Consider the following 115,343-nt stretch of genomic DNA (forward strand, 5'->3'; position numbering starts at 1 on the left):
GATCCTGCCAGTTGGCTCCTTTCAGAATGACCCGTTGTCCGGGCCTCAATAGCTCAAGCTTGCCGGGGAGGTGCCGGATTCGTCCCTGTTGATCGACACCGGGACCGCCCAGCAGCAACTGTCGCCAGTGGCTGTGCAAGTGACAGTCAATGACAAGGGTATTGTCATCGTTCGTAGCGCTTTCAGCAGCAGAGAGTTGAGGCAATAGCGGAGCAACCTCGTCGATATTCATTGACGGGCCATTACCGGTCTGTGCGTTGAACTGCCAGGTATTTTCCGGTCGATTAATTCGCCGCCAGAAATCAGCCCCCGGTGCACCCTCACACTGGCCAACCGATATCAACTGTGCAGGGTCTGCCACGACCAGCAGAGAAACATGCTCACCCAGAGGGCGTTTCTTCTGGCTGAGTTTGTCGTAAAGGCTGGGGTTATCCGGGTCCAGCAGGTCGTTAAATTCAGGCAGTTCTTCGCCGTTGAGTTTTCGGATATCCATCACCAGAGTCAGTGGCTGAGAACTTTCAAACAGTTTGCCCGGATACAGAGCGTGGCGACCATCGTCGGAAATACTCAACCGGGTCACCAGGTTAGCCTGTGAGAGGTCATCGGGATGGGAAATAACAGTAACATCCTGATGTTCATCACAGGTATTGGCAATCAAAAGCTGTCGAACTTCATCATCACTGGCGACAAAACGAAAATCGAAGGCACGAGGGGGCTTTTGGAGCGTTGAATCCAATGAGGATACATTTCTCGGCCTGTCTGGCAGCCTCATCAGAGGTGATGATTCATTGAGTGCGGGAGTGACATCAGGGCAGATATCTACATTATTCTTTGATAGTGCATCCCACTTTGCTCTACTGGCTGGCACGCCATTGTCAGGAATGGTTCCCTTAATTTCTCCACTAATCTGACCTTCCATAGTCAATCTCCCAATTGCCATCTAAAGGACTTTATTGAAACGGGTTAATGATTTGACCATGAGATTGGACAAAAGTTTTATAGTTTTTAAAACGATTCAGACAACGAATTCAAATTCAGGCTGTCCAAAAACTCTCCGGCAATTTTTGTCAGATCATTGGGTTTCAGGACCAGGGCATTACTGGCGTTGAGTGCCTGCCTTATGTAGTCATCCCTGATAAATTTCTGAAAAAAGGAGGGGGTACCAAATTCAAACATCATGGCATACAGCTCTGCTGGAGAGGATGGATCATGAGCGCCACAGGAGTCTGACCCGGCGTAAGCATCGGTCCAAAAATACGTTAAGCAACCGCCGTTCGAGTTTGCCACTCCATACAGATAATGACTGAAGGCTTGCTTAATTGCTTCCCAGCATTGTTTTTTAAAATTTTCCAAAAGGTCAGGTGATTCCTCATCAGGTTTTTCTTTGATGTCTTCCAATAACTGCTTCAAGCTCGGGCTATTCTCAGCTTTTAGTTGGATCAGAGCCTTGGCCTTTTCAATTATCCCGCTGTTGAACCAAAAGGGTTGCCCCAGCATAATCACCGGACGGTGGTTCGCCGTGCCAGGGTTTAACCGCACAAAAGCAGGCTGATGCACCAGCATTCGTTCAATATTCGGAACTCCCTGAGGTTCATCCGTCCAGGCGGTCTGTAAAGATGAGTGGGTCATTTTATTTTCAAGGAGTGGCGAAAACCCACCATGACAATGAGTGACGAAAAAGGAATAATCTCCGTAGTTTTGTAAATAGGCAAAAGCGTATCGCCATTCATGGCTATTTTTTTCCCTGGAGAATAATTCCGTATACCACTTTTTCAGGCAATGGTTGGCATTTACCTTCAATTCATCGATGCTTTCCAGACGCACTAATAGCTGATGATGCTGAGCGGCATTCATAACATGGTTATGGTAGGTGGGCAGTGGATCCAACCAACCCGATACCAGGGCTTCATGGGCAAGGCGAATAAACGGAGGTATGGCTAAGGCTTTGCTATCCAATAAACTATTCATTGAACTCAACCACCTTGTAGGGATTGATCCACCCTGAGCAATTATTTTTGAGTACAATAACTTGAGTTGTCCAATGACCTGATCGGCATTATCGTTGGACAATATTTTTCTTACTGCATCCGACATCGTTTTATGTTCATTCTCATCGTCGTTATAGATATCAGCGATCAAAATCCTGTCGTGATATCTTAATGCATCTTTTTCCAATAATATTGAGACACCCATGGAAAAACTGGCTAAATCTCCTTCCTGCCATAGTTTGTCTACCATATCGGAGGTGCTTAGACTGGCTTTTGGCAATGCACCGTTAGTCTCAAGGGCTTTGTTCAATTCCCCAATGCTGATGCCGCAGGATTTAGCCAGAGCTTGCTGTTGTGCCAGGTCGGCGCCTTTCAGGAGCTCCTTCAGTGTCTTTGACGCAGTGCCAGAACCACTGACCCTCCTGGTAGGCTGGAAGACAGACGGGGTTTCTGTCACCTCGGCAGGCGCCCCGAGCAAGTTAACTGACTCCCAGGTTTGGCCTCTATTCATAGAACACTCGGCAAAGGCGTGAGTAAAGTTGCCAATTTGCCGACACGGAATCCCGAAATAGCGACATAAAGCGACAAAAACAGGCACACGATGACGACAGCTTCCTTGCCGTTTTGTTACCAGGAATTGAAAGAAATTTTCATTGCTCTCTGCTACGGCGTTACCGGAGAACTGTTGGCAATAGCCCTTGATCGCCTCGATGCGTTGCGTCGTGTTTTTAGCGTTTTTTATTTGCCATAAAGGCCGCTGTTCTTCGGTTGGGTCTTGCAGGCCTTCAATGGTCTTGAACAATCTGTTCAGTACTGTTTTCATGCCTTCTGAACAGTGGGCGTCGAAGCGTGTTGCCTGTTTCGGGAGGGCTACTTTGGCGGGTGTTTTTTTGCCCGCTTCTCTGGGTTCTACGACATAAGCAGCTTCAATACGCTGGAAGGGTTCGGCCTCAGGAACAGAGAGTGTGTGGAGACCGGTATATCGATCCCTGGTCAGATTATATGGCAACTCGGGTTTTATACGCAGGGCGACGATATAGTCGTTAGCCTGCAGGCTGGGCAAGATACATCGACCCTTGTGCAATGAGATGATCAGGGTCGCCAGTGTTTGATCGCTGGCTAGTGTAACTTCCTGGTCAGGCCCCGGCAGACTGTCAGGTATCAGGGTTTCAACTCCCTGAATATGTTGATCATTAATATCGATCAGTTTGATATCACCCCCGGCAGTCACATAAATATCTTCTGCCTGCCAGCGATACATATTGGAAGGAAAGCTCTGTGTATCAAAAATCTTATGGTCGACAATTTGCCGCTGCTTCAGGTGCGAATAGTTCGTTTCCTGGTCCAATGCTATAGCCTCTTTCTCATGGACTTCCGGATTGTATTTTTCAGAACTGTCAAGCCAATGGTTCGGCAGATCACTTATCTGTTGCCAAAACGCAGGCCAACATTGAACTTCATTGGCGTTCCACGCCCTTATCAGCTGATCAGCCTCCCGAAGATAAGGCAGGCAAGCTGATTTTTTCAGCGTTTGTTCCTGTTCTCCTGTCAGAGGGAACAGGTTATTGGCGTCCACGCCCGTGCGGCCAAACTCGCGAGTAAACCAGCGTCGCTGCCAGTGTCGGTAAAGTGCCCGGGTGAGAATATCGTCCGACTCATCCGGCTTCAGCGAGAGACCGGATGCCTGCCATTTGGCCCTGGCCACCCTTTTGATAATTTCCGTTTTGGCTTCCTCTTTACTCAGCTCAGCCTCAATACGAATCTCATGATTGTTTTCATCAATACTGTTGATATCACTGCGTCGTATCAACCACGGACGACTAATGCCCGGTACCCTTTGGTTGAACCAATAGCAAAGTTCAGAATCAAGCTTACTTTTACCTATAACGAGAGCCGATGATTCTGGCAATTTCTCCAGCGACAGGTCGGCTGCCATGAGGTAAAGCCGGTAGTGCTTATCGAGGCATTGATGCAGTCCGTTTTCGGTAAAATCGTTCCCTCTGGTAACAGCTCTGGCGACATTCTGCAGATCAAGGCTGGTCGGCTGCAACGGCAGGTTTTTCCGATGCAGGTAAGCCCTTAATCGGCAATGTAACTGAGTCAGTCTTTCAGCCGCGAATTTCCCCTCCGTGGTCTGAGGCAACACTTTTTCGGCAATGGTCTGCAATTCGGTCTGCTTATACTGCCGGATCGGCAAATGTCTGAAACGGCCTTTCAGAGCCGGTGATAAGGGCTTTCGCCCGCTGTACTCAGGCGGGTTGATGGTGGCAAACAGGTGGAAACCCGGATGGGCGTCACCGGCCAGAATATCGTTCAACTCACCTTCCAGATGCTGGCTTTCGATCAGATTCATTTCTGAAATCACCACGATGCCGCCTTCCACTTTTGCCTTATGGATCGCTTCACACACTTTATCCCAGGAACAATCACAGGCATTCAGGAGAAATACCTCTGGCATGGTTTCTCCCTTTTGCCTGGCCTGCTGTTTAACACTTTCGATCATCAGATTCAGCGTGGCATCCTTACCCCGTCCGGCCGGACCCTGAATCAGCGTCGCCTGACGGCCGCCGTGTTTTACCTTGCGATAATAAGCCTGCTGACAGCGACTTAAATCTTGTCCCAGCCGTTGCACCAGCTCAATGACTGCCAATCCGGAGGTATCAAACTCAGGTCGGTTTTTTTCAGCGAATTGCATGAAGGGCTGCTGTATATCGTTCAGGATTTGTATGCGAACATTGTCGCTCAATGTGTTATCCAGTGGGTAACGGGCGGCAAACCAGATTTCCAGTGCCGAAAGAGCGTCCTTTTGAGTCTCGCTGATTTCGGGACCCAGTACATCCCGGAAACTTTGTTGAATTAAACTGTTTACTTGCTCGCAGCTGACACTGTCTCCTTTGGATAACCCACGATCCAGATACCAACCCACCCAACTGCAGATATCGGTCAAATCCCTGGGGGTAAACTCATGATCCGGCAACAGCTCCTGATAGTGCTGCCAGAGTGTCATCACACTCCCGGTTGCACCGGGTAGAATTTTGTTTATTTGAAGTCCTGTCAGATGCCGTTGTAACTGATTGACCAGCGCCGGTTCCACCACTCTGTCCCGAAGGAAAGCCCGGTCTAACCGAGGGTAGTAAGCCCTGAGCAGTTTCTCTTTCAGGACCGGGTCCAGCTGGCGCCCGGAATAATGATCCGGGTTGCCGGTGAGAATCACCCGGTGTTTTGCGCTGACCTTGACAGGATGACCATTCACATAGATGCAGGGCTCCGGTTCCCACAAACCGTTCAATGACGCTAGCGATCCGGCTTTGGCCAGATTGGCTTCATCCAGCACCAGGGTGATATAGTTTCCTCCAACACAGCCTTCGCCTTTGTCGGATCGGGTCCCGGCCCATTCCATCAAGGTCCGGTTTTCCAGCTTCATAGAGCGGTCGCCATCGGCGTGCTCTTGCCACTGCCAGCGTTTCATCAGGGTCTGTTCGCTGTCAGAAGGTCCAAGGGAAATGATCGCAGCCTGTCCTGAAGCCTTCGCCATTTTGGCAGAAAAGTAGCTTTTCCCGGTGCCGGTTTCTCCTTCAAGGAATATAACGGGAGAGTCTGTAAGCCGGTCATGGAGTCGGGATAATCGACGACTTTCACGATCCTTCTGACCCATCTCGCCGTGATAAAGATCATGAGCCAGTGCTGACAGGAACTGATCATTGGAACCCGTCCATTGCATTGATTGAAGCAGTCGTTTTTCTATGCGTTCAATGCGCTCTGCGTCAGGATTCTCTGTGACATATTCTCCCCTGGCAATATGGAAACAATCAGTGGCCAGAGCGTGAATGACATTGGATCGGAGCTGCCCTGCTGGCAAAATTAACAGCCAGCCACAGGCCAGTGCATCCTGCAAACGTTTAATCTGTCTTGCTGGCCTGATGGCTAAGGGTTGAGAGGGTCCTGCTGTCGCCGGATCGACTTCCAACTGATACGCCACTGCATCCCGTTTTTCTTCAGGCCCGTGAGCCGCGATCAGGGCACAGAGTCTGTCCAGAGCTTCTTCTTCATCGCTCAGAAATGGACGTTTATATCTCAGTCGTAATTGCTGGGCTTTAAATACTGCCGGGTCAAAGGCTCTGGCCAGTTGCCAGAGATTTTCCTTCACAAACGCTCTATCCAACCGTGGGGCAGTCATGATGATGTCGTGCAAGCGATCCGGGTCTACCCAGGCGGCTTGATTCTCATCTGACTTCTTATTGATATCTGGCGTCTTATCCGGTAGCAAGTGCCAACAAGCCACTTTCATAAAATCACGCACGGATGGGTGTTGCCGGGCACCATGAGTGACGACACTGTTGATGGCCTTTCGCCAGTGGCAGGGCAGGAGCAGTGTCGACTGGTCAACCTGTTGTGCTCTGCGGGCAGCAAGTATCAGGTTATTCAACAATCCTTCAGTGATTTCTGGCAGAGGTATACAAAGCCCGCCGGGTACGGTTTCAAAGACTTCGTAAATTTCATTAAGCGCTTGTTCTGGCAACTCAGCCCGGTGGATACCATGCCTGAGGGCATTGATCTCCCAGATATCAACCTCAGGACAGGGTTTACCCATGGCAATCATAGAGCTCAATACTGAAGAGGAGCTTTTTGCAGACTCAGGCCAGAGTAGGGTGACATGAGCGTCCGGGTAGGCCTGTAATTGGCCACTCAGCAACAAAGGTTGTCCAACAACCAGGGGCTCAAGGAGCTGCGCAAGTGCAGGATTAGTCTCGAGTCCCAGGATTACTACCGGCTTACCAGCGGTTAATGCCATCTGGAAATCACTTTGACATCGTCCAAAATGGGCTTTTTGTTCCGAGGTTATATGGATATTGTCAAATAGCTGGCTGAAGCTTGTCTGCTCATTGACCTGAATGACCAGAGGTGCTTTCGGGTGATCATTGATCCAATGGCGTGCCTGGGCATTTTGCTGATAAATGACGGTTTCAAAGGCAGCCTGGTCTCCGGTTTTTTCCTGTGGGATGGACAGAGGCTGCTCATCGTTTTCTGCTAATCCCAGGGCTTTCGGCTGCTGTCTCGAATGAGCCACCTGAAGTCGGGGCTCCAGACCTGTTGTCTCGCGAATCGTCTGCAGTGAACCCAGCAAACGAAACCAGAGTGCTTCATTGAGGGGAGAGGTTACGGTGACTGCACCGCCCGCCAGAACCTGTTCCAGCAAGCGGGTGTTAGGCGCAGCATAACCTTCCGGGTTAATGGCAACGGGGCTCAGCCATTCGCTAATATTACTCTGGTTAATAATGATCGGGTTTCCCGGTGGGTTATGGGAAAGTCCTGCCTCATCAGGGTGGGACAGGGCCCGGAACAGTGAATGAAGCTCTTCATCCCCTACCGGCATCTGATAAAACTGAACATCGTCAGGTAAATGACAGATCTTGCCATTGCTCTCAAAGCACTTTTGCGCCAGCATTTGTCGCATCGTCTGTTCAAATGCCAGATCCTTCCAGTTGGCTCCTTTCAATATTACCCGTTGTCCGATCTTTAATGATTCAAGCTTGCCGGGGATGTGCCGGATTCGTCCCCTTTTATCCACTCCAGGGCCGCCGAGCAGCAACTGTCGCCAGCTGCTGTGCAGGTGACAGTCAATAAGAAGGGTATTGTCGTCATCCACAGCGCTTTCAGCAGGGGGGAGCTCAGCCAATACAGGAGGGACTTTGGCTTTTTGTGCGTTGAACTGCCAGGTATTTTCCGGGCGATTAATTCGGCGCCAGAAATCAGCCCCCGGTGCGTCGGCCCCCGGTGCGTCGGCCCCCGCTGCTTCGTCACGCTGCCCAGCCGATGCTAACTGTGTGGGGTCTGCCAGAACCAGCAAGGAAACATGCTCCCCCAGGGGACGTTTGTTCTGGCTGACATTGTCGTACAGACAGGGGTTATCCGGATCCAGTAGATCGTTGAATTTTGGCAGATCCCCGCTGGTGAGCTTTCGGATATCCAGCACCAGTGTTAATGGTCTTGAACCCTCGAACAGCTTGCCTGAACGAAGCGCGTGGCGACCATCGTCGGAAATGCTCAACCGGGTCACCAGATTAGCCTGTGAGAGATCATCGGGATGGGAAATAAGGGTGACATCCTGATGCTCATCGCCGGTCTGGGCCACTAAAAGCTGTCGAACCTCATCATCACTGGCAACAAAACGAAAATCAAAGGCGTGAGGGGTCTTTGAGTTTGAGGATACGATTCTCGCTCTGTCAGGCGATGTTATCGGAGTTGACGATCTGTTGAGTTTGGCGATTACTTCAGGGCAGGTTTTTACAGCCTTTGACCATGAATCCAGTTTTGCTCTGTTGTCTGGTACACCAGTATTACGAACGGAGTTGTCTATTTTCTCATTAATCCGACCATCCACAATCAATCTCTCTCCTGTCATCTGAAGGACCGCATTGAAAATGTTTAATGATATGACCTTCAGACAGGATGGAAGTTCCGCTTGAACAGTTAGCCGTCACCATTGGAGGAAGCAGTCGATCTCGAAAAACTCATCATGACCAAACGGTTACCAGGTGTCCAATGACTCATAAAGCGAGTTCAGGTTCACGCTGTTTAAAAACTCTTCGGCAATGGTTGTCAGCTCAGCGGATCTCAGCACCAGAGCGTTACTGGCGTCCTGTGCCTGCCGTAAGTAGTCATCATTGAGACTTTCCCGAGACAGAGAAGGATCCAATTTTTCCATAATGGCATTCAGCTCTTCCGGAGAGGAGGGATCATGAGCGCCATGAGAACCGCTAACCGAGATCTTGGCCAGGGCGACAGAATCGCACCAACAATACGTTAAGGAGCCGCCTTTCGAGTGTGTCAATCCAAACAGATAATGACTGAAGGCCTGACGAAGCGCCCGGGAGTACTTGCTTTTTAAGTTATCCACAAGTGTTTGCTCCTCAGGTGATAACTTAGAGGGCTCGGCTTCGTATTTGTTTTGCGTAGCAATTGGTGTTTCCTTAACTTGAAGCAGTAATTCGTCCATGTTTGTAATGTTGCTGCGAACACTCATTCCTATTAACTGTGCAAAGATCTCGTCTAATTCTTGCCCAAGATAGTGGAGTTTTTCTTTTTCGTTTATCAGATATTGATCGATTTTTTCCATTAACGGATTCAATACCGGACTGTTCTCAACTTCCTGATAAAGCAAGGCTTTAGCCTTTTCATCAATCACTGTGCTACTCCAGCAAGGTTGCCCCAGGATAATCACCGGGCGGCAGTTTGCCTTACCCGAGATTAACTGTACAAATGCAGGATTGTGCGTCAGCATTCGTTCTATATTGGGAATGCCATTGGGTTGGTCCGTCCAGGCCTCCTGTAAAGATGAGTCGACAATACTTTTTTCAAGGGATAACGAAAACCCATCATAACTATCAGTGATGAAGGCGCGGGTATCATCTTTATTCTCCTGGAAACGCTTATAAAACAACTGCCATGCCTGGCTATTTTTTTCCCTGAAATAAAATGTCTGATACCAGTTTTTCAGGCAATGGGCGGCTTTAACTTTCAGCTCGTCTACGTTTTCCAGGAGCAACAATAACAGATGAAGTTTCGTGGTCAGTGCAGGATGTTTCACATTGACCGGCAGTGGTTCAAGCCAACCTGATTCCATGGCTTCATAGGCAAAGTGAATCAGCGAAGGTTTGGCTAAGTCTATGTCTACCAGTATGTCCGTTATTAAATTCAACCACTGATGAGGGCTTGCTCCGGCCTGACCCATTATTTTTGAACGGAGTGACTTGAGAAGCTCAGTGACCTGATCTTCATCACTGTTGGACAGTATATGTCTTGCTGCCTCCGATATTGCTTTAAATTCATTCTTGCCCCAGGCCAATGCATCTGTCTTCAGAGACTCGATCAATGAGACAGCCATGGAAAAACCGGCTAAATCTTTTCTCTCCCAGAGGTTCTTCAGAATACTGGAAGGACCCGGATTCGTTGCAGACCACGCACTTTCTGAAGCAAGGGCTTTGTTCAGTTCCCCGAGGCTCATGCCAGAGGCTTCAGCCAGAGCTTGCTGTTGTGCAAAATCAGCCCTTTTCAGGAGATTCTTAAGCTTTGCTGACACATGATTGGAATCCCTTAACTTCCAGAGGGGCCGGGAGTCAGATTTGATTTCTCTTGTCACTACAGTTGCACCGCCCAAATCCGCCGATTTCCAGGTTTGACCGCCATCCGGGGAATACTCAGCAAAGCAATGGGCAGGATTGGTGATTTGCCGACATGGAATCCCGAAATAACGACAAAAAGCAACGAAAACAGGCACACGATGACTACAGTTACCTTGTCGCTGTGTGACCAGGAATTTGAATAAATTTTCATTGTTTTCTGGCTGAGTCTTGCCGGAAAACTGTGTGCAATAGTCCGTGATCGCCTTAATACGTTGCTTTGTGTTTTTAGCTTTTTTTATTGTCTTCAAGCCCTCCCGAATTTCGGATGGCTGATCGGCAAGGTTCTTGAACAATCCATCCAGTACCTTTTTCATACCTTTTGAACAGTGGACGTCAGGCCGTGTTGATCGTCCTGCCCGGGCTGCTTCAGCCGGTGTTTTTTTGCCCGGTGCTCTCGGTTCTACGACGTAAGTCACGTGAACAAACTGATCGGCTTTGGCCTCTGGAACCGACAGCGTGTGAAGCCCGGTATATCGACCCCTGATCAGGGTAAATGCCATCTCGGGTTGTATACGCAGGGCCACGATAGACTCGTCAGGCGTCAGGCTGGGCAATAGATACTGACCATTCTTCGATGACGTTTTAAATTTTGCCAGTGTTTGAACTCTGGTTAATGTCTCTGGCAGTTGCTGGGACGGTGTCAGGGTTTCAAACCCCTCAATGTCTTGATCATTGATATCGAGCCGTTCGACATCACCCTTTGCAGTCACATTAATATCCTTTACCCACCAGCGATTCATCGTGGATGAAGGGGACTCGATATCAAAAACTTTATAGTTATAACACTGTGGCGTCTCCAGATGCTCATAGTTAGTTATCCGGTCCAACATCGTATCCTTTTTCCTGAGGGCTCTCAGGATGTGTTTTTCAGAATCGTCAAGACTGTCGTTCGGCTGACCACTTGCCTGGTGCCAAAACGCAGGCCACAATTGAACCGCGTCGGAGCTCCATGCCCCTATCCGTTGATCAGCCTCCTGAAGATAAGGCTGGTTAGCTGACATTTTCAGCGTTTGTTCCTGTTCTTCCGTCAGGGGAAAGACGCTATTAGCAGCCACGCCCGTCTCGCGAAACTCATGAGCAAACCAGCGTTGTTGCCAATGTCGGTAAAGTGCCTGGATGAGCATATCCTTCGACTGATCCGGCTTCAGGGGAAGACCGTATGCCTGCCATTTGGCCTGAGCCACCCTTCTGATGATTTCCGCTTTGACTTCCTCGTTATTCGGACGAGCCTTAATGCGAATTTCATGGTTTTTTTCATCAATACTGTCGAGGTGACCGAGTCGTATCATCCACGGACGATCAATGCTGGGTACTGTTTTGTTGAACCATTGGCAAAGTCCGGAATCGAACACGCCTTTATCCATGGCAAGCGTTGATGACTCTGGCAGTTCCTCCAGCGATAGTCTGGCGGCTATCAGGTAAAGCCGATAGTGCTGATTGAGGCATTGATGCAGTCCGTTGTCGCTAAAATCGCCCGCTCTGGTAACAGCCTTGGCGACAGTTTGTAAATCACGGCTGCTGGGCTGTAACGGCAGGTTTTTCTGTTTCAGGTCAGCCCTCAAGCGACAATGTAGCTGGGTCAGCTTTTCAGCCGCGAATTTCCCCTGGGTGTTCTGTGGCAGCACTTTTTCGGCAATGGTCTGTAATTCGGTCGGGTTATACTGCCGGATCGGCAAATGTCTGAAACGTCCTTTCAGCGCCGGTGATAAGGGTTTTCGACCGCTGTATTCAGGTGGGTTGATAGTGGCGAAGAGATGGAAACCCGGATGCGCGTCACCGGCCAGAATACCGTTTAACTCACCTTCCAGATGCTGGCTGTCGATCAGATTCATTTCCGAAATCACCACGATGCCGCCATCAACTTTTGCTTTCTGGATCGCTTCACGCACTGTGTCCCAGGAGCAATCACAGGCATTCAGGGGAAAGACCTCTGGCATGATTTCTCCCCGTTCTTCAGCTCGCTGTTTGACACTTTTGATCAGCAGATTCAGCGTGGCATCTTTACCCCGTCCAGCCGGGCCTTCAATCAGCGTTGCCTGTCGTCCGTCGTGTTTTCTGTCGTGATGATAAGCCTGCTGACAGCGGCTTAAATCCTGCCCAAGCTGTTGCGCAAGTTCACGGACTGTCGATCCGGAGGTATCAAACTCAGGTCGGAATTCTTTGGTAAATGCTTCGAAGTCCCGCTGAATATCTGGCAGGGTGTGGTTATGAACCTTGTCGCGCAGGCTATTGTCCAGTTCGTAACGGGCAGCAAACCAGATTTCCAGTGCCGAAAGGGCATCCTGATGCGTCTCGCTGATTTCGGCACCCAGTACATCCCGGAAACTTTGCTGGATCAAACTGTTCACTTGCTCACAGCTAACACTGTCGCCTTTGGACAACGCACGATCCAGATACCAGCCCACCCAGCTGCAGATATCGGTTAAATCCCTGGGGGTAAACTCATGGTCGGGCAACAGCTCCTGATAATATTGCCACAGTGCCATCACACTCTTGCTGGCCTTATGTGCAATACCGTTTATTTGATGGCGTTGTAAATGATTGAGCAAAGCCGGTTCCACCACCCTGTCCCGAAGGAAAGCCTGATCCAGGCGTGGGTAGTAAGCCCTGAGCAGATTTTCCTTCAGGGTCGGGTCCAGCTGACGCCCGGCATAATGATCGGGGTTGCCAGTGAGAATTACCCGGTGTTTTTCGCTGACCTTGACAGGATGACCATTCACATAGATGCAAGGTTGCGGTTCCCATAAGCCGTTCAATGATGCCAGCAATCCGGCTTCAGCCAGGTTAGCTTCATCCAGCACCAGGGTGATGTATTCTCCATCTTTGTCGGATTCGCTATTGGCCCATTCCATCAATGTCCGGTTTTGCTGAACCATAGAGCGGTCGCCGTCGTCTTGTTGTTGCCACTGCCAGCGTTTCATCAGGGTCTGTTCGCTGTCAGAAGGTCCAAGGGAAATGACCGAAGCCTGTCCTGAAGCCTTTGCCATCTTCGCTGAAAAGTAACTTTTTCCGGTGCCGGTTTCTCCCTCAATGAATATAACGGGAGAGTCTTTAAGCCGGTCATGGAGCCGGGACAATCGACGGCTTTCACGATCCTCCTGACCCATCTCGCCGTGATAAAGATCCCGGGCCATTGCTGACAATGGCCTATCACCAGAACCCGGCCATTGCAGTGAATCAGACAGTCGATTTTCTATTTGTTCAATGCGTTCCGAGTCAGGATTCTCTGTGACAAATGGCCTATCACCAGAACCCGACCATCGCAGTGAATCAGACAGTCGATTTTCTATGCGTTCAATGCGTTCTGAGTGATTCTCTGTGACAAATTCTCCTCTGGCAATGTCTGAACAGTCGGAGGCCAGAGCGTGAATGGCATCGGATCGGGTCTGCCCTGATTGCGAAAGTAACTGCCAGCCACAAGCCAGTGCATCTTGCAAACGTTTAATCTGTCTGGTTGGCCTGATGGCCAGGGATTGCCAGGGCTTTGTTGCCGCCGGATCGACTGCCAACTGATAGGCTATGGCATCTCGTTTATCCTCAGGCCCATGGGCCGCGATCATGGCACAGAACCTGTCCATAAGGTCTTTTTCACCCCGCTCTGGAAACGGACTATCATAGGAAAGCTGTAATTCGGCATCCTTAAACACGGTCGGGTCAAAGGCCCGGGCCAGCGGCCACAGGTTCTGCCTGACAAACTTTCTATCCAGTCGCGGGGCGCTATTGATGATGGCAGCTAACTGATCCGGGTCTACCGAGGCGGCCTGATCCTTATCCGGTAACAAGTGCCAACAAGCCACTTTCATAAAATCACGCACCGCCGGATGCTGACGGGTACCATGGGTAATGACGCTATTGATGGCCTTGCGCCAGTGGCGGGGTAAAAGCTCTGAGGAATGGTCAACCTGCTGTGCTCGTTGGGCAGCCAGTATCAGGTTACTCAACAACCCTGCGGTCATTTTTGGCAGGGGTTTGCACAGGTATCCAGGTACAGTATTGAACGCTTTGTAAAGTGAGTGAAGGGCTTTCTCTGGCAGTTTTTCCCGGCGGATATGATGCTTGAGGACATTGATATCCCAGAGGTCGGACTCTGGGTACAGCTTACTCTTGGCGACCATCAAACGAAATACTAAGGATGGGCTTTTCACAGACTCAGGCCAGAGTATTGTCACCTGAGCTTTCGGATAGGCCTGTAATTGGCCATTCACCAGCAGAGGTTGCCCGACAATCAGGGGTTCCAAAAGCTGCTGAAGGGTTGGATTGCTCTCCAGCCCCCGGAAGACCACCCGATTGCCAGTGGTCAATGCCTTCTGCAAGTCACTCTGACTGCGTCCGAAATGTGCCTTTTGTTCCGAGGTGATATAGATATTATCAAATAGCTGGCTCAAGCTGGTCTGCTCATTGACCTGAATGACAAGAGGCTCTCCACAGTGACGATTGACATAATAATTTGCAAAGGCGGGTTGCTGATAAATGAAGGCTTTAATGTCGGTTTGCTTTTTGATTTTTTCCTGTAGGTGACGGTTATTGGCCAGAGAGTGCGCATCGTTTTCCGCCAGTCCCAGAGCTTTCGGCTGTTGTCTTGAATGAGCTACCCGAAGTCGGGGCTTCAGGCCTGTGGTCTCGCCAATAGTCTGCAGAGAACCCAGCAAACGAAACCAGTGTGCCTCAGTGAGAGGAGAGGTTACGGTGACCACACCTCCTGCCCGAAGCTGTTCCAACAGACAGGTGTTGGGGACTGCATAGCCTTCCGGACCTATGGCAATCGGGCTCAGCCATTGGGCAATATTACTCTGGTTAATAATGATCGGGTTTTGTGGTGCCTGCCCTTTACCAAACCCTTTGTCACTGGAGCGGGACAGGGTCTGAAACACTGAATGAAGCTCATCCTCCGCCACTGGCATTTGATAAAACTGAACATCGTCGGGTAACCCACAGAGCTTGCCATTGCTCTCAAAGCTCTGTTGCGCCAGCATCTGCCGAATCGTTTGCTCAAAGGCCAGATCCTGCCAGTTGGCACCTTTCAGAATGACCCGTTGTCCGGCTCTCAATGACTCAAGCCTGCCGGGGATATGCTGGATTCGCCCCTGCTGATCCACTCCGGGACCACCCAACAGCAACTGTCGCCAGTGGCTGTGCAAGTGACATTCAATACAAACGGTATTGTCGTCGTCCATGGCGCTTTCGGCACTGGGCAATTCAGGCAACAGTGGAGGAACCTTATTGATGGCCATCGATGAGACATTATCGGTTTTATTATCGGTTTTATTGTCGCTCTGAGCATCGAACTGCCAGGTATTGCCCGGGCGATTAATTCGCCGCCAGAAATCGGCTCCCGGCACCTCGTCTGAGCTGCCAATTGATTTCAACTGTGCAGGGTCCGCCAGCACCAGCAGGGCAACATGCTCGCCCAGAGGGCGTTTCTTCTGGCTGACTTTGTCGAACAGACAGGGGTTATCCGGGTCCAGTAGATCGTTAAATACGGGGAGTTCATCGCTGCTGAGTTTTCGGATATCCAGCACCAGGGTCAATGGCTGCGAACCTTCAAAGAGCTTGCCCGAACGCAGAAGGTGGCGACCATCAGCGGAGATGCTCAATCGGTTCAGCAGGTTAGCCTCAGAGAGGTCATTGGGATGGCAAATCAGGGTAACGTCCCGGCCTTCGCAGGTCTGGTCAACCAAAAGCTGTCGAACCTCATCATCACTGGCGACAAAACGAAAATCGAAGGCATGAGCGGGATTTGGCAGGGAGGAGTCCGTTGAGGATACAGTTCTCGTTCTGGCAGGCAACCTCTCCGAAGACGGTGATCTCTCCAGTTTGGGCCTTACTTCAGAGCAAATTCCTACATCCTTCTTTTCCTTTAACGCTAAATCCAGCTTTGCTATCTTGGCTGCTACGCCATCATCAGGCAGGCTAAGATCAAGAGCGCGTTTTTTTGTACCTGTGCTAATCTGGCCATCCATAGTCCATCTCCTTGCTGTCATTAAAAAACTGACATTGAAAGTCATCAGTAATTTGACCTTAGGGTTGGAAAAAAGTTCCGATAGTCCTGACTATTGGAGGAAATCACCGATCTCAAAAAGCTCATCATGGCCAAATGGTTAAGTACCTAACCAGTTGGTTATCAGGTATCCAATGACTCAAACAGCGAATTTAAATTCACAGTGTTCAAAAACTCGTCGGCAATTTTTGTCAACTCAGTGGGTTTGAGCACCAGAGCGTTATTGGCGTTTTGTGCAAGTCGTAGGTAGTCATCCTCAAGAGACTGAATTAACACAGAATTACTTTGGATTGAAGACAACATACAACACAGCTCTTCTGGTGAAGATGGATCATGAGCGCCATAGGAGTCTGTATGGTAGGAGCTCCCTAAGAAAGCCTCGATCCAGCAATAAGCCAAAGAGCCGCCATTTGAGTGTGTCACTCCATACAGGTAATGACTGAGGGCCTGATAAATCGCCTCTTTGCATTTTTTTTCTGATTTCTCCAGAAGGAGCTGCTCCTTAATTGATAGCTTAAAGGGCTCCAGAATCTGTTGGTAGCTGCTTATGATTTCAAGCTGTTTTTTCTTGAATTCTTCTAATTCAATTTGACCTCGCTTACTACCCAAGTCGGCCAGCGCTCTGTTGCGTTCCAGTTCTATCGCCTGATATTTTTTGGCTTTTCCCGATAATGTCTTCAATTCCGGATTGTTCTCAGCTTTTTGTTGCAACAGAGCTTCGACCTTTTCATTAATCACTGTGTTGTGCCATAAAATATTTCCCATGATAAATACCGGACGGTGGTTCACCCTGCCCGAGATCGACTGCTCAAACGCAGGTTGGCGCAACAGCAGTCGTTCTACATTCGGAATGCCCCCGGGTTGGTCGGTCCAGCGGATCTGTAAAGATCGCTCGGGGATATTATTTTCAAGGGATTTTGAAAAACCATCATGACAGTGAGTAATGAACCAGGCACCGCGTTCATTCTTTTCGTGGCTATAAAAATCACACCATATCTTGCTATTTTTTTCCCTGTGCAACAGGGTCTGATACCATTTTTTCAGGCAATCTGTGGCTGCAACCTTCAGTTCATCGACTTTTTCAAGTGACTCCAACAGATAATGGTGTTGATCGGCCTTGATAATCTTTTCTTTGTAGAACGACAGTGGATCTAGCCAACCCAATTGCATGGCTGCTTTGGCAAAGTGAATAACCGAAGGGATGGTTAAGTCACTGCATCGCAGTATTTTATTCATTGAAGCCAACCACTGCAGGGGACTTGCTCCGCCCTCAACAATCATTTTTGAGTGCAATGACTTGAGTTGTTCAATGACCTGATCTGCATCATGGCCCATCAATATCTTTATTACTGCATCCGACATCCGATCAAGGGGATTCCCATAGTGGTCGAACGCATCACCGACCAATTGCTCCTCTGAAGAGCGCAATGCTTTTGTCTCTATCAAGATCGAGAAGATCGAGATCGAGATCAAGACACCCATAGATATCAAGATCGAGACACCCATAGAAAAAGCGACTAAATCTCTTTGCTTCCAAAGATTTTCTACCAATCCGCCAGTACTTAGATATTTATCGAGCAATGTACTGTTTGTCTCAAGGACTTTGTGCAGTTTCTCGAAGCTCATATAACAGGCTTCAGCCAGAGCTTGCTGTTGTGCTGAGTCAGCATCTTTCAGGAGATTCTTAATCAGATCCCCGATCTTTGAATCAGTGCTAAACGTTACGACCTCCCCGGAAGACTGCTGGTCAGGTGTAATTTCTATTATGTCCATGGGCGCCCCGCCCAAATCCACTGCCCCCCAGGTTTGGCCTCCATCCACGGAATACTCGGCAAAGCTGTGGATGCGGCTACTAATTTCCCGACAGGGAATCCCGAAATAACGACAGAAAGCTACAAAAACAGGTACACGATGACGACAGCTACCTTGCCGCTGTGTTACCAGGTATTGAAAGAAATTTTTATGCTCTTCTGGTGCAGCGCCACCGGAGAACTGTTCGCAGTATTCCGTGATTGCGCTAATTCGTTGCCTGACGTCTTTAGCGTTTATTATTTTGTGCAACGGTGCCTGTATTTCGGCGGGTTGTTCGTTGATGTTATCAAACAGTTCCTTCATTACGGACCTCATGCCTTCTGAACACTGGACGTCAAAAAAAGCTTCTTTAGCAGCCGTTTTTTTGCCCGGCTTTGTGGGTTCTACGACATAAGTACATTGAAAACTCTGGCCGACTGCGGCCAGAGGAATAAACAGTGTATGCAGCCCGGTATAGTCGTCCCTGATCAGTTTAAATGGCAAACAGGGTTCTATATGCAGGGCCATGATAGTGTCACTGGCCGTCAGGCTGGGCAACAGACATTGACCGTTCTTTGGTGATATCTCAAGGGTCGCCAGCGTTTGATTTCTGGTTAATATCACTTCCTGGTCATTCCCTGGCAACTGGTCAGATGTCAGGGTTTCGATCCCCAGAAGGTGTTTACTATCAAGATTGATCTTTTTGATATCACCCCTGGCAGTGACACGAATATCCCATGCCTGCCAGCGATACATCTCAGGGAAATGCTGCGAATCAAAAACTTTATAAAGTTCAACCTTTTGCGTTTCCTCATCCTCATAGTTCGTCTCTCGGTCCAAAGCCGGAGCTTTTTGTTCCTCGACTTCCGGGTCGTAGGGTTCAGGAGCGTCGTTACCGCCAATAGCTGATGCTGTGTTAATAAAGTCGTTTACCCAGCGCTTCGGCAGATCACTGATCTGATGCCAAAATACGGGCCAGCATTGAACGTCATTGGCCTTCCATGCCTGTATCTGCTTATCAGCCTCCTGAAGATAAGGCTGGAAAGCAGGCCTTTTCAGTGTTTGTGCCTGCTCTTTGGTCAGGGGAAATACGCTATTAGCGTCCACGTCCGTAAGGTCAAACACACCAGCGAACCAGCATTGCTGCCAGTGTCTGTAAAGTGCCTGTGTGAAAATATCGTCCGACTGATCCGGATTCAGGGAAAGACCGAATGCCTGCCATCTGGTCTGGGCCACCATCCTGATGAGTTCCCTTTTGGTTTCCTCTCCAGCTGGACGAGTCTTGATACGAATTTCATGGTTTTTTTCATCAACACCGCTGAGATGACTGCTTCGTACCAACCACGGACGATCAATGTCCGATACTGTCCGATTTAACCATTGGCAAAGTCCGGAATTAAATTCACTTTTCTCCACGGCAAGAGCTGATGACCCGGGCAGATTCTCCAGCGATAGATTGGCGGCCATGAAGAAAAGCTGGTAGTGCTGAGTGAGGTATTGATGAAGTGCTTTATCGGAAAAGTCGCCTCCTCTGAAGACAGCCCTGGCGACATTCTGAAGATCAAGACTGGTCGGCTGCAATGGCAGTTTTCTCTGTTGCAGGTAAGCCCTTAAACGACAATGTTTTTCTGTTAGCTTTTTAGCGACTGATATCCATTCCGGGGACTCTGGCAACACCTTTTCGGCAATGGTCTGTAATTCTGCCGCGTTGTACTGCCGGATGGGTAAATGTCGAAAACGCCCTTTCAGCGCCGGTGATAAGGGTTTACGCCCGCTGTACTCAGGCGGGTTGATGGTGGCAAACAGGTGGAAACCCGGATGGGCGCCACCGGCCAGAATATCGTTCAATTCACCTTCCAGGTGCTGGCTGTCGATCAGATTCATTTCCGAAATCACCACGATGCCGCCATCGTCTTTTGCCTTCTGGATCTTTTCGCACAGTTTGTCCCAGGAACAATCACAGGCATTCAGGTAATGGACTTCCGGCATGGATTCTTGCCGTTGTTCAGCCTGCTTTCTGACACTTTCAATCACCAGGTTCAGCGTGGCATCCTTGCCCCGCCCCGCCGGACCTTCAATCAGTGTCGCCTGACGACCGCCGTGTTTTCTTTTGTGATGATAAGCCTGCTGACAGCGGCTTAAATCCTGTCCAAGTCGTTGCGCCAGTTCACGGACTGCCGATCCGGAGGTATCAAAGTCTGGTCGGATTTTTTCGCTGACTGTACTGAAGGCCTGCTGCATTTCCTCCAGGGTTTTCTTATGAACTCTGTCGCTCAGGGTGTTCTCCGGTTCGTAGCGGGCAGCAAACCAGATTTCCAGTGCCGACAGGGCATCCTGATGTGTTTCGGTGATTTCAGGGCCCAGTACATCCCGAAAACTTTGCTGTATCAAACCGTTTATTTGCCCACAGGTCACACTGCCGCGAGCGGGCTGAGCACGATCCAGATACCAGCCCACCCAGCTGCAGATGTCTGTTAAATCCCTGGGGGTAAACTCATGGTCGGGCAAGAGTTCCTGATAATATTGCCAGAGCGTCATCACACTTTTGCTGGCACTGTGTGCAATGTCGTTTATTTGCTGCTCCAGCAGATGCCGTTGTAGATGCTTTACCAGAGCGGGTTCCACGGCTCCATCCCGAAGGAATGCCTGGTCTAACCGGGGGTAGTAAGCCCTGGGCAGTTTCTCTTTCAGGACCGGGTCCATTTGACGCCCGGCATAATGATCCGGGTTGCCGGTGAGAATCACCCGGTGTTTTTTGCTGACCTTGACAGGATGACCATTCACATAGATGCAGGGTTGCGGTTCCCATAAGCCGTTCAATGATGCCAGTATTCCGGTCTGGGCCAGGTTGGCTTCATCCAGAACCAGGGTAATGTATTCACCGTCTTTGTCGGATTGGGTACCGGCCCATTCCATCAACGCCCGGTTTTGCTGCACCATAGAGCGGTCGCCATCGGCCTGTTGTCGCCACTGCCAGCGTTTCATCAAGGTCTGTTCACTGTCGGAAGGTCCAAGGGAAATGACTGAAGCTTGTCCTGAAGCCCTGGCCATTTTGGCAGAAAAGTAACTTTTCCCGGTGCCGGTTTTTCCCTGCAGGAAGATAACAGGAGAGTCCGTAAGCCGTTCATGGAGCCGGGATAATCGTCGGCTTTCACGATCTTTCTGATCTATCTCGCCGTGATAAAGATCCCTGGCCAGCGCTGACAAAGGCATATCAGTGGAGACCGTCCATTTCAATGATTCAGACAGCCGAAGTACTATACGATCAATGCCTTCTGCCTCAGAATTCGCCGTTCTGGCCATGTAAAAACAATCGCTGGCCAGCGCCTGAATGGCATCGGACCGGGTCTGCCCCGATGGCAAGTGTAACTGCCAGCCAGAAGCCAGCCCATCCTGCAAGCGTTTAATCTGTCTTGATGGCCTGATAGCTAAGGGTAGACAGTGTTTCGCTGCCTGCGGGTCCACCGCCAACTGATAAGCCATTGCCTGTCGATGTTCTTCAGGCCCATGGGCCACAATCAGGGCGCAGACCTTGTCCAGAACTTCTTTTTGAGCCCACCCGGGCAGTGGACTTTCATAGGACAGTTGTAATCCTTCAAAAGGGTTCTCCATCAAGACTGCCGGATCAAAGGCCCGGGTCAGCCGCCAGAGGTTCTGCTTCACAAATCTTCTATCCAACCGCCGGGAACCTTTGATGATGGCCGTTAACTGATCCGGGTCTACCGTGGCGGTCTGATTCTTATCCGGTAACAAGTGCCAACAAGCCACTTTCATAAAATCACGCACAGTCGGGTTCTGTCGGGTGCCATGGGTAATGACGCTATTGATAGCCTTTCGCCAGTGGCAGGGCAGGAGTTGCAAGGACTGGTCAACCTCTTGTGCTCGCCGGGCAGCCAGTATCAGATTGTTCAACAACTCTTCAGTTATTTCTGGCAGTGGGTTACAAAGGTGAACAGGTACGGTTTTAAACGCTTCGTAAAGTTTATAAAGCGCCTGTTCTGGCAGTTCAGTCCGTGGGATACCATGCCTGACGACATTGATATCCCAAAGATCGACCTCAAGACACGGGCTACCTTTGGCGATCATCAGATTAACTATTGACGACTGGCTTTTTGCAGACGCAGGCCAGAGCAGGGTGACATGAGCTTTTGGATAGGCCTGTAATTGGCCATTCACCAACAGAGGTTGTCCAATAATCAAGGGTTCCAGGAGCTGCTGAAGCGTTGGATTAGTCTCCAGCCCCCGCAATACCACCGGCTTGCCAGCGGTTAATTCCTCCTGCAACGCACTCCGACCTTGTCCAAAACGGGCCTTTTGTTCTGAGGTGATATGGATATTATCAAATAGCTGGCTGAAACTGGTCTGTTCATTGACCTGAATGACCAGAGGTGCCTGCGGGAGACCATTGATCCAATAATTTGCCTGAGCATCTTGCTGATATGTCACTGTATCAAAGGCACCAGGATTTCTGACTTTTTCCGGTGGTTTGGGCAGAGGGTATTTATCGTTTTCTGTCAAACCCAGGGCTTTTGGTTGTCCTTTTGCATGAGCCACCTGAAGCCGGGGCTCCAGACCGGTTGTCTTCTGAATAGTCTGCAGTGAGCCCAGCAAACAGAACCAATCTGCCTCAGTGAGAGGAGACGTTACGGTGACGGCACCACCGGCACGAACTTGTTCTAACAGGCAGGTATTAGGAACTGCGAAGCCTTCCGGAGCAATGGCAATCGGGTTCAGCCACTGGGCGATATTACCCTGGTTAATAATAATCGGGTTTCCTGGTGTCTGATCTTTATCAACTCCTTTATCACCTTCTTTGTAACAAGAGCGGGATTGGCTTTGAAACAGTGAATGAAGCTCGTTATTCCCCAACGGCATTTGATAAAACTTAACATCGTCGGGTAACTGACAGACCTTGCCATTGCTCTCAAAACAGTGTTGCGCCAGCATCTGTCGCATGGTCTGTTCAAAGGCCAGATCTTCCCAATCGGCCCCTTTCAGAATCACCCGTTGTCCGGCCCTCAATGTCTCAAGCCTGCCGGGGAGGTGCTGGATTCGCCCCTGTTTATCCACTCCGGGGCCGCCCAGCAGCAACTGTCGCCAGTTGTTGTGCAAGTGACATTCAATAACAACGGTGTTGTCGTCGTCCATAGCACTTTCGGCAGAGGGGAGTTCAGCCAATAACGGAGGTAACTTGTCGGTCTCCATCAATGGGTCATGGCCAGTCTGTGGGTTGAACTGCCAGGTATTTTCCGGTCGGTTAATTCGTCGCCAGAAATCAGCACCGGGGGCATTGCCACTATGGCCAATTGATGCCAGCTGTGCAGGGTCTGCCAGAACCAATAGAGAAACATGCTGGCCCAGAGGGCGCTTCTTCTGGCTGACTTTGTCGTACAGACAGGGGTTATCCGGGTCCAGCAGATCGTTAAATTTGGGCAGCTCTTCGCTGGTGAGCTTTCTAATATCCATCACCAGAGTCAATAGCTGTGAACCTTCGAACAGCTTGCCTGAACCCAGAGTGTGGCGACCCTCTTCGGAAATACTCAACCGGCTCACCAGGTTAGCCTGTAAAAGGTCATCGGGATGGGAAATAAGGGCAACATCACGATGTTCATCACCGTCAGTAGCAACCAAAAGCTGTCGAACCTCGTCATCGCTGGCGACAAAACGAAAATCAAAGGCATTAGAGATCTTTTGAAGCGATGAGTCCGTTGAGGATACCCTTCTCGGTTTACCAGACATCACACCCGGAATTGACAATTTATCGAGTCTGGCAGTTACACTGGTGACCTTGGCAATACTTAGCGGTAAATCCAGCTTTGCTCTTTTGGCAGGCGTGGCAGTATCGTGAACGGGCGCCTTTATTTTTTTACCACAAATACGACCATCCATAGTCCGCCTCCTGACATCTGAAGGATTAAATTGAAAGTGTTTAATGTTTAGACTTTAGAAATGAACGAAAGTTCCATTTAAAGAGATAACCCTGACTATTGGAGGAAATCACCGATCTCAAAAAACTCATCACGGCCAAATGGTTAAGTACTCATCAGGTATCCAATGACTCATACAGCGAATTTAAATTCACAGTGTGCAAAAACTCGTTGGCAATTTTGGTCAAGTCACAGGATTTGATCACCAGAGCGTTACCGGCGTTTTGTGCCTGCTTTAAGTAGGTATCCTCTACAGAACTCTGAAACGATAAAGAGCTGTTAATATGACGCGTCATGTCATACAGCTCTTGTGGTGAGGATGGCTCATGAGCACCATAGGAGTTTTTGTAGCAGGAGTTCCCTAAGGAAGCGTCGACCCAGCAATAGGTCAAAGAGCTGCCTTTTGAGTGTGTCACTCCATACAGATAATGACTGAAGGCCTGACAAATCGCTTCTGAGTATTTGAGTTCTATACCTCTCAGAAGGGACTTCTCTTTATCTGATACCCCAAGGGTCTCCAGAATGCGTCGGTAGCGGCTTTCGATTTCAAGCTGTTTTTTCACGATTTCTTTTAATTTATTTTGATATTGCCAACAAGAAAAACAGAGTTTGTAGGCGTTTTTTCTCTCTTCATCCAAGTCGGCCAGAGCTCTGGTGCATTCCAGTTCTATCGCCTTATATTTTTTGACCTTTTCCGATAATGTCTTCAATTCCGGATTGCTCTCAACTTTTCGTTGGAGCAGGACTTCGGCCTTTTCATCAATCACTGTGTTGCACCAAAAATTGCCTCCCACGATAATTACCGGACGGTGGTTCGCCCTGCCCGAGATCAACTGCTCAAAAGCAGGTTGATGCACCAGCATTCGTTCTATATTCGGAATGCCCCCGGGCTGGTCAGTCCAGCGGCTGTTTAGAGCTCGGTGGGCGATTTTATTTTCAAGGGATTTTGAAAAACCATCATGACAGTGAGTAATCAACAAGGCATCGAGATTATTCTCTTGATGGTCGCTATAAAAATGACACCATTGCTTGCTGTTTTTTCCCCTGTGCAACAGGGTCTGATACCATTTTTTCAGGCAATCTGTGGCTGCAACCTTCAGTTCATCGACGTCTTCAAGTCTCTTCAACAGACAATGGTGTTCACCGGCTCTGATAATTTTTTCTTTGTAGAACGACAGTGGATCTAGCCAACCCAATTGCAGGGCTTTATTGGCAAAGTGTCTAACCGAAGGGTTGGTTAAGTCACTGTACAGCAGTATTTTATTCATTGAACCCAACCACTGCAGAGGGCTTGCTTCTTCCTCAACTACCATTTTTGAGTGCAATGACCTGAGTTGTTCAATGACCTGATCTGCATCATTGTCTAACAATATTTGTCTTACTGCCGACGACATCGGATTATGGGGCTTCCCATATTGGTTGGGCACATTACCGATCAATTTCTTTTCTGAAGCGCTCAGTTCTTTTGTCTCTGTTAATATTGAGACACCCATAGAAAAACCGGCTAAATTTTTTTCCCTCCAAAGATTTTGTACAACTTCGGAAGTACTTGGATTGGGTAATGCGCTGTTTGTCTCAAGGGCTTTGTTCAGTTCCTCAGGGCTCATACCAGAAGCTTTAGTCAGAGCTTGCTGTTGTGCTAAGTCAGCATCGTTCAGGTTTTTTAATTCAGTGCTGAAATCACCAGCCTTTCTGACCTTTTCGGCCTTCCTGGCTTTCCCGGCCTTCCCGGCAGCCTGGTAGAAAGGTGTAGTTTTTGTTACCTTCACCGGCGCCCCGCCCAAATCCGAAGACTCCCAGGTTTGGCCTCCATCTACGGAATACTCAGCAAAGACGTGCTTGAGGCTCTCAATTTGCCGACTGGGAATCTCGAAATAGCGACAAAAAGCAACAAAAACAGGCACACGATGACGACAGCTACCTTGCCGATTTGTTACCAGAAATCGAAAGAAATTTTCACTCTCTTCTGGTTTAGCTGCACCGCAGAACTGTTGGCAGTATTCCGTGATTGCGCTAATTCGTTGCCTGATGTTTTTAGCGTCTATTATTTTCTGCAACGGTGCCTGTACTTTGGCTGGTTGTTCGCCGATGTTTCCAAATATTTCCTTCAGTACGGACCTCACGCCTTCTGAACACTGGACGTCAAAAAAGGCTTCTCTGGCAGCCGTTTTTTTGCCCGGCTTTCCGGGTTCTACGACATAAGTACATTGAAAACTCTGGTCGGCAGCGGCTAGAGGAATAAACAGTGTATGAAGCCCGGTATAGTGGTCCCTGATCAGTTTAAATGGCAAATTAGGTTCTATACACAGGGCCACGATAGAGTCACTGGCCGTCAGGCTGGGCAATGGACATTGACCATTCTTTGGTGATACCCGAAGGGTCGCCAGCGTTTGATCTCCGGTTAATGCGACTTTCTGGTCATTCTCTGGCAACCTTTTAGGTGTGAGGGTTTCGACCCCCAGAAGGTATTTACCATTAAGATTGATCTTTTTGATTTCACCTCTGGCAGTGATACGAATATCTATTGCCTGCCAGCGATACATTTCAGGGGGATGCTGCGAATCAAAAACTTCACAAAGTTCAATCTTCGGTATCTCCTGATCCTCATAGTTCGTTCTTCGATCCAATGCCGGTGCTTCTTTCTCCTCAACTTCCGGATCATAGGGTTCAGGAGCGCTGTCACCGCTAATAGCTGATGCTTGGTTGATAAAAACCTTTGCCCAATGGTTCGACAGATCACTGATCTGCTGCCAAAATGCGGGCCAGCATTGAACGTCATGGGCCTTCCATACCTGTATCTGCTTATCAGCCTCCTGAAGATAAGGCTGGCAAGTCGGCATTTTCAGTATTTGTGCCTGTTCTTTGGTCAGGGGAAATACGCTATTAGCGTCCACTTCGGTAAGGCTAAAATCATCAGCGAACCAGCGTTGCTGCCAGTGTCTGTAGAGAGCCTGTCTGAGAATATCGTCCGACCGATCCGGCTTCAGGGAAAGACCGGATGCCTGCCATCTGGTCTGGGCCACCATCCTGATGAGTTCCGTTTTGGTTTCCTCTTCAGTCAGACGGGTCTTGATACGAATTTCATGTTTTTTTTCATCAACACTGCTGAGATCACTGTTTCGAATCAACCACGGACGATCAATGTCCGATACCGTCCCATTGAACCATTGGCAAAGTCCGGAATTAAATTCATTCTTCCCCATGACAGGAGCCGAAGGCCCGGGCAGTTTCTCCAGCGATAGGTTGGCGGCCATCAGATAAAGCCGGTAGTGCTGATTGAGGCATTGAAGAACGGCTTTTTCGCTAAAATCGCCTCCTCTGGTGATAGCCCTGGCAACATTCTGTAAATCAAGGCTGGTCGGTTGCAACGGTCGTTTTGTGCGTTTCAGGTGAGCCCTTAGAAGACAATGTTTTTCTGTTAGTTTTTTAGCGACGAATGTCCCTTCTGAGGACACTGGCAACACTTTTTCGGCAATGGTCTGTAATTCTGTCGGATTGTACTGCCGGATGGGCAGATGTCGAAAACGCCCTTTCAGCGCCGGTGATAAGGGTTTTCGCCCGCTGTACTCAGGCGGGTTGATGGTAGCAAACAGGTGGAAACCCGGATGGGCGTCACCGGCCAGAATGTCGTTTAACTCACCTTCCAGATACTGGCTGTCAATCAGATTCATTTCTGAAATCACCACTATGCCGCCATCGACTTTTGCCTTCTGGATCTTTTCACACAGTTTCTCCCAGGAACAATCACAGGCGTTCAGGTAAAAGACTTCCGGCATCAATTCTTGCCGTTGTTCGGCCTGCTGTCTGACACTTTCAATCACCAGGTTCAGCGTGGCATCCTTGCCCCGCCCCGCCGGACCTTCAATCAGTGTTGCCTGACGGCCGCCGTGTTTTCTGTCGTGATGATAAGCCTGCTGACAGCGGCTTAAATCCTGCCCAAGCCGTTGCGCCATTTCACGGACTGCCGATCCGGAGGTATCAAAGTCTGGTCGGATTTTTTCGCTGACTGTACTGAAGGCCTGCTGCATTTCCTCCAGGGTCTTGTTATGAACTCTGTCGCTCAGGGTGTTCTCCGGTTGGTAACGAGCAGCAAACCAGATTTCCAGTGCTGACAGGGCATCCTGATGCGTTTCGGTGATTTCAGGGCCCAGTACATCCCGAAAACTTTGCTGTATCAAACTGTTTATTTGCCCACAGGTCACACTGCCGTGAGCGGGCTGAGCTCGATCCAGATACCAGCCCACCCAACTGCAGATGTCTGTTAAATCCCTGGGAGTAAACTCATGCTCTGGCAGCAGTTCCTGATAATATTGCCAGAGTTCCATCACACTGTTGCTGGCACTGTGTGCAATGTCGTTTATTTGCTGCTCCGTCAGATGCTCTTGTAAATGATTGGCCAGAGCCGGTTCCACCACCCTGTCCCTAAGGAATGCCTGGTCCAGGCGGGGGTAGTAAGCCCTGGGCAGTTTCTCTTTCAGGGCCGGGTCCATTTGGCGCCCGGCGTAATGATCGGGGTTGCCGGTGAGAATCACCCGGTGTTTTTCGCTGACCTTGACAGGATGACCATTCACATAGATGCAGGGTTGCGGTTCCCATAAGCCGTTTAATGATGCCAGTAATCCGGCTTTGGCCAGATTGGCTTCATCCAGCACCAGGGTTATGTACTCTCCTCCAACACAGCCTCCGCCTTTGTCGGATTCGGTCTTGGCCCATTCCATCAGTGCCCGGTTTTGCTGCACCATAGAGCGGTCGCCATCGGCATGTTGTCGCCACTGCCAGCGTTTCATCAGGGTCTGTTCGCTGTCAGAAGGTCCAAGAGACAGCACCCAAGCCTGCCCTGAAGTCTTGGCCATTCTGGCAGAAAAGTAACTTTTCCCGGTGCCGGTTTCTCCCTGCAGAAAGATAACGGGAGAGTCGGTAAGCCGGTCATGGAGTCGGGATAATCGACGACTTTCACGATCCTTCTGACTTATCTCGCCGTGATAAAGATCCCGGGCCAGAGTTGACAAGGGCATATCAGTGGAACCTTGCCAAGCCATTGATTCAAACAGTCGATGTTTTATGCGTTCAATGCCTTCTGCTTCAGAATTGGCTGTCCTGACGATGTAGAAACAATCGTTGGCCAGCGCGTGAATAGCATCGGACCGGGTCTGCCCCGATGGCAAGTTTAACTGCCAGCCAGAAGCCAGTGCATCCTGCAAACGTTTAATCTGTCTTGATGGCCTGATGGTTAAGGGTAGATAAAGTTTCGCTGCCTCCGGATCGACTTTCAACTGATACGCCATGGCCTGTCGTTGTTCCTCAGGCCCATGGGCCACGATCAGGGCGCAGACCTTGTCCAGAACTTCTTTTTGAGCCCACCCGGGCAGTGGACTTTCATAGGACAGTTGTAATCCTTCAAACGGGTTATCCGTCAAGACTGCCGGATCAAGGGCCCGGGTCAGCGGCCAGAGGTTTTGCCTCACAAACCTTCTATCCAACCGCCGGGAACCGTTGATGATGGCCGTTAACTGATCCGGGTCTACCGTGGTGGTCTGATTCTTATCCGGTAACAATTGCCAACAAGCCACTTTCATAAAATCACGCACAGTCGGGTTCTGTCGGGTGCCATGGGTGATGACGCTATTGATAGCCTTTCGCCAGTGGCAGGGCAGGAGTTGCAGGGACTGGTCAACCTGCTGTGCTTGCCGGGCAGCCAGTATCAGATTGTTTAACAACCCTTCAGTTATTGACGGCAGTGGGTTACAAAGCCGGGCAGGTACGGTTTTAAACGCTTCGTAAAGTTTATAAAGCTCCTGTTCTGGCAGTTCAGTCCGTGGGATACCATGCCTGACGACATTGATATCCCAAAGGTCAACCTCAAGACACGGGCTACCTTTGGCGATCATCAGATTAACTATTGACGACGTGCTTTTTGCAGACGCAGGCCAGAGCAGGGTGACATGAGCTTTTGGATAGGCCTGTAATTGGCCATTCACCAACAGAGGTTGTCCAATAATCAGGGGTTCCAGAAGCTGCTGAAGCGTTGGATTAGTCTCCAGCCCCCGCAATACCACCGGCTTGCCAGCGGTTAATGCCTCCTGCAACGCACTCCGACCTTGTCCAAAACGGGCCTTTTGTTCCGAGGTGATATGGATGTTATCAAATAGCTGGCTGAAACTGGTCTGTTCATTGACCTGAATGACCAGGGGGGCTTGCGGGAGACCATTGATCCAATGATTTGCCTGGGCAGATCGTTGATAAGTCACGGTATCAAAGGCAGCGCGATTTCTGACTTTTTCCGGTGGTTTGGGCAGAGGGTATTTATCGTTTTCTGTCAAACCCAGGGCTTTTGGTTGTCCTTTTGCATGAGCCACCTGAAGTCGGGGCTCCAGGCCGGTTGTCTTCTGAATCGTCTGCAGTGAGCCCAGCAAACAAAACCAGTCTACCTCAGTAAGAGGAGACGTTACGGTGACGACACCACCGGCACGAACCTGTTCCAACAGGCAGGTATTAGGAACTGCGAAGCCTTCCGGGGCGATGGCAATTGGGTTCAGCCATTGAACAATATTACTCTCGTTAATGAGGATGAGGTTTGCTGGTGCCTGCTCTTTATCAAGTCCTTTGTCACCCTGTTTGTTATGAGAGTGGGACAAACTTTGCAGCAGTGAATGAAGCTCGTCCTTCCCTACCGGCATCTGATAAAACTGAACATCGTCGGGTAACTGACAGATCTTGCCATTGCTCTCAAAACACTGTTGCGCCAGCATCTGTCGAAGGGTCTGTTCAAAGGCAAGATCTTCCCAGTCGGCCCCCTTCAGTATCACCCGTTGTCCGGCCTTCAATAGCTCAAGCTTGCCGGGAAGATGCTGGATTTGCCCCTGTTTATCCACCCCGGGGCCGCCCAGCAACAACTGTCGCCAGTTGCTGTGCAAATGGCAGTCAATTAAAACACTATTGTCGTCGTCCATAACACTTTCGGCAGAGGGGAGTTCAGCCAATAACGGAGGTACCTTGTCGATCTCCACTGATGGGTCATTGCCAGTCTGTGCGTTGAACTGCCAGGTATTTTCCGGTCGATTAATTCTACGCCAGAAATCAGCGCCAGGTGCGTCATCACGCCTGCCAAGCGATGTCAGCTGAGCAGGGTCTGCCAGAACCAATAAAGAAACATGCTGACCCAGGGGGCGCTTCTCCTGGCTGACTTTGTCGTACAGACAGGGGCTATCCGGGTCCAGCAGATCGTTAAATTTGGGCAGCTCTTCGCTGGTGAGCTTTCGAATATCCATTATCAGAGTCAATGGCTGTGAACCTTCGAACAGCTTGCCTGAACCCAGAGTGTGGCGACCCTCTTCGGAAATACTCAACCGGCTCACCAGGTTAGCCTTTAAAAGGTCATCGGGATGGGAAATAAGCGCAACATCAAGATGTTCATCACGGGTAGTGGCAATCAAAAGCTGTCGAACCTCGTCATCGCTGGCGACAAAACGAAAATCGAAGGAATGAGTCGTCTTTTGGAGCGAGGAATCCGTTGCGGAGATGGTTCTCACTTTGTCAGGCAAGGTCTCTGAAGTTGGCGATCTCTTTAGTCTGGATCTTACTTCAGAGCAGATTTCTACATCCTGCTTTTCCTTTGACGATATACCCAGCTTTGCCATCTTGGCTGCCACGTCATGATCATGCAGGCTACGATCATGAACGCGTTTTTTGGTACCTCCGGCAATTTGACCATCCATAGTCAATCTCCCTCTCAACTGTCATTTGAAAATTCTTTAACGATTAGACCTTAAGGTGGGAGTAAAGTTCCATTTTGGTCGTTATTCGTTGCCATTGGGGGAAGTCCCCTATCTCGAATAACGCATCATGGCAAGACGGTTATCAGGTATCCAATGACTCATAAATCGAATTCAAATTCACGGTGTTCACAAACTCTCCGGCAATTTTTGTCAGCTCATCGGATTTGAGCACCAGAGCGTTACTGGCGTTTTGTACCTGCCTTAAATAGGCATCCTTGACAGATTCCTGAAAACAGGGAGAGCTATTGATTGAAAACATCATGGCATTCAGCTCCTCTGGTGAGGATGGATCGTGAGCGCCATATAAATCTGTGAAGCAGCCAAATATAGAAGCATTGGCCCAACAATAGTTTAAACAACCGCCCTTCGAGTGCGTCACTCCATAGAGATAATGACTGAAGGCGTGCTGAATTGCTTTCTTGCATTTGTCTTGTAAATCATCCACAAGTTTCTGCTCCCCGGGTGATAGCTCAGAGGGTTCTGTTGCGGATTTGTTCCTGCTTTTGGCATCAAGCTGTTTTTTCAGGTTCGGGCTGCTCTCAACTATTCGTTGAAAAAGGGCTTCGGCTTTTTCATTAATCATTGTGTTGTCCCAGGAAGGTTGCCCCAGGATAATCACCGGACGGTGGGCCGCCTTACCCGAGCTTGACTGCTCAAACGCAGGATGGCGCACCAGCATTCGTTCTATATTTGGCGTGCCCTCAGGGTCGTCCGTCCAGGCAGTCTGCAAGGATGAGAGGACTATTTTATTTTTAAGGAATGGCGAAAACCCATCATGACAATGAGTGACCAACAAGGTGTCACCTTTCTTCTTTTGGAAGATTGCATAACCTGTCTTCCACATGTGGCTATTTTTTTTCTTGGGCAAAAGATCCCTGTACCACTTTTTGAGACAGCGGGTGGCTTCAACCTTCAGTTCATCAACAGCTTCCAGACGCACTAATAGCCGATGATGGTCATGGGTATTTCCGGCGTTCCAATCATCGTGCGGCGGTGTTTCCAGCCAGCCCGATTTCAGGGCTTTTCGGGCAAAGCGCATAACCGCAGGGTTGGCCAGGTCACTGCCCTTCAGTATATGCACTATTGAATCCAACCAATTGACAGGACTCGCTCCGGCCTGAACAATCATTTTTGAATGAAGTAACTTCAGCTGTTCAGTGATTTGGTCCTCATGAGTGTTGGACAATATATGTTTGACTGCTTCCGACATCGGTCTGATGACATTCCCATCGTTGTCAACCATAAAACCGACCAATCCCTGCTTTTTATTGTCAAGTGCCTCTGTCTCCAGTGACTCCAGAAGTGAGACGCCCATGGAAAAACCGGTCAGATTTTTTTCCTTCCAAAGGTTCTTGACGATTTCGGAAATACCCAGATTGGTTTCTGGCAACGCTCTTTTTGTCTCAAGGGCCTGGTTCAGTTCCTCCAGACTCATATCACAGGCTTTAGCCAGAGTTTGCTGTTGTGCCAGATCTGCCCCTTTCAGGATATCCCTCAGAAACTCCTTAATCTTCATTAACTCAGTGCTGGAATCATTGAGATTCCTGTTGCGCTGGAAGTCAGGTGTCATTGTTTTTGTCCGTCCGGGCGATCCGCCCAAATCCACTGATTTCCAGGTTTGTCCTCCATCCGGAGAATACTCTGCAAAGCTGTGGATAAAACTATTTATTTGCCGACATGGAATCCCAAAATAACGGCAAAAAGCAATAAAAACAGGCACGCGATGACGACAGCTACCTTGCCGCCGTGTGACGAGAAATTTGAAGAAATTTTTATTAGGCTCTGGTTGAGCCGTACCGGAAAACCCTTTGCAATAGTCCGTGATTGCCCGAACGCGCTGCATCGTGCCTTTAGCGTCTTTTATGGTCTGCAAAGGTTTCTGTATTTCGTCTGGCTGTCCGGCAATGTTTGCAAACAGTTTGTTCAGTACGGTTTTTATATTATTTGAACAGTGGGTGTCCAAAAGTGTTGAACGTTCTCGTTGAGTTCGTCTGGCAGGTGTTTTTTTAACCACTTCTCTGGGTTCTACGACATAAGCCACTTGAATACCAGAGTCGGCTTTGGCTTCGGGAATAAACAGCGTGTGCAGCCCGGTATATTCGTCTCTGATCAGGGTGAATGGTAAATCAGATTCTATACGCAAGGCCACGATATAGTCGTAAGGGCTCAGACTGGGCAAAGTATGTTGACGTTTGTTCGGTGAACAGTTAACGACTGCCAGCGTTTGATTGCTGGCTAATGTCACTTTCTGGTCAGGCCCCGGCAACCGCTCAGGCATGAGGGTTTCGACTCCCTCAATGTGTATATCATTAATATTCATCCGCATGATATCACCCCTGGCAGTCACAAAAATATCTTCTGCCGAACAGCGATACATACGGGAAGAATACCTCCAGGTATCAAAAATTTTATAATCCGTATCTGTTGCTTCCTTCCGGAGATCATAATCCGTTTCCCGATCCAATGCCCGAGTCAGTTTGCTATGGGCTTGCGGAATGTATTTTTCAGGAGCTTTATTACCGCCAATCGCCAACGCTTCGCTAATAGTTTGTGGCTTATAGTTCATTCTCTGATCCAATGCCGGAGCCTGTTTCCCGTGGACTTTTGGAATGTATTGTTCAGCAGGGCTATCATCGCCCATAGCCAGCGCTTCGTTCATAGAATTGCCAAACAGACGGTTCGGCAAATTCCTTATCTGCTCCCAAAACTCAGGCCAGCATTGAACTGCATTGGAATTCCACGCCTTTATCCGCTGATCAGCCTCCTGAAGATAAGGCTGGGAAACCAGCATTTTCAGTGCTTGTTTCTCTTCTTCCGTCAAGGGAAATGCGCTATTGGCATCCACGCCTGTTCGGCCAAAATTATGATTAAACCAGCTTTGCTGCCAGTATCGGTAGAGTGCCCGGGTGCAAATATCGTCGGACCGATCCGGCTTCAGGGGAAGACCTGATGCCTGCCAATTTGTCTGAGCCAAACGCCTGACGATTTCGGTTTTCGCTTCCTCTTCATCCAGATGAGTATCAATTTGAATTTCATGGTTTTTTTCGTCAATACTGTTGCAATCACTTCGTCGTATGAGCCACGGACGACCAATGCCCGATACTGTTTGGTAGAACCAGACGCAAATTTCAGGAACAAGTTCAGTCCCACTCGTGGCAGGAACCGGTGATTCTGGCAGTGCCTCCAGCGACAGGTTGGCGGCCATCAGATAAAGCCGGTAGTGCTGATAGAAGCATTGATGAAGGCCGGTTTCGGTAAAATTACCTTCTCTGATAACGGCCCTGGCCACATTCTGTAAATCATGACTGGTCGGCTGCAACGGCAGTTTTTGCTGTTGCAGGTAAGCCCTTAAAAGACAATGTTTTTCTGTCAGCTGTTTAGCGGCGAATGTCCCTTCTGAGGACTCTGGCAACACTTTTTCGGCAATGGTCTGTAATTCTGCCGCGTTGTATTGCCGGATGGGCAAATGTCGAAAACGCCCTTTCAGCGCCGGCGATAAGGGTTTTCGTCCGCTGTATTCAGGCGGGTTGATGGTGGCAAACAGGTGGAAACCCGGATGGGCGTCACCGGCCAGAATATCGTTCAATTCACCTTCCAGATGCTGGCTGTGGATCAGATTCATTTCTGAAATGACCACGATGCCGCCATCGACTTTTGCCTTCTGGATCGCTTCACACACTTTGTCCCAGGAACAATCACAGGCATTCAGGTAAAAGACTTCCGGCATGGACTCTCCCTGTCGCTTAGCCTCCTTTCTGACACTTTCAATCACCAGGTTCAGCGTGGCATCCTTGCCCCGTCCGGCCGGGCCTTCAATCAGTGTCGCCTGACGACCGCCGTGTTTTCTGTCGTGATGATAAGCCTGCTGACAGCGGTTTAAATCCTGTCCAAGCCGTTGCGCCAGCTCACGGACTGTCGATCCGGAGGTATCAAAGTCTGGTCGGATTTTTTCGCTGACTGTACTGAAGGTCTGCTGCATTTCCTGCAGAGTGTGTTCCTGAACTCTGTCGCTCAGGGTGTTCTCCGGTTGGTAACGGGCAGCAAACCAGATTTCCAGCGCTGACAGGGCATCCTGATAAGTTTCGGTGATTTCCGACCCCAGTACATCCCGAAAACTATGTTGTATCAAACTGTTTATTTGCCCACAGGTCACACTGCCGCGAGCGGGCAGGGCTCGATCCAGATACCAGCCCACCCAACTGCAGATATCGGTTAAATCCCTGGGGGTAAACTCATGGTCGGGCAAGAGTTCCTGATAATATTGCCAAAGTGCCATCACACTTTGGGTGGCACTGTGTGCAATGTCGTTTATTTGCTGCTCCGGCAGATGCCGTTGTAAATGCTTGACCAAAGCCGGTTCCACCACTCTGTCGCGAAGGAATGCCTGATCCAGGCGAGGGTAGTAAGTTGTCGGCAGTTTCTCTTTCAGAGCCGGGTCCATTTGACGCCCGGCGTAATGATCCGGGTTGCCAGTGAGAATAACCCGGTGTTTTGGGCCGACCCTGACAGGGTGACCATTCACGTAAATGCAGGGCTCCGGTTCCCATAAGCCGTTCAATGATGCCAGCAATCCGGCTTTGGCCAGGTTGGCTTCATCCAGAACCAGAGTGACATAGTGTCCATCCTTCCCGGACGGAGTGTTGGCCCATTCCATCAGCGCCCTGTTTTGCAGTTTCATGGAGCGATCACCATCGGTGTGCTCTTGCCACTGCCAGCGTTTCATCAGGGTTTTTTCGCTGTCAGAAGGCCCAAGGGAAATGACCGCAGCCTGTCCTGAAGTTTTTGCCAATTTGGCGGAAAAGTAACTTTTGCCGGTGCCGGTTTCTCCCTGCAGGAAGATAACAGGAGAATCTGTAAGCCGGTCGTGGAGTCGGGATAATCGACGACTTTCACGATCTTTCTGACTTATCTCGCCGTGATAAAGATCCCGGGCCAGTGCTGGCAGGGGCATATCAGTGGAGCCCGTCCATTTCAGTGATTCAGCCAGTCGATGTTCAATGCGTGCAATGCCTTTTGCCTCAGAATTCGCTGTTCTGGCGCTATGAAAACAATCAGTGGCCAGGGCGTGAATGGTATCGGATCGGGTCTGCCCTTTTTGCAAAGATAATTGCCAGCCAGAAGCCAGTGCGTCTTGCAAACGTTTGATCTGTCTTGATGGCATGATGGCTAAATATTGATATTGCTCTGTCGTTTCCGGATCGACTTGCAACTGATACGCTATTTTATCTCGTTGTTCTTCAGGAGCATGGGCCAGGATCATGCCAAAGAGCTCGTCCAGAAATTTTTTTTCAGTTGTTTCATGACACCGTGTAAAGGGAGAGTCATAGGAAAGATGCAAGCCTTCAGACCGTTTGCCCTCTGAGAATGCAAGATTAAACACTCTGATCAGTGGCCACAGGTTTTGAGTCACAAACTTTCTATCAAACCGGGGGGCACCCTTGATGATGGCGTTTAAGCGATCCGGGTCTACCGAGGCGGTTTGATCCTTATCCCGTAATAACTGCAAACAAGCCACTTTCATAAAATCACGCACTGACGGATGTTGTCGGGTGCCATGTGTGATGATGCTATTGATGGCCTTGCGCCAGTGGCGGGGTAAAAGCCGTGGCGACTGGTCGACCTGCTGTGCTCGCCGGGCAGCCATTATCAGATTGTGCAACAATCCTTCGGTCATTTCAGGCAGGGGGTTACACAGGTGGGCAGGTACGGTTTTAAAGGCTTCGTAAAGTTCATCAAGTGCTTGTTCTGGCAGCTCAGTCCGGGAGATACCATGTTTATGAGCACTAATATCCCAGAGATCGGGCTCGGGACCAGGTTCACCTGTGGCAACCATTGAATTAACTATTGAAGATGAGCTTCTTGCAGACTCAGGCCAGAAGAGGGTGACACGAGCTTTTGGGTAGGCCTGCAGTTGGCCATTCACTAGCAAAGGTTCCCCAACAACCAGAGGTTCCAGAAGTTGCTGAAGCGCCGGATTGCTGTCCAGTCCCAGCAGTACAACCGGTTTGCCAGTGGTTAATGCCTTCTGCAATTGACTTGGATGTCGTCTAAAATGCGCCTTTTGTTCCGAGGCGATATGGATATTATCAAAGAGCTGGCTGAAGCTGGTCTGTTCATTGACCTGAATGACCAGAGGGGCTTCCTGCTGTTCACTGATCCAGTGACTTGCCTGAGCGTATTGCTGATAAGTGACGAAATGAAAGGCGGCCTGATTTCTGATTTCTTCCTGTGGCCTGGACAGAGGGCGCTCATCTTTTTCTGTCAATCCCAGGGCTTTCGGTTGCTTTTTCCAGTGGGCTACCTGAAGTTGCGGCTCCAGGCCGGTCATCTCGCGAATAGTCACCAATGATCCCAGCAAACGAAACCAGAGAACCTCAGTGAGGGGAGACGTTACGGTGACTGAACCTCCCGCCCGAATCTGTTCTAACAGACAGTTGTTTGGTACTGCATAGCCTTCCGGGGCAATGGCAATCGGGCTCAGCCATTCACTGATATTACTCTCGTTAATAATGATCGGGATTCGTAGAGCAGAGTCTTTATTGTCACCTTCTTTGACAAGAGAGTGCGACAGACTCAGGAACAGTGAATGAAGCTCGTTATTCCCAACCGGCATTTGATAAAACTGAACATCGTCGGGTAACGGACAGATCTTCCCGTTGCTCTCAAAACACTGTTGCGTCAGCATCTGTCGAATGGTCTGCTCAAAGGCCAGATCTTCCCAGTCGGCCCCTTTCAGAATCACCCGTTGTCCGGCCCTCAATGACTCAAGCCTGCCGGGCAGGTGCTGGATTCGCCCCTGTTTATCCACTCCGGGGCCGCCCAGCAGCAACTGTCGCCAGTTGCTGTGCAAATGGCAGTCAATTAAAACACTATTGTCGTCGTCCATAACACTTTCGGCAGAGGGGAGTTCAGCCAATAACGGAGGTACCTTGTCGATCTCCACTGATGGGTCATTGCCAGTCTGTGCGTTGAACTGCCAGGTATTTTCCGGTCGATTAATTCTACGCCAGAAATCAGCGCCAGGTGCGTCATCACGCCTGCCAAGCGATGTCAGCTGAGCAGGGTCTGCCAGAACCAATAAAGAAACATGCTGACCCAGGGTGCGCTTCTCCTGGCTGACTTTGTCGTACAGACAGGGGCTATCCGGGTCCAGCAGATCGTTAAATTTGGGCAGCTCTTCGCTGGTAAGCTTTCGAATATCCATTACCAGAGTCAATGGCTGTGAACCTTCGAACAGCTTGCCTGAACCCAGAGTGTGGCGACCCTCTTCGGAAATACTCAACCGGCTCACCAGGTTAGCCTTTAAAAGGTCATCAGGATGGGAAACAAGGGCAACATCAAGATGTTCATCACGGGTCCTGGCAATCAAAAGCTGTCGAACCTCGTCATCACTGTCGACAAAACGAAAATCGAAGGAATGAGTCGCCTTTTGGAGCGAGGAATCCGTTGCGGAGATGGTTCTCACTTTGTCAGGCAAGGTCTCCGAAGAGGGAGATCTCTTTAATCTGGACCTTACTTCAGAGCAGATTTCTACATCCTGCTTTTCCTCTGACGATATACCCAGCTTTGCCATCTTGGCTGCCACGTCATGATCATGCAGGCTACGATCATGAACGCGTTTTTTGGTACCTCCGGCAATTTGACCATCCATAGTCAATCTCCCTCTCAACTGTCATTTGAAGGACTTTATTGAAATTGTTAAATGGTTAGACCTGTAAGGTGTGATTAAAGTTCCATTTTAACGATCTCGAAAAACTGATCAGGACCAAACTATGATCAGGTATCCAATGCCTCACAAAGCGAATTCAAATTCACGCTGTTCAAAAACTCTTCGGCAATGGTATTCAGCTCATTGGTTTTGAGCACCAGAGCATCACTGGCGTTAAGTGCCTGACGTAAGTAGTCATCCTGAATAGATTTCTCAAGCTCTTCATTTCTGATTGCAGACATCATGGCATTCAGTTCTTCTGGTGAGGATGGGTCATGAGCGCCATACCTGTTGCTATTCCAGCATCCATCTATGTGGGCATCGCCCCAGCAATAGGTCAGGCAACCGCCTTTCAGGTGTGTCACTTCATACAGATAATGACTGAAGGCCTGCTTAAGCGCCTCCTCACATTTGTCTTTTAAATCATTTATGAGAGCTACTTCCCCTGAAGATAAGCTGAATTGACTGTTTTTTTCCAACAAATGTTTCAGGTCTGAGCGGTTCTCAGCGATTCGTTGTAACAGGGCTTCGACCTTTTTATCCATCGCTTCCAGGCCATAGCTCCAGTCAGGCCTCCCCACGATAATTACCGGACGGTGGTTCGCTTTGCCCGAGATTAATTTCGGAAATGCAGGATGGTGAACCAGCATTCGTTCTATATTCGCAATGCCCTCAGGTTGGTCCGTCCAGGCGTTGCGTATAGATGAACTGAGAATATTTTTTTCCAGAAATGGCGATAAACCATGATGACAATGAGTGACAAAAAAGGCCCCGGCTTTTGTTGTTTGGAACGAATGGTAAGCCCTTTGCCATAACTGGCTATCTTTCCCTCTGAAGAATAATTTCTTATACCACTTTTTCAGTAAATGGCTGGCTTTAACCTTCAGTTCATCGACACCTTGCAGACGTACCAATAGCTCATGGTGTTTATGGGCCTTTACGAGGCCCGTATAGGTCGGCGGTATATCCAGCCAACCCGATGCCAGGGCTTTCCGGGCAAAGTCAATAACCGAAGGAGTCAGTTCAATGTCATTCAGAATTTTCATTATTGGGTTTAGCCAGTCCTCAGGGCCTGCTATGTCCCAAATACTCATTTTTGAACGCAATAACTTGAGGGGTTCAGTGACCTGATCTTTATCACTGTTGGACAAGATGTGTTTGATTGTCTCCAACATCAGTTTATTTTCGTCAAAAACACTCCAAACCAATAGAACTTCGTCAAAGTTGTGTGCTTCTGTTTCCAGCGACACTAATAATATTGAGACACCCATGGAAAAGCCGGGTAAATCTTTTCTCCCCCAGAGATTCTTTACCATTTCGAAACTACCCGGAAGGGTTTCCGGCGATCCACAGCCTGCCTCAAGGGCCTGTTTCAGTTCTTCAGGACTCATACCAGAGGCTTTAGCCAGAGTTTGCTGTTGTGCTAAATCAGCACCTGTCAGGATCCCATTCAGCAGATTCCTGGTCTTCTTTAATTTAGTGCCGGAAACACTGACTCTTTTGGTGTCCTGGAAGTGAGGGCGGATTTCTGTTGCCTCGACAGGCGCTCCGCCCAAATCGACCGATTTCCAGGTTTGGCCACCGTCCGGCGAACACTCTGCAAAGGCGTGGGTATCATTGGATATTTGTCGGCATGGAATGCCAAAATAACGACATAAAGCAATAAAAACAGGCACACGATGACGACAGGCGCCTTGTCGGCGTGTTACCAGGAAGTGAAAGAAATTTTTATTGCGCTCTGGTACATCAACACCGGAAAAGTGTTCGCAATAGTCCTTGATTGCCTTAATGCGTTGCTCCGTGTCTGTAGCCTCTGCTATCTTCTGCAAAGGTTTCTTTATTTCGGATGCCTGTTTCTCAATGTTCTCAAACAGGTCGTTCAGTATTGTTTTCATACCTTCGCAACAGTGGGCGTCAAAACGTCTTGATTGTGCGGGCCGGATTTTTTCAGCCGATGTTTTTTTGCCCACTTCTCTGGGTTCTACAACATAAACAAATTTAATGCTCTGGCCGACTTTGGCTTCTGGAATAAATAGTGTGTGTATACCGGTATATCGGTCCCTGAGCAGCGTGAATGCCAGATTGGGTTCTACGCGCAGTGCCACGATATAGTCGTTAATTGTCAGGCTGGGCAATATAAATTGACCATTTTTTGATGACTCGTAAAAGGTGGCCAGTGTTTGGTCCCTGGCTAATGTCACTTTCCGGTCATGCTCTGGTAACCGGGCAGGTATGACGACTTCGACTCCCTGCATGTGTTTATCATTAATACTGATCCGTTTGATTTTGCCCTCAGGAGATACATAAATATCCTTTGCAAATGACCGATAAATCCCGGGAAAATGGCCCGGCTTATCAAAAATTATATAATCGTCAATTCGTGGCTTGCTCTCTTTCTCATAGTTCGTTCTTCGGTCCAATACCGGAGCCCCTTCCTCATGGACTTCCGGAATGTATTTTTCTGGAGCGCGATCACCGTAGATAGTCAACCCTTTATTAACAGGCTGTGGCTCGTGGTTCGTTCTCTGACCCAATGCCGTAGCCTTATCACCACCAATAGCGGATGCTTCGTTGATAAAATCGTCTGCCAGATGGTTCAACAGATCACTGATCTGATACCAGAACACAGACCACCATTGAACTTTATCGGCTTTCCACGCCCCTATCTGCTGATCAGCGGCCTGAAGATAAGGCTGGTTAGCTGACATTTTCAGCGTTTGTTGCTGTTCTTCCGTCAGGGGAAATACGCTGTTAACGTCTACGTTCGTCCGGCCAAAATGATTGCTAAACCAGCGTTGCTGCCAGTGTCGGTAGAGTGCCCCGGTAAGAATATCGTCCGACTCGTCCGGCTTCAGGGGAAGGCCTGATGACTGCCACTTTGCCTGAGCCACACTTTTGATGATTTCCGTTCTGACTTCCTTTTCATCCCGCTGAGTGTTAACAAGGATTTCATGTTTTTTTTCATCAACAATGTTGAGATGACTGTTTCGTATCAACCACGGACGATCAATGCCCGGTACCGTTTCATTGAACCAACGGCAAAGTCCGGAATCAAATTCACTTTTCCCCATGGCAAGAGCCGAAGACTCGGGCAGTTTCTCCAGCGATAGGTCGGTAGCCATCAAGTAAAGCCGGTAGTGCTGATTGAGGTATTGATTAACGGCTTTTTCGCTCAAATCGCCACCTCTGGTGATAGCCCTGGCAACATTCTGTAAATCAAGGCTGGTCGGTTGCAATGGCAGTTTTTTGCTTTGCAGGTGAGCCCTTAAACGACAATGTTTTTCTGTTAGCATCTTGGCGGCGAATGTCCCTTGTGAGGACTCTGGCAGCACTTTTTCGGCAATGGTCTGTAATTCGGTCGCATTGTACTGCCGGATGGGCAAATGTCGAAAACGCCCTTTCAGCGCCGGTGATAAGGGCTTTCGCCCGCTGTACTCAGGCGGGTTGATGGTGGCAAACAAGTGAAAACCCGGATGGGCGACACCGGCCAGAATATCGTTTAACTCACCTTCCAGATGCTGGCTGTCGATCAGGTTCATTTCTGAAATCACCACGATGCCGCCTTCAATTCTGGCCTTCTGGATCTTTTCACACACTTTGTCCCAGGAACAATCACAGGCATTCAGGTAATAGACTTCTGGCATCAATTCTTGACGTTTTTCGGCCTGCTGTCTGACACTTTCAATCACCAGGTTCAGAGTGGCATCTTTACCCCGCCCCGCCGGACCTTCAATCAGTGTTGCCTGACGGCCGCCGTGTTTTCTGTCGTGATGATGAGCCTGCTGACAGCGGCTTAAATCCTGCCCAAGCTGCTGCGCCAGTTCACGGACCGCCGATCCGGAGGTATCAAAGTCCGGTTGGATTTCTCGGGTGACTGTACTGAAGGTCTGCTGAAAATCTGACAGGGTTTTGTTACGAACTCTGTCGCTCAGGGTGTTCTCCGCCTGGTAACGGGCAGCAAACCAGATTTCCAGTGCCGACAGGGCATCCCGTTGCGTTTCGGTGATTTCCGGCCCCAGTACATCCCGAAAACTGTGTTGTATCAAACTGTTTATTTGCCCACAGGTCACACTGCCGCGAGCGGGCTGAGCACGATCCAGATACCAACCCACCCAACTGCAGATGTCCGTTAAATCCCTGGGGGTAAACTCATGGTCGGGCAAGAGTTCCTGATAATATTGCCAGAGCGCCATCACACTTTTGCTGGCACTGTGTGCAATGTCGTTTATTTGATGCTCCATCAGATGCTCTTGTAAATGCTTGACCAGAGCCGGTTCCACCACCCTGTCCCTAAGGAATGCCCGGTCCAGACGTGGGTAGTAAGCCCTGGGCAGCTTCTCTTTCAGGTCCGGATCGAGCTGGCGCCCGGCATAATGATCCGGGTTACCGGTGAGAATCACCCGGTGTTTTGGGCTGACCTTGACAGGATGACCATTCACATAGATGCGGGGTTGTGGTTCCCATAAGCCGTTCAATGATGCCAGTAATCCGGCTTGGGTCAGGTTGGCTTCATCCAGCACTAAAGTGATGTACTCTCCGTCTTTGTCGGATTTGGTATTGGCCCATTCCATCAATGCCCGGTTTTGCTGCATCATAGTGCGGTCGCCATCGGCATGCTGTTGCCACTGCCAGCGTTTCATCAGGGTCTGCTCGCTGTCAGAAGGTCCAAGAGACAACACCGAAGCCTGCCCTGAAGTCTTCGCCATTCTGGCAGAAAAGTAACTTTTCCCGGTGCCGGTTTCTCCCTGCAGGAAGATAACGGGAGAGTCCGTAAGCCGATCAAGAAGTCGGGACAATCGACGACTCTCACGATCCTTCTGACTTATCTCGCCGTGATAAAGATCCCGGGCCAGTGCTGACCAGGGCATATCAGTGGAACCTTGCCACGCCATTGATTCAAACAGTTGACGTTTTATACGTTCAATGCCTTCTGCTTCAGAATTGGCTGTCCTGACGATGTGGAAACAATCGGTGGCCAGAGCCTGAATGACATCGGATCGCGTCTGCCCTGGTAGCAAACGTAACTGCCAGCCAGAAACCAGCGCATCCTGCAAACGTTTAATTTGTCTTGATGGCCTGATGGTTAAGGGTGGATATCGTTTCGCTGCCTCCGGATCGACTTTTAACTGATACGCCATTGCCTGACGATGTTCTTCAGGCCCAAGGGCCACAATCAGGGCACAGAGCCTGTCCAGAAAATTTCTCCTATGCCAAAATGAAACTGGCTCTTTATAGGACAGCGATAATCCTTCAGATTTACTGTCCTTCAAGACTGTCAGATCAATGGTTCTGGCCAGTGGCCACAGGTTCTGCTCCAAATACGCTCTATCCAACTGCGGGGCACTGTTGATGATGGCCGTTAACTGATCCGGGTCTACCGAGGGAAGGTGATCCTTATCCGGTAAAAATTGCCAGCAAGCCACTTTCATAAAATCCCTCACGGGCGGATTCTGCCGGGTGACGTGGGTGATGACGCTATTAATGGCCCTGCGCCAGTGGCGGGGTAAAAGCGTTGAGGACTGATCAACCTGTTGTGCCCGCCGGGCAGCCATTATCAGGTTATTCAGTAACACTTCGTTCATTTCAGGCAGAGGGTTACAAAGGCCGACAGGTACGGTTTTAAACGCCTGGTAAAGTTTATTAAGCGCTTGTTCTGGCAGCTCAGCCCGGGGGATTTCATGCCTGTTGGCATTGATAGCCCAGAGATCGACCTCAGGACAGGGTTCACCCTTGGCAACCAGCGAGTGCAAGACCGGAGACGGACTTTTTACAGACTCAGGCCAGAGTAAAGTGACATGAGCCTGTGGGTAGCTTTGTAATTGACCGTTCACCAACAGAGGTTGCCCAATAACCAGGGGCTCCAGAAGCTGCTGAAGCCTTGGGTTATGCTCGAGTCCCCGGAATACAATCGGTTCGCCAGCGCTCAATGCCTCCTGCAATTTACTCGGCTCTCGCCCAAAATGCGCCTGTTGTTCCGAAGTGATATGGATATTATCAAAGAGCTGACTAAAGCCGGTCTGTTCGCTGACCTGAATGACCAAAGGGGCTTCCTGCTGATTATTCAGCCAATGACTTGTCTGGGCATGTTGCTGATAAGTAACGGTATTAAAAGTGGCTTGATCTGTGATTGGCTGTTCATTGTTTTCTGCCAATCCCAGTGCTTTTGGTTGCTGTCTTGAATCAGTCACCTGAAGCCGGGTCTCCAGGCCGGTCGTCTCGCGAATCGTCTGCAGTGAACCCAGCAAATGAAACCAGTGTGCCTCAGTGAGGGTGGACGTTACGGTGACTACACCACCTGCCCGAATTTGTTGCAACAGACTGGTATTAGGGATTGCATAGCCTTCCGGGGCAATAGCAATCGGGTTGAGCCATTCACTGATATTGCTCTCGTTAATAAGGATCGGGGGTCGTGGAGCGGAGTCTTTTTCGTCGCAAGAGTGCGACAGACTTTGGAACATTGAATTAAGCTCGTCTTTCCCCACCGGCATCTGATAAAACTGAACATCGTCGGGTAATGGACAGATCTTCCCGTTGCTCTCAAAACACTGTTGCGCCAGCATCTGTCGAATCGTCTGTTCAAAGGCCAGGTCTTCCCAATCCGCCCCTTTCAGAATCACCCGTTGTCCGGTCCTCAATGACTCAAGCCTGCCGGGCAGGTGCCGGATTCGCCCCTGTTTATCCACTCCGGGGCCGCCCAGCAGCAACTGTCGCCAGTTGTTGTGCAAATGGCAGTCAATTAAAACACTATTGTCGTCGTCCATAACACTTTCGGCAGAAGGGAGTTCAGTCAATACCGAAGGTACCTTGTCGATCTCTATCGATGGGTCATTGTCAGTCTGCGCGTTGAACTTCCAGGTATTTTCCGGCCGATTAATTCGTCGCCAGAAATCAGCACCGGGGGCGCCGACCCCCAGTGCATCATCACGCCTGCCATCCGATGCCAGCTGTGCCGGGTCTGCCAGAACCAATAGAGAAACATGCTGGCCCAGAGGGCGCTTCTCATGGCTGACTTTGTCGAACAGACAAGGGTTATCCGGGTCCAGCAGATCGTTAAATTTTGGCAGTTCTTCGCTGGTAAGCTTTCGAATATCAATTACCAGAGTCAATGGCTGTGAACCTTCAAACAGCTTGCCCGAACTCAGAGTGTGGCGACCCTCTTCAGAAATGCTCAACCGGCTCACCAGGTTAGCCTGTGAGAGGTCGTCGGGGTGGGAAATAACAGCAACATCCTGATGTTCATCACAGGTCCTGGCAATCAAAAGCTGTCGAACCTCGTCATCACTGTCGACAAAACGAAAATCGAAGGAATGAGTCGCCTTTTGGCGCGAGGAATCCGTTGCGGAGAGGGTTCTCACTTTGTCAGGCAAGGTCTCCGAAGAGGGCAATCTCTTTAGTCTGGACCTTACTTCAGAGCAGATTTCTACATCCTGCTTTTCCTTTGACGATACACCCGGCTCTGCCATCTTGGCTGCCACGCCATAATCAGGCAGGCCAGGATGAGGAACGTGTTTTTTTGTACCTCTGGCAATCTGACTATCCATAGTCAATCTTCCTCTCAACTGTCATTTGAAGGACTTTATTAAAACTGTCTGATGGTTAGACCTTAAGGTGTGATTAAAGTTCCATTTTAATTGTTACCCCTCTGTAGGGGTGTCCAACCTGCTGTTATACAGTCTTTGGGCCTGTGCGGCACTAAAGGGTCGTCATTCCCGCGAAGGCGGAAATCCAGCGCCAACGTTGGATCTCTGCCTTCTCGGGGATGGCAAGGCCAGGGGGGCACCGGGTAGTATGGTTCTGGTGGTGAGTCAGTGTGGATTCCCGCCTTCGCGGGAATGACGGGAGGGAAGCCGGGAATGACGGGAGGGAAGCCGGGAATGACGGGAGGGAAGCCGGGAATGACGGGAGTGGAGTTACCGATCTCGAAAAGCGCATCATGACCAAACGGTTATCAGGTATCCAATGCCTCACAAAGCGAATTCAAATTCACGCTGTTCAAAAACTCTTCGGCAATGGTATTCAGCTCATTGGTTTTGAGCACCAGAGCATCACTGGCGTTAAGTGCCTGACGTAAGTAGTCATCCTGAATAGATTTCTCAAGCTCTTCATTTCTGATTGCAGACATCATGGCATTCAGTTCTTCTGGTGAGGATGGGTCATGAGCGCCATACCTGTTGCTATCCCAGCATCCATCTATGTGGGCATCGCCCCAGCAATAGGTCAGGCAACCGCCTTTCAGGTGTGTTACTTCATACAGATAATGACTGAAGGCCTGCTTAAGCGCCTCCATACATTTGTCTTTTAAATCATTTATGAGAGCTACTTCCCCTGAAGATAAGCTGAATTGACTGTTTTTTTCCAACAAATGTTTCAGGTCTGAGCGGTTCTCAGCGATTCGTTGTAACAGGGCTGCGACCTTTTTATGCTTCACTTTCAAGCCAGATATCCAGTTAAGCCTCCCCATGATAATCACCGGACGGTGGTTCGCTTTGCCCGAGATTAATTTCGGAAATGCAGGATGGTGAACCAGCATTCGTTCTATATTCGCAATGCCCTCGGGTTGGTCCGTCCAGGCGTTGCGTAAAGATGAGGTGAGAATGTTTTTTTCCAGAGATGGCGATAAACCATGATGACAACGAGTGACAAAAAAGGCCCCTGATTTACTTGTTTGGAAGGAATGGTAAGCCCTTTGCCATGTCTGGCTATCTTTCTCTCTGAAGAATAATTTCTTATACCACTTTTTCAGTAAATGGCTGGCTTGAACCTTCAGTTCATCGACACCTTGCAGACGAACCAATAGCTTATGGTGTTCACCGGCCTCCAGGCATTTATAGGTTGGCAGTATATCCAGCCAACCCGATGCCAGGGCTTCCCAGGTAAAGTCAATAACCGCAGGGGTCAGATCAATGTCACTCAGAATATTCAGCATTAAGATAAACCAGTCCCCAGGTTTTAATGAGCCATGAATAATCATTTTTGAGTGCAATAACTTGAGTGGTTCAATGACCTGATTTCTATCACTGTTGGACAAGATGTGTTTGACTGTCTTCGACAACGGTTGATCATTGTTAAAGACAGTACGAATCAACTCCTTCTCGTTAAAGTCTAATGCTTTTGTTTCCAGCGACACTAATATTAAGACACCCATGGAAAAGCCGGTTAAATCTTTTGTCTGCCAGAGTTTCTTTACTATTTCGAAAATATCTGGAAGGGTTTCCGGCGATTCACAGCCTGCCTCAAGGGCCTTGTTCAGTTCTTCAGGACTTGTTCCGCAGGCTTCAGCCAGAGTTTGCTGTTGTGCTAAATCAGCACCTTTCAGACGCCCATTCAGCAGATCTCTGGTCTTCTTTAACTCGGTGCCGGAAACACTGACTCTTCTGGTGTCCTGGAACTCAGGGAGGATTTCTGTTACCTCGACAGGCGCTCCGCCCAAATCCACCGATTTCCAGGTTTGGCCACCGTCCGGCGAACACTCTGCAAAGGCGTGGGTATCATTGGATATTTGTCGGCATGGAATGCCAAAATAACGACATAAAGCAATAAAAACAGGCACACGATGACGACAGCTGCCTTGTCGGCGTGTTATCAGGAAGTGAAAGAAATTTTTATTGCGCTTTGGTACAGCAACACCGGAAAAGTCTTCGCAATAATCCTGGATTGCCCTAATGCGCTGCTCCGTGTCTTCAGCCTTTGCTATTTTCTGCAAAGGTTTCCTTACTTTGGATGCCTGTTTCTCAATCTTCTGAAACACGTCGTCCAGTACTGTTTTCATACCCTGGCAACAGTGGGCGTCAAAACGTCTTGATGGTGCTGGCCGGACTTTTTCAGCCGGTGTTTTTTTGCCCACTTCTCTGGGTTCTACGACATAAGCAAATTTAATGCTCTGGTCGGCTTTGGCTTCTGGAATAAATAGTGTGTGTATGCCGGTATATCGGTCCCTGAGCAGTGTGAATGCCAGATTAGGTTCTATGCGCAGTGCCACGATGTAGTCCTTAACTGTCAGGCTGGGCAATATAAATTGACCATTTTTTGATGACATGTAAAAGGTAGCCAGTGTTTGGTCGCTGGCTAATGTCACTTCCCGGCCATGCTCTGGTAACCGTGCAGGTATGATGACTTCGACTCCCTGCATGTGTTTATCATTAATACTGATCCTTTTGATTTTGCCCTCAGGTGATACATAAATATCCTCTGCCAATGACCGATAAATCCCGGGAAAATGGTCCGGGTCATCAAAAATTATATAATCGTCAAGTTGTCGCTCGCTCTCTTTCTCATTCTCATAGTCCGTTCTTCGGTCCAATACCGGGGCCTCTTTCTCATGGACTTCCGGAATGTATTTTTCTGGAGTGCTATCACCGTAGACAGTCAACGTTTTATTAACAGGTTGTGACTCGAGGTTCGCTCTCTGATCCAATGCCGGAGCTTGCATCTCGTGGACTTGTGGCGGAACTTTATCACTACTGGTGGTCAAGACTTCGTTAACAGGTTCTGGCGCAGGCTCCGTTCTCTGATCCAATGCCCGAGCCTGTTTCTCGTGGACTTCTGGCTTGTCTTGTTCAGGAGCCTTATCACCACCAATAGCGGATGCTTCGTTGATTAAATCGTCTGCCAGATGGTTCAGCAAATCACTGATCTGATACCAGAACACAGACCACCATTGAACTTTATCGGCTTTCCACGCCCCTATCTGCTGATCAGCGGCCTGAAGATAAGGCTGGTTAGCTGACATTTTCAGCGTTTGTTGCTGTTCTTCCGTCAGGGGAAATACGCTGTTAGCGTCTACGTTCGTCCGGCCAAAATGATTGCTAAACCAGCGTTGCTGCCAGTGTCGGTAGAGTGCCCCGGTAAGAATATCGTCCGACTCGTCCGGCTTCAGGGGAAGGCCTGATGACTGCCACTTTGCCTGAGCCACACCTTTTATGATTTCCGTTCTGACTTCCTTTTCATCACGCTGAGTGTTAACAAGGATTTCATGTTTTTTTTCATCAACACTGTTGAGATGACTGCTTCGTATCAACCACGGACGATCAATGCCCGATACCGTTTCATTGAACCAATGGCAAAGTCCGGAATCAAATTCACTTTTCTCCATGGCAAGAGCCGAAGACTCCGGCAATTCCTCCAGCGATAGGTTGGCAGCCATCAGGTAAAGCCGGTAGTGCTGATTGAGGCATTGATGAACGGCTTTTTCGCTAAAATCACCACCTCTGTTTATAGCCCTGGCAACATTCTGTAAATCAAGGCTGGTCGGTTGTAATGGCAGTTTTTTGCTTTGCAGGTGAGCCCTTAAACGACAATGTTTTTCTGTTAGCATCTCAGCGGCGAATGTTCCTTGTGAAGACTCTGGCAACACTTTCGCGGCAATGGTCTGTAATTCGGTCGCTTTGTACTGCCGGATGGGCAAATGTCGAAAACGCCCTTTCAGGGCCGGTGATAAGGGTTTTCGCCCGCTGTACTCAGGTGGGTTGATGGTGGCAAAGAGGTGAAAACCCGGATGGGCGTCTCCGGCCAGAATATCGTTTAACTCACCTTCCAGATGCTGGCTGTCGATCAGGTTCATTTCCGAAATCACCACGATGCCGCCTTCAATTTTGGCCTTCTGGATCTTTTCGCACAGTTTGTCCCAGGAACAATCACAGGCATTCAGGTAATAGACTTCCGGCATCAATTCTTGACGTTTTTCGGCCTGCTGTCTGACACTTTCAATCACCAGGTTCAGAGTGGCATCTTTACCCCGCCCGGACGGACCTTCTATCAGTGTTGCCTGACGGCCGCCGTGTTTTCTGTCGTGATGATAAGCCTGCTGACAGCGGCTTAAATCCTGCCCAAGCTGTTGCGCCAGTTCACAGACTGCTGATCCGGAGGTATCAAAGTCTGGTCGGATTTTTTCGCTGACTGTTCTGAAGGTCTGCTGAAAATCTGACAGGGTCTTGTTACGAACTCTGTCGCTCAGGATGTTCTCCGCCTGGTAACGGGCAGCAAACCAGATTTCCAGTGCCGACAGGGCATCCTGATGCGTTTCGGTGATTTCAGGGCCCAGTACATCCCGAAAACTGTGTTGTATCAAACTGTTTATTTGCCCACAGGTCACACTGCCAAGAGCGGGCTGAGCACGGTCGAGATACCAACCCACCCAACTACAGATATCCGTTAAATCCCTGGGGGTAAACTCATGGTCGGGCAAGAGTTCCTGATAATATTGCCAAAGCGCCATCACACTTTTGCTGGCAATACGTGCAATGTCGTTTATTTGATGCTTTGTCAGATGCTCTTGTAAGTGATTGACCAGAGCCTGTTCCACCACCCTGTCCCTGAGAAAAGCCTGATCCAGGCGTGGGTAGTAAGCTCTGGACAATTTCTCTTTCAGGGTCGGGTCGAGTTGGCGCCCGGCATAATGATTCGGATTACCGGTGAGAATCACCCGGTGTTTTTCGCTGACCTTGACAGGATGACCATTCACATAGATGCAGGGTTGTGGTTCCCATAAGCCGTTCAATGATGCCAGTAATCCGGCTTGGGTCAGGTTGGCTTCATCCAGCACTAAAGTGATGTACTCTCCGTCTTTGTCGGATTTGGTATTGGCCCATTCCATCAATGCCAGGTTTTGCTGCACCATAGAGCGGTCGCCATCAGCGTATTGTTGCCACTGCCAGCGTTTCATCAGGGTCTGTTCGCTGTCGGAAGGTCCAAGGGAAATGACTGAAGCCTGTCCCGAAGCCTTGGCCATTTTGGCAGAAAAGTAACTTTTCCCGGTGCCGGTTTCCCCTTGCAGGAAGATAACGGGAGAGTCGGTAAGCCGGTCATGAAGTCGGGATAATCGACGACTTTCACGATCTTTCTGACTTATCTCGCTGTGATAAAGATCCCGGGCCAGTGCTGACAGGGGATTGTCTGTGGAGCCTGCCCATATAAGTGATTCAGCCAATCGGTGTTCAATGCGTTCAATGCCTTCTGCCTCAGAATTCGCTGTTATGGCTTTATTAAGACAATCGGTAGCCAGAGCCTGAATGGCATCGGATCGCGTCTGCCCTGGTGGCAAACGTAACTGCCAGCCAGAAGCCAGTGCATCCTGCAAACGTTTAATTTGTCTTGATGGCCTGATGGTTAACGGTGGATAGCGTTTCGCTGCCTCCGGATCGACTTTCAACTGATACGCCATGGCCTGACGAAGTTCATCAGGCAAAGGGGCCACAATCAGGGCACAGAGCTTGTCCAGAAAATTTTCCTTATGCCAAACGGAAACTGGTTCTTCATAGGACAACAGTAATCCTTTAGATTTACCGTTCTTGAATGCTGTCAGATCAATGGCTCTGGCCAATGGCCACAGGTTCTGCTCCAAAAACGCTCTATTCAACTGCGGGGCACTGTCGATGATGGCCGTTAACTGATCCGGGTCTACCGAGATTGGCTGATCCTTATCCGGCGTCCTATCCGGTAACAAGCTCCGGCAAGCCACTTTCATAAAATCCCTCACGGGTGGATTCTGCCGGGTGCCATGGGTGATGACGCTATTAATGGCCCTGCGCCAGTGGCGGGGTAAAAGCGTTGAGGACTGATCAACCTGTTGTGCCCGCCGGGCAGCCATTATCAGGTTATTCAATAAGCCTTCGTTCAATTCAGGCAGAGGGTTACAAAGGCCGACAGGTACGGTTTTAAACGCCTGGTAAAGTTTATTAAGCGCTTGTTCTGGCAGCTCAGCCCGGGGGATTTCATGCCTGTTGGCATTGATAGCCCAGAGATCGACCTCGGGACAGGGTTCACCCTTGGCAACCAGCGAGTGCAAGACCGGAGACGGACTTTTTACAGACTCAGGCCAGAGTAAAGTGACACAAGCCTGTGGGTAGGCTTGTAATTGACCGTTCACCAACAAAGGTTGCCCAATAACCAGGGGCTCCAGAAGCTGCTGAAGCCTTGGGTTATGCTCGAGTCCCCGGAATACAATCGGTTCGCCAGCGCTCAATGCCTCCTGCAACTTACTCGGCTGTCGTCCAAAATGCGCCTGTTGTTCCGAAGTGATATGGATATTATCAAAGAGCTGACTGAAGCCGGTCCGTTCGCTGACCTGAATGACCAAAGGGGCTTCCTGCTGATTATTTAGCCAATGACTTGTCTGGGTATGTTGCTGATAAGTAACGGTATTAAAAGTGGCTTGATCTGTGATTGGCTGTTCATTGTTTTCTGTCAATCCCAGTGCTTTTGGTTGCTGTCTTGAATCAGTCACCTGAAGCCGGGGCTCCAGGCCGGTCGTCTCGCGAATCGTCTGCAGTGAACCCAGCAAATGAAACCAGTGTGCCTCAGTGAGGGTGGACGTTACGGTGACAGCACCACCTGCCCGAATTTGTTCCAACAGACTGGTATTAGGGATTGCATAGCCTTCCGGGGCAATGGCAATCGGGCTCAGCCACTCCCTGATATTACTCTGGTTAATGATGATCGGGTTTGCTGATGCCTGGGCTTTATCAAGTTCCTGGTCACCTTCTTCATTATCAGAGTGAGACAGACTTTGGAACAGTGTATGAAGCTCTTCATTGCCTAACGGCATCTTATAAAACTGAACATCGTCGGGTAATGGACAGATCTTCCCGTTGCTCTCAAAACACTGTTGCGCCAGCATCTGTCGAACCGTCTGTTCAAAGGCCAGATCCTGCCAATTGGCGCCTTTCAGAATCACCCGTTGTCCGGCCTTTAACGACTCAAGCTTGCCGGGGATGTGTCGGATTCGCCCTTGTTGATCCACTCCGGGGCCACCCAGCAATAACTGCCGCCAGCTGCTGTCCAAGTGGCAGTTAATAAGAAGGGTATTTTCGTCATCCATAGCACTTTCGGCAGAGGGGAGTTCAGCCAATAACTGAACCTCGTCGATATCCATCAATGAGGCATTGCCGGTCGTTTCGTTGAACTGCCAGGTATTGCCCGGTCGATTAATTCGCCGCCAGAAATCAGCACCGGGTGCCTCGGCCCCCGATGCCTTGTCACGTCGGCCAACTGATGCCAACTGTGCAGGGTCTGCCAACACCAATAGCGAAACATGCTCGCCCAAAGGACGTTTTTTGTTGCTGACTTTGTCGTACAGGCAGGGGTTATCCGGGTCCAGTAAATCGTTAAACTTTGGCAGTTCTTCACCGGTGAGTTTTCGAATATCTATCACCAGTGTCAATGGCTGTGAACTTTCAAAGAGCTTGCCTGAACGCAGAGTGTGGCGACCCTCTTCGGAAATACTCAACCGGCTAACCAGGTTAGCCTGTGAGAGGTCGTCGGGGTGGGAAATAACAGTAACATCCTGATGTTTATCGCAGGTCCTGGCAATCAGAAGTTGTCGAACCTCATCATCACTGGCGACAAAACGAAAATCGAAGGCATGAGGAGCCTTTTGGAGCAACGAATCCGTTGCGGATACGGTTCTCGTTTTGTCCGCCTGGCTACTCGAAGTTGGCGATATATTGAGTCTGGCAGTTACACCGGTGACCTCTGCAATCTCTGGTTTTAAATCCAGCTTTGCTCTTTTGGGTGGTATGCCGCCATCAGGTTTTTCAGTCTTAAAAACAGGGTTGTTTGTTTTTCCATTGATCTGACCATCCATAGCCAATCTCCTCTACTGCTTTCCTTTGCAGGAGTGTTATGAAACTGTATTACTATTTGACCTTAAAATAGGATTAAAGTTCCATTTTAACAGTTGCCTGTAACATTGAAGGAAGTCAACGTCCTCTAAAAACTCATCGTGACCAGACTAAGTACCTAACCAGTTGGTTTCGCATATTCTGGACGGCGCTTTTTCCATCCTTCTGCGTTCCAACTCTGGTTGCGTAGCTATGGCTACGCGCCCGTCGTTGCGCCTTGAAGGATGAAAAAATCCACTCGCCAGAATATGCGAAACCAACTGGCCAGGAACTTATGATCAGATATCCAATGAGTCAGCCATCGAATTCAGGTTTACGCTGCTCAAAAACTCTTCGGCAATGGTTGTCAGCTTATCGGACTTCAGCACCAGAGCATCACTGGCGTTGTGTGCCTCCCTTATGCGAGCGTCCTGAAAAGATTTCAGAAACCCGGGAGAGCTATCAATTGTGATCATCATGGCATACAGCTCTTCTGGTGAGGATGGATCATGAGTGCCATATTCCTTAAGCATGAAACCTTTGTTGGAAGTGTCGGCCCAACAATAGGTTAAGCAACCGCCTTTCGAGTGCGTTATTCCATACAGGTAATGACTGAAGGCCTGGAGAATTGCCCGTTCGCATTTGTCTTTTAGATAAGGCAAAAGATCTTGAGCCTGAGAGGTTACTGGTTTGTCGCAGTTTTTATCATAATTGTGAATATCCAATTCTTTCAGAGCATTGCCAAATGGTGTTTGCGCTGACTTATTTTGATGTATTTTTTCCAATATCTGCTTCAAGTTTGGGCTGTTCTCAACGATTAGTTGAAACAGAGCTTCGACCTTTTCATTAATCATCGTGTTTTGCCAGGAAGGCTGCCCCATGATAATCACCGGCCGGTGGCTCGCCTTGCCCGAGATTAAATTCGGAAACGCGGGATGGTGCACCAGCATTCGTTCTATATTCGGAACGCCTTCAGGATTGTCCGTCCAGGCGGCGTTTAACGATGAGCTGGCGATGTCACCCTCAAGGGTTGACGAAAGCCCACCATGACAGTGAGTGACCAACATGGCATCACTTTCTCTATTCTGGAAATTGTGAAAAACCAAACGCCAGGTCTGGCTATTTTTTTCTCTGGACAACAATTCCCTGTACCACTTTTTCAGGCAATTAGCGGCTTCAATCTTCAGTTCATCGACGCGTTCCAGATTTATCAATAGCTGATGGTGATCAACAGCCTTTATAAACTGCTCAATGTATTCCGGCTGTGGGTCCAGCCAACCTGATTTCATTGCTTCAAGAGCAAAGTGAATAACCGAAGGCCTGGCCAAGTCACTGCATTTCAGTATCTGCTCCATGACACTCAACCAAATCAGAGGACTTGTTTCCCACCGAACAATCATTTTTGAGTACAATAACTTGAGTAGTTCGGTGACCTGATCTTTATCACTGTTGGACAATAGTTGTCTGACTGTCCATGATATCGGATATAAATTACCTCCGACCAAACGCTTCTCGTAACGGCCCCATTCTTTTGTCTCCAGTGACTCCAGCAATGAGACCCCCATGGAAAAACTGGTTAGACCTTTTTCATCCCAAAGTCTCTCGACTATTCCAGCAAAAAATAGATTGTTTTCAGGCAATGCACTGTATCTCTCAAGGGCTTTGTTCAGTTCTTCCAGACTCATGCGACAGGCTTTAGCCAGAGTTTGCTGTTGTGCCGAATCAGCCTCTTTAAGGAAATCTTTCAGGAGTTCCTTAATTTTCCCGGACCTGGTGCTGGAATCAGCGCCCTTCATGAAGGGCTGGAAATACGGTCTGACTTTTTTTAACTGTGCAGGTGCCCCGCTCAAACTCACTGATTTCCAGGTTTGGCCCTTATCCCCGGAATACTCGGCATAGCTGTGGATATGACTATTCATTTGCCGACATGGAATCCCAAAATAACGGCAAAAAGCAACAAAAACAGCCACACGATGACGACAGCTCCCTTGCCGCTGTGTTACCAGAAAATGAAAAAAATTGCCCTTGCTTATTGGTTTGGCATCACCGGAAAACTGTCGGCAATACTCCTTGATTGCCATAATTCGTTGTTTCGTGGTTTTAGCGGTTTTTATTGCCCGCAAAGACTCATGTACTTCGGAGGGTTGTTGGTCCAACAGTTTGTCCAGTACTGTTTTTATACCTTCTGAACAGCGGGTGTCCAAATGTGTTGATCCATCTGGTCGGGTTCGTTTAGCAGCTGTTTTATTGCCCGACTCTCTGTGTTCTACGACATAAGTCGTTCTAATGTTCTGTTTGGCTGTGACCCCATGAACAGTCAGTGTGTGAAGCCCGGTATATTGGTCCCTGATCAGCGTGAATGGCCAATCGGGCTCTATACGCAGGGCCACGATATAGTCGTCAGCTGTCAGACTGGGCAATATAACTTGACCATTCTTCGATGACCATTCAAGGGTTCCCAGCGATTGATTGCTGGCTAATGTCAATTGCTGGTCACGCCCTGGTAACCGTTCAGGTGTAAGGGTTTCGAAACCCTCAATGTGTCTATCACTAATGTCGATCAGTTCGATATCACCCTTAGCTGACACATCAATATCCTCTGCCCGGCAGCGATACATATGAGACTTTCTCTGCTCAAAGACTCTGTAGTCGGCACGTACTGGTTTCTCCAGGCTTTCATAGTTCGTTTCCCTGCCCAATAATCGAGACCCTTTTGTGTCGACTTTGAGAATGTGTTTTTCAGGAGCCTTATCATTACCAATAGTCAATGTTTCTTTACCAGGTCGCGGCTCATGGTTCGTTCTCTGATCCAATGCCGGAGCCTGTTTCTCCTGGACGTGTGGCAGGTATTTTTCAGAATCCTCTGCCCAAGGGTTCAGCTGACCACTTATCCGATACCAAAACGCAGGGCACCATTGAGCAGCATTGGAATTCCATTCGCGTATCAGCTGGTCAGCCTCCTGAAAATAAGATTGGTTAGCTGGCATGTTCAGTGTTTGTTTCTCTTCTTTCGTCAGGGGAAATACGCTGTTAGCGTCCACACCTGTCTGGCCAAACTCATGATTAAACCAGCGTTGCTGCCAGTGTCGGTACAGTGCCCGGGTGATCATACCGTTCGACTGATCCGGCTTCAGTGAAAGACCTGATGCCCGCCACCTGGCCTGAGCTGTCATCTTGATGATTTCTGGTTTGGTTTCCTCTTTAGTCAGACGAGCCGCATAACGAATTTCATGGTGTTTTTCATCAATAGTGTTGCGATCACTGCGTCGTATCGACCACGGACGATCAATGCCCGATACCCTTTGGTTGAACCATTCGCAAAGTTCGGAATCAAACTCACTTTTACCTATGGCAGTAACTGATGACTCTGGCAGTTGCTCCAGCGATATGTTGGCGGCCATCAGAAAAAGGCGGTAGTGCTGATTGAGGCATTGATGAACGGCTTTTTCGGTCAAATCCCCCCCTCTGTTAACAGCCCTGGCGACATTCTGTAAATCAAGGCCGGTCGGTTGTAATGGCAGTTTTTTGCTTTGCAGTTGAGCCCTTAAAAGACAATGTTTTTCTGTTAGCATCTTGGCGACGAATGTCCCTTCTGAGGACTCTGGCAATACTTTCCCGGCAATGGTCTGCAATTCTGCAGGGTTGTACTGCCGGATGGGCAAATGTCGGAAACGCCCTTTCAGCGCCGGTGATAAGGGTTTGCGCCCGCTGTATTCAGGCGGGTTGATGGTGGCAAACAGGTGGAAACCCGGATGGGCTTCACCGGCCAGAATATCGTTTAACTCACCTTCCAGATGCTGGCTGTCGATCAGATTCATTTCCGAAATCACCACAATGCCGCCTGCCACTTTTGCCTTCTGGATCGTTTCACACACTTTGTCCCAGGAACAATCACAGGCATTCAGGTAAAAGACTTCCGGCATGGATTCTCCCCGTCGCTCAGTCTCCTGTCTGACACTTTCAATCACCAGGCTCAGCGTGGCATCTTTACCCCGTCCTGCCGGGCCTTCAATCAGTGTTGCCTGACGGCCGCCGTGTTTTATCTTGCGATGATAAGCCTGCTGACAGCGGCTTAAATCCTGTCCAAGCCATTGCGCCAGTTCACGGACTGCCGATCCGGAGGTATCAAAATCTGGTCGGATTTCTCTGGTGACTGTACTGAAGGTCTGCTGCATATTTGACAGGGTCTTGATACGAAGACTGTCGCTCAGGGTGTTCTCCGGTTGGTAACGGGCAGCAAACCAGATTTCCAGTGCTGACCGGGCATCCCGATGTGTTTCGGTGATTTCAGGGCCCAGTACATCCCGAAAACTGAGTTGTATCAAACTGTTTATTTGCCCACAGGTAACACTGCCGCAAGCGGGCTGAGCACGATCCAGATACCAACCTACCCAACTGCAGATATCCGTTAAATCTCTGGGGGTAAACTCATGGTCGGGCAAGAGTTCCTGATAATATTGCCAGAGCGCCATCACACTTTTGCTGGCACTGCGTGTAATGTCGTTTATTTGATGCTCCGTCAGATGCTCTTGTAAATGCTTGACCAGAGCCGGTTCCACCACCCTGCCCATGAGAAAAGCCTGGTCCAGACGTGGGTAGTAAGCTCTGGGTAGTTTCTCTTTCAGGGCCGGGTCGAGCTGGCGCCCGGCATAATGATCCGGGTTACCGGTGAGAATCACCCGGTGTTTTGGGCTGACCTTGACAGGATGACCATTCACGTAAATACAGGGTTGCGGTTCCCATAAGCCGTTCAATGATGCCAGTAATCCGGCTTGGGCCAGGTTGGCTTCATCCAGCACTAAAGTGATGTACTCTCCGTCTTTGTCGGATTCGGTCTTGGCCCATTCCATCAATGCCCGGTTTTGCTCCGCCATAGAGCGGTCGCCGTCAGGGTGTTGTTGCCACTGCCAGCGTTTCATCAGGGTCCGTTCACTGTCAGAAGGTCCAAGGGAGATCACCGAAGCCTGCCCTGAAGCCTTCGCCATTTTGGCAGAAAAGTAGCTTTTTCCGGTGCCGGTTTCCCCCTGCAGGAAGATAACGGGAGAGTCTGTAAGCCGGTCATGGAGTCGCGATAATCGACGACTTTCGCGATCCTTCTGACTCATCTCGCCGTGATAAAGATCATGGGCCAGTGCTGACATGGGGTTATCAACGGAACCTTTCCATTCCAGTGAGTCAGACAGTCGATTTTCTATATGTTCAATGCCTGTCGCGTCGGAATTTGCTGTTGCGGCAATATAAAAACAATCGGTAGCCAGATCGTGAATGGCGTCGGATCGGGTCTGCCCGGGCGGCAATAGTAAATGCCAGCCAGAAGCCAGTGCGTCTTGCAAACGTTTAATCTGTCTGGTTGGCCTGATGGCTAACGATTGACAGAGCTCTGCTTCCTCCGGATCGATTTCCAACTGATACGCCATTGCATCTCGTTGTGCTTCAGGCGCATGGGCCAGGATCATGGCAGAGAGCCTGTTCAGATCTTTGTCTTTATCATCCAGTTGCGATGGACGTTCATAAGACAGTTGAAATCCTTCAAATTTGGTGTCCTCAAATATCACCGGGTCAAAGGCTCTGGCCAGTTGCCAAAAGTTCTGCTTCACAAACTTTCTATCCAACGCCAGAGCACTGTTGATGGTGGCATTTAAGCGGTCCGGGTCGATTGAAGCGGTTTGATCCTCATCAGGCAATAACTGCCAACAAGCCACTTTCATAAAATCACGCACGGGCGGATGCTGCCGAGTGCCATGGGTGATGACGCTATTGATGGCCTTGCGCCAGTGGCAGGGCAGGAGCTGCGGGGACTGATCAACCTGCTGTGCCCGACGGGCAGCCAGCATCAGGTTATTCAACAAACCCGTGGTTATTTCAGGCAGAGGATTACAAAGGTGAGCAGGTACGGTTTTAAACGCCTGGTAAAGTTTATTAAGCGCTTGTTCTGGCAGTTCAGCCCGGGGGATTTCATGCCTGTTGGCATTGACAGCCCAGAGATCGACCTCAGGACAGGGTTTACCCTTGGCGACCAGCGAATGCAAGACCGGAGAAGGACTTTTCGCAGACTCAGGCCAGAGTAAGGTGACACAAGCCTGTGGGTAGGCTTGTAATTGACCGTTCACCAACAAAGGTTGCCCAATAACCAGGGGCTCCAGAAGCTGCTGAAGCCTTGGGTTATGCTCGAGTCCACGGAATACAACCGGTTTGCCAGTGCTCAATGCCTCCTGCAATTTACTTGGCTGTCGTCCAAAATGCGCCTGTTGTTCCGAGGTGATATGGATATTATCAAAGAGCTGGCTGAAGCCGGTCTGTTCGCTGACCTGAATGACCAAAGGGGCTTCCTGCTGATTATTTAGCCAATGACTTGTCTGGGTATGTTGCTGATAAGTAACGGTATTAAAAGTGGCTTGATCTGTGATTGGCTGTTCATTGTTTTCTGTCAATCCCAGTGCTTTTGGTTGCTGTCTTGAATCAGTCACCTGAAGTCGGGGCTCCAGGCCGGTCGTCTCGCGAATCGTCTGCAGTGAACCCAGCAAATGAAACCAGTGTGCCTCAGTGAGGGTGGACGTTACGGTGACAGCACCACCTGCCCGAATTTGTTCCAACAGACTGGTATTAGGGATTGCATAGCCTTCCGGGGCAATGGCAATCGGGCTCAGCCACTCCCTGATATTACTCTGGTTAATGATGATCGGGTTTGCTGATGCATGGGCTTTATCAAGTTCCTGGTCACCTTCTTCATTATCAGAGTGAGACAGACTTTGGAACAGTGTATGAAGCTCTTCATTGCCTAACGGCATCTTATAAAACTGAACATCGTCGGGTAATGGACAGATCTTCCCGTTGCTCTCAAAACACTGTTGCGCCAGCATCTGTCGAACCGTCTGTTCAAAGGCCAGATCCTGCCAATTGGCGCCTTTCAGAATCACCCGTTGTCCGGCCTTTAACGACTCAAGCTTGCCGGGGATGTGTCGGATTCGCCCTTGTTGATCCACTCCGGGGCCACCCAGCAATAACTGCCGCCAGCTGCTGTCCAAGTGGCAGTTAATAAGAAGGGTATTTTCGTCATCCATAGCACTTTCGGCAGAGGGGAGTTCAGCCAATAACTGAACCTCGTCGATATCCATCAATGAGGCATTGCCGGTCGTTTCGTTGAACTGCCAGGTATTGCCCGGTCGATTAATTCGCCGCCAGAAATCAGCACCGGGTGCCTCGGCCCCCGACGCCTTGTCACGTCGGCCAACTGATGCCAACTGTGCAGGGTCTGCCAACACCAATAGCGAAACATGCTCGCCCAAAGGACGTTTTTTGTTGCTGACTTTGTCGTACAGGCAGGGGTTATCCGGGTCCAGTAAATCGTTAAACTTTGGCAGTTCTTCACCGGTGAGTTTTCGAATATCTATCACCAGTGTCAATGGCTGTGAACTTTCAAAGAGCTTGCCTGAACGCAGAGTGTGGCGACCCTCTTCGGAAATACTCAACCGGCTAACCAGGTTAGCCTGTGAGAGGTCGTCGGGGTGGGAAATAACAGTAACATCCTGATGTTTATCGCAGGTCTTGGCAATCAGAAGTTGTCGAACCTCGTCATCACTGGCGACAAAACGAAAATCGAAGGCATGAGTAGACTTTTGGAGCGACGAATCCATTGCAGATACGATTCTCGTTTTGTCAGGCAGGCCTCTCGAAGTTGGCGATATATTGAGTCTGGCAGTTACACCAGTGACCTCTGCAATCTCTGGTTTTAAATCCAGCTTTGCTCTTTTGGGTGGTATGCCGCCATCAGGCCTTTCAGCCTTAAAAACAGGGTTGTTTGTTTTTCCATTGATCTGACCATCCATAGTCAATCCCCTCTACTGCTTTCCTTTGCAGGAGTGTTATGAAACTCTATTACTATTTGACCTTAAAATAGGATTAAAGTTCCATTTGGACAGTTGCCTGTAACATTGAAGGAAGTCAACGACCTCTAAAAACTCTTCGTGACCAGACTAAGTACCTAACCAGTTGGTTTCGCATATTCTGGACGGCGGCTTTTTCCATCCTTCTGCGTTCCAACTCTGGTTGCGTAGCTATGGCTACGCGCCCGTCGTTGCGCCTTGAAGGATGAAAAAATCCACTCGCCAGAATATGCGAAACCAACTGGCCAGGTACTTATGATCAGATACCCAATGAATCCGACATCGAATTCAGGTTCATGCTGTTCAAAAACTCTTCGGCAATGGTTGTCAACTTATCGGACCTCAGCACCAGGGCGTCACTGGCGTTTTGTGCCTGTTGCAAGTAGGCGTCCTTAACAAGTTTCTCTTTCTGTCTAAAGCAACTCATATCAGACATCATGGCAAACAGCTCTTCTGGTGAGGATGGATCATGAGCGCCATAGCAAAAGTTATTGCTGTCATGGTTCATGCGAGAAAGCATGACAGTGTCAAGCCAACAATACGTTAAGCGACCGCCTTTTGACTGTGTCACTTCGTACAGATAATGACTGAAGGCATGTCTGATCGCTTGCTCGCATTTGTTTGTGAAGTCATCAAGAATTTTTTTCTCCTCACCCGACACCTTGAGGGGGGGCAGAGTCTGATTGGCTTTTTCCAATATCTGCTTAAACTCCGGCCTGTTCTCTGCTTTTCGTTGCAGCAGGGCTTGAACCTTTTCCTTAATTGCAATTTCGCCCCAGTCGGGGCAACCGATTATAATCACCGGACGGTCTTTATCCCTGCTCGAGTTTAACTGTGGAAAAGCAGGCAGTTGCACCAGCATTCGTTCTATATTCGGAATGCCCTCAGGATTGTTCGTCCAGACGTCTTCTATAGAATGATGGGCAATTTGATTTTCAAGGGATGACGAAAACCCGTCATGGCAATGAGTGACGAACAAGGTATCAGGTTTTTGCCTATGGTAGTGTTCATAATTCAAACGCCACGCACTACCGTGTTTTTCCCCGGACAACAATGCGTCATACCACTTTCTCAGACAATGGGTGGCTTTAACCTTCAGTTCATCGATGCCTTCCAGAGCTTCCAATAGCTCATGATGTCCACGTGCATCGATAATATTGCTGTGATAATCTGGCACTGGATCCAGCCAACCCGATTCCATGGCTTTAAGGGCAAAGTGAATAACCGAAGGTTTGGTCCGTTCGCTCTGACGCAATATAGACACCATTGAACTCAACCACTTGTTAGGATTTGCTCCGCCCTGAATAATCATTCTTGAGTACAATGACTCGAGTTGTTCAGTGACCTTATCTTCATCATTGTCGAGCAAGATTTGTATGACTGCCTCCGACATCGGTTCATAGTCGCGATTCCTCCTGTACCATTCCCAATCGTCGACTTGCACAGAATCGAATTCATACCTCGCGTCTATGAGGCGTTTTAACGGAGCCTTCGACATCGGTTTATCATTATGACTTTTACTGTTCTCATCCTGATCGTCGCGAGTCACAGTACCGAGCAAATTCATCTCGTCATTGCTCAACGCTTTTGTCTCTGATAACAATGAGACACCCATGGCAAAACTGGTTAAATTTTTTTCTCCCCAAAGTTTTTTTACTATCTCGAAAATGCTTGGAATGCTTTCTGGCAATGCACTGTTTGTCAGAAAATATTTGCTCAGTTTCTCGGGGCTCGTATTCATGGCTTTGGCCAGCGTTTGCTGTTGTGATAAATCTGCCCCTTCCAGGAGATTCTTAATTGTTTTTAACGCAGCACTGGAACTTTGCAACGTTCTGATGCGCTGAAATTTTGGTATCACTTTTGTGTTCTTTGTGGGCGCTCCGCCCAAATCCACTGACAGCCAGGTTTGGCCTCCATCCTCGGAACACTCGGCAAAGGCGTGGGTATTGTTAAACATTTGCCGACATGGAATCTTGAAATAACGGCAAAGAGCGACAAAAACAGGCGCACGATGACGACAACGCCCTTGCCGCTGTGTTACCAGGAATTCAAAGAAATTCTCCCCGCGCTTTGGTTTAGTCACCCCGGAAAACTGCCGGCAATACTCCTTGATTGCCTGAATGCGTTCTGCCGTGTCTTGAGCGTCTGCTATTTTCCGCAAAGGCTCCTGTATTTCGGGTGGTTGTTGGTCAATGTTCGTAAACAGTCCTTTCAGTACTTTTTTCATCCCTTTTGAACAGCGGGTGTGAAACCTTATCGATCGTTTTGAGCGAGCTTCTTTAGCCGATGCTTCCAAGTCCGGTTCTCTGGATTCTACGACATAAGAAATTTGAATACGCTGCCCCTTAGCGTTGGCCTTTGGAATAAACAGCGTGTGAAGCCCGGTATATTTGTCTCTTTTCAGGGTATATGGCAAATCGGGTTCTATACTCAGGGCCACGATATAGTCATTAGGCGTCAGACTGGGCAATTCATATTCACCATCCTTTGATGACATCTTGAGGGTCGCCAGGGTTTGATTGCTGGCTAAGATAACTTCCTGATCACGCCCTGGTAAAGGGTCAGGTGTGAGAGTTTCGACCCCCAGGAAGTGCAGGTCATTAATATCGACCGTTCTAATATTACCCGTGTCAGACACACAAACATCACTTGCCCGCCAACGGTACATATGGGAAGGATGGTGCTGAGTTTTAAAAACTATTTCATCCTTAATTCGTGGCTTCTCCTCGCACTCATAGTCCGTGTCCCGTTCCAGGCCTATGAAATCTTTCTCGGAGAGTTCCTGGATGAATTTTTCATGAGCCTCGTCAGCATTGATGGCTGAGGCTTTGTTAGCATAATCGCTCACCTGCTGGTTGGGCAGATCACTTATCTGTTGCCAAAACGCAGACCCGTGTTGAGCTGCATTGGCGTTCCATGTGCTTATCCGCTGATCAGCTTCCTGAAGACAAGGCTGGGAAGCGGGTAACTTTAGCGTTTGTTCCTCTTCTTCCGTCAGGGGAAATACGCTATTGGCGTCAATGCCCGTCTTGTCAAACTTACGATCAAACCAGCTTTGCTGCCAGTGTCGGTACAGTGCCCGGGTGAGAGCATTGTCCGACGGATCCGGATTCAGGGAAAGACCGGATGCCTGCCATTGTGACTGAGCGACCATCCTGATGATTTCTGTTTTGGTTTTTTTTCCAGTCAGACCAGCCTTGAAACAAATCTCATGGTGTTTTTCATCAATACTGTTGCGATCACTGCGTCGTATCAACCATGGACGACTAATGCCCGATACCCTTTCGTTGAGCCATTTGCAAAGTCCGGAATCAAGTGCTCCTTTACCCATGACAAGAGCCGGTGACTTCGGCAGTTCCTCCAGCGACAGGTTGGCAGCCATCAGGTAAAGCCGGTAGTGCTGATTGAGGCATTGATGAAGTGCTTTTTCGCTAAAATTGCCTCCTGTTCTGACAGCCATTGCGACATTCTGTAAATCGCGACAGGTGAGCTGTAACGGCAGGTTTTTTCGTTGCAAGCAGGCCCTTAAACGACAATGTTTTTCAGTCAGCCATGCAGCGACGAATTTTCCTTTTGGGGAGTCTGGCAACACTTTCCCGGCAATGTTCTGCAATTCTGCCGAGTTATACTGGCGGATCGGCAAATGTCTGAAACGTCCTTTCAGCGCCGGTGATAAGGGTTTTCGCCCGCTGTACTCAGGCGGGTTGATGGTGGCAAACAGGTGGAAACCCGGATGGGCGTCACCGGCCAGAATATCGTTTAACTCACCTTCCAGATGCTGGCTGTCGATCAGATTCATCTCCGAAATCACCACGATGCCGCCTTCCACTTTTGCTTTCTGGATCGCTTCACACACTTTATCCCAGGAACAATCACAGGCATTCAGGAGATAAACCTCTGGTATGGATTCTTGCCGTTGCCTGGCCTGCTGTCTGACACTTTCAATCATCAGGTTCAGCGTGGCATCCTTACCCCGCCCGGCTGGGCCTTCAATCAACGTCGCTTGTCGTCCACCGTGTTTTCTGTTGTGATGATTAGCCTGCTGAGAGCGGCTTAAATCCTGTCCCAGCCGTTGCACCAGTTCAATGACTGCCGATCCGGAGGTATCAAACTCAGGTTGGAATTTTTTGGTGTATGCTTCGAAGTCTCGCTGAATATCTGGCAGGGTGTAGTTATGAACTTTGTCGCGCAGGGTGTTGTCCGGGTGGTAACGGGCAGCAAACCAGATTTCCAGTGCCGAAAGGGCATCCTGTTGAGTCTCGCTGATTTCGGGACCCAGTACATCCCGAAAACTTTGCTGGATCAAACTGTTCACTTGCTCACAGCTAACACTGTCGCCTTCCGACAACGCACGATCCATATACCAACCCACCCAGCTACAGATGTCGGTTAAATCCCTGGGGGTAAACTCATGCTCGGGCAACAGCTCCTGATAATATTGCCACAGAGCCATCAGGCTCTTGGTGGCACTGTGTGCAATGTCGTTTATTTGCTGCTCCGGCAGATGCCGTTGTGATAAATGATTGACCAGAGCCGGTTCCACCACCCTGTCCTCAAGGAAAGCCTGATCCAGGCGTGGGTAATAAGCCCTGGGCAGTTTCTCTTTCAGGGCCGGATCGAGCTGGCGCCCGGAGTAATGATCCGAATTGCCGGTGAGAATCACCCGGTGTTTTGGGCTGACCGGAACAGGGTGACCATTGACATAGATGCAAGGCTTTGGCTCCCATAAGCCGTTCAATGACGCCAGTAATCCGGTTTTAGCCAGGTTGGCTTCATCCAGAACCAGAGTAATGTATTCTCCATCTGTGTCCTGTGGGATAGTAGCCCATTCCATCAGAGTCCGGTTTTGTTGCATCATAGAACGGTCGCCATCGGTTTGCTCCCGCCACTGCCAGCGTTTCATCAGGGTCTGTTCGCTGTCGGAAGGTCCAAGGGAAATGACCTTAGCCTGTCCTGAAGCCTCTGCCATCTTTGCTGAAAAGTAACTTTTCCCGGTGCCGGTTTCTCCCTGCAGAAATATAACGGGAGAGTCCGTAAGCCGGTCATGAAGTCGCGACAATCGACGACTTTCACGATCTTTCTGACTTATCTTGCCGTGATAAAGATCCCGGGCCAGTGCTGACAGGGGCATATCAGCGGAACCCTGCCATTTCAGTGATTCAGACAGTCGATTTTCAATACGTTCAATGCGCTCTGCCTCAGAATTCGCTGTTCTGGCCATGTGGAAACAATCGGTGGCCAGAGCCTGAATGGCATCGGATCGGATCTGCCCTTGTGACAAAGGTAAATGCCAGCCGCAAGCCAGTGCGTCCTGCAAACGTTTGATCTGTCTTTCTGGCCTGATGGTTAACGATGAATATTGCTCTGTTGCCTTCGGATCGACTTCCAACTGATAGGCTATGGTCTGTCGTTGTTGTTCAGGCGCATGGGCCAGGATCATGGCACAGAGCCTGTCCAGAGCTTTTTTGTCAGCCGATTGTGGAAACGGACTTTTATAGGACAGTTGTAATTCGGTACCTTTAAATACTGCCGGGTCAAAGGCTCGGGCCAGTGGCCACAGGTTCTGCTCCACAAACTCTCTATCCAAATGCCGGGCACTGTTGATGATGGCAGTTAACTGATCCGGGTCTACCGAGGCGGCCTGACCCTCTTGCGGCTTCTGATGAGCATCCGGCGTGTTATCCGGTAACAATTGCCAACAAGCCACTTTCATAAAATCACGCACGGATGGATTTTGCCGGGTGCCATGGGTGATGACGCTATTGATGGCTTTGCGCCAGTGGCGGGGTAAAAGCTGTTGGGACTGGTCCACCTGTTTTGCCCGCCGGGCAGCCAGTATCAGATTATTCAACAACCCTTCGGTGATTTCAGGCAGAGCATTACAAAGGCCAACAGGTACGGTTTTAAACGCTTCGTAAAGTTTATCAAGTGCTTGTTCTGGCACCTCGGTTCGGGCGATACCATGCCTGGAGGCGCAGATACCCCAAAGATCAACCTTGGGACACGGCTTACTCCTGGCAACCATTGCACGAAATACCGAAGACGGGCTTTTTGCAGAATCAGGCCAGAGTATTGTGACATGAGCTTTTGGGTAGGCCTGCAATTGGCCATTCACTAGCAGAGGTTGTCCCACAACCAGAGGTTCCAGAAGCTGCTGAAGCCTTGGATTACTCTCCAGTCCCCGAACAACAACCGGCGTGCCAGCGATTAATGCCTCCTGCAATTTACTCTGAAGTCGTCCAAAATGGGCCTTTTGTTCCGAGGTGATATGGATATTATCAAATAGCTCACTGAAGCTGGTTTGTTCATTGACCTGAATAACCAGAGGTTCTCCCCGCTGATTATTCAGCCAATGACTTGCCTGAGCATGTTGCTGATAAGTGAAGGTATTAAAAGCAGCATGATCTTTAACTTTTTTCTGTGACTGATGGCTCCCGGGCAAAGGATGCTCATCGTTTTCTGTCAATCCCAGGGCTTTCGGTTGCTTTTTCCAATGCGCCACCTGAAGTCGGGGCTCCAGACCAGTCGTTTCGCGAATAGTCTGCAGTGAGCCCAGTAAACAAAACCATTCTGCCTGAGTGAGGGGAGACGTTACGGTGACGGTACCACCTGCCCGAACTTGCTCCAACAGACAGGTGTTAGGGGTGGCATAGCCTCCGGGAGCAATTGCAATGGGGCTCAGCCAATCCGTGATATTATTCTCGTTAATGATGATCGGGTTTCGTGGTGCGTGCTTTTTATCAAGTCCTTTGTCATCTTCTTTATAAGAGTGAGACAGGCTTTGGAACAATGAATGAAGCTCGTCCTTCCCTACCGGCATCTGATAAAACTGAACATTGTCGGGTAACTGACAAATCTTGCCGTTGCTCTCAAAGCTCTGTTGCGCCAACATCTGTCGAATCGTCTGTTCAAAGGCCAGGTCATCCCAGTTGGCGCCTTTCAGAATCACTCGTTGTCCGGCTTTTAATGACTCAAGTCTGCCGGGCAGGTGCTGGATTCGCCCTTTTTCATCCACTCCGGGGCCGCCCAGAAGCAACTGTCGCCAGTGGCTGTGCAGGTGACAGTCAATAACAAGGGTATTGTCGTTATCCATGGTGCTCTCAGCGGGAGAGAATTCAGCCAATACCGGAGGAACACTGTCGATGTTTATTGCCCGGGCATTGCCGGTCTGAGCATCGAAATGCCAGGAATTGCCCGGTCGATTAATTCGCCGCCAGAAGTCAGCACCCGGTGCGCCGGCCGCCAATGCGCCTTCACACCGGCCAACTGCTGCCAACTGTGCAGGGTCTGCCACGACCAATAGAGAAACATGCTTGCCCAGGGGGCGTTTCTTACGGCTGACTTTGTCGTACAGACAGGGGTTATCGGGGTCCAGCAGGTCGTTAAATTTTGGCAGTGCTTCGCTGGCGAGCTTTCGGATATCTATTACCAGGGTAAATGGCTGTGAACCTTCAAACAGTTTGCCCGGATACAGCCTGTGGCGACCATCACCGGAAATGCTCAGTCGGCTCACCAGGTTAGCCTGTGAGAGGTCATCGGGATGAGAAATAAGGGTGACTTCCCGATGTTCATCGCGGGTCTGGGCAACTAAAAGCTGTCGCACCTGATCATTACTGGCGACAAAACGAAAATCGAAGGCGTGAGTAGACTTTTGGAGCGACGAATCCATTGCGGATACGATTCTCGTTTTGTCAGGCAGGCCTCTCGAAGTTGGCGATATATTGAGTCTGGCAGTTACACCAGTGACCTCTGCAATCTCTGGTTTTAAATCCAGCTTTGCTCTTTTGGGTAGTATGCCGCCATCAGGCTTTTCAGTCTTAAAAACAGGGTTGTTTGTTTTTCCATTGATCTGACCATCCATAGCCAATCTCCTCTACTGCTTTCCTTTGAAGGAGTGTTTTGAAACTGTACAGTTGTTTGACCTTGAGATTGGATGAAAGTTCCATTTGGACAGTTGCCTGTAACCATTGAAGCAAGTCAACGACCTCGAAAAACTCTTCGCGACCAGACTATGTTCAGATATCCAATGAGTCCGACATCGAATTCAGGTTCATGCTGCTCAAAAACTCTTTGGCAATGATTGTCAGCTCATCGGACCTCAGTATCAGGGCATCACTGGCGTTGTGTGCCTGTCGTAAGTAGGCGTCTTTAACAAGTTTCTCTCGATGGCTAAAGCTATGAATATCAGACATCATGGCAAACAGCTCCTCTGGTGAGGATGGATCATGAGCGCCATAGTTATAGTTATCGCTGTAACGGATTCTGTGAGAATGGATGAGAGCGTCAACCCAACAATACGTTAAGCGGCCGCCTTTTGACTGTGTCACTTCGTACAGATAATGACTGAAGGCATGTCTGATCGCTTGCTCGCATTTGTTTGTGAAGTCATCAAGAATTTTTTTCTCCTCGTCCGACACCCTGAGGGGGGGCAGAATCTGATTGGCTTTTTCCAATATCTGCTTCAACTCCGGCCTGTTCTCTGCTTTTCGTTGCAGCAGGGCTTGAACCTTTTCCTTAATTGCAATTTCGTCCCATTTGGGGCAACCGATAATAATTGCCGGACGGTGTTTTTCCCTGCCCGAGTTTAACTGTGAAAAAGCAGGCAGTTGCACCAGCATTCGTTCTATATTCGGAATGCCCTCAGGATTGTTCGTCCAGACGTCTTCTATAGAATGATGGGCAATTTGATTTTCAAGGGATGACGAAAACCCGTCATGGCAATGAGTGACGAGCAAGGTATCACGTTCTTGCCTCTGGTAGTGTTCATAATTCAAACGCCACACACTACTGTGTTTTTCCCTGGACAACAATGCGTCATACCACTTTCTCAGACAATGGGTGGCTTTAACCTTCAGTTCATCGATACCTTCCAGAGCTTCCAATAGCTCATGATGTCCACGTGCATCGATAATATCGCTTTGATAATCTGGCACTGGATCCAGCCAACCCGATTCCATGGCTTTAAGGGCAAAGTGAATAACCGAAGGTTTGGTCCGTTCGCTCTGACGCAATATAGACACCATTGAACTCAACCACTTGTTAGGATTTGCTCCGCCCTGAATAATCATTCTTGAGTACAATGACTCGAGTTGTTCAGTGACCTTATCTTCATCATTGTCGAGCAAGATTTGTATGACTGCCTCCGACATCGGTTCATAGTCGCGATTCCTCCTGTACCATTCCCAATCGTCGACTTGCACAGAATCGAATTCATACCTCGCGTCTATGAGGCGTTTTAACGGAGCCTTCGACATCGGTTTATCATTATGACTTTTACTGTTCTCATCCTGATCGTCGCGAGTCACAGTACCGAGCAAATTCATCTCGTCATTGCTCAACGCTTTTGTCTCTGATAACAATGAGACACCCATGGCAAAACTGGTTAAATTTTTTTCTCCCCAAAGTTTTTTTACTATCTCGAAAATGCTTGGAATGCTTTCTGGCAATGCACTGTTTGTCAGAAAATATTTGCTCAGTTTCTCGGGGCTCGTATTCATGGCTTTGGCCAGCGTTTGCTGTTGTGATAAATCTGCCCCTTCCAGGAGATTCTTAATTGTTTTTAACGCAGCACTGGAACTTTGCAACGTTCTGATGCGCTGAAATTTTGGTATCACTTTTGTGTTCTTTGTGGGCGCTCCGCCCAAATCCACTGACAGCCAGGTTTGGCCTCCATCCTCGGAACACTCGGCAAAGGCGTGGGTATTGTTAAACATTTGCCGACATGGAATCTTGAAATAACGGCAAAGAGCGACAAAAACAGGCGCACGATGACGACAACGCCCTTGCCGCTGTGTTACCAGGAATTCAAAGAAATTCTCCCCGCGCTTTGGTTTAGTCACCCCGGAAAACTGCCGGCAATACTCCTTGATTGCCTGAATGCGTTCTGCCGTGTCTTGAGCGTCTGCTATTTTCCGCAAAGGCTCCTGTATTTCGGGTGGTTGTTGGTCAATGTTCGTAAACAGTCCTTTCAGTACTTTTTTCATCCCTTTTGAACAGCGGGTGTGAAACCTTATCGATCGTTTTGAGCGAGCTTCTTTAGCCGATGCTTCCAAGTCCGGTTCTCTGGATTCTACGACATAAGAAATTTGAATACGCTGCCCCTTAGCGTTGGCCTTTGGAATAAACAGCGTGTGAAGCCCGGTATATTTGTCTCTTTTCAGGGTATATGGCAAATCGGGTTCTATACTCAGGGCCACGATATAGTCATTAGGCGTCAGACTGGGCAATTCATATTCACCATCCTTTGATGACATCTTGAGGGTCGCCAGGGTTTGATTGCTGGCTAAGATAACTTCCTGATCACGCCCTGGTAAAGGGTCAGGTGTGAGAGTTTCGACCCCCAGGAAGTGCAGGTCATTAATATCGACCGTTCTAATATTACCCGTGTCAGACACACAAACATCACTTGCCCGCCAACGGTACATATGGGAAGGATGGTGCTGAGTTTTAAAAACTATTTCATCCTTAATTCGTGGCTTCTCCTCGCACTCATAGTCCGTGTCCCGTTCCAGGCCTATGAAATCTTTCTCGGAGAGTTCCTGGATGAATTTTTCATGAGCCTCGTCAGCATTGATGGCTGAGGCTTTGTTAGCATAATCGCTCACCTGCTGGTTGGGCAGATCACTTATCTGTTGCCAAAACGCAGACCCGTGTTGAGCTGCATTGGCGTTCCATGTGCTTATCCGCTGATCAGCTTCCTGAAGACAAGGCTGGGAAGCGGGTAACTTTAGCGTTTGTTCCTCTTCTTCCGTCAGGGGAAATACGCTATTGGCGTCAATGCCCGTCTTGTCAAACTTACGATCAAACCAGCTTTGCTGCCAGTGTCGGTACAGTGCCCGGGTGAGAGCATTGTCCGACGGATCCGGATTCAGGGAAAGACCGGATGCCTGCCATTGTGACTGAGCGACCATCCTGATGATTTCTGTTTTGGTTTTTTTTCCAGTCAGACCAGCCTTGAAACAAATCTCATGGTGTTTTTCATCAATACTGTTGCGATCACTGCGTCGTATCAACCATGGACGACTAATGCCCGATACCCTTTCGTTGAGCCATTTGCAAAGTCCGGAATCAAGTGCTCCTTTACCCATGACAAGAGCCGGTGACTTCGGCAGTTCCTCCAGCGACAGGTTGGCAGCCATCAGGTAAAGCCGGTAGTGCTGATTGAGGCATTGATGAAGTGCTTTTTCGCTAAAATTGCCTCCTGTTCTGACAGCCATTGCGACATTCTGTAAATCGCGACAGGTGAGCTGTAACGGCAGGTTTTTTCGTTGCAAGCAGGCCCTTAAACGACAATGTTTTTCAGTCAGCCATGCAGCGACGAATTTTCCTTTTGGGGAGTCTGGCAACACTTTCCCGGCAATGTTCTGCAATTCTGCCGAGTTATACTGGCGGATCGGCAAATGTCTGAAACGTCCTTTCAGCGCCGGTGATAAGGGTTTTCGCCCGCTGTACTCAGGCGGGTTGATGGTGGCAAACAGGTGGAAACCCGGATGGGCGTCACCGGCCAGAATATCGTTTAACTCACCTTCCAGATGCTGGCTGTCGATCAGATTCATCTCCGAAATCACCACGATGCCGCCTTCCACTTTTGCTTTCTGGATCGCTTCACACACTTTATCCCAGGAACAATCACAGGCATTCAGGAGATAAACCTCTGGTATGGATTCTTGCCGTTGCCTGGCCTGCTGTCTGACACTTTCAATCATCAGGTTCAGCGTGGCATCCTTACCCCGCCCGGCTGGGCCTTCAATCAACGTCGCTTGTCGTCCACCGTGTTTTCTGTTGTGATGATTAGCCTGCTGAGAGCGGCTTAAATCCTGTCCCAGCCGTTGCACCAGTTCAATGACTGCCGATCCGGAGGTATCAAACTCAGGTTGGAATTTTTTGGTGTATGCTTCGAAGTCTCGCTGAATATCTGGCAGGGTGTAGTTATGAACTTTGTCGCGCAGGGTGTTGTCCGGGTGGTAACGGGCAGCAAACCAGATTTCCAGTGCCGAAAGGGCATCCTGTTGAGTCTCGCTGATTTCGGGACCCAGTACATCCCGAAAACTTTGCTGGATCAAACTGTTCACTTGCTCACAGCTAACACTGTCGCCTTCCGACAACGCACGATCCATATACCAACCCACCCAGCTACAGATGTCGGTTAAATCCCTGGGGGTAAACTCATGCTCGGGCAACAGCTCCTGATAATATTGCCACAGAGCCATCAGGCTCTTGGTGGCACTGTGTGCAATGTCGTTTATTTGCTGCTCCGGCAGATGCCGTTGTGATAAATGATTGACCAGAGCCGGTTCCACCACCCTGTCCTCAAGGAAAGCCTGATCCAGGCGTGGGTAATAAGCCCTGGGCAGTTTCTCTTTCAGGGCCGGATCGAGCTGGCGCCCGGAGTAATGATCCGAATTGCCGGTGAGAATCACCCGGTGTTTTGGGCTGACCGGAACAGGGTGACCATTGACATAGATGCAAGGCTTTGGCTCCCATAAGCCGTTCAATGACGCCAGTAATCCGGTTTTAGCCAGGTTGGCTTCATCCAGAACCAGAGTAATGTATTCTCCATCTGTGTCCTGTGGGATAGTAGCCCATTCCATCAGAGTCCGGTTTTGTTGCATCATAGAACGGTCGCCATCGGTTTGCTCCCGCCACTGCCAGCGTTTCATCAGGGTCTGTTCGCTGTCGGAAGGTCCAAGGGAAATGACCTTAGCCTGTCCTGAAGCCTCTGCCATCTTTGCTGAAAAGTAACTTTTCCCGGTGCCGGTTTCTCCCTGCAGAAATATAACGGGAGAGTCCGTAAGCCGGTCATGAAGTCGCGACAATCGACGACTTTCACGATCTTTCTGACTTATCTTGCCGTGATAAAGATCCCGGGCCAGTGCTGACAGGGGCATATCAGCGGAACCCTGCCACTTCAGTGATTCAGACAGCCTATTTTCAATGCGTTCAATGCGCTCTGCCTCGGAATTCGTTGTTCTGGCCATGTGGAAACAATCGGTGGCCAGAGCCTGAATGGCATCGGATCGGATCTGCCCTTGTGACAAAGGTAAATGCCAGCCGCAAGCCAGTGCGTCCTGCAAACGTTTGATCTGTCTTTCTGGCCTGATGGTTAACGATGAATATTGCTCTGTTGCCTTCGGATCGACTTCCAACTGATAGGCTATGGTCTGTCGTTGTTGTTCAGGCGCATGGGCCAGGATCATGGCACAGAGCCTGTCCAGAGCTTTTTTGTCAGTCGATTCCGGAAACGGATTTTTATAGGACAGTTGTAATTCGGTACCTTTAAATACTGCCGGGTCAAAGGCTCGGGCCAATGGCCATAGGTTCTGCTCCACAAACTCTCTATCCAAATGCCGGGCACTGTTGATGATGGCAGTTAACTGATCCGGGTCTACCGAGGCGGCCTGAGTCTCTTGCGGCTTCTGATGAGCATCCGGCGTGTTATCCGGTAACAATTGCCAACAAGCCACTTTCATAAAATCACGCACGGATGGATTTTGCCGGGTGCCATGGGTGATGACGCTATTGATGGCTTTGCGCCAGTGGCGGGGTAAAAGCTGTTGGGACTGGTCCACCTGTTTTGCCCGCCGGGCAGCCAGTATCAGATTATTCAACAACCCTTCGGTGGTTTCAGGCAGAGCATTACAAAGGCCAACAGGTACGGTTTTAAACGCTTCGTAAAGTTTATCAAGTGCTTGTTCTGGCACCTCGGTTCGGGCGATACCATGCCTGGAGGCGCTGATACCCCAAAGATCAACCTTGGGACACGGCTTACTCCTGGCAACCATTGCACGAAATACCGAAGACGGGCTTTTTGCAGAATCAGGCCAGAGTATTGTGACATGAGCTTTTGGGTAGGCCTGCAATTGGCCATTCACTAGCAGAGGTTGTCCCACAACCAGAGGTTCCAGAAGCTGCTGAAGCCTTGGATTACTCTCCAGTCCCCGAACAACAACCGGCGTGCCAGCGATTAATGCCTCCTGCAATTTACTCTGAAGTCGTCCAAAATGGGCCTTTTGTTCCGAGGTGATATGGATATTATCAAATAGCTCACTGAAGCTGGTTTTTTCATTGACCTGAATAACCAGAGGTTCTCCCCGCTGATTATTCAGCCAATGACTTGCCTGAGCATGTTGCTGATAAGTGAAGGTATTAAAAGCAGCATGATCTTTAACTTTTTTCTGTGACTGATGGCTCCCGGGCAAAGGATGCTCATCGTTTTCTGTCAATCCCAGGGCTTTCGGTTGCTTTTTCCAATGCGCCACCTGAAGTCGGGGCTCCAGACCAGTCGTTTCGCGAATAGTCTGCAGTGAGCCCAGTAAACAAAACCATTCTGCCTGAGTGAGGGGAGACGTTACGGTGACGGTACCACCTGCCCGAACTTGCTCCAACAGACAGGTGTTAGGGGTGGCATAGCCTCCGGGAGCAATTGCAATGGGGCTCAGCCAATCCGTGATATTATTCTCGTTAATGATGATCGGGTTTCGTGGTGCGTGCTTTTTATCAAGTCCTTTGTCATCTTCTTTATAAGAGTGAGACAGGCTTTGGAACAATGAATGAAGCTCGTCCTTCCCTACCGGCATCTGATAAAACTGAACATTGTCGGGTAACTGACAAATCTTGCCGTTGCTCTCAAAGCTCTGTTGCGCCAACATCTGTCGAATCGTCTGTTCAAAGGCCAGATCATCCCAGTTGGCGCCTTTCAGAATCACTCGTTGTCCGGCTTTTAATGACTCAAGTCTGCCGGGCAGGTGCTGGATTCGCCCTTTTTCATCCACTCCGGGGCCGCCCAGAAGCAACTGTCGCCAGTGGCTGTGCAGGTGACAGTCAATAACAAGGGTATTGTCGTTATCCATGGTGCTCTCAGCGGGAGAGAATTCAGCCAATACCGGAGGAACACTGTCGATGTTTATTGCCCGGGCATTGCCGGTCTGAGCATCGAAATGCCAGGAATTGCCCGGTCGATTAATTCGCCGCCAGAAATCAGCCCCCGGAGCGCCGGCCGCCGGAGCGCTTTCACAATGGCCAACTGATGCCAACTGTGCAGGGTCTGCCACGACCAATAGAGAAACATGCTTGCCCAGGGGGCGTTTCTTACGGCTGACTTTGTCGTACAGACAGGGGTTATCGGGGTCCAGCAGGTCGTTAAATTTTGGCAGTGCTTCGCTGGCGAGCTTTCGGATATCTATTACCAGGGTAAATGGCTGTGAACCTTCAAACAGTTTGCCCGGATACAGCCTGTGGCGACCATCACCGGAAATGCTCATTCGGCTCACCAGGTTAGCCTGTGAGAGGTCATCGGGATGAGAAATAAGGGTGACCTCCCGATGTTCATCGCGGGTCTGGGCAACTAAAAGCTGTCGCACCTGATCATTACTGGCGACAAAACGAAAATCGAAGGCGTGAGGGGGCCTTTGAGTCGCGGAGTCCTTTGAAGATACGGTTCTCACTCTGTCCGGCGACGCAACCGGAGGTGCCGATCCATTGAGTTTGGGCGTTACACCAGGGCAGACATCCGTATTTTTTGACGATAAATACAGACTTGCTCCCCTGGCTGGCATGCCACCATCAGGAACGGGGTAATTTATTTTCTCACCAATACGACCATCCATAGTCAATCTTCCTCCCTACAGTCATTTGCAGGAATAAATTAAAGCTGTTTAATTATTTGACCTTAAGAAAGTACTAAAGTTCCGTTTTGATGATTATCCCTGGTGAGGAAAGAAAGTCAGCGGAGAAGAAAGTCAGCGATCTCAAAAAACGCATCATGAACTGGTATCCCAGTGCTGACGGGCAGCGTAGCTGACCCCGTCAAGCGAGTTCGTTATGCGCGTTCTATTTTTTGTCCGTGTACATGTCGTTTGTCAGGAGATGGTTTTACTTGTTATAAGGTTGCACCAGTTATTTGATGTAATGCTGCTTGCGTCAAAAAATCACTTCGATCTTTGTACTTTCCACCACTCTTAACGATTTGATCTATATGAGCAATAAGAAGATCAGACATGCTGACATTGATTCTTTTTTGCTTTCCCAGAACTTCATCTACTTCAATATCTATAAAAGCCCATTCGGTAAAATCTTCATAATCAGGATTATTCGAATAATCTTGTTTGTTTGATAATGCAATTTGAGATAGATCTAATTCTCCATTAAGAGCCATCTCTTCCATAACTGTAAATGCGGCATCTTTTGCATTTTTTACAATATCATCAAACTCATCAGCTGAAGAATAGGCTGAGTATTTATCATTGCACAGAGCAGGAATTACAATACCATAGGCTGTGTTATTGTCTTCCGCTTTTTCTATACCAATTTTAAATAACATGTCTTGCCTCACATTAATATAATTTCTTTATCGATTCTGAGGGGGAGATCACTCCCCTGCCCATTTCAGCAACTTTGTTACAAGCCCCTTTCCAAGTTTCCTTTTCGGATGAGGAACGGAAGTTCTTTTCCCTTCCTTGTTTATCCATATCTCATGAGAGCCTTTGCCTTGCCTTAAGAACCTGCAACCCCTGGCTTCAAGTTCTTTTCTTAGTTCGTCCGAAGTCATTCGACCTCCCTAAACTTGCATAACAGAAGTATATGCATGCATACACACCACAAGCAAACCTTTCCATACACAGTTATGTGCAAAGAGCTTTTTATTTTTAATTTCAGCGCTTTTCACCTTCGAAAACACATAAAATATTACTCTTAGGAATCATACTTTAGACCCTTGTATATTTTCTCCAGGTTGTGTGCTTTTCTTAAGTCTTTATCAACAAGCTTATAAAATGGATATTGCTTATCTATCAGAATAAAATAACTGTCAGGCCTCAATAAGTCATTTGACATAATGCTTAAGTTGTGAGTTGTAAGTATTGTTTGACAACTTGCCTGTATTAACTTTTTGACAACCATTTTTGATAATGAAAAGTGATAATAGGCGTCAAATTCATCAATATAAGCAAAAGTTAACTTATTGCCATCTAATTTAAGCCACCAATAATAGAAGATACCCAGCGACATTGTACCTGTGGAAGCTGCTAATCCAAACTCGATTGCATGATTTTTAAATTCAAAAACAATTCGTTCTTCACTACCTTCCCCAACAGCTTTTAGCTTGCAATCAACTCCAGCAGAATTGAGAAACTCTTCAAAATCAGCTAATTTCCCTGAATCAATAATGGCTTTAGACAACCTTTTATTGTCTAATAATTGACCGTAATAATCGGCATTTTGTGATAGTGTTCTGAAGAAAACCATACCAGAAACAAACTCTATGAATCTCTTAAAAATTTTGGATTCAATATGATTTTTATCAAGAATTGCATTGGATTTTATATACTTAATGGCTGAAATGTTTGTTTCAGATAAATCCTTGTTAAGAGTTTCTGTTCCTAACAGATTTGTTTCTATAAAACTCTCTTCATCACGATTAAAAAAAATAACCACCTTGTCATTTATTTTTAAACTTTCATAAGTTGTAAGCCCAGGAGAATCTTTTCCGTAAGCGTATTCAACTATGTTCTTTCCAAACTTAAATATATAAATAAACTCAGCAATGCTTGATTCTTCATTGTCGCCATTTAAATAATTCATATTTAATGATGGCATAACAGGAATGTCATTAATGTGGCAAGTTAGATCTAAAATAGCCAGCCCCAAATTCGATTTTCCACTACCATTTTGTCCATAAATTATGGAATTTTTAACTATACCGTCTTTAATCGTCTCAGTATTAAATTCATAATTTTTCTTAGTCTCAAGATCGAACTCATACCAATCCTTGAAATTCCTAAACCCCCTTACAGATATTTTTTTAAGCATCACATGCACCATGTATTCATATAACCAATAGAATTCTTGTACTCTAACACATTTCAGAAGACTTGCCGTAAAAAAAATACGGCATTGAGGCGGATTGATGAGAAACATAACCCAGAGCACACGGGCGTCAAAACCGTCCCAGTGATGCGAGTTCGTTAGGTAGTAAGGCTATTTCTGAAGGTGGTTTACGATGATGTCGAGAGTTTCTTCTATTTTGTCAAAACCTTTGCGGTTCTCAGACTGGTAAGCCTCAATTTTACAGTCTTGCCGCTCAAACATGAGCCGGTTCTCTCGCTGGTTTTCGAGCACAATCTTCTGTGTTTCCCCTGTAATCTCGATGAACCGGTACAGAGCTGATAAAAAAAGCGCTTAAATTCACTCAACAGAGAAGAGCCAGCATAATCTGAACAAATAATTTTACGACAATGCACAATTAATAGCCGGGGCAGTGACGCGCTGAGCTTAACAAAAGTCAAAACCAACCTGCATCAGCTATAAAAGCTGCCAGAGAAAAAGCTATTTCCCTTAAACCATACTGAGTGGCTGTCAAATCCGGGCTTCATAATTGTCTTGCATACTGAGCCAGCTTTCAGGTGTGCGGCCCAATACTCTGGAAAGCCTCAGCGCCATCTCTGGTGAAACTGCACTCTTGCCTTTGATAACTCTATTCAAAATAGAAGCGGCTACACCGAGCTGTTCAGCAAGGTAACGGCAACTGACCCCGTGAGGCTCCATGTATACAGACTCAATGAATTCTCCAGGGTGGGGCGGATTGTGCATAGACATTAATGATAATCCTCATAATTAAGGATTTACGCATTGCCATCACGAAATTCGAAGTTAACTCGCCAGTTACCACTTACGCAGCTTATTGCTCAATACGAGTCAAAAGCCAAGTTCTCGAATTTGGTATGGAGCCTAACGCCGCAAACACCGGCGCAGCTATGCTGCCACCGAGTGCTTTGACTTGTTAGGGGCAATGACTTGATAGACACTCTTTGCTACTACTTCAGCTAGTGTGACGGGAACGGCGTTACCAATTTGCCTCATGCACTCACTCCATACTCCGGCAACATGATAATCATCAGGAAATGTTTGAATTCTTGCAGCCTCACGTACGGTGAAATACCTAATTGAATTATCATTAAAGCGAACCATATTTTCCCCGCCGGGGACACCATGATCTCCCGCTTTTAATGTTTTAGAAGGCTCGTCGATGGGACTTCCTGTGTGACCAGGATATGATTTGGCACCATCTTTAAATACATGGTTGTTAAAATCATTCTTTTTTTTAGGCGAAGGTAAATCTCGTATAGCTTCCCTGACAGTAACCCATGGTTTTTCTTCAGGTTGGAATAGCCCGTACTTTTTTTGAAGACGTGAAGCAATTTTCTCTGGGTTTTGATTTAGTTTTGGCCTATCGAATTTAGAAACCTTGAGGCGCTTCCAGTAATCTCCAGTAACCCATTGATCCCATAACAATGCATCTTGAGAGTGAGTAGCCTTGGGAAAACTCCACTCGACATTTAAATCATTACGGAAGCCAACAATGAAAACTCGCTCTCTTTTTTGAGGAACACCATAATCTGCAGCATTCAGAAGTCTGTACACGACATTGTATTTAAGACCTCTATATTTGCCTTTCGTATGAGTTTCTTCGAGTCTCGCTAAATGACTCTCCCAGTCTTCGCCATCTGCCTTAGAGATATTTGGGTAGGATAATTGCAATATTATGTATTCAAAATATGTGCTGAAATTTTTTCTCAGCAATCCCTTAACATTTTCAAATATAAAAGAGTCAGGCCTTGACTCTCTTACTGCTCGAACAGCTTGAGGAAACATATCTCTGTTATCGTTAAACGCCTTGTGCTTTCCACCTAAAGAAAATGGTTGGCAGGGAGGGCCACCTGCAACGAGAGAAAGACTGCCTCTATATTTTTGGAATGATATATTTCTTACATCTTCATGCTGGATATCCCAGCTTTTTATTTGAGCTTGTCCCTCATCATGATTCTTTAACAATGTGTTTACAGCATCTTTATTAAATTCAACGAGCATTTCATGCTTAAAGCCACTGTTTGCCAACCCCAAAGCTAACCCGCCTGCTCCAGAAAATAGCTCGACTGAGTTAGGTTGATTTTTGGACATGATAAATACCTATTTTTTCTTCAACTTTATTCTCATTCGGTGGCGTACCTTTTAGTCGATCAGCCCAAACTCTGCCGGGATGAAGCACGTCCCATTCAGATTTTGCTTGCTCATACCTGCCCTTACCGGGATCATGATTGCCAAACCCATCTATATGAGAGTTCCAAAGAGGATTATACCTGCGAGTCATCGCCGCTTCCACAGTACTTATAAGGTCAGCTTCCTGATCTTGTAACACGATAAACCTGCATGAAAAATCTTCAATCTGAAGATTCTCCGCAGCATTAATGCTTCTCGCGTGCTCGTTTAACCTTCTGTATAAAGCGGAATCATTTTCTTTAAGACTACCCCGACCTTGCCTCCATCCCCGCAGTACTGCTTTACCCACATAAATTGGAAGATCTGGAGTTTTGCTATAGATCTTTCTGTACTGTGGAAAATCCCCTTTGTAATATAGTGCATATACGCCACCGCCTGCGAATTTGACCTCCGGTGGAAGTTTTTCAAACGGCGTATTTATCATAAATTCAACTGCGTCTTCGATAAGCTCTACAAAAGACTCCGACCGATAAATATGTTCTTCTATCTTCATTTACATCCTCAGTTAAAATCTTGGGTAGCCGCTAACACCAGAGCTGACGGGCTGGCAAAGCCAGTCCCCGACAAGCGAGTTGTTTGGTGGCAAGGCTGTTTCTGAAGGTGGTTTACGATGATGGCGAGAGTTTCTTCTATTTTGTCAAAACGTTTGTCGTGCTGGTCAAAACCTTTGCGGTTCTCAGACTGGTAAGCCTCAATTTTACAGTCTTGCCGCTCAAACATGAGCCGGTTCTCTCGCTGGTTTTCGAGCACAATCTTCTGTGTTTCCCCAGTAATCTCGATGAACCGGTGTACAGCGTTATCCCGCGATTCAAAATGGGATTCAAGTTTCTCTACACGATGTTCCAGTGACATACTGCACCGTTATCATTTGTTGTAGGAGCAGTCAGCGTAGCAGACATTGAGAGGGGGCCGCCAAGGTATTGCAAAGAGACACCTGACACATATCCAACGATTCATAAATCGAGTTCAAATTGATGCGATTCAAAAACTCTTCGGCAATTTTTAACAGCTTATCGGATTTGAGCACCAGAGCGTTATTGGCGTTGAGTGCCTGCTTTAGATAGGTATCCTTGATAGATTTCTGAAACGATAAAGAACTATCAATATTACACATCATGAAAAACAGCTCTTCTGCTGAAGCCGGGTCATGAGCGCCATAGTAGTCGGGGTCCCTGGAGTCCCCGATGTAAGCATTGGCCCAACAATACGTCAGGCAACTGCCTTTTGTGTGTGTCACTTCATACAGGTAATGAATCAAAGCCTGCTCAATTGTTTGCGTACATTTGTATTTTAAATCATGCAAAAGCTTTCTGTCCTCCCATGACACTTCAAGGGACTTCAGAGTGGGTTCGTATTTGCGTTTGATGGCACGTTTTTTTTTCTCCATGCAGTCAAATTCCATTTCATTATCAGGATAAGAACTATCCAATGCATCCAGCTCATGCTGGAGTTGTTTTTCCTTTGCCTCATATTGATTGATCTTTTCCAATAACTGCTTCAAGTCGGGGTTGTTCCTGGTTAACAGGGTTTCGATCTTTTTATCCATCACTTCGCTGCGGAAGGAAGGTCTTCCCATAATAATCACCGGACGACAGTTCGCCTTGCCCGGGATTAACTTCACAAATGCGGGGAGCTGCTCCAGCATTCGTTCTATATTCGGGATGCCCTCAGGTTCGTCCGTCCAGGTGTTTTGTAAAGATGGACTGGCCATTTTATCTTCAAGGAATGGTGAAAATCCGCCATGACAATGAGTGATGAACGGGACATTACCCTCTTCACTCCGGAAGTCTTTATAACCCAGACGCCATACCTGAATATTTTTTTCCCTGGACAACAATTCCCTGTACCACTTTTTCAGGCAGTGGGCGGCATTAACCTTGAGTTCATCAATGCCTTCCAGACACGCCAATAGATCATGATGTTCATGGGCTCCCACAATATGGTGTTCGTAGACAGACAATGGATCCAGCCAACCCGATTGCAGTGCTTCCCAGGCAAAGTGAATAACCGCAGGGTTGTCCAAGTCACTGTATTTGAGTATATCCACCATTGAACTCAGCCACTGGCAGGGGTCTGCTCCGCACTGAATAATCATTTTTGTGTGCAATGATTTGAGTGGTTCAATGACCTGATTTGCATCACTGCCGGACAAGATTGGTTTGACTGCCTCCGACATCGGTTTCCAGGTATACCCATCGGGGTCATGCACATCACCGATCAATTGCTTTTCCAGATGGCCCAATGTTTTTGTCTCCAACATTGAGACACCCATGGAAAAACCGGCTAAATCTTTTTCTTTCCAGAGATTCTTAACCATTTCGAAAGTACCTGGATTTGTGTCTGGTAATGCATTGTTTCTCTCAAGGGCTTTGTTCAGTTCCTCAAAACTGATACCGCAGGCTTTGGCCAGAGCTTGCTGTTGTGCTGAATCAGTTCCTTTCAGGAGATCCTTAATTTTCTTTGATGCAGTGCCGGAACTACCGCTCTTCCGGGTGGGCTGGAAGTCAGGTGTGATTTCTGTTGTCTGCACAGGCTCACCGCCCAAATCCACTGGCTCCCAGGTTTGGCCTCTATCCACAGAATACTCAGCAAAGCTGTGGACAAGGTTGCTTATTTGCCGACATGGAATCCCGAAATAACGACAAAAAGCGATAAAAACAGGCACACGATGACGACAGCTACCTTGCCGCTGTGTGACGAGGAATTGAAAGAAATTGTCACTACTCTCGGGTCGGGCCTTACCAGAAAACTGCTGGCAATAGTCAGTGATCGCCTTAATGCGTTGTCTCGTGTCCTCAGTGCTTTTCATTGTCTGTAAAAGCGCCTCTACTTCGGCTGGGTATTGGTCAGTGGTCGTAAACAGCTCATCCAGTACATTTTTCATAGCCTCTGAACACTGGCTGTCGGAATCTATTGACCGTTCAGGCCGGGTTCCTTTAGTGCTCGTTTTTCTGGGTTCTACGACGTAAGAAAATTGAATACTCTGCCAGGCGCTGGCCTCTGGAATAGTCAGTGAGTGAAGCCCGGTATATCGATCCCTGACCAGGGTAAATGGCAAATCGGGTTCGATACGCAAAGCCACGATATAGTCGTCAGGCGTCAGGCTGGGCAAGTCAAATTGACCGTTGCAGGATGATCTCTTTAGGGTCGCCAGCGTCTGATCTTCGGCTAATGTCACTTCCTGATCATGCCCTGGTAACCGGGCAGGTATGAGGGTTTCAATCCCAAGAGTGGGTTTGTCATTAATGACAATCCGTTTGACATCACCTTCAGCAGTCACGTAAATCTCCTTTGCCCACCAGCGATACATATGGAAAGAAGGGGTCTGCGTATTAAAAATTTTATGGACGTTAACGGGTGGCTTCTCCTGATTTTCATAGTTCGTGTCCTGGTCCAATGTCGGAGTCTGTTTCTGTTGGACTTCCGGATCGTATTGTTCAGGAGCCTTATCATCGCCGGTTTCGAACGCTTCGCTCATAGACCTCTCCACCCAATGGTTTGGCAGATCCCTTATCTGATGCCAAAACCCGGGACATAACTGAACTTCGTGGGCGTTCAATGGGACTATCCGCTGATCGGCCTCTCGCAGATAAGGCTGGGATGCCGGTAATTTCAACGTTTGTTTTTCCTCTTCGGTCAGGGGAAATACACTATCAGCGTCTACACCTGTCCGACCAAACTCATGATTAAACCAGCGGTGCTGCCAGTATCGGTACAGTGCTCCGGTGAAAATATCGTCCGACGGATCGGGCTTCAGGGAAAGACCAGATGCCAGCCACTTTGCCTGAGCCATCATCCTGATGATTGCCGTTCTGGCTGCCTTTTCAGTCAGACGAGCCTTGAAACGAATTTCATGGCGTTTTTCATCAATACTGTTGAGATCACTGCGTCGTATTAACCACGGACGGTCAAGGCCCGATACCATTTGGTTGAACCATTGGCAAAGTCTGAAATCAGGCTCACTTTTACCCATGGCAAGAGCCAATGACTCAGGCAGTTTCTCCACTGACAGGTCAGCGGCCATCAGATAAAGTCGGTAGTGCTGATCGAGGCATTGATAAAGTCCTTTTTCGCTAAAGTCGCCCCTTCTGATAACAGCCCTGGCGACATTCTGTAAATCAAGGCTGGTGGGCTGTAACGGCAAGTTATTGCGTTGCAGGTAAGTCCTCAATCGACAATGTTGCTGAGTCAGCCATTCAGCCACCATTTTCCCTTTTGGGGTCTGTGGCAACACTTTCTCAGCGATGGTCTGCAATTCGGCCCGGTTATACTGCCGGATGGGCAAATGTCGAAAACGCCCTTTCAGGGCCGGTGATAAAGGTTTTCGCCCACTGTACTCAGGAGGGTTGATGGTGGCGAACAGGTGGAAACCCGGATGAGCGTCACCGGCCAGAATATCGTTTAACTCACCTTCCAGATGCTGGCTGCCGATCAGATTCATTTCCGAAATAACCACTATGCCGCCATGGACTTTTGCCGTCTGGATCGCTTCACACACCTTGTCCCAGGAACAATCACAGGCATTCAGGGGAAAGACCTCCGGCATGGATTCTCCCCGTCGTTCAGCCTGCTGTCTGAAACTTTCGATCACCAGGTTCAGTGTGACATCTTTACCCCGTCCGACCGGTCCTTCAATCAGTGTCGCCTGTCTTCCGTCGTGTTTTATGTTGAGATGATAAGCCTGCTGACAGCGGCTTAAATCCTGTCCAAGCCGTTGTACCAGTTCAATGACTGCCGATCCGGAGGTATCAAACTCAGGTCGGATCTCTTGGCTGAATGTTTTGAAGGCCTGCTGAATATCTGACAGGGTGTGATTATGAACTTTGTCACTCAGGCTGTTCTCCGGTTCGTAACGGGTAGCAAACCAGATTTCCAGTGCCAGCTGGGCATCCTGATGAGTCCCGGTAATTTCGGGACCCAGTACATCCAGAAAGCCCTGTTGGATCAAACTGTTGATTTGTCCGGAGGTAACGGGGTCATCTGCGGGCAGCGCACGATCCAGATACCAGCCCACCCAACTGCAGATATCCGTTAAATCCCTGGGGGTAAACTCATGCTCAGGCAACAGCTCCTGATAATGTTGCCAGAGCACCATCACAGTTCCGACAGTATTGCGTACAATGTCGTTTATTTGCTGCTCTGGCAGATGCCGTTGCAACTGATTGACCAGAGCCGGTTCCACCACTCTATCCTGAAGGAAAGCCTGATCCAGGCGTGGGTAGTAAGCCCTGGGCAGTTTTTCCCTGAGGGCCGGGTCCAGCTGGCGTCCGGCATAATGATCCGGGTTGCCGGTGAGAATCACCCGGTGTTTTTCGCTGACCCTGACAGGATGACCATTCACATAAATGCAGGGTTGCGCTTCCCACAAGCCGTTCAATGACGCCAGCAATCCGGCCCGGGCCAGGTTAGCCTCATCCAGCACCAGGGTGATATAGCTTCCTTCAACACAGCCTTCGTCTTTGTGAGTTCCGGTATTGGCCCATTCCATCAATGCCCGGTTTTGTTGCGCCATAGAGCGGTCGCCGTCGGCGTGTTGTTGCCACTGCCAGCGTTTCATCAGGGTTTGTTCGCTGTCAGAAGGTCCAAGGGAAATCACCGCAGCCTGTCCTGAAGCCCTCGCCATTTTGGCGGAAAAGTAGCTTTTCCCGGTGCCGGTTTCCCCCTCGAGGAATATAACGGGAGAGTCTTTAAGCCGGTCATGGAGTCGGGATAATCGACGGTTTTCACGATCCTCCTGACTCATCTTGCCGTGATAAAGATCCCGGGCCAGTGCGGACAGGGACACATCGGCAGAACCCCACCATTTCAGTGATTCAGACAGCCGATTTTCTATGCGTTCAACGGGTTCTGCCTCAGAATTCGCTGTTCTGGCCATGTGAACACAATCGCTGGCCAGAGTGTGGATGGCGTCGTATCGGGTCTGCCCCGGTGGCAGAAGTAACTGCCAGCCAGAAGCCAGTGCATCTTGCAAACGTTTAATCTGTCTGGTTGGTCTGGTGGCCAAGGATTGCCAGGGCTTTGTTGCCGCCGGATCGACTGCCAGCTGATAGGCTACAGCATTTCGTTGTTTTTCCGGTGCGTGGGCCAGGATTATGGCACAGAGCCTGTCCATAACTTCTTTTTCACCCTGTACTGGAAATGGACTTTCGTAGGACAGTTGTAATTTGGCATCTTTAAAGACTGCCGGGTCAAAGGCCCGGGCCAGCTGCCACAGGTTCTGCCTGACAAACTTTCTATTCAGTCGCGGGGTGCTACTGATGATGGTCGCTAACAGATCCGCGTCTACCGAGGCGGCTTGATTCTCATCCGGCTTTTTATGGGCATCCGTCGTCTTGTCCGGTAACAAGTGCCAGCAAGCCACTTTCATAAAATCCCGCACTGACGGATTCTGCCGGGCACCATGGGTGATGACGCTGTTGATGGCCTTGCGCCAATGGCGGGTCAGGAGCTGAGGAGACTGGTCAACCTGCTGTGCTCGTCGGGCAGCCAGTATCAGGTTATTCAACAGGCCTTCGGTCATTTCTGGCAGAGGGTTACACAGGTGGGCAGGTACGGTTTCAAACGCTTCGTAAAGTGAGTGCAGTGCCTGTTCCGGCAGTTCAGTGCGGGAGATACCATGCCTGAGGGCATTGATATCCCAGAGATCGACCTCAGGACAGGGGTTAGCCGTGGCGACCATCGAATTAAATATTGAAGAGGGGCTCTGCACAGACTCAGGCCAGAGTAGGGTGACATTAGCCTGCGGGTAGGCCTGTAATTGGCCATTGACCAACAGAGGTTGCCCAACCGCCAGGGGTTCCAGAAGTTGCTGAAGTGTTGGGTTTGTCTCCAGCCCGCGCAATACCACCGGCTTGCCAGCGGTTAATGTCTGCTGCAAGCCACTCTGATGTCGTCCAAAATGTGCCTTTTGTTCCGAGGTGATACGGATATTATCAAAAAGCTGGCTGAAGCTGGTCTGTTCATTCACCTGAATAACCAGTGGGGCTTGCGGGTAATGATTGATCCAGTGACTTACCTGGGCCTGTTGCTGATAAGTGACTGCATTAAAAGCAGACTGATCTCTGATATTGAACAGAGGTTGTTCATGGTTTTCTGCCAATCCCAGGGCTTCTGGTTGCTGTCCCGGATGAGCCACCTGAAGTCGGGGCGTCAGGCCGGTTGTGTCGCGAATAGTCTGCAGTGAACCCAGCAAACGAAACCAGAGAGCCTCAGTGAGGGGAGACGTTATGGTCACTGCAGCACCCGCCTGAATTTGCTCCAACAGACAGGTATTAGGGGCTGCATAGCCTCCCTGGGCAATGGCAATCGGGCTCAGCCATTCTCTGATATTAACCTGGTTAATAATGATCGGGCCTGGTGGTGCGTGCTTTTTATCAGGCCCTTTGTCAGCTTCTTTGTCACCTTCTTTGTCGCGAGAGCGGGACAGGCTTTGGAACAGTGAATGAAGTTCGTCATTCCCTACCGGCATTTGATAAAACTGAACATTGTCGGGTAACTGACAAACCTTGCCATTGCTCTCAAAGCGCTGTTGCGCCAGTATCTGTCGAATCGTTTGTTCAAAGGTCAGATCCTGCCAGTTGGCACCTTTCAGAATCACCGTTTGTCCGGTCCTCAATGATTCAAGCCTGCCAGGAATGTGCCGGATTCGCCCCTGTTGATCCACTCCGGGGCCGCCTAGAAGCAACTGTCGCCAGTTATTGTGCAAGTGGCAGTCAATAAGAACGGTATTATCCAGAGCAATTTCGGCACTGGGGTATTCAGGCAATATCGGGGGAGCCTTGCAGCTGGTCATTGATGGGGTATTGCCGGTCTGAGTATCGAACTGCCAGGTATTTCCCGGTCGATTAATTCGCCGCCAGAAATCGGCCCCCGGTGCGTCGGCCCCCAGTGCATCGGCCCCCGGTGCATCGGCCCCCGGTGCTTCCCCACGTCTGCCAACCGATCTCAACTGTTCAGGAGCCGCCAGCACCAATAGAGAAACATGCTTGCCCAGAGGACGTTTCCTGTGCCTGACTTTGTCGTACAGACAAGGATTATCCGGGTCCAGTAGATCGTTAAATTTCGGCAGTTCAGCGCTGGTGAGTTTTCTGATATCCATCACCAGAGTTAATGGCTGCGAACCTTCGAACAGCTTACCTGAGCGCAGAGTGTGGCGACCATCGCCGGAAATGCTCAACCGGCTCATCAGGTTGGCCTTTGAGAGGTCATCGGGATGAGAAATAAGGGTGACATCCCGATATTTATCGCCGGTTTCGGCAACTAAAAGCTGTCGAACCTCATCATCACTGGCGACAAAACGAAAATCAAAGGAATGAGTAGCTATTGGGAACGGGGAATCGGCTGAGAACAGGCTTCTCGCCCTGTCAGGCAAGATTATCGGAGGTAAGGATCTATTGAGTTGGGGGGTTGCGCAAACCTCTGCAATCTTTGCCGATGAATACTCTGTCGCTCTCTTGGCGGGCGTGACATTATTAGCGGGAAAAGCTTTTCTTTTTTGCCCAACAATACGACCATCCATAGTCAATCTCCCACCTGTTATCTGAAGGACTGTACTGAAAATGTTTAAGCGTAAGACCTTCAGAAAGGATGGAAGTTCCGTAAGGACAGTTGTCATCAGAGGAATAAATATTCTGAGTCAAACATCGAATTCAAATTCACGGTGTTCAAAAACTCATCGGCAATTTTTGTCAGATCGTCGGTTCTGAGCACCAGAGCATTATCGGCGTTGAGTGCCTGTCGTAAGCAGTCATCCTTAATCGATTTATCAAACTTATAATCGCTAACAATTTCATTCATCATGGCATCCAGCTCTTCTGGTGAGGATGGATCATGGGTGCCATAGTTGTAATTGTATTGGGACCTCCTGATGTGAGCATTCACCCAACAATACGTCAAACTGGCGTTTTTTGAGTGTGTCACTTTATAAAAGTAATGACTGAAGGCCTGCTGAATTACTGGGAAGCATCTGCATTTTAATTCCTCAAGCCTTTCGTCTTCATAGGGCACACCAGGGGACTTTGTTTTGATTTGTTCCGATAACTGCCGCAATTCCGGGCTGTTCTCAACGACTCGTTGAAACAGGGCTTCGCTCTTTTCAACAATCATTGTCTCTGCCCAGTGAGGTTCCCCCAGGATAATCACCCTGCGGTGGTCAGTATTGCCCGAGATTAACTGCCCAAACGCAGGATGTTGCAGCAACATTCGTTCTATATCAGGAACTCCCTCAGGTTCGTCTGTCCAGGACATCTGTATAGATGGGCTGGCTATTTTATTTTCAAGGAGTGACGAAACGCCATCATGAGAATGATCAACGATCAAGTCAGTACCTTCTCTCTTTACGAAGCTTTCATAAGTTAACCGCCATAGCTGGCTATTTTTTTCTGCGGACAATAATTCCTTGTACCACTTTTTAAGGCAATGTCCGGCTTTAAACTTAAACTCATCGATACCTTCGAGACTCACCAATAGTTCATGATGTTCGTCAGCATCTATAATTTCGCCGTCAGAGGTTGGCAGTGGGTCCAGCCAACCCGATTTCAGAGCTTCACGGGCGAGGTGAATCACCGAAGGCTTGCTCAGGTCGCTGTTTTTCAGCAGATCCACCATTGAACTCAACCACTGCCGAGGGTTTGCTTTGCCCTGAACAATCATTTTTGAGTGTAATGATTTGAGTGGTTCAATGACCTGATCTTCATTACTCTCGGACAATGCTTGTGCTATCACCTCCGACATCCTTTTACCGGTATGCTCACTGGTGCCATCAAGAACACCGGTCAGCTGCTTCATGAGATAGCCTGATGTTTTTGTATCCATTGACTCTATGATTGAGACACTCAGGGAAAAACTGGTTAAATCTCCTTGCTCCCAGAGCTTCCTTGCCAATTCAGGAAGACTCAGATGGGTTTCTGGCAATGCACTGTTTGTCTCAAGCGCTTCTTTCAGTTCCTCAAAATTTATGTCAAGGGCTTTAGCCAAAGCTTGCAGTTGTGCCAGATTTGCTGTTTTCAGAAGATCCTTAATCTTCTTTGACTCAGTGCTGGAAACACTGATCCTCCTGGTGGTCTGGAAGACAGATTCAATCTCTGTTGTATTTGCGGGCGCCCCGCCCAAATCCACTGAATTCCAGGTTTGCCGTTCATCCAGAGAATACTCGGCAAAGGCGTGGGTCCGGCTATTAATTTGCCGACAGGGAATTCCGAAGTAACGACACAAAGCAACAAAAACAGGCACACGATGACGACAGCTACCTTGCCGCTGTGTTACAAGAAATTCAAAGAAGTTCTTATTGCTCTCTGGTTGCGCATCTCCGGCAAACTGTCGGCAATATTCGCTGATCGCCTCAATGCGCTGCGTCGTGTTTTTAGCGTTTTTTATTTTCCATAAAGGCAGCTGTTCTTCGGTTGGGTCTTGCAGGTCTTCAATAATGGTCTCAAACAATCTGTCCAGTACTGTTTTCATACCTTCTGAACAGTGGATATCAAAATGTGTTGATTGTTCTGGCCGGACTCCTTTAGCAGCTGTTTTGTTGTTCGATTCTCTGGGTTCTACGACATAAGTACACTGAATACTCTGGTTGGCTCTGGGCTCTTTAATAGACAGTATGTGAAGCCCGGTATATCGACCCCTGACCAGGGTAAATGCCAAATTGGGTTCCAGTCTGAGGGCTACGATATAGTCGTTAGCCCTCAGGCTGGGCAATGGATATTCACCATTAGCATTCTCTGATGACAGCTCAAGGGTCGCCAGCGTTTGATCTCTGGCTAATGTCACTGTCTGGTCACGCCCAGGTAACGATGTTGGTATGAGGGTTTCGAACCCCTGAAGATGTTCATCATCAAGATCGATCAGTTTGACATACCCCTTAGCCGTCACATAATTATCAATTGCCTGCCAGCGATACATGTGGCAAGAATGGTCCTGCGTATCAAAAATTTTATAATCGTTAAGCTCTCTCTTCAGATCCTCATAATTCGTCATTTGGTCCAATGTCTTGGCTTTTTTCTCCTCGACTTCCGGATTGTATCTTTCAGAGTCGTCAACCCATTGGTTCGGCAGATCACTGATCTGATGCCAGAACCCGGGCCAAAATTGAACTTCATTGGCGTTCCATGCCGCTATCCGCTGATCAGCCTTGCGGACATAAGACAGGGAAGCCGGTGCTTTCAGCGTTTGTTGCTCTTCTTTCGTCATGGAGAAGACGCAATTAACGTCCACGCCCGTCTGGCCAAATTGAACACCAAACCAGCTCTGTTGCCAGTGTCGGTAGAGTGCCCGGGTGAGTATGTCGTACGACTGTTGAGGCTTCAGGGGAAGACCGGACGCCTGCCATTTTGCCTGAGCCACCCTCTTGATGATTTCCGTTTTGACTTTTTCTGGATGCAGACAAGTGTTAACACGAATTTCATGGTTTTTTTCATCAATACTGTTGCGGTCACTGTGTCGTATCAACCAGGGGCGATCAATGCCCGATACCGTTTCATTGAACCAATGGCAAAGATCAGACTCCAGCGCTCCTTCACCTAAATTCGGGAGCGATGACCCGGGCAGTTCCGCCAGCGATATTTTGGCGGCCATCAGATAAAGCCGGTAGTGCTGATTGAAGCATTGAAGAAGTCTCTTGTCGGTCAAGGCGCCCTCTCTTGCAACCGCCCTGGCGACATTCTGCAGATCAAGACTGGTCGGCTGCAGCGACAAGTTTTGCTGTTGCAGGTAAGCCCTTAATCGACAGTGTTGCTGCGACAGCTCTTTAGCCAGGATTTTCCCCTCCGGGTTCTGTGGCAATACTTTTGCAGCAATGGTCTGCAGTTCTATCGGGTTATACTGCCGGATGGGCAGATGTCTGAAACGCCCCTTCAGTGCCGGTGATAAGGGTTTGCGCCCGCTGTACTGAGGCGGGTTGACGGTGGCAAACAGGTGGAAGCCCGGATGGGCGTCACCGGCCAGAATATCGTTCAATTCACCTTCCAGATGCTGGCTGTCGATCAGATTCATTTCCGAAATCACTACGATGCCGCCATCGACTTTTGCCTTCTGGATCGCTTCACACACTTTTTCCCAGGAACAATCGCAGGCATTCAGGTAAAAGACTTCCGGCATCGACTCTTCCTGTCGCTTAGCCTGCTGTTTGACACTTTCAATCACCAGGTTCAGCGTGGCATCCTTACCCCGCCCGGCCGGGCCTTCAATCAGTGTTGCCTGACGACCGCCGTGTTTTCTGCCGTGATGATAAGCCTGCTGACAGCGGCTTAAATCCTGTCCAAGCTGTTGCACCAGCTCACAGACTGCCGATCCGGAGGTATCAAAGTCTGGTCGGATTTCTCGGGTGACTGTAATGAAGGTCTGCTGAATCTCTGACAGGGTCTTGTTACGAACTCTGTCGCTCAGGGTGTTCTCCGGTTGGTAACGAGCAGCAAACCAGATTTCCAGTGCTGACAGGGCATCCTGATGAGTTTCGGTGATTTCGGGCCCCAGTACATCCCGAAAACTATGTTGGATAAGACTGTTTATTTGCTCACAGGTAACCTTGTCTCCTTTGGATAACGCTCGATCCAGATACCAACCCACCCAACTGCAGATATCCGTTAAATCTCTGGGGGTAAACTCATGCCCGGGCAAGAGTTCCTGATAATATTGCCAGAGTGCCATCACACTTTTGGCAGCACTCTGTGCAATGTCGTTTATTTGCTGCTCCGGCAGATGTCGCTGTAGCTGATTGAGTAGAGCGGGTTCCACCACCCTGTCCCGAAGGAATGCCTGGTCTAACCGTGGGTAGTAAGCTCTGGGCATTTTCTCTCTCAGGGCCGGGCTCATCTGCCGCCCGGCGTAATGATCCGGGTTACCGGTGAGAATCACCCGGTGTTTCGGGCCGACATTGACAGGATGACCATTGACGTATATGCAGGGTTGCGGTTCCCATAAGCCGTTCAATGATGCCAGCAATCCGGCTTTGGCCAGGTTGGCTTCATCCAGAACCAGAGTGACATAGTGTCCATCCTTCCCGGACGGAGTGTTGGCCCATTGCATCAGCGCCCGGTTTTGCAGTGTCATGGAGCGATCACCCTCGGTGTGCTCTTGCCACTGCCAGCGTTTCATCAGGGTTTGTTCGCTGTCAGATGGCCCAAGGGAAATGACCTCAGCCTGTCCTGCAGCTTTCGCCATTTTGGCGGAAAAGTAACTTTTTCCAGTACCGGTTTCTCCCTGCAGGAAGATAACGGGAGAATCCGCGAACCGTTCATGGAGTCGGGATAATCGTCGGCTTTCACGATCCTTCTGGTTCGTCAGGCCGTGATAAAGATCCTCGGCCAGTGCCGATAAGGGCTTATCCACAGACCCCGTCCATGCCAGTGATTCAGACAGTCGATTTTTTATGTGCTCAATGCCTGCTGCGTCAGAATTGGCTGTTCTGGCTATGTAAAAGCAATCGCCAGCCAGAGATTGAATGCCATCGGATCGGGTCTGCCCCGATGACAAAGTTAACTGCCAGCCAGAAGCCAGTGCATCTTGCAAACGTTTAATCTGTCTTGTAGGTCTGATGGTTAACGATTGCCAGGGCTCTGCCGCTGCTGGGTCGACTGCCAGCTGATAGGCCATTGTCTGGCGTTTTTCTTCAGGCGCATGGGCCAGGACCATGGCACAGAATCTGTCCAGAACTTCTTTTTCACCCTCTACTGGAAATGGACTTTCATAGCACACTTGTAATTCACTGCCCTTAAATGCCGCCGGATCAAAGGCTCGGGCCAGTTGCCAGAAGTTCTGCTTCATAAACTTTCTATCCAATCGCAGAGCACCGTTGATGATGGTAGCTAACTGATCCGGGTCTACCGAGGTGGTTTGATCCTTAGCCGGCGTCGTATGAACATCAGGCAGTGAATGCCAACAAGCCACTTTCATAAAATCGCGCACGGACGGATGCTGCCGGGTGCCATGGGTAATGACGCTATTGATAGCCTTGCGCCAGTGACCGGGTAAAAGCAGTGGTGACTGGTCAACCTGCTGTAACCGTCGGGCAGCCAGTATCAGGTTATTCAACAAGTCTTCGGTAATTTCAGGCAAAGGGTTACAAAGATGAGCAGGTACGGTATTAAACGCATTGTAAACTGAGTAAAGTGCTTGTTCTGGCAATTCAGTCCGGGGGATACCATGCCTGTCCGCATTGATATCCCAGATATCGAAGTCAGGACATGGGGCAGCCGTGGCGACCATCGAATCCAATACCGAAGAGAAGCTCATCACGGACTTGGGCCAGAGTATTTCGACAAGGGCTTTTGGGAAGACCTGTAATTGGCCATTCACCAACAGAGGTTGCCCTACAGCCAGGGGTTCCAGAAGTTGCTGAAGCATTGGATTAGTTTCCAGTCCCCGCAATAAAACCGGCGTGCCAGCGATTAATGCCTTCTGCAACCCGCTCTGACGTCGCCCAAAATGAGCCTTTTGTTCCGAAGTGATATGGATATTATCAAAGAGCTGGCTGAAGCTGGTCTGTTCATTGATCTGGATGACCAGAGGTGCTTCCTGCTGATAATTGATCCATTGGCTTGCCTGGGCCTGTTGATGATAAGTGACAATATCAAAGGCAGTTTGCTCTCTGGTTTTCTCCAGCAGGCTGGACAGAGGCTGCCCATCGTTTTCTGGCAATCCAAGGGCTTTCGGCTGTTGTTTTGAGTGCATCACCTGAAGTCGGGGCTCCAGGTCACTCGTTTCGCGAATAGTCTGCAATGAACCCAGCAAACGAAACCATAGTGCATCATTAAGGGCAGAGGTTACAGTGACTACACCACCCGCCCGAATTTGTTCCAACAAACAGTTGTTAGGGGTTGCATAGCCTTGCGGGGAAATAGCAATCGGGTTCAGCCATTCACTAATGTTACTCTGGTTAATGATGATCGGGTTTCCTGAAGCGTCACCCGGGCAGGACAGGGTTTGAAACAGTGAGTGAAGCTCATTATTGTCTACCGACATTTGATAAAACTGAACATCGTCGGGTAACCCACAGATCTTGCCATTGCTCTCAAAGCACTGCTGCGCCAGTATCTGTCGAATCGTCTGTTCAAAAGCCAGGTCCTGCCAGTTGGCCCCTTTCAGAATGACCCGTTGTCCGGCCCTCAAACACTCAAGCCTGCCGGGGACGTGCCGGATTCGCCCCTGTTGATCCACTCCCGGCCCGCCCAGCAGCAACTGTCGCCAGCTGTTGTGCCTATGACAGTCAATTAGAACGGTACTGTCGTCATCCATAGCACTTTCGGCACTGGGGAGTTCAGCCAATAGTGGAGAAACATTGTCTACGTCCATTGATGGGGCATTGTCGGTCTGAGCCTCGAACTGCCAGGTATTTCCCGGCCTGTTAATTCGCCGCCAGAAGTCAGCACCGGGAGCGTCGGCTGCGGGTGCATCTTCACGCAGACCAACCGATGCCAACTGTTCAGGGGCGGCCACGACCAATAGCGAAACATGCTCGCCCAGAGGGCGTTTCTTCTGACTGGCTTTGTCGAACAGACAGGGGTTATCCGGGTCCAGCAAATCATTAAATTTTGGCAGCTCTTCGCTGTTGAGTTTTCGGATATCCATCACCAGTGTGAGTGGCTGTGAACCTTCCAACAGCTTGCCCGAACTCACAGTGTGGCGACCATCGGCGGAAATGCTCAACCGGCTCACCAGGTTAGCCTGTGCAAGATCATCGGGGTGGGAAATAAGGGTGATATCTCTATTCTCATCGCCGGTCCGGGCAACTAAAAGCCGTCGAACCTCATCATCACTGGCGACAAAACGAAAATCAAAAGAATAAGGGGCCTTTGGGAGCGTGCAATCCATAGAGAATACGGAACTCGTTCTGTCAGGCAACATCACCGGATTTGATGATGTCTTGGTTTGGGGAGTGACACCAGAGCAGACCTCTGCAATCCTTGATGATGATTCTCCTCCCTGTCTCTTGGCTGGAGATAAACTATTATCAGCAGAAGGTTTGCATTTTTGCCCAACAATACGACCATCCATAGTGAATCTCCTACCTGTTATTTGAAGGACAGCATTGCCATTGTTTAATGGTATGACCTTCAGACAGGATGGAAGTTCCGTCAGGATAGTTATACCAATCGAACTTTCTAACTCCCTATTGCGCTGAAGATTTGAGCCTTAATCCTGCGTTGGCGATCGTCGCCATAGCTAAGGCTATGACTCCTCACGCCGCCTTGTCTTAAGGCTCAAATCTCCATGCTCATTGCGGGAGTTAGAAAATACGATTGGTATTACCCGTATCCATCACAAATGGGTTGGTCTTTTGGGATATTGAGGTTGTTATCTCTCCAATGCGTCAGAAAGCGAATTCAAATTCACGCTGTTCAAAAACTCTTCGGCGATGGTTGTCAGCTCACCGGATTTCAGCAACAGAGCATCGCTGGCGTTTTGCGCTTGCCGTAAGTAAGCATCTTTAACAGATTCCTGGAACTCGTCAGAGCTTCTAATCCAGGTCATCATGGCATACAGCTCTTCTGGTGAGGATGGATCATGAGCGCCATAGTGGCAGCATTTTCCATCATTAGGCCCTTTGACAGCATGAAGCCCCATAGCAGCATCGGCCCAACAATACTTTAAGTAACCGCCTTTCGAGTTTGCCAATCTATACAGGTAGAAACTGAAGGCTTGCTGAATTGACTGAATGCATTTGTTTACTAAATCACTCTGCGGTTCTTGCGCCTCAATCGACAACTCATGGAGCTTCAGAGCAGAGTTATACCTGTTTTCAATCTCAAGCCTTTTTTTCTCATAGTCATTTTTTTCACTTTGATATCGCTTATCAAAAAAGCCGGAGTGCCTGCATTCTCTATAACTATGTTCTTTCTTCAGTGCTTCCATATCATCGTCAAATTGTTTTTTGATCTGATTATATTGATTGATTTTTGCAAGAAGCGGCTTCAGGTTGTCCGGGTCGCTGGGAATCATTCGTTGCAACAGAGCTTCAACCTTTTTATACATCGTTGTGTCGTTCCAGTATGGTTGCCCCAGGATAATCACCGGACGTTGGTTCGCCCTGACCGAGCTTAACTGCTCAAACGCGGGATCATGTGCCAGCAATCTTTCTATATTTGGAATACCCTCAGGTTGGTGTGTCCAGGATTTTTGCAAAGACGAGCTGGCAATTTTACCTTGAAGGAATGGCGAACCCCCATCATGACTGCGAGAGACGAGTGAGGCATACTTTTTATTCTTTTGGAAGTTGCTATAAAAGAATTGCCAACGGTGGTTGTTTTTTTCCCTTGACAATAATTCCTCATACCATTGTTTCAGGCAATGACTGGCATCAGCCTTCAGTTCATCGACGCTTTTCAGACGGACCAATAGCTTATGATGTTCAATTTTCTCCTGCCCCTGGAATATTATTACCGGCACCAGATCCAGCCAACCCGATTTAAGGGCTTCACCGGCAAATTGAATCACCGAACGTTTGCTTAAGTCACTGACGTTCAGTATTTTCACTATTGATCTCAACCAATACTCAGGGTTTGCTTCGTCCTGAACAATCATTTTTACATAGAGTGATTTGAGTTGATTAGAGACCTGATCTTCATCACTGTCAGACAATATTTGTATTACGGCTTCCGTCATTGGATTATATCTTCGATTATTTTCGCCATAAACATTACCGATCAAATCCAGCGCTGAATTTAGGTTCAATACTTTTGTCTTTAGTAATAAGATCGAGACACCCATGGAAAAGCTGGCCAAATCTTTTTTCTTCCAAAGCTTCAGTACCATTTCGAAAGGTTTCAGATTGGTTTCTAACCATGCAGTGTTTGTCTTATGGGCTTTTTTTAGCGCCTTCTGGCTAATCTCCAAAACATCAGCCAGAGCTTGCTGTTGTGCTGAATCAGCACCTTTCAGAAGATTGTTAATGTTAATCTTGTTTGGCCAGCGGCTGGAACTACCGGCCTTGCTGCTGTACTGGAAGTCAGGTGCGATTTCTGTATACTCGACAGGCGCTCCGCCCAAATTCACTGACTCCCAGGTTTGGCCTCCATCCACGGAATACTCACCAAAGGCGTGCTTGGGGCTCTCAATTTGCCGACTGGGAATCCCGAAATAGCGACAAAAAGCAACAAAAACAGGCGCACGATGACGACAGCTACCTTGCCGATTTGTTACCAGGTATCGAAAGAAATTTTCACTCTCATCTGGTTTAGCGATACCAGAGAACTCTTTGCAATACTCCGTGATTGCGTTAATTCGTTGCCTGATGTTTTTAGCGTCTATTATTTTGCGCAACGGTGCCTGTATTTTGGCGGGTTGTTCGTTGATGTTATCAAACAGTTCCTTCAGTACGGACTTAATGCCTTCTGAACACTGGACGTCAAAAAAGACTTCTTTAGCAGCCGTTTTTCCGCCCGGCTTTCGGGGTTCTACGACATAAGTACACTGAAAACTCTGGTAGGCTTTGGCCAGAGGAATAAACAGTGTATGAAGCCCGGTGTATTGGTCCCGGGTCAGTTTAAATGGCACATTAGGTTCTAAACGCAAGGCCACGATAGTGTCACTGGCCGTCAGGCTGGGTAAGGGACACTGACCATTCCTTGGTGATACCTCAAGGGTCCCCAGCGTTTGATCTCTGGTTAATATCACTTCCTGGTCTTTCCCTGGCAACCGTTTAGGAGTGAGGGTTTCGACCCCCAGAAAGTGTTTGCCATCAAGATCGATCTGTTTGATTTCACCCCCGGCGGTGACACGAATATCTTTTGCCTCCCAGCGATACATACTAGGGTGATGCTGCGTATTAAAAACTTTTTGAAGCTTAGTCCCTGAATTATCCCGATCCTCATAGTTCGTTCTTCGATCCAATGCCCGAGCTTTTTCTTCCTCGACTTCTGGATTGTAGGGTTCAGGAGCCTCATCACCGCTAATGGCTGATGCTTCCTTAATAAAATCGTTTACCAAACGGTTCGGCAGAGCGCTGATCTGATGCCAAAATGCGGGCCAGCATTGAAGGTCACGGGAGTTCCATGCCCGTATCTGCTTATTAGCCTCCTTAAGATAAGGCTTGCAGTCCCACATTTTCAGTGTTTGTGCCTGTTCTTTGGTCAGGGGAAATACGCTATTAGCGTCCACTTCGGTAAGGCTAAAATCATCAGCGAACCACCGTTGCTGCCAGTGTCTGTAAAGTGCCTGTGTGAAAATATCGTCCGACTGATCCGGATTCAGGGAAAGACCGGATGCCTGCCATTTTTTCTGAGCCACCATCCTGATGAGCTCCGTTTTGGTTTCCTCTTCAATCGGACGAGTCTTGATACGAATTTCATGGTTTTTTTCATCAACACCGTTGAGATGACTGTTTCGAATCAACCACGGACGATCAATGTTCGATACCGTCTGATTGAACCATTGGCAAAGTCCGGAATTAAATTCACTTTTCCTCATGGCAACGGCGGATGACCCGGGCAGTTCCTCCAGCGATAGTTTGGCGGCCATCAGATAAAGCCGGTAGTGCTGATCGAGGCATTGATGAACGGCTTTTTCGCTAAAATCGCCACCTCTGGTGATGGCCCTGGCAGCATTCTGTAAATCAAGGCTGGTCGGTTGTAATGGCAGTTTTTTGCCTTGCAGGTGAGCCCTTAAACGACAATGTTTTTCTGTCAGCTTTATAGCGGCTGATGTCCCTTGTGAGGACTCTGGCAACACTTTTTCGGCAATGGTCTGTAATTCTGTCGGGTTGTACTGCCGGATGGGCAAATGTCGAAAACGTCCTTTCAGTGCCGGCGATAAGGGTTTTCGCCCGCTGTACTCAGGCGGGTTGATGGTGGCAAACAGGTGGAAGCCGGGATGGGCGTCACCGGCCAGAATATCGTTTAACTCACCTTCCAGATGCTGGCTGTCGATCAGATTCATTTCCGAAATCACCACGATGCCGCCATCGTCTTTTGCCTTCTGGATCTTTTCGCACAGTTTGTCCCAGGAACAATCACAGGCATTCAGGTAATGGACTTCCGGCATGGATTCTTGCCGTTGTTCAGCCTGCTTTCTGACACTTTCAATCACCAGGTTCAGCGTGGCATCCTTGCCCCGCCCCGCCGGACCTTCAATCAGTGTCGCCTGACGACCGCCGTGTTTTCTGTCGTGATGATAAGCCTGCTGACAGCGGCTTAAATCCTGTCCAAGTCGTTGCGCCAGTTCACGGACTGCCGATCCGGAGGTATCAAAGTCTGGTCGGATTTTTTCGCTGACTGTACTGAAGGTCTGCTGCATTTCCTGCAGGGTCTTGTTATGAACTCTGTCGCTCAGGGTGTTCTCCGGTTCGTAGCGGGCAGCAAACCAGACTTCCAGTGCCGACAGGGCGTCCTGATGTGTTTCGGTGATTTCAGGGCCCAGTACATCCCGAAAACTGTGTTGTATCAAACTGTTTATTTGCCCACAGGTCACACTGCCGCGAGCGGGCTGAGCACGATCCAGATACCAACCCACCCAACTGCAGATGTCTGTTAAATCCCTGGGGGTAAACTCATGGTCGGGCAAGAGTTCCTGATAATATTGCCAGAGCGTCATCACACTGTTGCTGGCACTGTGTGCAATGTCGTTTATTTGCTGCTCCGTCAGATGCTCTCGTAAATGCTTGACCAGAGCCGGTTCCACCACCCGGTCCCGAAGGAATGCCTGATCCAGGCGAGGGTAGTAAGCCCTGGGTAGTTTCTCTTTCAGGGCCGGGTCCATTTGGCGCCCGGCGTAATGATCCGGGTTGCCGGTGAGAATCACCCGGTGTTTCAGGCTGACCTTGACAGGATGACCATTCACATAGATGCAGGGTTGCGGTTCCCATAAGCCGTTCAATGACGCCAGTAATCCGGCTTGGGCCAGGTTGGCTTCATCCAGAACCAGGGTAATGTACTCTCCGTCTTTGTCGGATTTGGTATTGGCCCATTCCATCAACGCCCGGTTTTGCTCCACCATATAGCGATCGCCATCGGCATGTTGTTGCCACTGCCAGCGTTTCATCAGGGTCTGTTCGCTGTCGGAAGGTCCAAGGGAAATGACTGAAGCTTGTCCCGAAGCCCTGGCCATTTTGGCAGAAAAGTAACTTTTCCCGGTGCCGGTTTCTCCCTGCAGGAACAGAACGGGAGAGTCCGTTAGCCGGTCATGGAGTCGGGACAATCGACGGCTTTCACGATCTTTCTGACCTATCTCGCCGTGATAAAGATCCCTGGCCAGTGCTGACAAAGGCATATCAGTGGAGACCGTCCATTTCAATGATTCAGACAGCCGAAGTACTATACGATCAATGCCTTCTGCCTCAGAATTCGCCATTCTGGCCATGTAAAAACAATCGCTGGCCAGCGCCTGAATGGCATCGGACCGGGTCTGCCCCGATGGCAAGTTTAACAGCCAGTCAGAAGCCAGCGCATCCTGCAAACGTTTAATCTGTCTTGATGGCCTGATAGCTAACGATTGATGGGTCTTTGCAGCTGCCGGACGGACTTTCAACTGGCAGGCCATTGCACCTCGTTTTTCTTCAGACGTATGGGCTACGATCAGGGCACAGAGCCTGTCCAGAACTTCTTCCTGATCCCATTCCAGAGATGAGTCTTGACAAGAGAGTTTTGACTGTTTAAAGACTGTCGGGTCAAAGGCTCTGATCAGAGGCCACAGATTCTCCTTCACAAACTCTCTATCTAACGACAGGGCACTTTTGATGATGGTGTTCAAGCGATCCGGGTCTACCGAGGCGGTTTGATTCTCATCTGGCAATAGCTGCCGACAAACCACTTTCATAAAATCACGCACAGACGGATGCTGCCGGGTACCATGGGTGATAACGCTGTTGATGGCCTTGCGCCAGTGGCGGGGTAAAAGCCTTAAGGACTGGTCAACCTGCTGTGCCCGCCGGGCCGCCTGTATCAGGTTATTTAATAACCCTTCGGTTATTTCAGGCAAAGGGTTACACAGGTGGGCGGGTACGGTTTTAAAGGCTTCGTAAAGTTCATTAAGTGCTTGTTCAGGCAGTTCAGTCTGCGGTATTTCATACCTGGAGGCAGTGATATCCCAGAGATCGATCTCGGGACAGGGTTTACCTGTGGCAAGCATCAAGCTCAATAATGAAGAGGGACTTTTTGCAGACTCAGGCCAGAGCACCGTGACGCGAGCTTTTGGGTAGGCCTGTAATTGACCATTCACCAACAGAGGCTGTCCTGCAATCAGGGGTTCCAGCAGTTGCTGAAGCGCTGGACTACGCTCGAGTCCCAGGAATACCAACGGCTTGCCAGCGGTTAACGCCTCCTGCAATTTACTCTGGCGTCGTCCAAAATACGCCTTTTGTTCCGAGGTGATATGGATATTATCAAATAGCTGGCTGAAGCTGGTCTGTTCATTAACCTGAATGACCAGAGGTGTTTGCGGCTGCTGATTGATCCAGTGTCTGACCTGGGCATGTTGCTGATAAGTGAAGGTATCAATGGCAGCCTGATCGCTGACTTTTTTCGGTAACCCGGGCAATGAATGCTCATCGTGCTCTGTCAGTCCCAGAGCTTTTGGTTGTCCTTTTACATGGGCCACCTGAAGCCGGGGCTCCAGGCCGGTCGTTTCGCTAATGGTCTGCAGCGAGCCCAGCAAACGAAACCAGTTTTCCTCATTGAGGGGAGACGTAACGGTGACGGCACCGCCCGCCTGAACCTGTTCCAACAGACAGCTGTTAGGGACTGCATAGCCTTCCGGGGCGATGGCAATCGGGCTCAGCCATTCCCTGATATTACTTTCGTTAATAATGATCGGATTTTGTGGTGGTTGCTCTTGAACAAGTCCTTCGTCTTGTTTGTCATCTTGTTTTTCTATAGAGCAGGACAGGTTTTGGAACAGTGAACAAAGCTCGTCACTCCCTACCGGCATCTGATAAAACTGAACATTGTCGGGTAACCGACAGACCTTGCCATTGCTCTCAAAGCACTGCTGCGCCAGCATTTGCCGAATCGTCTGTTCAAAGGCCAGATCCTGCCAGTTGGCCCCTTTCAGAATCACCCGCTGTCCGGCCTTCAATAACTCGAGCTTGCCGGGGAGGTGCTGGATTCGTCCCTGTTTATCTACGCCAGGGCCGCCCAGCAGCAACTGTCGCCAGTGACTGTGCAGGTGACAGTCAATAACAAGGGTATTGTCATCATCCATGGTGCTTTCAGCGAAGCGTTCCGCCAATACCGGAGGCACCTCGTCGGCGTCCATTGCCGGAGCATTGCCGGTTTGTGCTTCGAACTGCCAGGTATTGCCCGGTCGATTAATTCGCCGCCAGAAATCAGCACCGGGTGCGTCGGCCCCCGGTGCATCGGCCCCCGGTGCGTCGGCCCCCGGTACATCTTCACGCTGGCCAACCGATGCCAGCTGCTCAGGGTCTGCCACCACCAACAGAGCAACATGTTCGCCCAGAGAGCGTTTATTCTGGCTGACTTTGTCGTATAGACAGGGATTATTCGGGTCCAGCAGGTCGTTAAATTTTGGCAGATCCTCGCTAGACAGCTTTCGGATATCCAGCACCAGAGTCATGGGCTGTGAACCTTCAAACAGCTTGCCCGAACCCAGGGTGTGGCGACCGTCGCCGGAAATGCTCAAGCGGGTCACCAGGTTAGCCTGAGAGAGATCATCAGGATGGGCAATAAGGGTGACATCCCGATGTTCATCGCAAGTCTTGGCAACCAGAAGCTTTCGAAGCTCATCATCACTGGTGACAAAACGAAAATCGAAGGCATGAGGGGCCTTATGGTGTGAAGAATCCGTTGGGGCTACGATTCTGGCTTTGTCAGGAAAGTTTACCGAAGGTGATGATTCATTGACTGTGGAAGCGATACCAGAGCAAGCCTTTATAATCTTTGATGGTAAACCCTGCTTTGCTCTCTTGCCTGGTACTGCGCTATCAGGCACGTCACTGACAGGCACGTCACCAAGAGTAACGGGGTTGTTTTTTTCCACACCAATACGACTATCCATAGCTAATCTCCCTACTGCCATCTGAAGGATTAAATTGAAACTGTTTAATTATTTGACCGTAAGATAGGACTAAAGTTCCGCTTGAAAAGTTAGCCGTAACGATTGATGGAAATCTTTCTAAAAATTCATCATGACCAAAGGGTTATCAGCTCTTCAATGCGTCATAAATCGAATTCAAATTCACGCTGTTTACAAACTCTTCGGCGATAATTGTCAGCTCGACGGATTTCAGCACCAGAGCATCGCTGGCGTTGTACGCATGCCGTAAGCAGGCATCTTCAACACTTCCCTGGAACTCGTAAGAGCTATGAATCCAGGACATCATGGCATACAGCTCTCCCGGTGAGGATGGATCGTGAGCGCCATGGTGGTCGCTGCTTTTATAAGGCCCGATGACAGCGTCAGCCCAACAATACTTTAAGTAACCGCCTTTCGAGTTTGCCAGTCCATACAGGTAATAACTGAAGGCCTGCTGAATTGCCTGAGTGCATTTGTTTTTTAAATCACTTTCCAGCCTTCGCTCCTCATCCGACGGCTCCAGGTCGTCCGGGCTGTTGGCAATAATTCGCTGCAACAGGGCTTCGACCTTTTTATTCAACATTGTGTCGTCCCAGGAAGGTTGCCCCATGATAATCACCGGACGGTGGTTCGCCTTGAACGAGCTCAACTGCTCAAACGCCGGGTCATGTACCAACATTCGTTCTATATTCGGAATACCCTCGGGTTCGTCTGTCCAGGATTTTTGCAAAGACAAGCTGGCAATTCTACTTTGCAGGAATGGCGAAACCCCGTCATGACTATGAGTGACGAGCAAGACATACTTTTTCTTTATTTGGAAGTCGCTATATAGGAACTGCCAGATATGGCTATTTTTTTCCCTGGAGAATGACTCCTTATACCAGTGTTTCAGACAACGGCTGGCATCAACCTTCAGTTCATCGACGCTTTCCAGACGCAGCAATAGCTGATGATGTTTAACTGTCTTCTTAATTTGGTATTTTTCTAATGGCAATAGATTCAGCCAACCCGATTTCAGGGCTTCACTGGCAAATTGAATAACCGAACGTTTGGTCAAGTCACTGCCATTGAGTATTTTCACTATTGAATTCAACCAGGCGAGCGGCTCTGCTCCGCCATGAACAATCATTTTTAAATAGAGTGATTTAAGTTGATCAGAGACCTGGTCCTCATCACTGTCGGACAATATTTGCATTACGGCTTCCGACATCGGATTATCTCCTCGCCAATCTATATTACCGATCAATGCCTGCTCGACATAGTCTGATTTGTCTCTCTCCAGCGACTCCAGGATTGAGACACCCATGGAAAAGCCGGCCAAATCTTTTTTCCTCCAAAGCCTCACTACTAATTTGAAAGGTGTCAGATTGGCTTCTAACAATGCAGTGTTTGCCTCAAGGGCTTTTTTCAGCTCCTCCAGGCTCATTCCCAGGGCTTTAGCTATAGCTTCCTGTTGTGCTAAATCAGCTCCTTCCAGGAGATCCCTGATTTTCTTTGAATTGGTGCCGGAACCGCTGATCCGCTTGCTGGGCTGGAAGTCAGGCCAGATTTCTATTGCCTCAACAGGTGCCCCGCCCAAATCCACTGGCTCCCAGGTTTGACCGCTGTCTATGGAACATTCTGCAAAGGCGTGGTTTTTGTTAGCAATTAGCCGACATGGAATCTCAAAATAACGGCAAAGAGCAACAAAAACAGGCGCACGATGACGACAGCTCCCCTGCCGCTGTGTTACCAGGAATTGAAACAAATTTTTATTATCCTCTGGCATATCACCACCGGAAAACCCCAAGCAATAGTCCTTGATCGCCTCAATGCGCTGCCTGCTGTTTTTAGCGTTTTTTATTGTCTGCAAAGGCGCCTGTACTTTGGTTGGCTGCAGGTCAATTCGGGTAAATACTTTTTTCAGTACTGCTTCCATACCTTCTGAACAGCGGACGTCAAACCGTGTTGATTGTGCGGGTCGGACTTTTTCAGCAAGTGTTTTTTCACCCGCTTCTCTGTGTTCTACGACATAAGCAAATTGAATAGTCTGGTTATCTTCGGCCTTCGCAACATAGAGTGTATGGAGCCCGGCATATCGGTCCTTGATCAGGGTAAATGGCAATGCTGGTGTTATGCGCAGGGCCACGATTCGGTCGTCAGGCTTCAGGTCGGGCAAGGCATATCGACAAGTGTTCGATGGCTGCTCAAAGGTCGCCAGCGTCTGATCGCTGGCTAATGTCACTTCCTGGTCAGGTTCCGGTAACCGACCCGGTATGATGACTTCGGCTCCCTGCATGTGACGATCATTAATATCGATCCATTTGATGTCGCCCGCAGCAGATACAAAAATATCTCTTGCCCGCCACCGATAATGAGCGGGAAAAAAGTCCTTAGTGTCAAAAATCATATAACGCTTGATTTTTGGTTTACTCTTGTTCTGGTAGTCCGTCATGCGGTCCAATGTTGGAGCCTCTTTTTCGAGGGCTTCGGGATTGTATTTTTCATAGGCCTTATCACTGTCAATAGCCAATGCCTGGTAAACAGACTGTGGCTCAGGGTTGGTACTTTGATGCAATGTCGGCGCCTGTTTCTCGCTGACTTTTGACATGTCTTGTGGTGTTTCGTTAATAAAATCATCGACCAGATGTTTCGGCAGATCACTGATCTGATGCCAGAACAGAGGCCAACATTGTGCACCATCGACGCTCCATGCACTGATTCGCCGATCAGCCTCAAGAAAATAAGGCTGGTTAGCTGATAAAATCAGCGTCAGTTTCTGTTCTTTCGTCATGGAAAATACGCTATCTGCGTGCACGCCGGTGTGGCCAAAATTATGATTAAACCAGCTTTGCTGCCAGTGTCGGTAAAGTGTCTGGGTGAGTATGTCGTCCGAGTCATAGGGCCTCATTGGAAGGCCTGATGACCGCCACTTTGCCCGAGCCACGCTCTTGATGATTTCCGTTCTGGCTTCCTGTTCATCCAGCTCAGTGTTAACACGGATTTCATGTTTTTTTTCATCAACACTGCTGAGATGACTGCTTCGTATCAACCATGGACGATCAATGTTCGGTACTGTCTGATTGAACCAATGGCAAAGTCCGGAATTAAATTCACATTTCCCCATGGCAAGAGCCGAAGAGCCGGGCAGTTCCTCCAGCGATAGGTTGACGGCCATCAGATAAAGCCGGTAGTGCTGATTGAGGCATTGATGAACGGCTTTTTCGCTAAAATCGCCACCTCTGTTGATAGCCCTGGCAACATTCTGTAAATCAAGGCTGGTGGGTTGCAATGGCAATTTTTTGCTTTGCAGGTAAGCCCTTAAAAGACAATGTTTTTCTGTTAGCTGTTTAGCGACGAATGTGCCTTCTGAGGACTCTGGCAACACTTTTTCGGCAATGGTCTGTAATTCTGCCGGGTTGTACTGCCGAATGGGCAGATGTCGAAAACGTCCTTTCAGTGCCGGTGACAAGGGTTTTCGCCCGCTGTACTCAGGCGGGTTGATGGTGGCAAACAGGTGGAAACCCGGATGGGCGTCACCGGCCAGAATATCGTTTAACTCACCTTCCAGGTGCTGGCTGTCGATCAGATTCATTTCCGAAATCACCACGATGCCACCCTGCACTTTGGCTTTCTGGATCGCTTCACACACTTTATCCCAGGAACAATCACAGGCATTCAGGTAAAAGGCTTCCGGCATCAATTCTTGCCGTTCTTCAGCCTGCTGTTTGACACTTGCAATCACCAGGTTCAGCGTGGCATCTTTACCTCGCCCGGCCGGGCCTTCAATCAGTGTCGCCTGACGGCCGCCGTGTTTTATCTTGCGATGATAAGCCTGCTGACAGCGGCTTAAATCCTGTCCAATTCGTTCTACCAGCTCAAAGACTGCCGCTCCGGAGGTATCAAAGTCTGGTCGTATTTTTTGGGTAACTGTTCTGAAGGTCTGCTGAATATCTGACAGGGTCTTGTTACGAACCCTGTCGCTCAGGGTGTTCTCCGGCTGGTAACGGGCAGCAAACCAGCTTTCCAGTGCTGACAGGGCATCCTGATTTGTTTCGGTGATTTCAGGGCCCAGTAGATCCCGAAAACTTTGTTGGATCAAAGCGTTCATTTGCTTGCCGGTAACCGTCTCACCGGTGGATAACGAACGATCCAGATACCAACCCACCCAACTGCAGATATCGGTTAAATCCCTGGGGGTAAACTCATGGTCTGGCAGCAGTTCCTGATAATATTGCCACAGCACCATCAGACTCCCGGTGGCACTCTGCGCAATCCTGCTGGTTTGAGAATCCGGCAGATGCCGTTGTAACTGATTGAGCAGAGCCGGTTCCACCACTCTGTCCCTAAGGAAAGCCTGGTCCAGACGTGGGTAGTAAGCCCTGGGCAGCTTCTCTTTCAGGGCCGGGTCCATTTGCCGCCCGGCGTAATGATCAGGGTTACCGGTGAGAATCACCCGGTGTTTTGGACTGACCTTGACAGGATGACCATTGACATAGATGCAGGGTTCCGGTTCCCACAGGCCGTTCAATGACGCCAGTAATCCGGCTTTGGCCAAATTAGCCTCATCCAGCAACAGGGTGATGTATTCTCCATCTTTGTCGGATTCGGTATTGGCCCATGCCATTAGCGCCCGGTTTTGCTGCGCCATAGAGCGATCGCCATCGGTATGCTCTTGCCACTGCCAGCGTTTCATCAGGGTCTGTTCGCTGTCGGAAGGTCCAAGGGAAATGACCTCAGCCAGTCCTGAAGCGTTCGCCATTTTGGCGGAAAAGTAACTTTTTCCGGTGCCGGTTTCCCCCTGCAGGAAGATAACGGGAGAGTCCGTAAGCCGGTCATGGAGTCGGGATAATCGACGGCTTTCACGATCTCTCTGGCTTATCTCGCCGTGATAAAGATCCCGGGCCAGTGCTGACAAAGGATTATCAGCGGAACCCGTCCACTCCAGTGATTCAGGCAGACGATTTTCTATCTCTTCAATACCTGCTGTGACCGTATTCGCGGTTCTGGCAATATGAAAACAATCGCTGGCCAGAGCCTGAATAGCATCGGATCGGATCTGACCAGACGCAAGGTTTAACTGCCATCCGCAAGCCAGCGCATCTTGCAAACGTTTAATCTGTCTTGATGGCCTGATGGTTAACGATTGAAAGGTCTCTGTTGCTGCCGGATCGACTTTCAACTGGCAGGCCATTGCGTCTTGTTGTTCTGCAGACGTATGGGCTACGATCAGGGCACAGAGCCCGTCCAGAATTTCTTCTACATCCCATTCCGGACATGAACTTTGATAGTAGAGTTTTGCTTGCTTAAAGATTTTCGGGTCAGAGGCTCTGGCCAGTGGCCAGAGGTTCTGCTTTAGAAACTCTCGGTTTAAGTGCGGGGCACTATTGATGACTTCATTTAACTGGTCCGGATCTACCGAGGCGGTTTGATCCTCATCCGGCTTCCCATGAGCATCTGGCATCTTATCCGGTAACAACTGCCAACAAACCACTTTCATAAAATCACGGACGGACGAATTCTGCCGGGTGCCATGGGTGATGACACTATTGATGGCCTTGCGCCAGTGGCGGGGCAGGAACTCTGGGGACTGGTCAACCTGCTGTGCCCGTCGGGCCGCCAGTATCAGGTTATTCAATAACCCTTCAGTTATTTCAGGCAAAGGGTTACACAGGTGGGCGGGTACGGTTTTAAAGGCTTCGTAAAGTTCATTAAGTGCTTGTTCAGGCAGTTCAGTCCGCGATATCTCATACCTGGAGGCAGTGATATCCCAGAGATCGATCCCGGGACAGGGCTTGCCTGTGGCAAGCATCAAGTTCAATACTGATGAGGGGCTTTTTGCAGACTCAGGCCAGAGCAGTGTGACGCGAGCTTTTGGGTAGGCCTGTAATTGACCATTCACGAGCAGAGGTTGTCCCACAACCAGAGGTTCCAGCAGTTGCTGAAGCGCTGGACTACGCTCGAGTCCCAGGAATACCACCGGCTCGCCAGCGGTTAATGCCTCCTGCAATTTACTCTGGCGTCGTCCAAAATACGCCTTTTGTTCCGAGGTGATATGGATATTATCAAATAGCTGGCTGAAGCCTGTCTGTTCATTGACCTGGATGACCAGAGGTGTTTGCGGCTGCTGATTGATCCAGTGTCTGACCTGGGCATGTTGCTGATAAGTGACGCTGTCAATGGCAGCCTGATCGCTGACTTTTTTCGGTAACTGAACGCTCCCGGGTAAAGGGTGCTTATCGCTTTCTTTCAATCCCAGGGCTTCCGGTTGCCGTCTTGAATGAGCCACCCGGAGCCGGGGCTCCAGGCCAGTGGTTTCGCGAATAGTCTGCAGTGAGCCCAGCAAACGAAACCAGTTTTCCTCATTGAGGGGAGACGTAACAGTGACAGCACCGCCCGCCTGAACCTGTTCCAACAGACAGTTGTTAGGGACTGCATAGCCTTCCGGGGCGATGGCAATCGGGCTCAGCCATTCCCTGATATTACTCTCGTTAATGATGATCGGATTTTGTGGTGGTTGCTCCTGATCAGATCCTTTGTCGTCTTGTTTTTCTAGAGAGCAGGACAGGCTCTGGAATAGTGAACGAAGCTCTTCATTCCCTACCGGCATCTGATAAAAGTGAACATTGTCGGGTAGCTGACAGACCTTGCCATTGCTCTCAAAACATTGCTGCGCCAGCATTTGCCGAATCGTCTGTTCAAAGGCCAGATCCTGCCAGTTGGCCCCTTTCAGAATCACCCGTTGTCCGGCCTTCAATAACTCGAGCCTGCCGGGGAGGTGCTGGATTCGTCCCTGTTTATCTACGCCAGGGCCACCCAGCAGCAACTGTCGCCAGTGACTGTGCAGGTGACAGTTGATAACAAGGGTATTGCCATCATCCATGGCGCCTTCAGCGGAGAGTTCCGCCAATACAGGAGGCACCTGGTCGATGTCCATTGCCGAAGCATTGCCGCTCTGTGCGTCGAACTGCCAGGTATTGAACGGTCGGTTAATTCGCCGCCAGAAATCAGCACCGGGTGCATCTTCACGCTGGCCAACCGATGCCAGCTGGTCAGGGTCTGCCAGCACCAGCAGAGCAACGTGTTCGCCCAGAGGGCATTTCTGCTGGCTGACTTTGTCGTACAGGCAGGGGTTATCGGGGTCCAGCAGATCGTTAAATTTTGGCAGATCCTCGCTGTTGAGATTTCGGATATCCAGCACCAGAGTCATGGGCTGTGAACCTTCAAACAGCTTGCCCGAACCCAGCGTGTGGCGACCGTCGCCGGAAATGCTCAAGCGGGTCACCAGGTTAGCCTGTGACAGGTCATCGGGGTGGGAAATAAGAGTGACATCCCGATGTTCATCGCAGGTCCGGGCAAGCAGAAGCTGTCGAATCTCATCATCACTGGCGACAAAACGAAAATCGAAGTCACGAGGAGCCCCGGGGAGCGAGGAATTCGTTGAGGATACGCTTCTCGCCTTGTGAGGCGACGAAATCAGTGGTGACGATACCTTGAGCCTGGCAGTGACATCAGAGCAGATCTCAACATCATTTGCCGGTAATGCCAGCTTTGGTTTTTTGGCTGGTACGATATTGTCAGACGCGCCATTATCAAGAACCGATTTGTTTATTTCCCTGATCCTAACATCCACTATTAATCTCCTTTCCTGACGTCCCTTGAAGGATTGCATTGAAACTGATTAATCGTTTGACCTTAGGATGAGATTAAAGTTCCATTTTAACTGTTGCCCCTCTGTAGGGTTGTCCAGCCTCCTTCGCGGGAATGACGGGAGTGAAGCACTCAACATGAGCAAACGGTTATCAGGTATCCAAAGCATCACAAAGCGAACTCAAATTCAGGCTGTTTAAAAACTCTTCGACAATTTTTGTCAGTTCATTGGTTTTGAGAATCAGGGCGTTACTGAGGTTATGTGTTTGCCGCAAGTGGTCATCCCTAATAGCTTCCTGCGACCAGTCAGAGCTCTTGATTAAAGACATCATGGCATACAGTTCTCCTGGTGAGGATGGAGCATGAGCACCACAGTGGCCATCATCGTCTTCCGCCAGGATGAAAGCATCGGCCCAACAATAGGTTAAGCCCCCCCCTTTCGAATGTGTCATTTCATACAAGTAATAAATGAAGGCCTGTTGAATCGCTTTCCGGCATTGGTCTTTTAAGTCAGACACCAGAACTTTGTCCCTGAATGGTACCTCAAGGGACTTCAGGATGGGTTGGTACTTGTTGATGATATCAAGCCTTTCTTTCTGACTATCCGTTGCTTTCAGAGCATTAAAGCATCGTCGATCCATTGCTTCATATTGATTGATTTTTTCCAATATCTGTTTCAAGTCCGGGCTTTTCTCAAGTTTCCGTTGAAACAGGGCTTCAGCCTTTTCATTAATCACTTTGCTGTTCAGTGAGATGTTCCCCAGGATAATCACCGGACGGTAGTTGCCTTTGCCCGAGTTTAACTGCACAAAGGCAGGGTTGTGCAACAGCAGTCGTTCTATATTCGGAACGCCC

General features: G+C 49.1%; 23 protein-coding genes (2 of these 23 running past the window's edge). All 23 read right to left on the minus strand.

Annotated elements, in window-relative coordinates; translation table 11 throughout:
- Positions 1–919 carry the 5' end (the start) of an AAA family ATPase gene (locus ACOMHB_RS22620; protein WP_448218310.1) on the minus strand. The gene continues 6,710 nt to the left of window position 1, outside the view, so only the first 919 of its 7,629 coding nucleotides appear in the window; its start codon is at positions 917–919; its stop codon lies off the left edge, out of view.
- Positions 920–1,005: 86 nt separating this feature from the next.
- Entirely contained in the window at positions 1,006–8,370 is a 7,365-nt protein-coding gene (locus tag ACOMHB_RS22625; protein WP_448218311.1) for an AAA family ATPase, read from the minus strand.
- A 147-nt stretch (positions 8,371–8,517) separates the two neighbouring features.
- Positions 8,518–16,131 carry an AAA family ATPase gene (locus ACOMHB_RS22630; RefSeq protein ID WP_448218312.1) on the minus strand — a complete coding sequence of 2,538 codons (7,614 nt, stop codon included), beginning with the start codon at positions 16,129–16,131 and terminating at the stop codon, positions 8,518–8,520.
- A gap of 161 nt (positions 16,132–16,292) precedes the next feature.
- Positions 16,293–23,849: an AAA family ATPase gene (locus ACOMHB_RS22635; protein WP_448218313.1), complete on the minus strand. Its 7,557-nt coding sequence runs from the start codon at positions 23,847–23,849 to the stop codon at positions 16,293–16,295.
- A gap of 154 nt (positions 23,850–24,003) precedes the next feature.
- Entirely contained in the window at positions 24,004–31,602 is a 7,599-nt protein-coding gene (locus ACOMHB_RS22640; RefSeq protein WP_448218314.1) for an AAA family ATPase, read from the minus strand.
- Positions 31,603–31,744: 142 nt separating this feature from the next.
- Positions 31,745–39,313: an AAA family ATPase gene (locus tag ACOMHB_RS22645; protein WP_448218315.1), complete on the minus strand. Its 7,569-nt coding sequence runs from the start codon at positions 39,311–39,313 to the stop codon at positions 31,745–31,747.
- A 125-nt stretch (positions 39,314–39,438) separates the two neighbouring features.
- Complete coding sequence (locus ACOMHB_RS22650; RefSeq protein ID WP_448218316.1) at positions 39,439–46,911, minus strand: AAA family ATPase; 7,473 nt, start codon at positions 46,909–46,911, stop codon at positions 39,439–39,441.
- Positions 46,912–47,318: 407 nt separating this feature from the next.
- Positions 47,319–54,950, minus strand: a complete 7,632-nt coding sequence (locus ACOMHB_RS22655; protein WP_448218317.1) for an AAA family ATPase — start codon at positions 54,948–54,950, stop codon at positions 47,319–47,321.
- A 315-nt stretch (positions 54,951–55,265) separates the two neighbouring features.
- Positions 55,266–62,792, minus strand: a complete 7,527-nt coding sequence (locus tag ACOMHB_RS22660) for an AAA family ATPase (protein ID WP_448218318.1) — start codon at positions 62,790–62,792, stop codon at positions 55,266–55,268.
- A gap of 316 nt (positions 62,793–63,108) precedes the next feature.
- Complete coding sequence (locus ACOMHB_RS22665) at positions 63,109–70,710, minus strand: AAA family ATPase (RefSeq protein ID WP_448218319.1); 7,602 nt, start codon at positions 70,708–70,710, stop codon at positions 63,109–63,111.
- 154 nt (positions 70,711–70,864) lie between these two features.
- Positions 70,865–78,454, minus strand: coding sequence for an AAA family ATPase (locus ACOMHB_RS22670; RefSeq protein ID WP_448218320.1), 7,590 nt, complete (start codon positions 78,452–78,454; stop codon positions 70,865–70,867).
- A gap of 272 nt (positions 78,455–78,726) precedes the next feature.
- Positions 78,727–79,167, minus strand: coding sequence for a type II toxin-antitoxin system HicB family antitoxin (locus ACOMHB_RS22675; protein ID WP_448218321.1), 441 nt, complete (start codon positions 79,165–79,167; stop codon positions 78,727–78,729).
- A gap of 48 nt (positions 79,168–79,215) precedes the next feature.
- Positions 79,216–79,395 (minus strand): type II toxin-antitoxin system HicA family toxin, encoded by a 180-nt coding sequence (locus ACOMHB_RS22680; protein WP_422135406.1) that lies wholly within the window; start codon positions 79,393–79,395, stop codon positions 79,216–79,218.
- A gap of 143 nt (positions 79,396–79,538) precedes the next feature.
- Positions 79,539–80,654, minus strand: coding sequence for an AAA family ATPase (locus ACOMHB_RS22685; RefSeq protein ID WP_448218322.1), 1,116 nt, complete (start codon positions 80,652–80,654; stop codon positions 79,539–79,541).
- Positions 80,655–81,200: 546 nt separating this feature from the next.
- Positions 81,201–81,440, minus strand: coding sequence for a HigA family addiction module antitoxin (locus ACOMHB_RS22690; RefSeq protein ID WP_448218323.1), 240 nt, complete (start codon positions 81,438–81,440; stop codon positions 81,201–81,203).
- A 156-nt stretch (positions 81,441–81,596) separates the two neighbouring features.
- The gene (locus tag ACOMHB_RS22695; protein ID WP_448218324.1) at positions 81,597–82,802 is read right to left on the minus strand and encodes a DNA cytosine methyltransferase; all 1,206 of its coding nucleotides are present in this window, start codon (positions 82,800–82,802) and stop codon (positions 81,597–81,599) included.
- The gene (locus tag ACOMHB_RS22700; protein WP_448218325.1) at positions 82,783–83,394 is read right to left on the minus strand and encodes an Eco29kI family restriction endonuclease; all 612 of its coding nucleotides are present in this window, start codon (positions 83,392–83,394) and stop codon (positions 82,783–82,785) included. Before ACOMHB_RS22700 ends, ACOMHB_RS22695 begins: the two co-directional genes overlap by 20 nt.
- An 8-nt stretch (positions 83,395–83,402) precedes the next feature.
- Positions 83,403–83,753 carry a hypothetical protein gene (locus tag ACOMHB_RS22705; protein WP_448218326.1) on the minus strand — a complete coding sequence of 117 codons (351 nt, stop codon included), beginning with the start codon at positions 83,751–83,753 and terminating at the stop codon, positions 83,403–83,405.
- 31 nt (positions 83,754–83,784) lie between these two features.
- The gene (locus tag ACOMHB_RS22710) at positions 83,785–91,419 is read right to left on the minus strand and encodes an AAA family ATPase (RefSeq protein WP_448218327.1); all 7,635 of its coding nucleotides are present in this window, start codon (positions 91,417–91,419) and stop codon (positions 83,785–83,787) included.
- 95 nt (positions 91,420–91,514) lie between these two features.
- Positions 91,515–98,891, minus strand: coding sequence for an AAA family ATPase (locus tag ACOMHB_RS22715; protein WP_448218328.1), 7,377 nt, complete (start codon positions 98,889–98,891; stop codon positions 91,515–91,517).
- A 300-nt stretch (positions 98,892–99,191) separates the two neighbouring features.
- The gene (locus tag ACOMHB_RS22720; RefSeq protein WP_448218329.1) at positions 99,192–106,841 is read right to left on the minus strand and encodes an AAA family ATPase; all 7,650 of its coding nucleotides are present in this window, start codon (positions 106,839–106,841) and stop codon (positions 99,192–99,194) included.
- A 145-nt stretch (positions 106,842–106,986) separates the two neighbouring features.
- Entirely contained in the window at positions 106,987–114,471 is a 7,485-nt protein-coding gene (locus ACOMHB_RS22725; protein WP_448218330.1) for an AAA family ATPase, read from the minus strand.
- A 169-nt stretch (positions 114,472–114,640) separates the two neighbouring features.
- Positions 114,641–115,343, minus strand: partial view of an AAA family ATPase gene (locus ACOMHB_RS22730; protein ID WP_448218331.1) — the 3' portion only. It continues 6,872 nt past the right edge of the window; 703 of the gene's 7,575 nt are visible here — the last part of the coding sequence; its start codon lies off the right edge, out of view — the gene reads right to left on this strand; the stop codon is at positions 114,641–114,643.

The organism is Endozoicomonas sp. 2B-B (genome assembly GCF_053470045.1).

Coding starts and splice junctions, on each gene's coding strand:
- ACOMHB_RS22630 (WP_448218312.1), bottom strand. CDS start 16,131: ATGGATGGCCAGATTAGCACAGGTACAAAAAAACGCGCTCTTGATCTT.
- ACOMHB_RS22635 (WP_448218313.1), bottom strand. CDS start 23,849: ATGGATGGTCGTATTTGTGGTAAAAAAATAAAGGCGCCCGTTCACGAT.
- ACOMHB_RS22640 (WP_448218314.1), bottom strand. CDS start 31,602: ATGGATGGTCAAATTGCCGGAGGTACCAAAAAACGCGTTCATGATCGT.
- ACOMHB_RS22645 (WP_448218315.1), bottom strand. CDS start 39,313: ATGGATGGTCAAATTGCCGGAGGTACCAAAAAACGCGTTCATGATCGT.
- ACOMHB_RS22650 (WP_448218316.1), bottom strand. CDS start 46,911: ATGGATAGTCAGATTGCCAGAGGTACAAAAAAACACGTTCCTCATCCT.
- ACOMHB_RS22655 (WP_448218317.1), bottom strand. CDS start 54,950: ATGGATGGTCAGATCAATGGAAAAACAAACAACCCTGTTTTTAAGACT.
- ACOMHB_RS22660 (WP_448218318.1), bottom strand. CDS start 62,792: ATGGATGGTCAGATCAATGGAAAAACAAACAACCCTGTTTTTAAGGCT.
- ACOMHB_RS22665 (WP_448218319.1), bottom strand. CDS start 70,710: ATGGATGGTCAGATCAATGGAAAAACAAACAACCCTGTTTTTAAGACT.
- ACOMHB_RS22670 (WP_448218320.1), bottom strand. CDS start 78,454: ATGGATGGTCGTATTGGTGAGAAAATAAATTACCCCGTTCCTGATGGT.
- ACOMHB_RS22675 (WP_448218321.1), bottom strand. CDS start 79,167: ATGTTATTTAAAATTGGTATAGAAAAAGCGGAAGACAATAACACAGCC.
- ACOMHB_RS22680 (WP_422135406.1), bottom strand. CDS start 79,395: ATGACTTCGGACGAACTAAGAAAAGAACTTGAAGCCAGGGGTTGCAGG.
- ACOMHB_RS22685 (WP_448218322.1), bottom strand. CDS start 80,654: ATGCTTAAAAAAATATCTGTAAGGGGGTTTAGGAATTTCAAGGATTGG.
- ACOMHB_RS22690 (WP_448218323.1), bottom strand. CDS start 81,440: ATGTCTATGCACAATCCGCCCCACCCTGGAGAATTCATTGAGTCTGTA.
- ACOMHB_RS22695 (WP_448218324.1), bottom strand. CDS start 82,802: ATGTCCAAAAATCAACCTAACTCAGTCGAGCTATTTTCTGGAGCAGGC.
- ACOMHB_RS22700 (WP_448218325.1), bottom strand. CDS start 83,394: ATGAAGATAGAAGAACATATTTATCGGTCGGAGTCTTTTGTAGAGCTT.
- ACOMHB_RS22705 (WP_448218326.1), bottom strand. CDS start 83,753: ATGTCACTGGAACATCGTGTAGAGAAACTTGAATCCCATTTTGAATCG.
- ACOMHB_RS22710 (WP_448218327.1), bottom strand. CDS start 91,419: ATGGATGGTCGTATTGTTGGGCAAAAAAGAAAAGCTTTTCCCGCTAAT.
- ACOMHB_RS22715 (WP_448218328.1), bottom strand. CDS start 98,891: ATGGATGGTCGTATTGTTGGGCAAAAATGCAAACCTTCTGCTGATAAT.
- ACOMHB_RS22720 (WP_448218329.1), bottom strand. CDS start 106,841: ATGGATAGTCGTATTGGTGTGGAAAAAAACAACCCCGTTACTCTTGGT.